We start from the raw sequence: 112,474 nt of genomic DNA, 5'->3' as shown, positions 1-112,474 counted from the left end.
CTCAAGCGCTGGTCACCTGGGCGTTGAAGGTCAGTAACAGCGCAAAGGCAATCAACCCCTCGCGTAGAAGCACCCCTGCGCGCCGTTCGGTGGCAACAGGCTGCAATGCGGTGGCAAAATTTGGAGCGTTGCGAATCGGTTTGCTGATCAGGATCGGCAAAAAGCTGGCGGAGACAAAGGTGTATTGCATGGGGGCAGTGTCGGCAGAATCAGTCGGCATCAAGCATATCTGCCAAACGGAGCGTCCAAATGTATCTAAAAGCGCGCGCCCTGACCGGCAAGCAGTTAAGCTTGCAGATTCAGAACATTTCACGCCCGTTTTGCCTGCTTCATCGGTCTACCCACTTCGCCCTGCGCGCCACGTTGTCGTGGTTGGGGCGGGCATTATTGGTGCTGCCATTGCCTATTTTTTAACGCAAGCAGGTGCCAGAGTTTCCCTACTGGAAGCCAAAACACCGGCATCTGGCGCCTCCGGCGCCTCTGATGGTGCGGTGTCGGTGGCCAGCAAGCGACCCGGTCCGATGATGCGATTGGCACGTGAGTCCCGCGCCATGTATGGCCAGTTGGCTGCAGACGGCCTGCTGCAGGGTATTTACCACCCGCGCCCAACCTATCTATTTGCCCGCACCGATGAAGAGGTCGCGCTGATTGCTCGCCAAGGCGCTGAGATGCTGGATCAGCAGGAGCGCATTTTGTCGCTGACGCATGCCGAACTGATGCAGCGTGTGCCAGGCCTGGGCACCCATGTGCTGGCCGGTATCAAAGTACCTGACGACGGTCACGCGCTGGGGTACCGGGTGGTAGACCGACTGCTGCAGGCCGCCAATGTGGTGCCACAGCGGCACACGCCGGTGCGCCAATTGGTGCTCTCAAACGATCGGGTGGTGGGAGTGCTGACCGATCAAGGGGTGATCACCGCCGACTGCGTGGTGGTGGCAGCCGGGCTGGGTGCCGCACCGTTGGTGGGTTTGCGGGATTTCCTGATTCCGCGCAAGGGCCAGTTGATCGTCACCGACCGCGCTTCCCAGTCGGGTGCCGCGCTGCCGGGGCCGCTGATGTCAGCGGGTTACCTGGCTGCCAAACGCAGAATCGTGTTGGGGCAAAGCAGCGTTAGCCTGGTCATTGATCCGTTGACGACAGGCCAATTTTTGATTGGCAGCAGCCGCGAAACCGGCTTCAGTGACCGGCAAACCGATGTGCAAACGGTCTCCACCCTGCTGCGCGAGGCGCTGGCGGTGTATCCGTTGCTGGCGCGCCTGCGGGTTATTCGCACGTTTGCCGGCATCCGCATCGGATCCCAAGATGGCTTGCCCATCGTCGGGCCACACCCCACCTTGTCGGGGTTATACATGGCGACCGGCATGGAGGGTGATGGCATTTGCCTGGCGCCGTTGCTGGGCAGCGCAGTGGCCGATATGGTGCTGGATGCGCCGGCGCGATTTGACCTTTCGGCGCTCAACCCGGCGCGACTGGGTGCGTTGCCCCTTCAATTGGGCTGATCCGCCCAGGTTATTGCCGGGTGGCGCAGAAGACCTTCCGTGCTGTGGTTAAATTAAATTTGCACAAATTCAAATCTGCTCACCATGCCCAACATCCTGTATTGGAATCAGACCGCCGTTGCGTTTCGCCCCGGTGAGACCCTTGCCGCCGCATTGCGACGCAGTGGGGTTAACGATCTGGGCGCGGCGTTTGGTGGCCAACAGGGGCGTTACTTTTGCGGCATTGGCACCTGCCAGTCTTGCCTGGTGTCGGTGGATGGTGCTTGCCCGGTCGAATCCTGCCTGACACCGGCCAGCCAGGGCATGCACTTAAGTGCAGCGCTGTCATCCAGCGATTTATCCGATGCAAACGGTTGATGCAAAGCGCTGATGTGCTGATCGTGGGTGGTGGGCCGGCCGGCATGGCCGCTGCCGCTGAACTGGCGCGACTCGGCCTGTCAGCGTTGCTGGTGGAGCAGCGCGACCAACTGGGGGGCGCCATTTACCGTCGCTTTGCCGGTGCGGGTGACACCCCGGTGAATTTGCCAAGTCATCACCGCAAGCACCGCGACGCGTTGGCGCAAGGTATTGCACAAGCCGCTGCACGGGTGTTGCCGATGCTGCAGTCCGTGCTGATTGGTGTTGACGGCGAGGGGCGTTTTTTGATTGACAGCCGACCGCTGGGCCGCGTCGTTGGGGTGCGGCCCAAGGCGGTGATGCTGGCCCTGGGTACGGTCGAACAGGTATTGCCGCGCGAAGGCTGGGAACTGCCGGGTGTGGTCACCGTTGGCGGCATGCAGGTGCAGCTCAAGGAAACCGGTGAGGTACCGCAAGGCCCGATTTTGCTGGCTGGCAACGGGCCTTTGCTGATGGCACTGGCGGCCCAGTTGGCCAGCGCCGGCAATCCACCGGTGGCCGTGCTTGAACGCGGGCAGCCAGTGGTGGCTGCCTTGCGCCATGCAGGTGTTGCCGCCAACGCGCTGCGCAGCTGGCCCAATGTTGCCGAAGCCCTGAGCTATGGCAATCGCTTGCTGCGTGCGCGCATTCCCTACCGCACTGGCTGGGCTGTGGAGTCGATTCGCGCCGTTGACAAGGGCTTGGTGGTCAGCAGCCGCCACGTCGGCGGCTTGTACCGGGAATACCTGGTGCGTCATGTGGCGCTGCACGATGGCCTGCAGCCCAACACCACTGGCTTGCCGACGGCGGATGGCCCTGGCATCGTGCGTATTGGCGATTGTCGTGAAGTGCTGGGCGCACAAGCCGCTGTGCTGGACGGGCGGCGCGGCGCGCAGGCGCTGGCACGCCATTTGGGCCGGTCAGTGCAGCCAGAGACGCAGTTGGACCTGGCTATCGCCAGGCTGCGGCGCACCCAGCAGGCGGTGGCCCAGCTCTTTGAGGCCCCACCCATCGTGCCCACACCCGATACCGTGATCTGCCGCTGTGAGGGGCTGCGTCGCGCTGATTTTGAGCAGTTACAGGTGGCCGGGTCCGCACATGAGCTGCGTCTGGTGGGTCGTTTTGGCATGGGTGCTTGTCAGGGCCGTTTTTGTGCCCAGGCCGTCAGTGAACTGGCGCACGCCAATGGCCTTGAATTTAACGCCGCCGAGCTCAACGGCGACGTCTTGCGTTGGCCGATGCGCCCGGTGTCGCTGGCCGCACTGGCCAATTACACCGACTTGGATGCCCTATTTTTACCAACGGCAAATTAATTGCCACCCAAAAGGAGAAAAGCCATGACAACCACCCACCGCCGTACCTTAATGATGGGCAGTGCCACCCTTCTGACCGCTGCACTGTTTTCCGCCCCAAGCTGGGCTCAGGACAGCACCCTGACCACCTGGGACCGGATCGCCAGCACCAAGACTCTGCGCATAGCCGCTGTAGCCGGTGGTGCGCCAAACTATCATAAAGACCTGGCCACCGGCGCCTGGAGTGGCATCATGATTGACCTGGCCAACAACCTTGCGACCCAGCTCGGCGCCAAGCTGGAAATCAAACAGACCACCTGGGGCAACGCAGTTTTGGACCTGCAGACCAACAAGATCGACATTTTTTTTGGCCTTAACCCGACCCCACAGCGGCAGAAGGTCATCACCTTCTCACTACCCCTGTACAACAACGCCTTCAGTCTGATTGCCAAGAAAGACTTCAACCCGACGACCTGGGACGAACTCGACAAGCCAGAAGTCACCATTGCGGTGGATGTTGGCTCGTCGTATGACAACCTGGTGACGACGATGTACACCAAGGCGAAGATTTTGCGGTTTGAGAAATCCGCCGATGCCACACTGGCGGTGCAAACCGGCCGTGCCGATGTGCAGCCACTGGTGGTCACGCTGGCGCCCGGCATTATTAAAAAGAACCCGAGCATTGGCCACATGGTGGTGCCAGAGCCGATCATGGCCACATCAACCAACGCCGGTATGCGCCAGGAAGCGGACCCGCGCTGGCAAAACTACGTGAATGCCTGGATTACTGAGCTGCGCAGCACCGACGCCATGAACACCATCGTTATGTCCAATCTGGACAAGCTCATGGACATCAAGCGCAGCGACATTCCGGCGATCGTCAGTTTCTAAGGCAAGACATTGCAGTAGCAGCAACCACCGTTTTTCGGAGCACGCGTGTACGAATGGAACTTTGGTTACCTGTGGCAATACCGCCAACTGTTTGTCAATGGCCTGATGGTCACGCTGGGCTACAGCCTGCTGTGTATCGTGTTCGGGCTGGCGGTAGGCTTGGTCTGCGGCATGGGCGGGCTGGCCAAAAACCGGCTTGTCTACCTGCCACTGAAATGGTATGTGGAGTTGTTTCGGGCGACGCCGGTGCTGGTGCTGATCATCTGGTTTTACTACGCGTTGCCAGTGCTCGTTGGCGTGGCCATGACGGCGCAGGTGGCCGCGGTGCTGGCGCTGTCGCTGTACGGCGGGGCGTTTTATTCCGAGATCATTCGCGGGGGCATCATCTCGATTGATGGGGGCCAGAGTGATGCGGCGCGCGCCTTGGGCATGACGCGCTTTCAGGTGATGCGCCGTGTGGTGATGCCGCAAGCCTTGCGCCGCATGACACCGCCGCTGATGAACCAGTCCATCATGCAGCTCAAAAATACCTCGCTGCTGTCGGTGCTGGCGCTGCCCGATTTGCTCTACCAGGGTCAGGCGGTGGCGCATGAAACCTATCGCCCGCTGGAGGCCTACACGCTGATTGCGTTGATGTACATCGCCATTTTGCTGCCCGCCAGCATGCTGGTACGCCGGTTGGAGGCCAAGCGTGTTGAATAAGCGCTATCACCGCACTGCTCCACGCCGCAAGGACTGCCATGATTGAAATCACCGGATTGCGCAAAAGTTTTGGCGACAACATCGTCCTCAAAGACATTTCCATGCGCATCAGCAAAGGCTCGGTGGTGGCGTTGCTTGGGCCCTCGGGGTCCGGCAAATCCACCCTGCTGCGCTGCGTCAACCTGTTGACCATTCCGGATCTGGGTTCTGTTCGGGTCGGTACCCATCAGATGACCTATTCGGGTGCTGCGACGCGCCTGCCCGGTGACCGTGCGCTGGCGCGTTTTCGGGCCAATACCGGCATGGTGTTTCAGCATTTCAACCTGTTTGCGCACATGACGGTGCTGCAAAACGTCATGGAAGGCCCGGTCACCGTGCTGCGCACGTCCAAGGCAGTGGCCCGTGAGCAGGCGCAAGCCTTGCTGGCCAAAGTGGGCCTGAGCGGCAAGGCCAACCAGCACCCCAGCCAACTCTCGGGCGGGCAAAAACAGCGCGTGGCGATTGCCCGGGCGCTGGCCATGCAACCGCAGGTGATGCTGTTTGACGAGGTTACTTCTGCCCTGGACCCCGAGCTGGTGGGAGAGGTGCTGGGGGTCATCCGCGATCTGGCCAAAGACGGCATGACGATGATCCTGGTCACCCACGAAATGGCCTTCGCGCGCGAGGTCGCTGATCAGGTGGTGTTCATGCGCGAAGGCATGGTGCTGGAAAGCGGTCCGGCCAAAGACATCATTGACAACCCGCAACACAGCGCCACGCAACAGTTTTTTGCCCGTTACCACGCCGCGCCAACGCGCTGACAGCGGTGGCAGCTACCGCTCAGGTTTTGGCCACAGACTGCTCTTCAGCGGCGTCTTTAGAGGCCTCGACGGGCGCGTTGGCAGACACCTCGTCAGGCGCGCCATTGGGTTTGAGCGTATCGCCAGACAGGCGCAGCGCCTTGACCGAAATCGGCGGCCCAATGGTTTCCAACACGGCCACAGCGGCCAATACCACAGAGCTCACTACAACGCCTTGTTCCGGGAACAAGAGCACCGTGGTGTTGACCAGCCCAATCGCCAGCCCAGCCATCGGGAGCAGCAGCAAGCCGGTGGTGGCCGACTGCCGCATTGGCAAGCCCTGTAGCCTGGAAGTCACCCCGACACCCGCCAACTTCGCCAGGCCCCGCACCAGCACAAACGCAGCGGCGGCCGGGGCGTACTCCAGCATTTCGGCCAGATGCAGGTTGGCACCGGCATAAACGAACAGGGCGATGAAGAACAGCTCAAATGCCGGGCCAAATTCCAGTTCAGCAATCAGATCCTCTTGCTCAAAGCTGCGCACTGCTACACCCAGTACCAACAGGGCAAATAGCGGTGACAGCTTCAGTGAGATGGTCGCGCCCAGTGTCAGTGTCACAGCACCCACAACCAGTGCCAGGTGGTATTGTTGGGCCGCTTTGGCAAAGCGCGTGGCACGGTGCAGGATGTAGCCGGCAACAATCCCGAGCACGGCCGAACCCAGAACGACGTAAAGCGGCCCGCCCAAAATGGTGCTTAGAGGAGCTTGCGCCCGGTTGTACAGCAACGGCAAAATTGCAGAAAAGATCAGGAAAGCCAGCACGTTGTTGAGCGCCACCAAGGTTTTTGCACTGTCAGACACCGGGCCCTTGGCGCCCACCTCATTGGTCACGTGGATCAGCACCGCGGGCGACGATGACACCGCCAATGCAGCAATCACTGCGGCCGGCAAATCGTCCAGGCCGAACAAGCGCATGGCAAACCAGACAGTAACAAAAGTCAGCGTGCTCTCCACCAATGAGACCACCACCAGCCGACGGTCGCGCAGTAGCAACTTGGCGTCGAGCGACAGGCCAAGCCGGTAAAGAATCAGCGCCAGAGACACATCAATGATGATGCGGGACTCGGCGAGCGCTTCGTAGCTGACGATATTGAGCACATTGGGCCCCACCAGCAAACCCACCAGCATGAAACCGGTGATGCTGGGCAGCCAGGGCCTGCGATGGGTGACGAAACCTCCGATGGCACCGCAAAACAGCAGGATGCCGAAAAAGAAGATCGTGTTGGACGCGAGAGGCCATTCCGGTAAAAAAGTCATCTGTGGGCGCAGTCTGGGCGGGAAGTCAATAGCGCGCCATTCTCGACGCAAACGGCTCACCGCAAACATCACGCCTGGGGTCGTTCGTTCATGGCCTGCAAAACGCTCTGGCTGGTGTGCATCGGTTTTATGTCTGAGCCGCTGGCGCAATGCCCCGTCACCCAGTCAACAGACCGCTGTGGCTGCACTTTTTTCCGGTGCATTGGGTTAAGCTGCGACTTGCACAGCATTTGCCAACCAAAGGAGCGCGTCATGAGTGATTCAAACAACACTGGGTTTTCCAATTTCATCCCCGGCTTTGATTTTTTGCAAAACCTGGCCAAAAGTACGGCGGGTTCCGTGCCGCACATGCCTAGCTGGATCGCCCCCACCCTGAGCGTGGAGGAGCTTGACAAACGCATCAACGAGCTGAAAACCGTGCAATTCTGGCTGGACCAAAACGCCAAGGCGCTAGCCGCCACCGTGCAGGCCCTCGAGGTGCAAAAAATGACTCTGGCCACGCTCAAAGGCATGAACCTGAATCTCTCCGAGATGGCCAACCATTTCATGCCCAAGGCAGCCGCCCCAACACCCGCCGCAACGTCTGCCGGCTACCAGTGGCCCGAAAAGGCAGCAACCCCGGCACAGCCGGTGGCCGAGGCGGCTGAGCAAGCGCCCGAAACCGCCAAGCCAGCCGCGCCTGCTGCTTCCCTGGCGGGTTTGGTAGACCCGATGCATATGTGGAGTGCGCTCACCCAGCAATTCCAGTCGATTGCCGCCAGCGCCATGGCCGAGGCAGGCAAGGTGGGTGCCATGGCTGAAGCAAGCCAGGCCAGCGCCGTGGACATGGGTGAGAACATGCTCAAAAGCGTCACACAAGGCGCGGCCAAAGTAGCGGCCAAGAAAGACACCGCAGTGGCCAAAAAAACCGCTGCGAAACCGGTTGCGGCCAAAACACCGGGTAAAAAAGCGGCTGCCAAAAGCGATGCAGACGCACCCAAAGCCATTCGCCGCAACCGCTAACACCACACGCCCGCGAGCCCCGCCGCAGTGCCGCCATGAAGCTGTTTCCTTACGCACACGCCACCCACCCGCAGTGGCCCATGGCCGCTGGCCTGGTGCTGGCGCAGTTGCGTGCGCAGATGGCATTGCTTGGCTATGCCAGTGCGCCCACGCTGGCGCTGCTCTACATCACCGACCGCTACGTGCCTCATGCGCAAGAGATTCTGGAGCACCTCAGCGGCGAGTTGCCCGAGATCACCGACTGGGCTGGCACCGTGGGCGTGGGCATTGCCGCCAACAATGTGGAATATGTCGACGAACCCGCGCTGGCCGTCATGCTGTGCGAGCTACCCACCAACCAATACCGCGTGTTCTCCGGCGTGGCACCGCTCGGGCTGGCCTTTGAGGCGCACTCTGCGCTGGTGCATGCGGATCCGCAGACACCAGACCTGCCTGAGCTGATTGCCGAGCTGGCCGAGCGCACCGACTCGGGTTACCTGTTTGGCGGGCTCTCTTCCAGCCGGGGCAAATCGGTGCAGTTTGCGGTGGCGGGCGACGGTAATGTCAAAGGCCAGGGCGCTGCCAGCGGGGTGTTCAGCGGCGGTTTGAGTGGTGTGGCCTTTGGTCCGGGTATTCGCATGGTGTCACGCGTCACGCAAGGTTGCCTGCCGGTGGCGCGCTCGCACCAAGTGACCGCTGCTGAGCACAACGTGGTGCTGGCGCTGGACGGCGAACCCGCGCTGGATGTGTTGCTGCGCGAGCTTGACGTGACCCTGGAGCAGCCGCGTGAAGCGCTGCTAGCGGTGCGCGCCACGCTGGCGGGGTTGACCGAGCGCCGCGGCCTCTCAGGTGCCACGGGCGACCTGCCTGCCATCACCCGCACCGGTAACTTTGGCAGTGACGTGTTGGTGCGCCACATCATCGGACTGGACCCGGCGCGCTACGGCATTGCCCTGGCGTCCCCGGTGAAAGAGGGCATGGAGCTGGCTTTTTGCCAGCGCAATGTGCAGGCGGCACGCGCCGACCTGATGCGCATCTGCGCCGAAATCCGTGAAGAACTGGAGCCGCAAGAACTGGCACTGGAGTTTGCTACCGCGCTGGCCGCCAGCGAGGCCGAGTCAGCGCCGCACCCGGCACGCGGCATTGCCGGGGCAATTTATGTGAGCTGCGCCGGGCGCGGTGGCGAGCATTTTGGTGGCCCCAGTGCCGAGATGCAGATCATCCGCCGCGCGTTGGGCGATGTGCCGCTGGTGGGCTTTTTTGCCGGTGGTGAAATCGCTCGCAACCACCTGTATGGCTACACCGGTGTGCTCACGGTTTTTACATAAGAAAACGGCCTCTGACCCTTATGGAATAAGCGCAAGCAGCTACTTATAACGTAGCAAGTGTATGTGCAAAGGGTCTTGTTTCTCTACAGGCCGCCAAAGTCGAGCGGGTTAAATTCGTCATACCGCAGTTCGTGCTGCTCGCGCAGCCAGCGCTTGAAGTAGCGGTCGTCAGGTACTTGGGCCAAGTCGTACTGCATGCTGGCAATGTCAGCTTCAAGTTCTTTCTTCTGCTCTGAAAGTTGCCGTTTGAGGCTGGCCGGGCTCAGGGGCGCGTACATCGGCAAGCCGAATTCGGTAACGGTTTGCCGCTCTACTTTGTACAGCTCACTGGTCAGCACCTTGACCCGCTCCTTGAGCAAGGCGGTCAACGCGGCCAGTTTCTCATGGGCCATGCTGCTGATCATGCGCTCATCCACCAGGTCGGCCTGCAGCTGCAACTGCAGCAGCGCCAGCAGGTCGCGCCGCTCGTAAGCGGCATTGGCTTCTTTCATCAGCGCTGTTTTGCGTAGTTGTTCGACCGGGTCGGTCTCGCGATCCGGGTGCAGGGCACTGGCCAACTGGCGATAAATGGTGCGCAGCGCGCCGTCAGCGTCAAGCGCTTGTTGGTCAGCCTTCTTTTGCGTGGCGGTTTTTTTGCGCTTGGCAGCCCCACCGCTTGCACGGGCCTGGTTGGCGGCCTCTGCTTGGGCCTGCATTTTGGCTATGCTGGCGCGCATCAGGTCGTCCAGATTCTCAAATTCCTGGTCATCTTCGCCCAGCTTTTCGCCCAGAATGCCTTCTATGAAAGACTGCATGTCGCTCGCCGCGGTCTTGCCCTGCTCTTCAAGAGACTCGGCTGCGTGGGCATCGTGCAGTGCCTGCATGGTTTCATCGCCCTCCATGGCCAGGCTGCCCGAAAGACTGCAAATCATTTCGGCTGCGATGGCTTTGAGTTTGGCGCTCAACCCCTTTTGCTTGAGCCGCTCATCCAGCCACCAGGCCATCTTGCGCACCAGCGTGTCGAACTCGGTTTTCAAGGGCGTCAGCGTGGTGGAAAACTTCACACGGTGGCTGTCAGCCAATGCCTGTGCGGCCTTAATTTTGGCCACCAAGGACTCGGTCTGGTCAATCAACTGGTTGAAGCGCCTTTGCGCCGGTGACGTCTTCGCCGCTTCAAACTTGAGGGCGGTCAGCTTACCCCGCTTGGCTGTGTTGGGTGCGCTGGATGCATCATCCGGAAACGGGAGGCTGTGTTGGGTCATGGTGTGCGTTCAAAAGGCTGGCGAACAGGCGAAATTGTATGTAAAGGCTGGGCGCACTAGTCCAGCTTCCAGCGGGCACGGGTGCGCTGCCAGGCGCGGCGCAGTCGCGTTTTCATCATCCGGCCAAAGCGCCACGGCCAGCTGACGCGGACCTGCGCTAGTAACGCCTCTTTCCAACTGATCCAGCGCGCATGCCAATGTGCAAACCAGGCCAGTTGCAGCAAGGCCGGGCGTGTCAGGGTGAACAGCCGCGCCACAATCGCCGTGCCCACCACCTTGGCACCCAAAATGATCAACGTGCCCAGCACCACCTGACCCTGGCCAATCGCCCACAGCGCCAGCAGTTTCACCGGCAGCAGCAGCAAGGTAGGCGCCAGAAACAGCACCAGCGCCGCGTAGGGTGGTAGCGTCTGAATGCGGCCCTCCAGCCAGCGCAGCCCCGGCAAGCGCCCCACCCAGGCCAGCGCCCGCTGCAGCGGGACCCAACCCCATTCCTCAAACAGGATGATGAGTGCCAGCAGGACGCCAAACAAGCCGCGCACCAAGCGCATCGGCCAGCGCAACAGGCGCTGCCAGAGGGTGGTGGGGTGTTCTTGGGGGTTGTCCACGGAGATCAAAACGTATATAAGAAATCGGCCTCTAGCCCTTGTTTAGATTGCGCCTTTAGCTATAAAAATAGGATTTTTCAAACGTTTCTGCGCGAACTGCGGATGTGGCAAGACGAGGCAAAAACAGGGGCAGGCGCTACGGCCACAGCGCATGGTTCAGACCCCGCGCGCCCGATCTGCCTTGAACTGTGCCCGGAAGGCGCCAAAGCTGCTGGTGTCGAGTGACGTCCGAATTTCGGTCATCAGGTTCAAGTAATAGTGCAGGTTGTGGATGCTGGAGAGCATCGGGCTGAGCATCTCGGCGCAGCGGTCCAGGTGGTGCAAATAGGCGCGGCTGAAGCCGCCGCTGACCGTGCCGTCAGGCCGGGTTTGGCCCTTGCAGGCGTAGCAGGTGCAGCTGGTGTCCAGCGGGCCGTGGTCGGTTTTGTGGCGCGCGTTGCGGATTTTCAGATCACCAAAACGGGTGAACAGCGTGCCGTTGCGGGCGTTGCGGGTGGGCATGACGCAGTCGAACATGTCCACCCCTTGCACCACGCCTTCCACCAAATCCTCGGGGGTGCCGACACCCATCAGGTAGCGCGGTTTGTGCGCGGGCAGGCGGTGTGGGCTGTGCGCCATGACGCGCAACATTTCGTCCTTGGGTTCGCCCACGCTGACACCGCCCACCGCGTAGCCGGGGAAGTTCATGGCGACCAGCGCGTCCAGCGACTCCTGGCGCAGGTGCTCGAACATGCCGCCTTGCACGATGCCAAACAGCGCGTTGGGGTTTTCCAGCCGGGCGAACTCGTCCTGGCTGCGTTTGGCCCAGCGCAGGCTCATTTCCATGCTGGTACGGGCTTCGCGCTCGGTGGTGATCTGGCCCTTGGTTTTGGGCTCGACCGACAAATACGGCGTGCATTCGTCGAGCTGCATGGCGATGTCGCTGTTGAGCGTGGTCTGGATTTGCATGCTGACCTCGGGCGACATGAACAGTTTGTCGCCATTGACGGGAGAAGAAAAATGCACGCCCTGCTCGGTGATCTTGCGCATGGCGCCCAGGCTCCAGACCTGGAAGCCGCCCGAGTCGGTCAGGATGGGTTTGTCCCAGCGCTCAAAACCGTGCAGGCCGCCAAAACTGCGCATCACGTCTTGGCCGGGGCGCATCCATAGGTGAAAAGTGTTGCCCAGAATGATTTTTGCGCCCATGTCTTCCAGGCTGGCCGGCATCACGCCTTTGACGGTGCCATAGGTGCCGACCGGCATGAAGATGGGCGTTTGCACCACGCCGTGGCTCAGGGTGAGCGCGGCGCGGCGGGCGTGGCTGCCAGCGTAGTCGCCTTGCGCGGGGTCGGTTTGGAGAAGGTCGAAATTCAGCATGGCGCTATTGTCAGGCAGGCTTGGCGGCGTGATGCCAGCCACTCAGCCAAGACGGCGCAAGTCAATCCAGATGAAGGCGCTCAGGCGACGTGTGCTCAAGCGCCGGGCTGTCGTCTTTCAGCCCCACGCCGGTGACACCGCCCTGCAAGGCCGCGCGGCACAGCCAGGCCAGTTTGTGCGCCGCCTGGTCATACGGTAGGCCTTCCGGGCGCACGTTGGAGATGCAGTTGCGCTCGCTGTCCATGCGGCCAATCTGCGGCGCATAAGTGATGTAAATACCGAGACTCGCAGGTGAGCTAAGCCCTGGCCGCTCTCCAATCAATAGCACCACCAGGCGCGCGCCGAGCAAGCTGCCAACCTCGTCACCAATGGCCACCCGGCCTTGGGCGGCCAGAATCACCGGGTTTGACTGCAGATCTGTTGCCCAGCAGGCGCGAAACTGCGCCAGCAGTGGCTGGGCGTGCCGGCGCACCGCCTCGGACGACAAGCCGTCTGCCACCACAATGACCAGCTCGGTGGCTCTGGGCTGGGCTGATAGCAGCGCGGCGTCGTCCACATGCAGCCGCCGGCCCAGGTCCGGGCGCAGCAAATAGCTTTGTCGATGGGCCGCCTGGCTGCGCACTTGCAGGCTTGGCCAGCCGTCTGCCTGCAACTGCGCGGCCAGCGCCGCCAAGTCCAGCGGCGTGTGCACTGCGTCGCGCGCTTGCGCATGCGCCAGGCCCAGGCGCAGCACCTCGGCAGTGGGCAAGCTGGCACCCACTCGGCCCAAGGCAATGCGGGCCGAGGTGTGCTGGCGCAAGCTTTCCCAGGGGTCAGGGCGCACCACGTGCCGCTGCATCTGATCTGGCGGCGCTGCTATCAAGGCGGTGGCCGAGGGCTGCTGATCAATCACACGGTGCCCATGTGTGGCAACTGCTGCATCAGCCGATGGTTAGCGGGTGCTTCCAAAAGCTGCCCCTGCGCATTGGTCAGACCCATGCGCAGCAGCCAGGCATCAAACTCGGGCGCGCGCTTCAGGCCCAGCAGGCTGCGCAGGTACAGCGCGTCATGGAACGAGGTGCTTTGGTAATTGAGCATGATGTCGTCGCCGCCCGGCACGCCCATGATGAAGCTCAGGCCCGCATTGGCCAGCAGCGTCATCAGCGTGTCCATGTCGTCGGCGTCGGCTTCGGCGTGGTTGGTGTAGCACACGTCGCAGCCCATGGGCACGCCCAGCAGCTTGCCGCAAAAATGGTCTTCGAGCCCGGCGCGGATGATCTGTTTACCGTCATACAAATACTCGGGGCCGATGAAGCCGACCACCGTGTTGGTCAGCAGTGGCTTGAACTCGCGCGCCACTGCGTAGGCGCGCGCCTCGCAGGTTTGCTGGTCCACACCGTGATGGCCGTTGCTTGAGAGGGCGCTGCCTTGGCCGGTTTCGAAATACATCAGGTTGTCGCCGACCGTGCCACGGCGCAGCGAGAGCGCCGCCTCACGCGCCTCTCGCAGCAGCGCCAAATTCACGCCAAAACTGGTGTTGGTGGCCTCGGTTCCGGCAATCGACTGGAACACCAAATCCACCGGCGCTCCTCGTTCTATAGCTTTAATCTGAGTGGTGACGTGGGTTAGCACACAACTTTGCATGGGAATGTCAAAACGGCAGCGCACGTCGTCAAGCATTTGCCACAGGCCGGTCATAACCTGGAGAGAGTCACTCGCCGGGTTGATGCCCACCACTGCATCGCCCGCGCCGTACATCAGCCCGTCCAGCAAGCTGGCAGCAATGCCGCGCAGGTCGTCGGTGGGGTGGTTGGGCTGCAAGCGCACGCTCAAGTGGCCTGGCAGGCCGACGGTGTTGCGAAAGCGGGTGACCACATGGCACTTGCGTGCCACCGCAATCAAATCTTGGTTGCGCATCAGCTTGCTCACTGCTGCCGCCATCTCGGGGGTGATGCCGGGTGCCAGCTCGGCCAGCGTGGTGCTGTTAGTGCTGTCAAGCAGCAGCCAGTTGCGGAAATCACCCACGGTCAGGTGGCTGATGGGGGCGAAGGCGGTGGCGTCGTGCCGGTCGATGATCAGGCGGGTGACTTCGTCCGTTTCATACGGGATCAGAGCCTCTTTCAAAAAGGTTTTGAGCGGCAAGTCGGCCAGCACCAGGCGTGCGGCCATGCGCTCCTGCGCGCTGCTTGCGGCCAGCCCCGCAAGTGCGTCGCCTGAGCGCGCCGGGCTGGCGCGTGCCATGACCGCGCGCAGATCAGCGAACACATGGGTTTGGGTGCCAAGGGCGCAACGGTAGGCCATGTGCGCATTTTGCCTGCTGTGTCGCCGTATGGCACATGCCAGTGCCGCGTGCATGTATGCCACCGGCGGCGGCGGTTGGCGACGGATGATCGTTTAACAGGGCTGGGCGTCGGGCCATACAACGACGCACTGAACAACCTATTTACTGAGCGCGACGCTTTACGTCATGATATTCTTTACTTTTGCAATTGGTAAGGAGATTGTCGATGTCTGCTATTTTGAAAACCTCTGAAGCCACCGAATTGCTGCGGGTTGAAGCCGTGGTCTCAACCAAAGGCCAGGTCACGCTGCCTGCTGCCATGCGCGCCAGGTTGGGCATTGGCCCTGGTTCACACATCCATTTTGAGTTGCGCGGGCAAGAACTGGTGATCAAGCCAGAAGTGCCGATGGGCGCGTACTATGGCATGCTCAAGGGCTACGACCTGGGTGACATTGAGCCGGAAAAAGAACCGGATCGGGAGTTTGAATGAACCTTGTGGATTCTTCCGGCTGGATCGAGTTTTTCAAAGCCGGTGCCAATGGGCCGATCTTCAAGCCGGTGATCGAAGACCGGCACCGCCTGTTGGTGCCCACCATTGCGCTGTTCGAGGTGCACAAAGTGTTTAGCCGCGCTCTACCGCAAGACCTGGTGAAGCGTTGTCTGGATGTCATGCGGTTGGGTAAGGTGCTGGATTTCACCGACCGCCGTGCCATTGCCGCGTCCCAGGTGGCGGCGCAGCACAAGTTGGCCATGGCCGATGCAGCCATGTACAGCATGGCGCAAGAGTTTGGTGCCACGTTTTGGACGCAGGATGTCGACTACCAAGGGCTACCCGGCGTGCAGTACCACGTCAAAGCAGTGCGGCAAATCGATTGACGTGAATCGCGTCAGGCCCGGCGCGCCAGCAGCATGGCGTCGCCATAACTAAAGAAGCGGTATTTTTCCCGGATGGCATGGGCATACAGCGCGCGGATGTGCTCGAACCCCGCAAAGGCGCTCACCAGCATCATCAGGCTTGATTTGGGCAGGTGAAAGTTGGTGATCAAAGCGTCCACCACCTTGAAGTCAAAGCCGGGGGTGATGAAGATGCGGGTGTCTCTGGAAAATGGGGTCAGAGCGCGCGGCTGCTGCGCCATTGGTGATCCGATTCCGTTTTCCAGCGCCCATGACTCCAGCGTGCGCACCGTGGTCGTGCCCACCGCCACCACTCGCCCGCCGCGTGCATGGCAGTCGGCAAGAGCTTGTTGGGTAGCCACTGGCACCTCAAACCACTCGCTGTGCATTTGGTGCTCGGCCAGGTTTTCGGTTTTGACCGGCTGGAACGTGCCCGCGCCCACATGCAGTGTGACGTGGGCGCGCTGCACGCCCATGGCGTCAATCTGCGCCAGCAGCGCTTCGTCAAAGTGCAGTGCAGCGGTGGGGGCAGCCACCGCGCCGGGGTTTTTAGCAAAAACCGTCTGGTAGCGCTTGGCATCTTCTGGCGAGTCGGTGTGGGTGATGTAGGGCGGCAGCGGTACATGGCCGTGGCGCGCCATCAGGGTGTAGGGGTCGTCGCCCGCGTCGTTGCTCAGCACAAACCTGAACAGCGTACCCTGCTCGTCTGGCCAGCGGCCCAGCAGTGTGGCGCTCAGGTGCTCGCGGGTGCCAGGTGCTCCGATGAGCGCCAAGCTGGTGCCGACCTCGGGCTTTTTGCTGACCCGCATGTGCGCCGCCACCTGGTTGGCGCCCAGTACACGCTCCACCAGCAATTCGACCTTGCCGCCCGTGGGTTTTTCGCCAAACAGGCGCGCGTTCATGACCTGGGTATCGTTGAACACCATCAGGTCACCGGGCTGCAACAGCGCGGGCAGACCACGGAAAATCCGGTCAACCGGCGTGCTGGCGCTGCCGTCCAGCAGGCGCGAGCCGCTGCGCTCGGGCGCTGGGTGCTGCGCAATTAGCTCGGGTGGCAGCTCAAAATCGAAGTCGCTGAGCGTGTAGGGGCGTGGATGGAGTGGGGTGTTGATGTTCATGCTGCTTGAGGGGTTGACAGGCCCCGTGCCAAGTCAAAAGGGGGGGCTTATTGTCGCAGTCAACAGCAGGAAGTCGGCGTTTATGCCAACTAGTCGTGGTTGGCAGACGGTATGTTCGGTGGCGCACGCTGTGCCGAGCATGCGAATGGTATAAATTTAATCTTTTTTTAATTTTCAAGGAATCACCATGAACCTCTCGACAACTTCTGCCCGCTTGACCACCACGGGGCTGACCGCCATCGCCTTGTTGATTGGCGGCTGCGCCAATATGTCGGATGCGCAGCGCAGCTCAGCTATCGGCGCTGGCGTGGGTGCGTTGGCGGGTGTGGCTATTGGCGACAGCACCAAGTCGACGGCGATTGGCGCTGGCCTGGGCGCGCTGGGTGGCTACATCTGGTCGAATCAGATGGCGCAGAAAAAAGCCGCCATGGAGCAGGCTACCGCGGGTACCGGCGTCGCAGTGACGCAAACCGCCGACAACCAACTCAAGCTCAACATTCCGAGCGACATCTCGTTTGACACTGGGCGCTCCAACATCAAGCCCAATCTGCGACCGATTCTGGATCAGTTTGCGCAAGGTCTTTCCAGCCAGCCCAACACCGAGATACGCATCATTGGCCACACCGACAGCACCGGCTCGGACGCCATCAACAACCCGCTGTCCATCAACCGCGCAGCCAGCGCGCGTGACTACTTGGCCGCGCGTGGAGTGGATTCACGGCGCATTCAGATCGACGGTCGTGGCTCGCGCGAACCCATTGCCAACAACAATACTGAATCGGGTCGGGCGCAGAACCGCCGTATCGAAATGTTCTTGGCAGAGCGTGCGCGCTAACTAAGGTTGTTGTCCGCGCGGGCCGTTGCGGCCTGCCCGGGTTTTTCAAGCCGCCAGCGGCAACGGCATAGGCATGGTGCGTTCGTACTGGTTCTTGGCCGCGGCATAACACTCACAGGCGCCGCGTTCCAGGCGATGACGATCCAGCACCGTGACCCGACCGCGGCTATATCGGATCACGCCGCCTAGCTGCAATTTGTGCGCCGCTGCGGTGATGCTTTCGCGCCGCACGCCCAGCAGGTTTGAGAACTGTTCGTGTGTCACTGACAGCTCGCTATGGGTCGAGCGGTCTAGGCCGATCAGCAGACGACGACAGAACTTTTGTTCGACTGAATGAAAGTGGTTGCATACGGCCATTTGGGAAATTTGCGCGACCTGCGAGTGCGCGTAGCGCAGCAGCATGGGTAAGGCGGGGCCGCCCTGTGACAGCTCCTTGCGCACCGTCTGCGCGCTCAATCGGTAGCCAATACCAGCACTTTGCACTACCGCCTCGGTGGCTGTGGTGCTCGAACCCATCACCGAATCCATGCCGATGACACCGTCGTTGCCCACCGCACAAATCTCCGTGGATACGCCTTCTCGTGTGAAGTACAGCAGGGAAACGATGGCGGTGGTCGGGAAGTACACATAAGCAGGGCTTGCAGTGGATGTATACAGCTGTTTGTCGACCGGGAGGTCGACGATCTCGAGCTGACCGCGCCAACGCGTCCACACCGACTCGGGCAGCGCTGCTAAAAAGTGATTTTGGCGTGGATCGCCGGTAGGGCCTGAGTGAATGTGCATGGTGCGCTCCTTATGGTTGGTTTGCGTACAGATGATGCCGATTGACATTGGTCAGGCCTATCGGCGGCCACCCTCAAGCGTCGTGGGTTTTGTCCTACACAGCGTTTTACCCAGGTTTTTGCATCAACTTGGCAAATCGTGCAAAGGGCGGCATTGACCTACGGCGTTCAGGCTGCGGAACGTGTCAATGACTTCTCGGTAGCCTTGGTGTTCTCAACCAGCGCGTTGGAAACCGAAAGGCCTTTTGTTGTGAACTTGCGTGTTTCTCTCGTTGAAGACAATCTGACGATCCGAATCAGCTTGATGGACATGCTGACCGACTTGGTGGACGCGCGTATGGTTGGCATTGCGGAGCAACAAGCCGATGCGGTTCAGTGGTTAAACGAGCATTCAGACGAATGGGACGTGGCCATCGTGGACATTTTCCTCAAGCGTGGATCCGGGTTGCCGGTGCTGACTGCCTGCGCTAGGCGCTCGCCCAAGCAGCGGGTGCTGGTCTTGTCCAATTACGCCACGCCCGAAATACGCACACGCGCGTAACACTCGGGTGCTGAGCGCGTTTTTGACAAGTCGCAAGACGTGGATGCGCTGATTGATCACTGTACCGAAGTGCGTCTGGATGTGAGTCAGCCCTGAAACAGGCGCTCATCCTGCGGCCCCTCACACTGCAACGACGATGGCGACGATGGCGACGTTGACGGCGGATGTGGCGGATGTGGCGGGTGGCCGTCTGTCAGGGCGCCACCGCTCAAGTCCGTGACGCCCTGCGGTCAAGCGCAAATTGCATCAGGGCTGGCAGCGAGAAGAATGATGCGCATGTTCAGTAAATGGCTCCGTTTGAGCGACAGCGTCGGCGGACATGTTTGGGTGAGGGCTGCCCGCAAATGGCTTTTCAAGCAGTCGGTGATTTTGGGCTTGGCCGTGGTGGTGACGGCGCTGTTGATTTTGGCGAATGAACTCAATTTTCATGCCGCCAGCGAAGCCTCGCGCCACAGTACCGTTGCTGCCCAGCGCCAAGCCAGCATTTATGATTTGCAGCGGCTGCTGCTCGATGCTGAGACCGGGCAGCGGGGTTATATACCCAAGCCGTGGCAAAGGTTGAGGGCTCGCTCAACAACTTGCGCTCGCTGGTAGTGACCGATGTTCGGTTGATGGCTGAATTCGCTGCGTTGTCGCGCGCGATTTCGCGAAAATTGGCAGAGTTGGAGCTGTCGATCCAGCTGCGTCAATCCGGCGCGGAAACTGCAGTTTGGCAGGAAGTGTTAAGCACCGGTCTGGGGCGCAAATATATGGACGCGGTGCGAGCGGCATCGAATGTGTTGCTCGCATCGGCCGCCAGAGATATGGCACTGCAAACCAGTAAGGTCCAGCAAAGTTTGTTGGCATCGCGCCTGAGTGTTATGGTCTGGGCGCTTTTTGCCTTGCTGACGTTTGGCCTGTATTTGCGCGGCTCGAGCAAGCTGCATGATGCCTCGCAAAAGCGTGCCCAAGACCTGCAGCTGGAAAAGGTCAAACTCGAAGGTTTGGTGACATTGCGCACTGCTGACCTGGAGCGACTGGCCAACCATTTGATCAATGTACAAGAGCGCGAGCGCGAGCATTTGGCGCGGGAGTTACACGACGAGTTGGGCTCCTTGCTCACTGCAGCCAAGTTCGATGTGGCACGTGTCAAATCAAAGTTGCCAGCCGACCCACCCGAACTGCACGAACGCCTGAGTCACCTAGCGACAACACTCAATGCCGGAATCGCCCTCAAGCGAAGAATCATCGAGGATTTGCGCCCCTCGTCACTCTCCAACCTGGGCTTGCCCGCCGCGCTGGATATTTTGACGCAGGAGTTCAGAGCGCAAACGCAGCTACAGGTGGAACTGAGCGTGGATGAGTTGGTGCTCAATGACGCACAACAGCTGGCGGTGCATCGTTTGGTGCAAGAGGCTCTCACCAATATCGCCAAACACGCGCGCGCCACACGGGCTCAAGTGTTGGTCACAGAGTACGGGAACTATATTGAGGTGGTGGTGAGTGACGATGGTGCGGGTCTTGACGCTGGACAAATTAAAAACGCAAGTTACGGTTTGTCGGGCATGCGCCAGCGCATGCTTACACTGAAAGGTCGGCTGGAACTTAAATCGGTGGTCGGACATGGCACCAGCATCAAGGCCATTTTGCCGCTGCGCCTGGAAACTGCCACTGAGGTGTCGCAAGAGCTTGCGGCATGATGCCCTCATCTGGTGGCTAAATTCTCCAGCACGCACGCATGGCGGGCAAATGCGTCAGGGTTTGATGTAAGCGTAGCCTGCCAGTTGCAGCTTGGTCAACCGCACCACGCCTGAGGGTGTGAAATCGACCTCCTGGATGAACTGCTCCTTTTTCAGGTTGCGGTTTATCAGGGTAATTTCGCACACCTCAAACTTGACACCACGGTTCTTCAGAGCGGCCACCAGTGGCTCAAACGCCGACTCGCCCCGGTCTTTCATACCCTCCATCAAAAAATCAATCCCAAAGGCATGCGCCACCAGCGTGATTTGGGCGCTGGGGTCAGTGTCGAGGTGGTTGCGGATATTGCGCAGCGCAGCCAGTGCCTGGCTGGCCGTGTCGTTCACGTGATAAACCACCTTGTCTTGCGCTTGCGCCAGCGTCATGCCAGCCATGAGAATGGCCGCGGCCATCATTGATCGAAAAGGCATAAATGTCTCCTATGTGTTTTTAGTGGAGCAAAAAGTATCTCACGCGTGGGCCAATCGTGTGGCCAGGCCTAGCACCGCTGAGGTGGCACGCCACCCGTCACCCGGCACCGTTGCGCGGTAGGTTTTTCCAGACGTTTCAGGCGCACTTTTCAGCTGAGCCGACCGTCTTTTCTCGGTTTGTGGCTTGCGGATTGGGTAAAGTACGCTCTTTTTCGAGAGTGCTGTTCGGTTTGGTCGTGTGTTTGGAGCCGTCCCCGGTTTGATCCGTGCATAGGCCTGATCGTCAGCCGAAAATCGCACTGTTTAATTCACATGTCGTCATTTCACATGCCTGCCAGTCCTGCGCCGCGGCAGTGTCTGCCGTTGGTGGATGCGTTCAAAGCGGTGGCGTCCCAGCTGATCGTCTTGCATCACCTTGCCTTTTACGGGCCACTGTCTGATGGCACCTATCTGCTTGCACCCGATCTGGTGGCCTGGTTTAGCCAGGACGCGCGTATGGCGGTGCAGGTTTTTTTGGTGGTCGCTGGTTTTCTGGCGGCCCGCAGCCTGGCGCCCCAGGCGATCTTGATGACCGCGAATCCGATGGCACAGTTGTGGCAGCGTTATGTGCGGGTGGCCCTGCCCTATGTTGCAGCGCTGCTGGTGGCCATGGTCTGTACCAAGCTGGCCGACCACTGGATGCAGCATGACTCCTTGCCCGATTCCCCTACCGTCTGGCAGTTTGTCAGCCACGTCTTGTTGTTGCAGAGTCTGCTGGACGTGGATTCGCTGTCGGCTGGGGTCTGGTATGTGGCGATCGATTTCCAGCTGTTCGCCTTAATGCTGTTGCTGCTTTGGTTAGCCAGGCGCTGGCCAGAGGCATCATCACTTGGCAGGCGCCGGTTGACGCATGCCTTGGTGTGGGCGGTGGGGCTGGCATCTTTGTTCTATTTCAACCGCGATGCCGATTGGGATGACTGGGCGGTGTATTTTTTTGGCGCCTATGGCCTGGGTGCCCTGGCCTACTGGTTCAGCCAGGTGCCTTCGCTGCACGCGCGACGCTGGCGCATGTGGGGACTGGTGTTGCTGACACTGCTGGCGCTGGCATTTGACTTTCGCACGCGCATTGCGCTGGCGCTTACGGTGGCGTTGGTTCTGGCATGGTCGCTGCGCAAAGGTTGGCTCTACACCTGGCCGCGAAGCCCGGTGCTGGCGTACCTGGGCAAAATTTCCTATTCGGTGTTCTTACTGAATTTCCCGGTGGCCTTGGTGGTCAACGCCTGGTTCACGCGTTATGCCGCAGCGGATGTGTGGGTGCAAACGGCTGGGGTACTGGTGGCTTGGCTGGCGTGTAACTTGGCCGGCGCGGCTTTTTACCATCTGGTCGAGTGCAAACTCAGTCGACTGGGGCGGCCCAGAGCGTCGCAAACTGTGCCAGCCTGAAGCGTGTTGGTTGCCTGACCTCGCTCTGGCGTGGCCGTTTTGCCAAGCGGAGATCCCACGACGGTTTTGCTGGACGCCGAGTCACCGCTAGCCTTGCCGCACGTGCAAAATCGCCACATGCTCACGCTGCCCGTCAAACCCGCTGTTGCGTCACCGCCCAAACCCCTGAGCGGGCCGCAAAAAGCCCTGCGTAAGTTGGGCCTGAACCGCGCCATTGATCTGGCGCTGCACCTGCCGCTGCGCTACGAGGACGAAACCCGGCTGGTCAAGCTGCGCGACGTGCGTGAGGGTGAGGTGGCACAAATTGAAGGCACCGTGCGCCACAGTGAGGTCAAGCTCGGCGGCACCCGGCAGCTGCTGGTGACGCTGGACGATGGCACCGGCACCTGCCTGCTGCGCTTTTTCACCTTTTACCCGTCGCAGCAAAAGGCGCTGGCCGTGGGCAACCCATTGCGGGTGCGTGGTGAAATTCGTGGTGGTTTTGCCGGGCTGACAATGATGCACCCGGCCTTCAAAGCCGCAGGCGGTGCGCTGGCGACCGCGTTGACACCGGTCTACCCCACTATGGCGGGTTTGCCGCAAGCCTACCTGCGCCGGGCGGTGGATGCCGGCTTGGCGCGGGCTGACCTCAGTGACACCATTCCGCCCGATTATTTAAGTCAAATCGGCCTGCAGCCCTTATGGAATATGCGTGAGGCGCTCTTGTTTTTGCACTACCCAACGCCCGATGCGACCTTGTCCGCGATGGAAGACCACAGCCACCCGGCATGGCAGCGACTCAAAGCCGAGGAACTGCTCGCGCAGCAACTCTCGCAACTGCAGGCCAAACGCGAGCGCGCAGCGCTACGGGCACCGGTGTTGGGTCGGGTAACGTTGGGCGATGCGGTGGCGATAAGCGCCCAGCCCTGGGAACTCAGCGGCCCCGCTGATCATGCAGCGTCAAGTGGTTTCGCCGTGTCGGCAGACGCCGCAACGCCAACCCTGCATGAGCGCCTGCTGGCTACGCTGCCTTTCCAGTTGACCGCCGCCCAGCGCCGCGTCTGCGAAGAAATCACCCATGACCTGCTTCAAAACGTGCCCATGCACCGCCTGCTGCAAGGCGATGTAGGCTCTGGCAAAACCGTGGTGGCGGCGCTGGCTGCGACGGTGTGCATCGACGCGGGCTGGCAGTGCGCGCTGATGGCCCCCACCGAAATTCTGGCCACCCAGCACTTTGCCAAGCTGGTGAGCTGGCTGGCGCCACTGGGCATCACCGTGGCTTGGCTCACCGGCAGCCAGAAGGCTAAAGAGCGCCGCGAGATGCTGGCGCTGATCGCCAGCGGCCAAGCGCAGTTGGTCATCGGCACCCACGCCATCATCCAGGACAAGGTGCAGTTCAGCCGCCTGGCGTTGGCCATCATCGACGAGCAACACCGCTTTGGCGTGGCGCAGCGCCTGGCCCTGCGCGGCAAACTGGTGGACGCGCTGGAGCCACATCTTTTGATGATGACAGCCACGCCGATTCCACGCACGCTGGCCATGAGTTATTACGCTGATCTGGACGTGTCCACCATCGACGAGCTGCCGCCCGGGCGCACGCCGATCATCACCAAGGTGGTCAACGACGCACGCCGTGGCGAGGTGGTAGAGCGCATTCGCGTCCAGATTGAAGACGGGCGGCAAATCTATTGGGTGTGCCCGCTGATCGAGGAAAGTGAGGCGCTGGACCTGACCAACGCCACCGAGACTCACGCCCAGCTTAGCGCTGCACTGCCCGGTGTGAGGGTGGGCCTGCTGCATTCGCGCATGCCTGTGGCTGAAAAGCGCGCAGTGATGAGCTTGTTTACCGGCGGGCAGATGGCGGTGCTGGTTAGCACTACCGTCATTGAAGTGGGGGTAGACGTGCCCAACGCCAGCCTGATGGTGATTGAGCATGCCGAGCGTTTTGGCCTGTCGCAGTTGCACCAGTTGCGCGGCCGGGTCGGGCGGGGTGCGGCGGCCTCGGCCTGCGTGTTGCTCTACAGCACAGGTGACGCGCCGCGCCTAAGCGAGACCGCGCGTGAGCGCTTGCGTGCCATGGCCGAGAGCAACGACGGCTTCGAGATCGCCCGGCGCGACCTGGAGATTCGCGGCCCCGGCGAGTTCATGGGCGCGCGCCAGTCGGGGGCCGCGTTATTGCGTTTTGCCGATGTGGTGCTCGACGCAAATCTGTTGGCCTGGGCGCGCGAGTTGGCGCCGGTGATGCTGGACAGGTACCCGTCTCTGGCTGAGAAGCACGTGCTGCGCTGGCTGGGCGCCAAGGCCGAGTATTTGAAAGCATGAGCAGCCGCTGGTCCAGTGCCCGGTGGTCTGGCGGAGTGCGATTCAAAGTGATGTTGACCTCAGATGCGTCTACTGGGTCGAAGGCTGATATCACGGTGGTTGTTGAATCAGCCGGGCGATGCGCTTGGCTACGTGTCCCCCGCCCGCTGCGCGGTCTCCTCCTTAACCTACGCAAAGCGCACACCCGACTGATTTTGCGAGCGTTTTGGTACGCTGGCAGGGGGCGAGTCAAAAGTTGCCTACGCTGGATATGGCCCGAATGGATGTGAATTGTTGACAGCAGAAATTCTGACCCAGACAGAGCTAGGCACGGTGATTGGGTTAGGCGACCGGGCTTCGGGGTGAAAGGCGCGCGCCGACAGTTGTGGGCGTTCTTACCCTGCAGTTTCGCGTGTGTTTTCACCTCGGAACCGCATGCGCATAACCCAATCGCCGTGCCGGGTTTGATGCGCTGCGCCGGGGTTGACGTGAAATCTTGATGTCTTCAGGATGTCGCATCAGGTTGAATCGCACCCGGTCTGGCGGTGCGACTTGATATTTCACCCGGCAAATCAGCTGTTCTGATAAGACAATAGGCCCATGACCCTGACTGAACTCAAATACATCGTGGCGGTGGCGCGCGAGCGGCACTTTGGCAAGGCGGCTGAAGCCTGCTACGTGTCGCAGCCGACGTTATCGGTGGCGGTGAAAAAGCTCGAAGAAGAGCTTGATGTGAAGCTCTTTGAGCGCAGCGCCAATGAGGTGGCTGTCACCGCGCTGGGCCAGGAAATCGTCCGCCAGGCGCAAAGCGTGCTGGAGCAGGCTGCTGCCATCAAAGAGATGGCCAAGCGCGGCAAAAACCCGTTGGCAGGCGCGTTGACGCTGGGCGTGATTTACACCATCAGCCCCTACCTGCTGCCGTCGCTGGTGCGTCAGATGATTGAACACACGCCCGAGATGCCGCTGATGTTGCAGGAAAACTTCACCGTCAAGCTCCTTGACATGCTGCGCACCGGAGAGATCGACTGCACGATTTTGGCCGAGCCTTTTCCTGATGCCGGGCTGGCGGTAGCCCCGCTGTACGACGAGCCTTTTTATGCAGCCGTGCCGATGAAGCACCCGTTTGCCAGCCAAACCAGTGTGACCAGCGAGCAGCTGAAGAACGAGACCATGCTGCTGCTGGGCAGTGGGCATTGCTTTCGGGACCATGTGCTGGAGGTTTGCCCGGAGTTCGCGCGCTTTTCAAGCAACGCTGAAGGGATTCGCAAAAGTTTCGAGGGCTCGTCGCTGGAAACCATCAAGCACATGGTCGCCGCTGGCATGGGCGTCACGCTGGTGCCACGGCTAAGCGTGCCCAAAGAGGCGCTGCAGTTGAAACCCAAGCGTCAGCGGCAAGACGAGGCCTACATCAAATACCTGCCGTTTGAAGGTGACCCACCCACACGCCGAGTGGTGCTGGCCTGGCGGCGCAGTTTCACCCGTTACGAGGCGATTGCCGCGCTGCGTAACGCGATTTACGCCTGCGAATTGCCCGGTGTGACGCGGCTTTCCTGAACCAGCCAAAGAGGGTGTGCGAGTGAGTTTTCTGCAGAAGAAGCTGGGCCTGTACCTGGATTTGATCCGCTGGAGCCGCCCTGCTGGTTGGCTGCTGCTGTTGTGGCCCACGCTGGGTGCGTTGTGGGTGGCCGCAGGCGGGTTTCCGGGCTGGCATTTGCTGAGCGTTTTTGTTCTGGGCACGATCCTGATGCGCAGCGCGGGCTGCTGTATCAACGACGTGGCCGACCGCGAGTTTGATAAACACGTCAAGCGCACCGCGCAGCGCCCGGTCACCAGCGGCGCGGTATCGGTAAAAGAGGCCCTGGGTGTGGGTGCAGTGCTGGCGCTGCTGTCATTTGCGCTGGTGCTCACCACCAACAGACTCACCGTGGCGTTGTCATTTGCGGCGCTGGCGGTGACCTTGATTTACCCCTATGCCAAACGCTGGGTGTCGATGCCGCAGGCGGTGCTGGGACTGGCGTTTGGCATGGGCATCCCGATGGCTTTTGCCGCAGTGCAGGGGGCGGTGCCGCCACTGGCCTGGCTGCTGTTCCTGGGCAACCTCTGCTGGGTGCTGGCCTACGACACCGAATACGCCATGGTGGACCGTGACGATGATCTGAAGATTGGCATGAAAACCTCGGCCATCACCCTGGGCCGATGGGACGTATCAGCCGTCCTGTTGTTTTATCTGATATATATAGGGTTTTGGGCTCTAGCCCTTATGCCATATGCGCTAGGAGCTATTTATTTTGTAGCTATCGGTGTAGCTTTGGTGCAAGTGGCCTGGCACTACACGCTGATTCGTCAGCGCACCCGAGAGGGCTGTTTCAAAGCTTTCCGACTCAACCACTGGTTGGGGTTCACTGTGTTTGTAGGCATTGCGGCCAGCTACAGCTTGCCATGATGCCATGATGCCATGATGCCATGATGCCAAGACAGCCAAGTCGTCCCGGCTGTGCCACCGCTTGCTAGTTTTTGAGGGCGCTGCGCACGTTCCAGTCAAGCAGGCCATATCGCGCACGCTCCTGGAGGTCGTCTTGTGCGCTGAAGTGGCAATCACCAGCCGATGGGTGGGCTGAACTGCAGGAAAAAGAATCTTTGTTGCCCAACTGCCAGACGCCTTGGGCGTTACGTGCCTCACCTGGAAAAAAGAGTGCGCGTGGCGCGTTGATTGGGTCGGGTGTGTCGGGCAGGGTGTGTAGCAGGTTGCGCCCGGTGTTGACATAGGGGCCGGTGACCCCAACCAATGGCAGTAAGGTACTGAACATGTCCCGATGGCTGGCGGGCAAACTCTGCTGATTGCCACAGGACAGGTTTTTGCCCCAAATGACAAATGGCACCTGGTGCATCAGGTAACGACGTCGGCTGTCGGCGTAGACCCCAAAGCTTCGGACGTTGTGGTCACCGGTGGCCGCCACGATGGTGTGGTCGTACTGCGGCCCCTTCTGGATGTCCTGCACAAAGCCGCCAAGCAGATCGGTGGCGTAATGGTAGGTGTCAAGATTCAGCAGGAGTGTGTCTGAGCTGGTCTCGCCGCCCCACAGGGCCATGTCCCGCGGCACTCGCTGGTAATCTGGTGGCAAGTCATAGGGCGGGTGGTTGGTGGACGACAGCACAAACACAAACAGCGGTTTGTTGGCTGGCTGGGCAGCCAGGCGCTGCTTCAGATATTTGAACAAATACCCGTCCCAAACGCCCCAAATGCCCAGTTGAGCCTCCGGATAAGTCTCTTTGAGGGTGTTGGCATCAACGATCTCGTCAAACCCTTGGACCTTGAAAACGCGGTTGATGTCCCGCCAGCCAGCGCGGCCCGATGTGACAAACAAAGTTTGGTAACCCGCTTGACGAATCACCAACGGCACAGACCAGGGGATCGGTTTGCGTCCCACGTTGCCCAACGTGAGCGGGGTAATCGGCGTCGAAAACAGGATGGCTTCCAGAGCCGGGTGTGTGCCGCCCTGGGCAGAGTCAAAGTTGCTGAAATGACAGGCTTTGTCCATGGTGCTGGCCATGCGCCCCATCACATCAAAGCGGGGACTTTGGTACAGCAGTGGTTCGGCACTCCAGGACTCCATCAAGAAAAAAATCAGGTTTTTCTTGGTGCTGCTAGTTAATAGCTCATGGGCCGTCAAGGCGGCTTTGACGGCAGCTTCGCTGTCATGCGGCAAACCTAAGGCAGCTGCCGCAACCCGTGGCGAGTCGAAACCCATAGACTTCAGTCCTGCAAGTGGATTTTGCAGGTCTTGCGACAAACCCCGGCTGTCCCAGGCGTATTTCAGCGCAATCACACCGTTAGGCACCATGTCATTGAGGAACTGGGAGGTGGTAACGGTCAGATGCTGGCGCTGCAAAGCCATGGCACGCAGCGTCCCTTTTCCCGCGAGCAGGAGCGCAAACAAGGCCACCACAATCACGGTGAGTTTCAGTGCCAATGGTTTGGTGCGCAGCACCGTGTCAGGCTTCATCCGGCGTATCAGCCATCGGTGCCCAGCCACCGTACCTACCGTGAGAACGATCCCCAGAACCAGGGTCAGAACAACCGGGAAGTCGTGCCAAATGGTTGTCAATACCGCCGCAGTGTCGTCCTCCACCAAACCAAACACCATGGGATCAATTGGTGTCTTGTAAAACCCGAAGTAGTGCAGGTTGATCAAAGACGTCATGATGTAGCCGAACGCGACCGCCGCAGCGATGTATCTGGCGATCCGACCGGATACCCAAGGCAAGATCAGGAGCAACAAAAACCCTGCAATGGCACTCACTTTCAAGTCGAACCGCAACCCCTGCAGCGCCACCATGGCGACATCGGTGTAAGGCGCCTGATAGCCGGATGGCCAAAAATAGACCAGCTGCCCCAGTCGTACGAGGGACAAAGCAATCACCAGCGACACGATCAATACCCAGGCTCGCCCCAGACCGCGCAACAAGGCGTTTGAGAAAGTAGAAACCAAACTACGTGATCCAATGCGGACGTCAGTCACTGATGTTGCTAGCCAACACACTGTTGGCTAGCGCAAACTCAGGCAGCGCCGAATTCAGCACCCAGTTTTTTGGCGCGCTCGCGGGCGGCGTACATGGCATCAATCAGCAAAGCTCGCACATCGTTGTCTTCCATGCTGGCAATGGCCGCTGCGGTGGTGCCGCCTTTGGAGGTGACGCGCTGGCGCAACTGTTGGGGTGACTCGGCAGAGGTTTGGGCCAAGTCGCTGGCGCCGGCAAAAGTTGCCACGGCCAATTTGTGCGCCTGCTCGCGTTCCAGGCCCATCTCGGTACCGGCCGTGGTCATGGCTTCCATGAAATAAAACACATAGGCTGGGCCAGAACCTGACAAGGCGGTGACCACATCGAGCTTGTCTTCGGTATCGAGCCACAGGAACTCACCCGTAGTGCAGATCACTTGTTCCACGCGTTTTTGATCCTCGGCAGAAACGCCCGCTCGGGCAAACAGCCCGCTGATGCCTTTGCCTACCAGTGCCGGTGTGTTGGGCATGGCGCGCACCAAACGCTCGCTGCCAAGCCAGGCGGCAATGCTGTCAGTATTGATGCCCGCGGCCACGCTCAGGTGCAAGGCGTTGGCGGTAAAAGGCGCTGCCGCCAACGCGGCTTCCTTGAAGGCTTGCGGTTTGACTGCCCATACCACCAAGCCCGCACCGGCCAGTGCTGCACTGGCCTGGGCCTGCGCTGTGATGCCAAAACTGCTATGGAGCTGGTTGCGCGCTTCTTCTGAAGGCTCGACCACGTCGATGTTCTGCGGCAAAACGCCTTGTTTGATCAGTCCGCCGATGATGGCGCTGGCCATGTTGCCGCCGCCGATAAATGCAATGCGTTCGCTCATAAGGGTATGCGGTTCCAGACCGCTGTTGTATTGTGGGAATCGCCTAGTCTAATCAATAACGCTGACAACCTGTCAACGTTGCCTTACACCACGGTCTGGCGCACCGCATGTTCCCGGTGTGTGATGCGGGGCGCAAAGCGCCGCTTTGCATCCCGATGGGCGGCGAGCGCGTCGGTGTTTGAGAATGACGGTGACTAAGCCCGTCAGAGAGGCCGCCCCAGCGCGGTGGTTTTGGTGAGAACCGGGCGAATGACGTGAATGACGTGAATGCCAAGCAAGTCGGCGCGAAATTGCGTGAGCAGATCCCTCCCGCAGGCGCCACCATCCTTTGCGGCGCACTGTATGTACGTCTCGACGCTTGAAGCCGTCTTGACCCGACGACCGCGACTGCTGCTCCTGAATAAGCACGTGGTCGATGATCTGGCATCCCGCGTCAGTGAAATCCTGTAGCAAGGGACCGGGACCAATGTCAATGTGGCCGGCTTTCAAGCGTTGTTACAGCAATATTTGTTGTAACTGAATAAAAACGTTTGATCGAGCGTGTTTTTCAGTGCATAATCCAGGGCTTCGCTTGAAAAAGCATGAAGTGTCTGCCCAAAGCTTGCGGTGTGAGTGGTTCATACCGAGTGCAACGGGCCCAAGACTGACTGGAAAAGCATTTGCGTTGTGCAAGTGAACATCTGGTGCAAGTTGGGAATAAATAAATGATCCAAACTGAATCTCGACTCGAAGTCGCCGACAACACTGGCGCGAAGTCCGTTCTGTGCATTAAGGTGCTGGGCGGATCCAAGCGGCGCTACGCCAGTGTTGGCGACATCATTAAAGTTAGCATTAAAGAAGCTGCACCGCGTGGCCGAGTCAAAAAAGGCGATGTTTACAGTGCTGTGGTTGTTCGCACTGCCAAGGGCATTCGTCGTAGCGATGGCTCGCTGGTTAAATTTGATGGCAATGCCGCGGTGTTGCTGAATGCCAAGCTGGAGCCGATTGGCACCCGTATCTTTGGACCAGTGACGCGTGAATTGCGCACTGAAAAGTTCATGAAGATTGTGTCGCTGGCACCTGAAGTTTTGTAAGGACTTCCCATGAAAAAAATTCGCAAAGGCGACGATGTCATTGTGCTCACTGGGCGCGATAAAGGTAAGCGCGGCAAAGTGTCGCTGCGCAGTGATGACTCTCATATCGTGGTTGAGGGCGTCAACACGGTGAAGAAGCATGCCAAGCCAAACCCGATGAAGGGTGAGGCCGGTGGCATCGTTGAAAAAACCATGCCCATCCACCAGTCCAATGTTGCTATCTTCAATGCAGCAACAGGCAAGGCTGATCGTGTGGGCATTAAGTTGCAGGCTGACGGCAAGCGCGTTCGCGTTTACAAGTCAAGCGGCGAAGAAATCAAGGTGGCATGAACATGGCTCGTTTGCAACAAATCTACCGCGAAAAATTGGCGCCTGAACTAATCGAAAAGTTTGGTTACAAGTCACCCATGGAAGTGCCTCGCCTCACCAAGATCACCTTGAATATGGGTGTCAGTGAAGCGGTTGCTGACAAGAAGGTGATGGATCATGCTGTGGCTGACCTGACCAAAATCGCGGGGCAAAAACCTGTGGTGACGATGTCGAAGAAGGCGATCGCTGGCTTTAAGATTCGTGAAAATCAGGCTATTGGCTGCATGGTGACTTTGCGCGGTGCGCTAATGTATGAGTTCCTGGATCGCTTTGTCACTGTGGCTTTGCCTCGTGTTCGCGACTTCCGTGGTATCTCTGGTCGCTCTTTCGATGGTCGTGGTAACTACAACATCGGCGTTAAAGAGCAAATCATTTTCCCTGAGATTGAGTATGACAAGGTTGATGCCTTGCGCGGCCTCAACATCAGCATCACAACAACGGCCAAAACCGATGACGAGTGCAAAGCACTGCTCGCAGGTTTCCGTTTCCCCTTCAAGAACTGAGGTGACCTGTGGCTAAGATGGCTTTAATCGAGCGTGAAAAAAAGCGCGACAAACTGGTTGCCAAGTATGCAAAGAAGCATGCTGAGTTGAAAGCTATATCGACCGATGCCAAGCGCACGGACGAAGAGCGTGCAGCAGCTCGCCTCGGCTTGCAAATGTTGCCCCGTAATGCAAACCCAACGCGTCAGCGCAACCGTTGTGCTATCACAGGTCGTCCTCGCGGCACCTTTGCACAGTTCGGTTTGGCTCGGGCAAAAATTCGTGAAATGGCTTTTGCTGGTGAAATCCCCGGCATGGTCAAGGCAAGCTGGTAAGCGGCAGGAGACATAGATATGAGTATGAGTGATCCTATTGCTGACCTGTTGACGCGCATTCGCAATGCGCAGATGGTGGCCAAAACATCCGTTCGGGTGCCTTCTTCCAAAGTCAAGGTTGCTATTGCCCAAGTCCTGAAGGACGAGGGTTACATCGATGATTTCAAAGTAACTTCGGTGGATGGCAAGTCTGAGCTGGAAATCGCATTGAAGTACTACGCTGGCCGCCCAGTCATTGAACGTATCGAGCGCGTAAGTCGCCCGGGTTTGCGTGTCTATCGCGGCAGTGGCGCCATTCCCCAAGTGCAAAACGGCCTAGGTGTGGCGATTGTCACAACGCCTAAGGGCGTCATGACCGATCGCAAGGCGCGCGCTACCGGTGTCGGTGGTGAAGTTCTTTGCTACGTCGCCTGATGCGTGACATTTAGGAGTAACAGAACATGTCTCGTATTGGAAAAATGCCCGTTGCCATTCCTGCTGGGGTGGAAGTGGTTTTGTCTGAGCAACAAGTCAGCGTCAAGGGCGCTGGCGGTTTGTTGTCTTTGACGCAAAACAGCCTGGTCAAGGTCACCAGCGAAGGTGGCAAAGTCAGTTTCGAAGCCGCCAATGATTCTAGGGAGGCCGATGCTATGTCTGGCACCTTCCGTCAGTTGATTAACAACATGGTGGTCGGCGTCAGCAAGGGTTTTGAAAAGAAGCTCACCTTGATTGGCGTGGGTTACAAGGCTCAGGCCCAAGGCGCTAAGCTCAACTTGGTGGTGGGGTACTCTCATCCGGTGAACAAGGATATGCCTGACGGTATCACCGTGGCAACGCCAACACCGACCGAGATCGTCATCAAAGGCGCTGACCGTCAGCGTGTTGGTCAGGTCGCTGCTGAGATTCGTGCTATTCGTCCTCCGGAGCCTTACAAAGGCAAGGGCATCCGATATGCGGATGAAAAAGTCGCGATCAAAGAAACCAAGAAGAAATAAGGAGCAGCACTATGTTGACCAAAAAAGAACAGCGTCTTCGCAGAGCTCGGCAGACTCGAATACGGATTGCCAACCAGGGCGTTGCTCGCTTGACCGTGAATCGCACCAATCTGCACATTTACGCAAGCGTGATATCGGGCGACGGCGCCACGGTTCTCGCCACCGCATCCACCGCAGAAGCCGAAGTCCGGCAGTCGTTGGGTGGGTCCGGTAAGGGTGGCAATTTGGCAGCTGCTCAGATGATTGGCAAGCGTTTGGCTGAAAAAGCCAAGGCTGTCGGTGTCGAGAAAGTTGCCTTTGATCGGGCAGGGTTTGCGTACCATGGCCGCGTAAAAGCGTTGGCTGATGCGGCACGCGAAGCTGGCTTGCAGTTTTAAGCAGATCGGAAATTAAGATGGCTAAAGTACAAGCGAAGATGCAGGGTAAGGCTGAGGGTCCCGAGGACGGTTTGCGCGAAAAGATGATCGCGATCAATCGTGTGACCAAGGTCGTCAAGGGGGGTCGGATCCTTGGCTTTGCGGCACTCACCGTTGTTGGTGATGGTGATGGCACAGTGGGCATGGGCAAGGGTAAATCTAAAGAAGTGCCTGCAGCGGTGCAAAAGGCCATGGAAGAAGCACGCCGCAACATGGCGAAGGTTGCGCTGAAAAACGGCACCATTCATCATAAAGTCATGGGCCAACACGGTGCGGCTTCTGTCATGATGGCGCCTGCCCCTAAGGGGACCGGCATCATTGCCGGCGGGCCGATGCGCGCTGTGTTCGAGGTCGTGGGTATAACTGACATCGTTGCCAAGAGTCACGGCTCCAGCAATCCCTACAACATGGTTCGTGCCACGCTTGATGCGTTGTCACATATCACGACGCCCTCAGTGGTTGCTGCCAAACGCGGCAAGACCATTGAAGAACTGTTCGTCTGATCGGAGCTCCTAAATGACAACCGAGAAAAAAGTAACCGTTCAACTGGTTCGCAGCCCTATCGGGTGCGCAGCTTCGCACCGTGCTACGGTTCGTGGCTTGGGATTGCGCAAGATGCGCAGTACCAGTGTTCTGGTCGATACGCCTGAAGTGCGTGGCATGATTAACAAGATCAGTTACCTGGTCAAGGTGCTCTAAGAGGTTCATGATGGAATTGAATGGTATTAAGCCCGCTGATGGCGCTAAACATTACAAGCGTCGTGTTGGTCGTGGTATTGGTTCGGGTATCGGTAAAACTGCTGGTCGTGGGCACAAGGGTCAAAAATCTCGTGCTGGCGGCTACCACAAAGTCGGCTTCGAAGGCGGTCAAATGCCCATGCAGCGTCGTTTGCCCAAGCGAGGTTTCAAGTCGGCCTTGTTGAAGTTTAACGCTGAGGTCACTTTGACTTCGCTGAACTTGCTCGATGTCGCTGAGGTCAATTTGGTTGTGCTCAAGCAGGCCGGGTTGGTTGGCGAATTAGCCAAGATCGTGAAGATTATCAAGACCGGTGAGATTACCAAGGCGGTGAAACTGTCGGGTATTGGCGCGACTGCCGCTGCAAAGCTGGCGATTGAAGCCGCCGGCGGCTCGTTCGTTTAATTCAGCACACGAGAAGACTGCAAGTGGCAACCAGTTCAGCATCTTTAGCGAAGGCGGGCAAGTACGGTGACCTGCGTCGCCGCCTTACTTTTCTGCTGTTGGCGCTGGTGGTTTACCGTGTCGGTGCGCACATCCCCGTGCCAGGTATTGACGCCACCCAGTTGCAACAGTTCTTCAAGGGCCAGCAGGGCGGTATTTTGGGCATGTTCAACATGTTCTCCGGCGGCGCTTTGTCGCGTTTTACCGTGTTCGCTCTTGGTATCATGCCGTATATCTCTGCATCAATTATCATGCAGTTAATGGGGTATGTGCTGCCAGCCGTTGAGCAGTTGAAGAAAGAGGGCGAAGCTGGTCGCCGAAAGATTACCCAATATACCCGTTACGGTACACTCGGTCTCGCAACCTTCCAGTCCCTTGGTATCGCTATCGCACTGGAAAGCTCGGCTGGCCTAGTAATTTCACCAGGCTTTGGTTTCAGGGTTACCGCAGTTGTTTCCCTAACGGCGGGCACTCTTTTTCTCATGTGGCTTGGTGAGCAAATTACCGAGCGGGGTCTAGGTAACGGTATCTCGATCATTATTTTTGCTGGCATCGCTGCCGGCCTACCCAGTGCGGTCGGCGGACTGTTGGAGCTGGTGAGAACTGGCGCAATGAGCATCATTGTTTCTTTGCTTATTGTTCTTCTGGTAGGCTTGGTTACTTATTTTGTGGTGTTCGTGGAGCGTGGTCAGCGAAAGATATTGGTCAATTACGCTCGCAGACAGGTGGGAAACAAGGTATATGGCGGACAGTCCTCACATCTGCCTTTGAAGTTGAATATGGCTGGCGTTATTCCTCCTATCTTCGCTTCGTCCATCATCTTGCTGCCTGCCACGGTCGTGGGTTGGTTCAGTGCAGGTGAGTCGATGCGTTGGCTCAAGGATATCGCTGGTTCTCTGTCGCCAGGGCAGCCTCTGTATGTGATGTTTTACGCTGCAGCAATCATTTTCTTCTGCTTCTTTTATACGGCTCTGGTGTTTAACAGCAAGGACACCGCGGACAACTTGAAGAAGAGTGGTGCTTTCGTGCCGGGTATACGGCCAGGTGAGAACACGGCCAAGTACATTGACAAAATATTGCTTCGGTTAACTTTTATCGGTGCTATTTACATCACGTTGGTTTGTTTGTTGCCAGAATTCTTGATCTTGAAATATAACGTCCCGTTCTATTTTGGCGGCACTTCCTTGTTGATTATTGTGGTTGTGACCATGGACTTTATGTCTCAAGTCCAGAACTATTTGATGTCTCAACAATATGAATCTTTATTAAAGAAAGCTAATTTCAAGGCTTCTTGAGATTTCGATTTATGGCAAAAGATGATGTTATTCAGATGCAAGGGGAGATTGTCGAAAATCTTCCCAATGCAACATTTCGAGTCAGGCTCGAGAATGGGCATGTCGTTCTTGGGCACATCTCTGGGAAGATGCGGATGCACTATATTCGTATCTTGCCGGGTGACAAAGTTACGGTGGAGCTGACACCTTACGACTTGACAAGAGCTCGAATCGTCTTTCGAGCGAAATAATTAAGTTTTTTATGAACTGTTTAGGAGATTGAAATGAAGGTTTCGGCGTCGGTTAAGAAAATTTGCCGTAACTGCAAGATTATTCGTCGCAAGGGTGTGGTTCGCGTGATTTGTACGGATCCGCGTCACAAACAGCGCCAGGGTTAATTGCAAGAGTTATAGAGGAAAAATATGGCACGTATCGCTGGTATCAATATTCCGCCACAAAAGCACTCTGAGATTGGCCTGACCGCCATTTTCGGTGTGGGTCGCAGCCGCGCCCGCAAGATCTGTGAAGCCTGTGGGATCGATTACTCAAAAAAGATCAAAGATCTGACTGACGCTGAACTGGAAAAGTTACGCGATGAGGTAGGCAAGTTCACCATTGAGGGTGACCTGCGCCGCGAAACGACAATGAACATCAAGCGTTTGATGGACATTGGTTGCTATCGTGGTTTCCGCCATCGTCGTGGCTTGCCGCTTCGTGGCCAGCGCACACGTACCAATGCGCGTACCCGCAAGGGACCGCGTAAGGCTGCAGCTTCGCTGAAGAAATAAACTGTTTGAAGGACAACCATGGCAAAAGCTCCCGCCAATAACGCTGCGCAGCGTGTACGCAAGAAAATTCGCAAAAATGTTGCGGATGGTGTCGCGCACGTTCATGCCTCGTTTAATAACACCATCATCACGATCACTGACCGTCAGGGTAATTCGTTGTCTTGGGCATCTTCTGGTGGCCAGGGCTTCAAGGGCTCGCGCAAGTCGACTCCTTTTGCGGCGCAGGTGGCATCAGAGGTGGCAGGCCGTGCTGCCATCGAACAGGGTATCAAAAACCTGGACGTTGAGATCAAAGGACCGGGACCAGGGCGCGAGTCTTCGGTTCGGGCGTTGGCTGCTTTGGGAATCCGGATCAACATGATTGCGGATGTCACGCCTGTTCCCCATAACGGTTGTCGCCCTCAAAAGCGTCGTCGTATCTAAATTTCTACCAAGCCCACCGCCGCGGTACCACCGCGGCTCCCGCTTTTGCGGCAGCTGATTAAAAGGATATTCAAGTGGCACGTTACTTAGGCCCCAAGGCCAAACTCTCCCGCCGTGAAGGCACTGATTTGTTTTTGAAGAGCGCTCGTCGCTCTATTGGAGATAAAGCAAAGTTCGATTCCAAGCCTGGTCAACATGGTCGCACTTCTGGTGCGCGCACTTCTGACTTCGGTTTACAGTTGCGCGAAAAACAAAAAGTGAAGCGCATGTACGGCGTGCTCGAGAAGCAGTTTCGTCTTTATTTTGAAGAAGCTGAGCGGCGCAAGGGTAATACAGGTTCTAACTTACTGTTTTTACTGGAGGCCCGTCTCGACAACGTTGTATACCGTATGGGGTTCGGCTCCACACGTGCTGAGGCCCGCCAGTTGGTGTCGCACAAGGCTATTTTGGTGAACGGCAAGTCGGTCAACATTGCTTCCTACATGGTCAAGGTTGGTGATGTGCTGGCAGTTCGCGAGAAGTCAGCGAAGCAAAACCGGATTCTCGAGGCTTTGCAGTTGGCACAACAGGTTGGTATGCCCGCCTGGGTGGATGTGAACCCTGAGAAGGTTCAAGGCGTTCTCAAAGCTATTCCGGATCGCGACCAGTTTGCGGCGGACATCAACGAGTCGTTGATCGTTGAGCTGTACTCACGTTAATCTGACACTGCTCTGCCGACAATGAGGCCCCCCCTTGGGGCCTCGGTTTATCTAGTCAGCCTTACCGATGTAACGAATCGGGGGTATTGAGAGGAAATTTCATGCAAAGTAATCTGTTAAAGCCCAAAGCAGTTCAGGTAGAGCAACTCTCTGCCCATCGCGCGAAGGTCGTGCTTGAGCCATTCGAGCGTGGTTATGGTCACACTCTGGGCAATGCGTTACGGCGTGTGCTTTTGTCTTCCATGCCTGGTTACGCGCCGACAGAGGTAACGATCGCTGGTGTGCTCCACGAATACTCATCTATTGACGGCGTCCATGAGGACGTTGTCAATATCTTGCTTAACCTAAAGGGTGTTGTTTTTAAGTTGCACAACCGCGATGAGGTGACGCTGAGTTTGCGCAAAGATGCTGAGGGTGTCGTTTCTGCAGCCGACATTCAAACCCCTCACGACGTGGAAATCGTCAATCCGGATCACGTTATTGCTAACTTGGCTGCTGGCGGAAAGCTCGACATGCAGATCAAGGTCGAAAAGGGTCGCGGTTACGTTCCTGGAACAGTGCGACGCCATGGCGATGAGTCGTCTAAGTCTATCGGACGAATTGTGCTGGACGCCTCTTTTTCACCCGTTCGGCGAGTCAGCTACACCGTTGAGAGCGCTCGGGTCGAGCAGCGTACTGACCTGGATAAGTTGATTCTGGATATTGAGACTAACGGGGCGATTTCTGCAGAAGACGCAGTTCGTGCCTCGGCAAAGATTCTCGTTGAGCAACTGGCTGTGTTTGCGCAGCTTGAGGGTGGTGACATAGTCGCGATCGTCTCACCTTCATCTAGGGGTAGCGCCCAATTTGACCCGGTTCTTTTGCGTCCGGTAGATGAGCTGGAATTGACTGTTCGCTCTGCTAATTGCCTCAAAGCGGAAAACATTTATTACATTGGCGATTTGATTCAACGTACTGAAAACGAACTGTTGAAGACGCCGAATTTGGGTCGTAAATCATTGAACGAGATCAAGGAAGTGTTGGCCTCTCGCGGGCTTACGCTGGGTATGAAGTTGGAAAGCTGGCCCCCAGCTTCCCTCGAAAAGCGTTGATACGCGCTCCACGCAGTGCCTGATACGGCTGCCTGTTAAAAAAAGGAAATTACTATGCGTCACGGACTCGGACTACGAAAACTAAATCGCACATCATCACATCGCTTGGCCATGTTGCGCAACATGATGAACTCTTTGATTGAACATGAGGTGATCAAGACGACGGTCCCTAAAGCCAAGGAACTTCGCCGTGTGGTTGAGCCGATGATTACTTTGGCGAAAGAGGCGACCGTTGCCAATCGCCGTCTGGCGTTTGACCGTCTGCGCGATCGGGACAGTGTTGTCAAATTGTTTAACGAACTTGGCCCGCGTTTCAAATCTCGCCCAGGTGGCTACACCCGAATCCTGAAGATGGGTTATCGCGTCGGAGATAACGCGCCGATGGCTTTGGTCGAGTTGGTGGATCGCGCGCCTGCCGCCGTCGCCGCGGACTCTGCCGCTTAATAGGTTATAATCTGTATTTCCGCGCGATGGAGCAGTCTGGTAGCTCGTTGGGCTCATAACCCAAAGGTCGGAGGTTCAAATCCTTCTCGCGCAACCAATAAAATCAAGCACTTAGCTTGATTCAATAGGCCCGCTCTAAGCGGGCTTTTTGTTTTGTGACGAGGTTTGTGACGAGGTCTGTGTCGTCACAGAATTCGTCGGCTTCAAGTTTGACCATTGGGTTTGTGGCGGGCATTGGGTGCCGCTCAAATGTTGTGCCCTTGGTCCCTTTCAGCTTAGTACGATTTTCCATTGCATCAATGCAGGCATTCATTGGTGTCAACTTGGTGACCCAAGGTCGACCTTCGTAATTTCAAAATGTCTTCCCAATGCCCGCTATCTGCAGAGGCATCTGGTGCGATCACTGGCTGGTCAAGGTGCGACCCCAACCTTTCAATTGGCTCTTCGCGCGCGCACACAGGCCCCAATGGCCACCCAAGTTCCACCGGATAAGGTCATTCAAAACTCGCCAACCTGAATTGATCGGGAACTAGGAGTAAAGGCTGCGTCGTCGGCAACCCCTGATTACGGCTTGTGCCGAGCTAACCACCCAAGTTCGACACTTCCTGCACGCAAGTGATTGATTTCATTAGAAACGGACTTCAAAGCGTAGACTACAAAACAGGCTTAGCCAAGTCAGACGGGGTTGGCGGTGTCAAATCCAGTGCGGTAAACAGCGACTTCTGAGCCGGTGTGATCTCAGTTAAACCCGCCAGCGTTTTGCCATCGCCGCTCTGCACGGTCTGCTGATGAATGCGCTTGAGGCTCTCCAGCAGCGTGCTGGGCGACTCGGATCGCTTCGCAGCTTTCAGGCGCATGCGCATCACCCGGTACAGCACTAGCGCCATGAAGCAAATCAGTGCATGCGCGCGAATGCGCTGAGGCAGCCGGTGGTACACCGGGCCAATCTCGATGTCAGATTTGAGCACCCGAAATCCCCGTTCAATATCGGCCAGACTCTTGTAACGCTGCACCACCTCAGCCGCTGGTGCATTGGTGTTGGTCACCAGCAGCAACTTGCCATCGAGTAGTTCCAGGTAGCGCTTCTTATCCTCATCAATTGAATAGCTGAACAGGTCGGCCTTCAAATCCACCTTGATCAAATGCGCCATATGCGCGTCTTTGACTGCATGGTAGAAGCGTGCTTTGGTCCCCGAATCCGACATCGGGCGGCCTTTGCTTTTGTTCTTTTGACCCGCGCGTTGACTCTCGTCTTGCGCATCGAGTTTGACACTGCACTGCTGGCCCAATTTGAGCAACTCTGCCATCGTGTTGTCACGCGCCGTGGTGCGCCGGTTGGCAGCCACCGGGTCGTGTGCGACCACCAGACGGCTATCGCTCCATTTTGTTTCACCGCACCATTCTTGGGTGGCATCCTGGCCCTTATGCAGTTTTTGCAGATCATCTGCAAAGTCACCATAACGCGCCGCCGGCACCGCCAGGATGTACTCAACGGCGACATCACGGCCATCCTTTTTCAACTGGGCCTGCAACTTGTCCAACTCTTCAATGTTGGCCGTGCTGAGCAGCCCCCGATCGGCAATCAGCACCACACGCTTGAGCGGGTAACGCACCAACAACCCCCGAATCATGGGCAGCAGGGTTTTGGCCTCTGCCGTGTTACCGGGATGTACTTCATGCGCGATGGGCAGGCCCTCGCAGGTTTGCACCAAGGACAACATGAACTGGCGCTCAATCAGGCCCGACTTGGCCAAGCCGTAAGCGCGCACATCGTCTTGCAAATCCGTCTGTCCGGTGACCGCAACCGTGGTGAGGTCATAAAACACCACCGAGAGGTCTTGGTCAATCAGCGGACGCATGAGCGTGGCCAGTCGGAGCTTGAGTTTGTCGCTGTGCTCATCGAGCACGTCCATGGCGCGCAGCAGGTGCTGATGCTCAGTGACGATGCCAGAGCCTGCGGGCAAAGCCACGGTTTGCAGCCAGCGCAGCACACCGAGTTTGCTGCCAGGGTCACACAGGCGGTTGAAGACCATCAGGCGCAAACAGGTCAGAACATCAATCTCTGTTTTGGAGCGCCGCCAAGAAGTCGCCAAATCATCAAAGCCCAAGGTTCGCCAGAGTTCAGACAAGGCCCAGATGTCACCAGCATGGCGACTGTCAGTAAAGCGCAGGTCATCAAGTGCAGACGCAGCAGGGGCAATACCTCGGGCGCGTTGCAAGGAGGCAATCAGGGTGTCAACGTCGCCGCCGGACTCCAGACGACCCAGGGTGCAGACGGTGCGCTGGCGGGGTTTGCCTTCATCATTGCGAAAGGACTCCACCAACTGGGCGTAGCGGCGACCGCCAGACTGGGTGACTTTGATGAACATGGCGCTGAGTGTAGCGCAAGTCAGAAAAAACGAAAACTACCCACCAAATGAAACGTGCCACTACATGCACTTTTTGCTTTCAACCAGAAAATCAACGTAAGTGGTTGAATTCATTGGTAAGCCAGGGCGGGAAAACCAGGAATTCGGAAAAACAGTGTCGAACTTGAGTAACCACCCGTTTTGGTTTGCCAATTCGCCCACGGTGCATGGCGCGGAGAGCACTGCTTTGGACCTATGCCTTGGTGAACTCCCAAAAATCCGCAGAGAAAGCTGGCAAAAGTATCTCTGAAAAGCCAAACACGTCATCAAGATAGATCAAAATGACTCCACGATGTCATCTCCAGATTTATGGACCATGCGACAACTCACAAGTCCATTGCGGAGAGGACATATTCGCGCCAACGCGGACACGCGTTGACCAGAGGGGGGCGAGAGGCCGGATTGGCTAACGCTGGAAAAGAAAAAACGAAGGCTATTTATGAATTCACCAGTCCCGGCTATTCCGGAATCGGCGGCTCCGCCTGCGAGCGCGTGGGTCCGATTCCTGCGCTCTTATGGTCCGACGCCAAGCAATCTGAACCTGTATGACGAGCATGTCGCGGGCGCGCTTGGCCGGGCGAAGGTTAAACCCATCACGCTCTCGAGCCCCTTGCTCGAGAAGATCAAAGAGCGAGTCGCTTCGGGCAAGCCTGGTTCCATCCTGATCGCCGGCACGGCCGGAGACGGCAAGACTTACCATTGCCGCAGCCTATGGAGCTTTCTTGGCGGTGCGGACAAGGAGTGGTCCAATGACTCCACCGTGAAGATGCTCACCCTTGCCGATGGGCGCCGGGCAGTCTTCGTCAAGGATTTGAGCGAGCTCAGCGACGACCAGGGCGATCAGGCTTTGGCGTTGATGGAGCAAACCGTATTTTGGGGGGTGGACAACTCGATCGTCGTCGCGGCAGCCAACCATGGGCAGATTCTCAAACGCCTGGGCAATCTCGGCATTCGCGAAAAACGCGAGCACCCTTTGCGCAAGCACATCCAGGACGCGTTCTTGCTCAGCGGCACGCCCATGGACCGCTTGGCCATCTTCGACCTAAGTCGCACCACGCACCGCAGTTCGCTTGAGGAAGTGCTCAAAGCCGTTGCCGGGCACGAAGAATGGGGCCACTGTGCTCGCTGCACGAGGCAGGGGGATGGCCGGGTTGGTTCTGTCGCATTAAGCCGTGCCTGACAATGACAGCATGACCAAGACAACTCCAACGGCGATGATAAGTGAGCTACGCAAGGTTCTCAAACGGCTGCACTATCCACTGGAAGTCATGCTGGTTTGCGCGCGTTGGTACGCGGCCTACCCGCTGAGCTTTCGACATCTGGAAGAAATGATGCAGGAGCGCGGCGTCTTTGTCGACCACTCGACCGTGCACCGCTGGTCATTGAAAATACTGCCGGTCTTGGCGCTCATATTTCGCCGACGCAAGCGCCTGGTTGGCACGAGCTGGAGGATGGATGAGACCTATATCAAAGTCGCCGGACAGTGGAAATACCTGTACCGTGCAGTCGACAAAGCCGGTGACACTGTGGACTTCCTCCTCACTGCCAAGCGAGACAAGGCCGCAGCACGGCGTTATCTGGAGCGCGCCATCAACCTGCACGGCTTGCCAGAAAAGATCACTATCGACAAAAGCGGTGCGAATACGGCGGCCATCCACAGCGTCAATGCAGACGCCTGCTTGGATATTGAACTGCGCCAATCGAAGTATCTGAACAATATCGTGGAGCAAGACCACCGGGCGGTGAAGAGAGTCACATATCCGATGCTTGGATTCAAGTCATTTTGGAGCGCCCAGAAACTGATCGCCGGAATTGAGACCATGCACATGGTGAAGAAGGGGCAGTTGCGCTGCCCCGGTGGCCAACCCATGTCTGCAGCGGATCAGTTCTACAGCTTGGCGTTTTGAACTTCGATGAACACGGCACCTTTTCTCGACCAACCAACGCTATTGCGACAGAACCCTTGCGCTCGTGGGCTGGCATGTTGGTGGCAACGCACTGTGGGTTATTCATTTGGCACTCGCTTCACGGGAAAAGGAGCAGTGTCCCCGATGGGTTGGTGGCCGCAGCTAACGGCTTTATTGGTTGGCGGTTTGGATTTCACTGAAAAAGTGTTACCCGCTTTTGAACCACGCCCAGGTTCTTGAAATCAAGCGCACCGAATGGGTTAGCAAATTCGACGACGCAAAGAGGCTGATGGCACGCTCTTAACAGGTTCCCTTGTCCCAAAATCATGAAGTTGGCTTGTTCGGAAACAGACGTTTGGCATCGTCGGGCATATCTGCTGATGCAAAAATTTCCCTAACGCTGCAATCAATTCACACAATTTTGACACTCTTCTTTCCATCTACATCCCCCAGCGATGTCCGCCACAGGGCCTGTAAGGTCGGCAGGCACGGTTTGCAGCAAACTTGAAGCGGGCGGAATCGGTAGCGATCACTTCAACTGAGAACTGATCAGGCGCAACCTGCTCAGTGTCCCAAGCCAGACCGGAATTGAGTTGGACGTTCCGATGCAGGCCGGAGATAGAGGCCAGCCTGTGCGCTGTTGAACTTGGCTGGTGACGCGGTGATATTGGCGTTCATGTTTTGCCAACCCGCACCAGGCTCAGCCGCACTTCGGGGTGCGCTTGCCCAAGCGTTGCTCACAACGAGGAGACCTCTGCAAAGAGAGGAATTCCGGTTGAAATTACAACGAAAAACCTTCTAATATCATCATTGTGATGATGTATAATTGCATCATCACAATGATTATGTTCTGATGTCAATTCAGGGAGACCCATGGTCAATAAAACATCAACAAGAGTCCTTCTTTTTGCCGGCACACCCAGCGTTGCGCAGTCCGACCAATGGCGCAAAGGGGCCGGACTTGCCGGCGCGCGCGCCTGGGTCAGGGATGAATCAAGGGATTGTGATTTCACCTTAAGGCGAGGCCGCAATCCAGTTCACATTCGACAGGTCGAGCGCATCGTCCCGATTCTGCCGACCGTGTCTGGCGGGTGCGCTCGCGGCGCAGGTTTTGAAAGACCTGCGCAGGCGAGACTGAACGCGGGTTCTGCAAGTTCGCTTGTGGTCGTCCTTCCAGGGGAGCAAGGACCCAACCGTCAACTACCGATCAACAGCAAAAACACAATCTGAAGGGAGAGCCGCATGAGATACGACATTATTGGCGACATTCACGGCCATGCCGATGCGCTCAAGGCGCTGCTTCTGAGCATGGGTTACACAGAGGGTAAGGGTCGCGCCTGGCGCCATCCGCAGCGCCAGGCCGTGTTCGTGGGCGACTTCATCGACAGGGGCCCCAGGCAGATCGAAACCGTGGACATCGTGCGGCGCATGGTGCAAGAGGGCAGTGCGCAGGCCGTCATGGGCAACCACGAATTCAACGCAATCGCCTGGTTCCTGCCCGACCCCGACCAAAGCGGTGAATACTTGAGGCCGCACCACTCCAAGGAGTACGGCGCCAAGAACTACGCCCAGCACAAGGCGTTCCTCGAGGAGGTCAACGGCACGCCCGCGCACAAGGAAATCATCGACTGGTTCCTGACGCTGCCGCTCTGGCTTGAACTCGACGGCATTCGCGTGGTCCATGCCTGCTGGCATGCCGGCTTCATGGCTTACCTCGAAACCCAGGGACTTCAGGACAGACGTCTCACTGCCGAGCTCATGATCGAAGCGAGCCGCGAACCCGCCGATGAGGCAGAGAAAGACACGCCCACGCCATCGATCTTCAAGGCGGTCGAAGCCCTCACGAAGGGCGTCGAAGTCCCGCTGCCCGGCTCCCATTTCTTCGTGGACAAGGACGGGCATACACGCAAGCGTGTGCGCACGCGCTGGTGGGACCCGCACGCAGTGACTTATCGCAAGGCCGCCATGATCAATGACGAGGCGCGCACTGAGTTGCCCCATGACCCCATTCCCGAGCACAACCGCATCGGCCACGATGGGGGAACACCGGTCATCGTGGGGCATTACTGGGGCAGTGGCACGCCGGCGCTGCTTTCGGACAAGGTCGCCTGCGTGGACTACAGCATTGGCAAGGGCGGCAAGCTCGTCGCCTACCGCTGGGATGGAGAGCCGCTGCTCGAGCAGCGCAAGTTTCACTGGATTGGAGCCTGAACGCGATGAAGTCTCTTGAGCCTGAAAATAAGCAAGCCGACATGCAGCCCCCGACCGCCAGCGGTCATCGGGTGAGCCCACGCGTCAGAACCAGTGCCAGTGACCCGCTGCGCATCAACGAGGTGCCTGCGGGCCAGGCCGGGGGCCTCATCGGAATCACGTTCTGCCCGGGAAAGTGCGGCGAGAGTCTGGGCGGGGCGCGCTGGCAGCGCGATCTTGGCGCCGATCTTGATGTCATCGCGCAGTGGCGCCCCGCCGCCGTGGTCACGCTCATCGAAGACCATGAATTCGAGATGCTCCGGGTGACTGAACTCGGGAGTCAGGTCCAGGCACGCGCCATCGCGTGGTATCACATGCCGATCGTCGATGTGCGCCCGCCCGACGCGAGGTTTGAGGCGGCCTGGCTCACGAGCGGGCCGCAATTGCTCGAAATTCTTCGCGCGGGCGCCCGGGTGCTCGTGCACTGTCGCGGCGGGCTCGGGCGCGCGGGCACCGTGGCGGCGCGCCTGCTCGTCGAACTCGGCGTACCGCCAACCCAGGCCATTGAGCGCGTGCGCCGGGCGCGCCCCGGGGCGATCGAGACCGCACAGCAGCGGGCCTATGTCCTGAACCTGCCGCGCGGCGAAGTCTGAAAAAAAGCAGGAGGAAAGAGATGAATTGGTTTGAACGCCTCACAGGATTTCGCGAAACCGGCTACGACGACACCCGCAGCAAGCTTAAGGTCGAGGGCCGCGAGCTCCATTCGCTGGTCAACGCCAGCAGCTACGGCATTGGAGAACTCGAACTCGTCTCGCTTGACAGCCTGCGCGAGCGCGTGAAATCCGCAGAGAACTCGCCGGGGCGGCTCAGGGTCAGTGTGGTCAGCGGTGACGTGCGCGCGATGCACAGCCTGCCCGAAAACGCCGGTGCGCTGTTTCAGGTCGCTTCACAGTTCAACCTGCTCGAGATGGTCGGACCCTCCGTGACGCCGGAGCACGGCGTCACGCGTTATGAGCACGATGCCACTCAGGGTCCGGCCTGCGCGATTGCCGCAGGAGCCGCGACGATCTACCGCAACTACTTTGCGCCCGTGGGCAATGCCTTGGGCCAGACCCAGGACCGTCAGCTCGATGGACTCGCGGATATCGGCCACGCGCTCGGTGAGGCCCTGGGGCAGCCGCTTGAAAATCTGTGGCGCATGGAGAACGGCTACGCGATGTGCACCCGCGCCGGGCTCGACGCGATCACAGCGCATCTGGGCTCGCTCAGGCAGGAGAAGCGTGATGCGCTCTGTGGCCTGTTGCGCATCGGTGTGCACAGCGATGTGGAGGTCACCGATGCCCCTGGAGCGCCCGGACAACTGGTTTCGCAGGTCTTCTGCTCGGCGCTGCCCGTTGCCTATGGGCGCACTGTCGCTGCTGCAGAGCACTGGAAATCGTTTGCCACGCTGATTCTGCTGGCGGCGTATGAAGCCACGCTCTGGGCGGCAGTGCTCAACTCCGAGCGAGGCGCCTCCAACGTCGTGCTGCTCACGCGCCTGGGCGGGGGCGCCTTTGGCAACAATGATGACTGGATTCATGCGGCAATGCGCCGAGCACTCGAAATGGCTCGGGGGTATGACCTCGATGTGAAACTCGTGAGCTACGGCACTCCATCGCGCGAGATTGTGCAAATGGCGAAGGACTTTGGATGAATCACGACTTGATCTTTGAAGGTGCCTGGTAGCCAGGCGCCAGGACCGAATTCTCCACGCCATAGAGCACCAGGGAATCCTTGAGCCTCAAGCGATACCGCGTCGGCTCCAGGCTGTGGTCCGGGCTGCAGTCCACACTCCACTGTTGCAGCACATAGCCTGCAATGGCTGCACGCACGTTGAGCACGAGACGCCCACCTTTCATGCCGAAGTCGCGCGCCACGATCTCCGGGCGCGGCTGCGCCGGATGAGGGACGAGTTCGAGCTCGACGATGCGTGTCCACTGGATATCCTGATCAAGTTGCTCGTGCGCTGCGATGTCGCCGTCGTCTAGCATGACGGGCCTCTCCATGCGCGTGATCACCATGTCACGGAATTCCTGCGACTTGCGGTCAAAGACGCGCACATGCCAGCGCAGGCCGCTGTCGACGAGCGCAAACGGCACCACTTCGCGCTTGGAGACTCCTGTGTTGAGGGAGTGGTAGACCAGGCGCACCGCACGGCGCTGGTGGATGGCCCGCGTAATCGTGGCCAGCGCCGCCAGGGGCGGCTGATTAAGGCGCAGCGGGAACTCGCAAGGCAAGAACCCCGAGGAGGACTTGCCAAGGCCTTCGCCAAAGCCGCGCGACAGGGCTGACAACACGCGGTCCGTTTCGTGCTCAAAAATGGCCTTGAAGCCAGCCGCTGGCACATAGACCTTGCGGCTGCCGTCAAAGTCTATGTTCTGGGGGGCGACCTCTCGATAGGCTGCCAGATCGCGCGTGGCCACGGCCGGCGCAATGCCGAAGCGGTCCATGAGGTCGGGGCGACCCACGTCCCCGAGAAACCACAGCCGGAATTCGATAAACGCCAGCCGCTCGCGCTGGGCCTGGTTCATGTCTTCAATTGAGCGTATTTCCATGGGGCATTCCTTTGCTTTTCAAAATTATACGAAGTAATCCATTATGCGCTATTGACATCATCAAATAGATCAAGTACATTAACATCATCTAAATGATCATATAGAGGGACTCTTCGGCCCCAGAGTTGCAGCGGCGCCTGGTTCCAGCGCACTTATAAAAGTAGCTCTCACCTTGAGCCGCCGCCGATATCAAGGGCCTGAACGATACAAAAGGAGGTGTGATGACAAAGAAACTTTCGATCGACAAACCCAACGCTGCAAACCGTCTCTCTGTGGCCTGGCCGCCCTTTGCCGACAAGCTCACGGGCGTACTGGCCAGACTTGAGGAGGACCAGTACCTCATCGTGTCGGTCAAGGGCTCCAACCGGTTCGTGCAGTTCGCCGCTCAAGGCTCATTTGGAATGCGCGTTGAGACGACGAGCAACAGCTACCTGCCCAAGCCCGAGCAGCTCAACAAGCGCCAGGTGGCAACGCTCATTGATGCGGGCTGGCAGGACCCGACGGGCGACCCCGAAGAGTCCACGCCCGAGAACGACCCCGATGGATCGCCGAACTTCTTTGTGGAGTTCGCTAGCCCCGTGGCGTTCGGAGCAGTCGCGCAACTCACGGTGCGCACCTTCGCGCAGATCCTGCGGGTGCCGTACCCCAACTCCCTGCAGTACGAAGCGTTCGAGAGCGAAGGGCGCTCGCTTGCGCTGCCTGAACTCGGCCTGAAGCTCGCACAGCGCGCACCAAATCCGGACAGTCAGGAAGATCTTGCGCAGCATCTGCTTGCCACGCTCAAAGAATGCACCGGTGTGAGCGATCTAGACTACGACGAAGATCGTGACATCGGGATCCGTCACGGCAGCGCGCTGACGTGGGTGCGCCTGCTCGGCGATTCCCCGTTCGTGCGCTTTTACTCGCGCATCCTGCATGACGTCGAGGACAACGGCGCGATCGTGTCCCGGCTCAATGACATCAATGCCCGGCAGCCCATGGTTCATTTTGTCTTTCGAGGCGACGCCATCTTCGCCCTGGCCGACACCTGCGCCGCTCCGTTTGTGGCCGCCCATGTGGCCCACGCGCTGGTGCATTTTTGCTCCATCGTCGACGGCATGGACCGCCTGCTGCAAGCTGAATTCGGAGGAGAGACGACGTTTGTCATGCCCGCTGCAAGTTCATTGCGGCATTGACAGATCAAGACCCCGAGAAACACACGACCCCCATAACGCATCGAGAGGACACCACCCATGATTCCAGTCTTCTACCGCCCCGAGCAATCGTGCGATGACGCCGTCCGGGTCAGCCCGTCCGCGGGCAAGCCCGCGCTGGTGATGTCGGACTGGACCTCCAGCGCCGCGATCTCGCCTCATCTCGACCTCAGGTCTTTCGAGCCGGCCACGAACGAGATGCTCTATGCGGCCCATGGCCAAGCCTATGTCGACGGCGTCTTGTCGTGCGAGCGGGCCAATGGTTTCGGCACCAGGAGCCCGGGGATCGCGGCCTCGCTTCGCTACACCACGGGCTCGATGATGGCCGCTGCCCTGCATGTGCTCTCGAACAAGGCGGCCGGCTTCAATGTGGCCGTATCGCCCACGAGCGGGTTCCACCATGCGGGGCACGCCGATGCCCACGGCTTTTGCACCTTCAATGGATTGATGGCCACAAGCATCCATGTGCACACCCTGGGCCTGGCCAGGAGAATTCTGATCGTGGACATGGATCAGCACTATGGCGACGGCACTGACGACATCATCGAGAGGCTCGGCATCGACTATGTGGACCACATCACGGCCGGCAAACCCTATCGCACGGCGGCCCAGGCTCTGCAGTGTGCCGATCTCTCGAGTAACGCCGAGTTGCGGGACAAGCGTTACGACCTCGTGCTGTATCAGGCAGGAGCCGACATCCATGTCAACGACCCGCTCGGCGGCCTGCTGACGACGCAGCAGATGATCATGCGTGATGAACTGGTTTTTGCGGGCTGTGCAAAACACGGCGTGCCCCTGGTGTGGAACCTCGCAGGGGGATACCAGCGCGATGCCAAGGGCGGCATTGATCCGGTTTTGGCACTGCACCGCAACACGATGCTCGCGTGCATCAAGATTGCAGAGGGCGCCAGAACCTGCGTTGCCGATGGCGCAGTCTCATGAACTGCCGTTTCGCGTGTCCTGGTCAAGACGGTATCCTGCGTGAAAATAGAAGAGGATGTACGAGCGCTCACTGGGCTCGGGCAATTCTGTAAATAAAATATTTTGGGAGAGTCAATGAAAATCGCCAACTGGAATCTGAAGCGCATCGGGCCGTCAGAGCGTCGTGCTGAACCCATTCGCCAGCAGCTCAAAGCCGTCAACGCCGACATTTGGGTCCTGACCGAAACCCATGAGCTCATCAGCCCCGGCTCCGATTTCAGCTCCGTCATGAGCGGCAAAACTGAACGCAAAGCCGGCAAACCCCTGGGAGTTGATTTCAAGCTGGCAGCCCTGCGCTGGCCGGAGCGTACTTTGCTGTTTGACGATGGTCACTCCATGGTGACTCATGGCCCATCGCCAGCGAAGGTTTCAGTTGAATAAACTCTTGTTGGAAGAATTCATGCGACGCTGAAAATCGATGAGACAACTATCGGGAAAATGTAAAGTCACGAGCCACCTTTCAAAGCATGGCCTTTGGGAGGTTCAGCTCAACGAGCAGTGGTCGATGGTCGCTGGCATTGCTCAATTCTTCATAGCTGCCAACTTGGACTTCCTTAATTTCGTCAGCCCAGGATTCCGGGACAAAGCAGTAGTCAATATGGTGCGATTTGTCCTTGTTCCGATGCAGATAGAACGTCCTCTCAACTTCCCGGCCATGCTCGACTTGTCTCACGTGATGATAGGCACTGACGAGTGAGCGACTGGCCAGGCGCTCGACCATCGAAGTGTGATTCAAATCTGCCGGGTGAAGATGATCCCAGAGAGCGTTGGAATTGAAGTCCCCCATGAAAACAACCGACTCAGCGCAATCCAAAACCGCTGAGTATGTGTCGATAGCCTTGGAAAGCGCCCTCACGTACGGAAAATCCTTATCGTTGGTCGTCCAAACCGCGAACAAGAGAAAGCTGACGGGGCCAGTCACAGCAACGGGGATCACGTAATTGGGAACGTTCTCGATTTTGGCAAATGGCTTGACCTGGTAGGGCGGCCTTGCTTGAACCGCCATACCTATCTTTGGATTCTCACCAAACCAGAGCACATTGGGGGCCTCTGCCACTGGTTTTGCAATCTCCTGAAACACCGCAATGTCTGCTTGAAGGTGATCGAGCAAAGGGGCCTTCGTTTCAAACGACCCGCGGCAGCAATTCCAGGTCACAAGTCTCATAATTTCATTTTCAAAGTTAGGTTGATGCCCGGCGCCAGAGCTGATGCCACATCATAAATCACCCTCTATCAATACGCGCCCCAGGCCGGCTTGCTCCAGATGCCAGTAGGTGAAGTGCTTGGAGAGCCAGCTCGCGGCCTTCTCCGCGGCCAGGGAGCGATGCCGGGAGGTATAGATCACTGGAATGCCGAACCTGGCCTCCAGCGCGTCGAGGGTGCCGGAAACCGCATTGGGGTGCGCCTTGGTATTGAGTTCCTCCCCATAGACTGACTTAATGTCCTCGTAACTCGCCTCCACCAACAGGGCTCGCCAGCGGTATTGGGTCATTTTCTCGCACGCCTGAAAAAACCGCGGCCGGTACTGCATCAGCGTCGTGATCAAGTCGGTCAAGGACTTGCGCTCGAGTATGAGGATCTCTTCCATGCCCTCAACGCTGTAGTCCCCGACCTTCAAGGCCTGGCATCTTTCGCCGCCGATCCAGTTGGAAAAACGCGTGAAATCGAATGGCATCTGTTCGCGTGAATCAACCAGAACGATGGGCTTTGGAATCTGGCGCGTGATGCTGTGCCCGCCCCGCCTGACAAGCAGGCGTCCGTTGGGTGGACTCACGGGGCTCGGCGGCATCTCTGACCCGTCTGTGACGTCTGTGACCGTGTCTGGATCCACGTGGGAGCCTCCTGGAGTTGGGTTCATATTTTACGAATGCCCAGGCTCACCCCATGACCCTGGAAAACTCCGAAAGACCGCAAATTCGCTGGGTTTCTGAACAGTTCCAGGGGGCCACGCCATGGACCTCGCTGAGCCCAGACTACTGCCATCAAGGTAATTTGCGCTGGCCGCAAGTCACCGAATCTTCAACCCGCCACAAGGAAAAGCCATGACCGAGCCCACCATTCTGTTGTCCCCGCGCAAACCAGCCGTCTCCGCCCAGGGCGGCATCCTTGAAGTCCTCGTTCGCGTCCAGGCGCCCGATCAGCCCGCCGGCACCCAGGCTCAGGTGAGCTCAAAACGACTCGCGCTCGTGGTTGATCGCTCCGGCAGCATGGGCGGTCAACCCCTTGCCGAAGCGCTGCGCTGTGTGACGCACATTGCGAACTGCATGACGCCAGCCGATCAGATGTCGGTCGTGGTGTACGACGACAAGGTCAACGTTCTCGTGCCCCTGAGCCCGGTGAAGTCCGTCGATGCGGTTCGCCAGGCGCTCGCCCATATTGAGAGTGGCGGCTCAACGGATCTTTTTGCTGGATGGCAGGCCGGTGCCCGGCAGCTCGAAGGCGGCGTTGACACGACGATCTCGCGCGTGATTCTGCTCTCCGACGGCCAGGCCAATCATGGCTTGTGCGAGGTGACGGAGATCGAGCGGCATTGCCGTGAACTACTCGCGCGCGGCGTGAGCACCACCACCGTTGGCCTGGGTCGGGGTTTCAATGAAGACCTGATGATCGCCATGGCCCGAGCCGGTGGCGGCCAGCAGTATTACGGGCAGACCGCCGACGACCTCTTTGACAGCTTTGATGAGGAATTGCAGCTTCTGCAGGCGCTGTGCCTGCAGAAGCTTGAGATCAAGCTCATGCCGGCACCCGGGGTGATCATCGAGCCTGTCGGGATGGTGCAGCAAACCCCGAACGGCGCCTACCGCCTCAGTGACCTGGCTTGGGGCGCCGAATCTTGGCTGATGCTGCGGCTGCACATCAGCCCAAGCGCGCTCGGTGACACGCGAGACTTGTTGGCGGCGACCCTGCAGGCGACCGCCATGGACGGCCAATCCGTCACCGCGCATGCCGCCATGCTGCGCCTGCCCGCGGTGGCACAGGCCGACCATGCTGCATTGTCAGCGGACGATGCCGTGCAAAACCGGCTGCAGGAAGTCGAGTTTGCCCAGGCCAGCCAGGCGCTGCGTGAACTCGTGCAGCGCGGTGACATCGGGGCCGCGCGCGCCATGATGAGCGAGCTCGAAAAACGCTTTGCCCAACACCCCTGGTTGCGCGACAAACTCCAGCGCCTGCGCACCCTGGCCGAGCAGGACCCGCAAATGATGTCCAAGGAGGTGCGGTTTTCAGCCATGCGCATGTCGAGCCGTCTGTCGACAAAGAGCGAGACCCCGTATAGCCAGGACGAAACCGAATCTGCAATGCCCGCTTTCCTTCGCAAGAAGGTCGAGGAGGGCAGGGGGCGCAACCGCAGCGACAAGCCCATCACGTGAGCGCCAGTGCCTGGGCTTTAGGCCCGGCATTGGGCTCGGAAGGCAGCGTGCTGCGGCCCCTGTTTTTGCTGTCCTTGCGTCTGCGCAGTGGGCGATGCAAGAGGCCTGCGGTTGTGCAACGGGTAAATATCGATGCTCTCTCCGGCTGTCAGCCGTAAGGGCCCCCTTTGATCGCCTATGATATAACAAAATAAAACAGAAAGTACAGGGAAAGCATGAGTGAAGTCGTGCGGCTTTATCGCTACAAGAGTCTGCTGAGTGCGCGCCGCGCTGTCTCGGCCGAAGAACTCATGGCCTCGCTCGAAGTCTCGCGCGCCACGCTCAAGCGCGACATCGCCAAACTGCGCGACCAGCTCCATGTGCCCATCACGTTCAACCGTGATCTCGGGGGCTACCAGATGGAGGCCGGGCACACCGACAGCGAACTGCCCGGCCTGTGGTTCAGCCAGGAAGAGATTCTGGCGCTCGTGACGATCCAGCAGCTGCTCGAGCAACTCCAGCCCGGGCTTCTGGGCGCCAAGCTGCGCCCCTTGAAGGACCGCCTGACCCAGCTCATGGACAAGAACGGGCTGGCCAGCCAGGACATGGCGCGCAGGATCCGCATCGTGCACGCGGGCAAGCGCAAAGTGGCGGCGAGGTCGTTCGAGGCCGTTGCTGCGGCCACGATGGCTCGCAAGCGACTCAGGATCTGGCATTTCAACCGCCAGAACGGCATAACCACCGAGCGCGAGGTCTCGCCGCAGCGCCTCGTGCATTACCGGGACAATTTTTACCTCGACGCCTGGTGCCACCTGCGCGACGATGTGCGCAGCTTCAGCATTGATGCCATCAGCCGGCTCGAGGTCCTCGATACAGCAGCAAAAGAGGTGTCAGCCAAAAGCATTGACCAGGCCGTGGGCACGGGTTATGGCATTTTCAATGGCGCGCCGCAAGCTTGGGCCAAGCTCAAGTTCACGCCTGAGCGGGCGCGCTGGGTGGCCGGCGAGACCTGGCATCCGATGCAGGAGAGCTCGTTTGAGGCCGATGGCAGCTACCTGCTGTCCTTCCCGTATTCCGATGACCGTGAACTCGTCGGCGACATCATGCGCTTTGGCGCTGACGTTCAGGTCCTCGCGCCGCCTGCCTTGCGCACCAAGGTGCAGCGGGGCTTTCTGGCGGCGGCGGCGAAGTATGTGTAGCGCCTAAATAAGTACTCAATAGGGAGATGCGCACGTACTCGAAATCCAAGCCTCTGGCCTATAGGCTTGACTAACAGACCCTTCAAAAGTCAACAAAAAGAGCTTAAGAAATCGGTATGCGAACCCGGCAGGAAAATCAATTGATTCGGTTCACAGGTGTCAGGAAGCATCCAACTTAAAGCATCCAGTATATGACCTTAGACGTGGGAACCCCAATGGTTACAGTATTTTCTTCGTACGATGACCGTGCTCGACCTAAAGGATCACGTGATCCGCTGGGAGCTGAAGCAACCTGGAGCTATCTGGGGCGGCGAATCGTTGGAAACCTTACAACCGTAACCGCGAACCTGGATAACTTTATAGTGGCACTATTGTGCTGCCAATTCGCAAATCAAAATCAGTCTGAGCAGGAGCTGATACAGGAGCGCTACTTACGCGCAGAGCAGGTTGCTGCTTACTTAAAACTCGCTGCAGGCGCCAGGGAGCCTGGATTTCTGGGTATCACACGGGCGAGCAAGAATTTTGAGCGGGACCGAATCGTTCTAGGAACTGCTGCCGAGGCCCAACTCCTTGCCAGCCAGGCGGGCTATGGACTATGGGGTCTCTATTCGAGTGCGCTGGAAGGAGCAGGTCTGATTTCAGGCGCAAACAGACGGCTCACGAAAGCAGGGGAGGTCTTGGTTCAAGAAATTGTTGCCGAATTCGAACTTCCTAATTGGAACAAATTTTGCAATATTGCCAGCGCAGTCAATTTAGACAAAGACGCCACGAAAAATTTGGCGTCGGTGTTTATTTCCGTCATTGGAAGCTCCAGTCTGCGTCAGACAGTTGTCGAGGCACTCATTGCCACTCAGCGCGATTGCGAACTCCAGTCCGAGCTGTTTCGACTGGCAACGTCCTATCTGAAGAAAAAGTCTGACTGGACGATCTCGGATTTTTGCAATTGGATTCTGAGTCACTCAGAAGTGACCTCTGAACTCAAAACTACCATGTTGAGAATTAGCTCCATAGATCCATTGCTGAACCTTGCCGACGCGGTCATGTCATGGTTGTTGGGCAAGAACGGAGAGCAAATGGACGCGGTAGCGCAGACCTTGAAATCTCATGTTCAAGAGCTCCAATTTGGTGATGACTGGCAGAAGGAACTGGAATTGCCCCATCGTACCTTTCTCAAGGCATTTCAGGCAGCGGCGTCGGTTGGAGATGCCACAGCCATGATTCGGTTGTTGATGGTGCAGAACAAGACACTGATGAACGCGCGCGGTGGCGCTGCGTGGATCGATTGGGATGGGAAAAATCTGGCGGTGAGGGTTAAAAACGACAAACCTCAGGACATCAGCAAGTTAAGTGCGCAGACTTCGAATTGGCGCTATACCTATTTCATCCGTGCCTTTCTGGATATCGCGCAACAGGGGATGGCATGAAATCATTGACTATTAGCGAAAGTTTCAAAGAGGCAATTGGTGCGCGTACCGTCAAAAGCGCCTTTTTTTCCACCTACTGTTTTGAGCCGGACTTTTTTGAGCTCGATGTCGTTCCGCTTCTATTGGGGGGGCCAGCCCTTTCGACTGATGAAACGATTCGATATCACCAATTGCAGTCGCTCATGAGTTTTGGTCGAGGGCGCTTTGCTGTCGCATACGATGTTGACGTATTTAATCCAACTTTTGCCGCAAAGCTGGAAATTGACTATCTGCCGGTGCGAGTCCCTGCCGCCTGCCAGCATGCAAAGATTGCAGTTTTGGAAGTGCTAGACGAACAAGACAATGTTGCGATCATTCTGGCTGCCGGGTCTTTCAATTTGACAAAAGCAGGTTGGTGGACAAACATCGAAGTGGGTCACTGGATTGAACTCAGTAAAGAGAACGCTCCATTGAATGTTCTGATACCTCTGCGAGCAGCACTGGACTATTTTCAGACAACGCAACCAGTACCGGCAATTGAAGCCTTGCAAGCCCGACTATCGGAGTGGAAAACTGGCCCCCGTAGTGAAGTTTGCAGCTTCTACTTCTCTGGTGCAGGGAAAGTCCGGAATTCGTTTCCCGACTTCCTGAATGCGGTAGACCGTGGCCCTGTCGAAATTGTCAGTCCGTTCTTTGCAGAAGAGGGCGATAACACGGAGATGGTGAAATTCCTCATATCATTCAAAAAGGTTTCACTCTTTCTGCCGACTGACGACACCGGTGCCGCGACCATGACTCATCCGGTGTATCAGGATCTTTCCAAGCTTGTGCAGTGGTGTGACTGGAATGCCGACCTAGCCCAAAGATTTTCACTGCGAAAGAACGAAGAACTGGAGCGCAAGCTTCACGCCAAGATCTACTCAGGGAAGAATTGGCTCTTCATTGGCTCAGTAAATCTTAGCTACATGGCGATGTATCGCAATGTCGAGGCAGGATTCTTGTTGACAGGTAGGTCGGAACTCAAGTTGCTGACGCCCCTAAAGGAAGAAGCACAAAAGTTTTCCGCCAAGGATCCAGTGGAAGCTGCAAAGCACAACTCTGAAGTTGCTATGCCTCCCATTCAGTTGACGTACGACTGGCTCACCCACGAGTTGGAAATGCTGAGCCCTGAGACGGGACGACTGACGCTTTACGATGCGCAAGGTCAGAAAATTGGTCAATATCCGCTGACGGCTCAAGCGACCAGCAAGTTCACGGTCGCTAGCCTGTCAGCGCAACTCAAGCACTCGGCGTTGGTTGCTGCAACATGGAATTCGCCGGACGGCGCTTCCAGCGACAAGAGAAACCTTTTAGTTTCTCAACGACAAATCTATTGCCGTCCGAACTCACTACCAGAACTTGATGTTCAGGATTTGCTGCGAATTTTTCAAAACATGAATTCTGCAGTTCGGATGGCCATGATCACGTCGTTGGTTGAAAAGCAAGCTCGACGATCCAAGGAAGGTCTGACATCAAATGAGTTTCTGTCACCACTCCCCAGTACAGAAGACAGATCCAACTTTTTTTCGGAATTTTCTGAAGTCAATGGCGCATTCTGGAACCTGCGAAAGAAGCTCGGACAAGCCCAGTCCGCTGGCAGAACCAATGAACTTGCTTACTACCTTGATGGGCAGCAGCCTGATTCTTTGCGTGGACTTGCGAACTCCCTCGGTGCCACCGATGATGGCTCTCAAATTTCTCTGATTGTTCGATACCTCACTCTGTTGAGCATGGATGAGATACTGACCCTATACCCCCCGAAAAGCAATAACCTCAAGCGTGAAGTGCTGGAGCTCATTGGGCAAACCGAACAAAATGAGGAATTCGATGCCCTGCCCAACAAGTTCGAATTCCTTGCCTGGATCAAGGACAAGTTCACGATGCCAGTTATACAGGTTGCAACCAGTCCAACACAACAGGTGAGCAGCGATGAACAAGCTTGATTTGGCAACTGCCGATGCGCTCATCGACTTCTCGGGAAAAGGTGCAGTTTCGAATGACCTCTCGCAATTGCAGCTAGAGGGCGCGGTGGCGCTGCACAACATACTTTCAGACAAGGGGTTGGCATACCTTGCGGACGAAGTTGGCATGGGGAAAACCTACGTCGCGCTTGGAGTGGTTGCCTTGATGCGCCGTTTTAAGCCCGATTTGCGCGTTCTGTATCTGCTTCCAAAAAATAACGTTCGTGACAAGTGGCTTAAAGACTATCGTAGTTTTATTGACAAGAACTATCGGTCACAGGATGGAATTGTCAAAGGATTTGGTAACGCTCCGGCTGCACCGAATCGACTATGTAGCTCGCTGTCCGATCTCGTGCAGGCGGTGGCGACTGAAAGTGCCCGCGACTATTTCATTTGCACTTCGGCATTTAGTCTGCCTATGGGTGGTACTTCCGCAGAGCTAAGGGTAACGTTGGACCGGTTCCGTACAGCGTTGCCACAGAATGCCGCAAGAGTTGATACGCTCATTGAAGCCTTAAGGAACGTCAATTCAACGGACGTTGACATGGCGGCGTTCAAGCTGAGGGTCAAGCAATCCTGGGCAGCGGCTTTGAACGGAATTCTGCCGCAATTCGATTTGGTTGTAGTGGATGAAGCACACAACTATCGTAGAGGTTTGCAAAGCGCTGACCGCAATCAATTGCTTGCCACTGTTTTGGGGACAGACAAGGGTTCCAGTTCGACATCAATCAAGCGCGTCAATCGGGTACTTCTGCTTTCAGCGACACCTTTTGACCGGGAGATTGGTCAATTGAAGAGACAACTCGAACTGTTTGCAAAAGGTGAACTGCTGGAGGTTTCTCCCAAAGCATCATGGGACCACATTCATACGGCGTTAAAGCCATTTATGGTGCGCCGCCTTAACAGCATTCTGCTTGGCAAGAAGGCACACACGCGAAATATGTACCGCACGGAGCACCGGTGCGGAGATCGTGCTGAGGTCAAGCTTGGTCTTGAGCAGCAACTCTTTGCTGCGTTGCTGCAAAAGAAGGTCAGTGAATCCTTAAACGAAAACAACAGTGGAAAATTCGAGCTCGGGATGCTCGCTTCATTCGAAAGCTATCTGCCTTCAAACAAGGGCAAGCCCGTGCAGTTCGACGGGGTAGATGATCAAGTGAATGCTGTCGAGGGTCGCGAGCGCGATGCACCCGACAGGACAGTGGTGGAGTATTTGGTTAACGACTTCCAAAACCGATTTCGCGCGTTTCCACCGCACCCGAAAATGGACGAGGTTGCACGCAGGGCCAAGGTATCAGCCTTCGATGCCAACAAGAAGCAGCTCATTTTTGTGCGACGCGTTGGCAGCGTCGGTGAACTTAAAGCAAAGATTGAAGATACCTACAACCGCTGGATTTCACAATACGTTGCAAGCGATCCTGAGATAACGGAATGGTTCGGTGAGTATCAGAAGCGAATAGGTGAGCGGCAACTTGCACAGCTCGATGATGAGTTGGACGAAGACAAGACAAATCTGTCGAGTTTCTTCGCGTGGTTTTACCGGGGTAACAATGAGCTCCTGTCCAGGGCAAGCGAACAACTGCAAATAACACCATTCAATTACCGCAATCTCTTGGGCTCGGCGAGTATGATGTTCGCAACTAATTGGTCCACATTGCCAGGCATGCCCCGCACTGACCAGTTGGATTTTGGCTCGCTTACGGAACTGCCGTCACTGCCATCGAGCCCCAGCCGCGCGCAACAGTTCGAACGTGCGCAATATGCATACCTCCGTGCAGTCATGAACCGTCCGGATTCAAGCTGCGTACGTGTTGCACGGAGAATTTTTTCGATTGCATATTTCGACGTCAAGACGGAGCACGCTGTGGTCGACGCTTCCGGTCTTGTTCAAGCACTGAATCAGACAACATTCTGGGAGGCTATACAAGTGCAGCCAGATCTGGAAGCCCTCGGACTTAAATGGACAATTGAAACCTTTGATTTTCTGGCCGGAGCCAATGAAACAGATGCTGAGTCATCAATTCGCAAAATTCTCATTCATCATCGACTTGCAGCGGCCATTTGTCGTTTGGATCACCCTTTCATTGACCTTTATGCCTTGAGGGGAAGTCGTGGAAAAAGTGAAGATGGATCTGCAGACGAGAACTTGATCAGGGCCTTTTCAACTTTGCTAAGTGCCCAGAGCAAGTATCCGGATGTGTTCAGTTCCTTCACAGTCTTGCGCGACCTGTTTGCTAACCTTGATTTGCTTCTCAAGCAAAACTTCGAAGATGCTGCTGACAAAGCGATAGCGGAGTTGACAACTTATCTCACGCGTCAGCTACAACCGTTGTCGCCAGTCCTGGGCGCCACTGGTCTGAATTCGGCGAGCCGTTCGGCGATAGCCCGAAAGTTTCGCATGCCGGGGTATCCGCGTGTTTTGGTATCGACGAACGTCTTTCAAGAAGGTGAAGATCTGCATACGTTTTGCGATAGTGTTGTTCACTACGGGATTTCAGCAAGCCCCATTTCATTAGAGCAAAAAGTTGGTCGGGTCGACAGGATAGCCTCCATGTCTCACCGAGCCATGAAGTCAGTCACGACAGGGCATGAAGATCACTATATTCAGGTTGGCTTTCCACATATTCGTGAGAGTCTGGAGTTCCTTCAAGTTCGCATGGCGGCACGCAACCTGAATCAGTTTCTGCTGTCGATGAACAAGATTGGAGATACTGGACCACGACCTTCAACTGAAGTTGAGCTATCGGAACAACTGTTGGATTCCCGGCCAATCGAGCCACCATTGATGGATGAATTAAAAAGTCCATTTGAAATTTTGCCCCCCGCATTGGATGGCTGTAATAGAACCACCGAGTTGAAGGAGGCGCAAAGCATTTTGAACGCAAGGACAGCACATGTGCAGTGTACTGTCGAAAACTGCTTGGGAATGTTGACGGGTGCGCAAGTTTCACTTCGCCCAATGGGTGGAAGACTTCAGTGGGAAGGCGTCAATGGAATGTTGGTAACACTCAAGGGAGCGCACGGGCGTGATCAGCTCATTTTGTCGATAACTGCACCGTTCCTTGGGGCGTTTGACGAAAGTGTGGCGCAAGCTCCTGGCGCGGCCGAATATTTGAGCCAGTTGCAGGAGAACCCGCTAATCCGGTTGCAGCGGATATCGACAAGTGAAGACTCCCTTAGCCGCAACGTAAGACGTAATGCCGAAATATTTGCAGGAACCAAAGGCATCTTGTCGGACGGAGAAACAATGGATTTGTATCATCGCGTATCCGGTGAAGTCTGGCATGCGGATTCCTCAGAATCTCTACCAGACAGTTTGCCTGAGCTGGTGAGAAGCCTTTGTGGACAACACGGATCGTACCAAGTCAAGCAAGGTGGTTCAGGAGAGCTCATCTATATCTTTGACGTTGAAGACCGCAAGCAGCATGTGAAGTGGAGTGGTTTGGGTGGCTACGTAGTTCTGACCGCTCGGGTATTGAACGCGGATCAGACGGCGGTATTGGCATCTCACAAGGAGCTTCTGGTACAACACACTTTGTATCGCAATGCCGTATTTGATATGGTCGATTTCCATATTGACAGTGACCTCGCATTGGCCGTGCGCGCTATTCATCCTCTGACACATCTCGACAGGGAAGAGCTTGAGTTCGCGTCATCAATGGTTGCTGTTGAGGCCGATCGACTGAGGCAAATTCTGTTTTCGGTTGATGAGGATGATGACGCCCCTGGTGATGAAGCAACGGTGGTATCGAAGACTGTCAATAGCTTGAGGGTGTGGGCCGTCGATAACGATGTCATGTGCATTATTCGAGAAGTTCTTTCAAAGGGGCCTTTGACATCAGATGAACTGATTCGTCAAACTGCTTACGGTCTTGGGTATCAACGCGCGGTCCTTGGTATCAGTACAGCTTTGGAAGGTGCACTGCTCGCCGCGGCACGACGCGGGGTAACGATGAGAAATGGCAATCTGGTTCAACTGAAAGCGCACTCAATTGCAGACTATGAGCACGAACATCTAAAGAATCAGTTTCTCGCAGCGATCAGTCGTCAAACGTCAGGCTTTATTGAGCGAGAAGAGGCTGTCCGCGCGTTTGCACGATGGATGGGATTTGCGCGCACGGGGCCAGTCATTGCGGATGTTGGAGCAAGCCTGATCCGCAAATTGATCCGTGCAGGTCGTCTGCAGACAAGTGGCTCTCAAATCCGTCGTGATCGGAGCTGACAGCATCAAACTTGAGTCAACAAGCGGGTCAGCAACGCGCTGTTCGCGAACCGCTGGCTGGAGGTGGACTACAAAAACGCCGGTGGCAAACGCATCCAGACCGAGGTCATGCCTCTGGGACTGGCCCAGCAAGGAGGCCCGCGCCTGTACCTGGTGTGCCGCTTTCCCGGCTCGACAACGAGTCCACCGGCGTGTACTGGATACCGGTATTTGAAGTGCTGGAGCAGCGCGGACTCAAGGTCTGGCTGGTCGATGCGCGTCAGATGAAGTACGTACCTGGGCGTAAAAGTGACGTACAAGATTGCCAGTGGCTGCAAAAGCTCATGAGCCTGGGTTTCTTGCGCGCGGCATTTCGCCCCGATGGTGACGTCTGCCAATTGCGTGCCGTTGCGCGGCAGCGCGAGACCCTGCTCACAGAGCAGGCCAGTTGGGTGCAGCGCATGCAAAAGGCGCTGGTACAGATGAACATCCAACTCACGGAGGTACTGAGCGATGTCATGGGCTTGAGCGGCTCGTTGATGATTCGTGACATTGTGGCTGGAGAGCGGGATCCCAAGGCACTAGCCAAGCACCGCCACAGTCGTGTCAAGGCCAGTCCTGAAGAGATCATCAAAGCATTGACTGGCAACTGGCGTGAGGAGCACCTGTTCGTGCTGCGCCAATCGTTGGGCATGTATGACGATATTGCGCGCCACTTGGCCGAGTGCGACACCAAGCTACAAGCGGAGCTGGCGAATTTGGGCCAGAAAAAGGTTGATCTGGGCAAGCCCCCGCGCCTTGGTAGCAAACAGCGCGAGCATTTCGATGAACGCCAGATACTGGCCAACTGGGCTGGTGTAGACCTCACCCGCATCAACGGGCTGGGTTTGACTGCGGTGAAGAAAATCCTGACTGAGGTGGGGCCAGACTTGGGTCGCTTCCCCACGGTCAAGCACTTTTGCTCCTGGTTAGGCTTGAGTCCGGGTACCAAAATCAGTGGGGGCAAGGTGTTGTCGTCCAAAACGAAGCGCTCGCTCAACCGGATCCGCCAAGTCCTCAAGATGGCCGCGATGAGCTTGTCACGTAGCGACTCTGCCTTGGGGGCTTTCTATCGCCGCCTGTGCGCGCGCATGGACAAGCCTAGCGCCAACACGGCAGTGGCACATAAACTTGCACGCATGGTGTACTTCATGCTGACGCGGGGTGAGGAGTTCGTTGACCAGGGACAGCAACGCTACGAAGAGCAGCAGCTCGCACGCAGCGTTGCTGCCCTCAAACGCCGCGCCAGGACACTGGGTTTTGAAGTCACCCCTGTGCCAGCGGGAGTCTAAAATGCAGCCTCAAAAGTTTTGTTTCTTGTGAGCCTGGCGCGCAAGCGTCAACTCCCGCGATAACGTATTGCCGCAACCGACCTCTTTGGCCTGGAGCATCTGAGCCTCCAGCGCTCGGCATCTTGACACCGCGCCCTTTGCCCGGCGAGCCAGCACATTGGCCAGGCTCTCGCATTGCTGCTGGATGTGAAAAACATCACCATGGCAAGGCGTGCCGGGCAGCGCTACTTTTTGACCAGCGCGCAGTCCTTGGCCGGCGTCAGCAATGGTGTGATCCGGATTGAATCCCTGCTTGCAGGCATCAAGCAAATGGATAGCCCAAGTGTCACTGTCCCTTTGCTCAGCCGCAGCCAGCAAATAGCAGTAGGTCGAGGCCGCATCCACGCCGGCGAGTACCGCCACGGATCGCTGGAAGATTTCGTCGTGCAGGCCGACCCCAATTGCCGACAGGTCCTGGGCACGATTGATCGCAGACGCCTGTGCAGCAGCACACTGGAGGCGATTGTGGACTGTGCCCTCGCTCACCGACACGCCCAACATAACCTGCATCAACTCCTTGACGCCCCGGCAGGAACTCCGGCAAATCAAGGTCAGTGACAGTATGAGCTGATCGATCCATTCTGGCGTTACCGGCAGATAGAACATGACCTGCGTGTGGTTGGTGGCGAATGCCTGATCAATGGCCTGCTCTGCCATGTGCTTTTGCCGGTAGATGAATTGCCGACTGATGCCCTGCCGCTCGGACAGTCGCGTGACCTGGGCTTCTTTTGTAAGTGCCAATATGGCAAGACCCTTGCGCTCGTGGGCTGGCATGTTGGTGGCAACGCACTGTGGGTTATTCATCTGGCACTCGCTTCACGGGAAAAGGAGCAGTGTCCCCGATGGGTTGGTGGCCGCAGCCAACGGCTTTATTGGTTGGCGGTTTGGATTTCACTGAAAAAGTGTTACCCGCTTTTGAACCACGCCGCAGTTTCTGCAAAGAAAATCACGGCACCGACCAAAGCGCTCAAGCCTACGGTAAAGGTAGCGGCCAAGGCAGCCGTCAAGAAAGCGCCCGTCTCGAAGACCGCCCGCTCGTTGGCCAGGCTCGGCGCGAGCATCGCGAAGCTCACCGAGCGCAAGGACAAGATCAGTGCGGAGATCTAGGCCCTGCGCGAGCAGCGTGCTGCGCTCAAGGCGGCTCCGGCCGCTCCTGCACCGGCAGCGCCGAAAGCAAAGGCTGCGGTGAAAGCGACACCTGCCAAGAATGCGGCCACGAAGGTGACTGCGAAGGCCGTCAAGCCTGCCGCGAAGAAATAGCATTCTCTGGGCGCCAGATTTGATTCGCTGAAATGACCCTTCGGGGTCTTTACTTTTATGCGAATAAATCATGCCGCTCGGGTCAACGAAGGGGCACCAAGCCCCGCACATTCCGACCGACGAAGGTTTCAATGACGCGCCGCAGCAGGATTCTTGGCCCGATGTGTTTGAATTTCACATCCGTCACTTAGACGATCAAATCCCCGTCAAGCCATGTCCATTCAATTGTGCCCGTCCACTTGGTGGTTGATTCTTCTGTTTCTGTTGGGTGCGGTGCTCGCGCCAGCACGGGCGCTTTCTGGCACGACACATCTGGCGGCCGGGGTTGCAGATGCCAAGGGTTTCATTGTTGTGTCAGGCGGCTCTAACCTCATCGAGCAGATCGGGGTGACGCTCCAGTACCTTGAGCAATTTCACCAAAGCTAGCGGTGGTTTGGTCTTGCCGTTTTCGTACCGTGAGAAGGCATTGACTCCGCCACCGAAGATTTCGGCGGCTTCACGCTGGTCGAGAGAGAGTTTCTTGCGCACGCTGGTGATAAAGCCAGGATCGACGATTGCCGCATTGACCTGCTTGGAGAAATCGCGCATTTCGCGCATGACGCGATCAGATTGCGCTGCATCCAGGATCGATTCTGCACAGGCCGGGCAGAAGTCGCCCGTCACTGCCGCAATGAGAATGGTTTCGCCCTTGTAGGTATAGGGCAGGTCGCGGGTGTCATGGATCAGTTCGGCTGCGCCGCATACAGGACATTTCATGCTCATAGCTCCTTGAAAGACACGATCAGCAGGTCATTAATGACCGTCAGCTTCAAATACACGTCGCCCATTTGCGTGCTTGGGCGGTACACGTCTTGCCAGACCGTGTGATCGACATGCGTGGTCATGCTCTTGTAGAAATCAGCAGGCATGAGTGCTGTCACCACCCCCAGCATGCTGATGAAATCAAGACCCATCTCATTGGCGCCGACTCGCGCTGCGTGTGTGGTGCGCACTTGACCAGCATCAACCAAGGCCTTAACCGTCGTGAGCTTGCAATGAGGCGTGCCTTTTTCCATGCTTCATTTTAACCAAGTTGGTAAATTTTGCAATTCTGGGCATGACTGACGACTGATCGGCCCCAATGTTGTCCATGGCATCAACGCCGTGAACTTCAGTCGCGCCGTGTGCGCAGAGATGTTTCGTGAACAATGTATGGTTGCGTCTACAGGTAGCGGCTTCGTCCAACTTTTGGTACCACTGATGAATGCCAGCTCACTCAAGTGACATCTGTTCGAGTCAATTTTGTCAGGCAGGGTGACATGATGAACATATTTTCCACATGACCCAAGGTGATGTAAATATCATGAGTATTTTTTAGAAAATTAAATATCATGATTAAATATGATCTGTCATCATAATGATTTCGTGATTATTTTCATTATGATATGTATTTTTGTGGAGGGTTTGACATGATGATGTTGATCACGCCAGAGGATTTTGCTAAACTAAGTTTAACCTGCAGGCAGGAGTTGCTCGAATTTTTTACATCATATGAAGCATTATCACCATATGATGATATGAGTTTGACTGAAGAGGTCGGCTATTTTGACGGAGCCCATGATGAGTGCGCTGATGGATTGCTTGAATCTCGCGGTGCAATTCAGGGTGCTCCTCGGGCAGATGGGTCGCGCAAAACTGCTCGAAAATCCGAGAAAAAAATTGTAACAATTGATCTAGATCAAGCGTTCCAGCTCATCAAAAATATCAGCCCGAGGAGCAAAAGAGTGCTTGGACGTTTTGTGTCTGGGAAGTGGGTTTCGATTTCTGACCTCGTTGGGCCTGATTTGGAATATCGGGATTTGGTCGAACTCAAAAGAAGTCTAGTTGGGGGAGTTAACCGACGCCTGAGGACAGTGATCCAAGATCGGGCAGCTGTTTTGTTTTTGGCAAATCAAGATAAGTCGCAGATACGCATTTCGCCACCAAGTGCGGAATCGCTGCGGCAAGTCCTTCTTGGGCCAGAGTAGCCGCGCCAGGCACTAGCGCTGGCGCGGCGGGAGGTAAAATATTCACCCAAAGGTCGCTTTTTTCTCGGGAATTGCTTTTTTTGTATTCTCAAAAAATGTACATTTTTATGGTTAATATGTTGTTAATCGTTGAACTTTAGATTGCACGATTTACTAAAAAACACTTTATAAACAACGATTTACAACATTTTTAGCCTGTTGAAAACATGAGACAACATGGTGTAGTGGTATGCTCATAACCTCGGAGGTTCAAATCCTTCTCGCGCAACCAATAAAGTCAAACACTTGGCTTGAAAAACGCCCACTAACAGTGGGCGTTTTGCTTTTGTGCCCACTTTGCGCCCATTCCGTGCCCATCCTGTGCCCAGCATTTCTCGACAAAACGCCGAGGTGACCATAAAGTTCGTGCCCAAATGCTGTCCATTGGGTGCGGTGCACACCTTTTCAGGACTAGTTTTTGTACAGCCACGCGCAAAACGTCAGCCCATTCTGCTTTGTCTCTCTCCAGCGCGATTGGGCCTTTGAGGACAAGGGAGCCAGGTCTGCGGACACCGCAGAGCGACTCAGGCAGTGGCTCAACCCGATGAATGCCATCGCCCTGCACGCCGCCCATCGCTCGATTCAAGCGACCGGCAAGGATATTGCGCTGGCACGCAAAAGCATAAGCATCGAACTTGATGTCGAATTTCGCCGTCTCCACAACGAACTGTGCACTTCTTTGGTTTTGTGGCTATGTCCTCTTGTAACGTGACATCGAACAATTAGGCGATAAGCCCCGCCAACACTGGCGCTGGGGCATTCAAGATATCTTGTAACGCGCCCACACCGCTGGGTTCAGGTTTCTCGGTACGAACGGGTGTTTCTTCAATGGAATCAATCACTTGCGCGATAAATGAATCTTGTATCGCCGGCGCCGTGGCCGCCTTGGTGGGTTTGGCGCGGCTGTAGCCGGGATGTGCCGCTCGCCAGGTGGGTATTGCGGTCGAGCGGAACCGATGATTCCGGCATCGCGACCGGCCATTGCGGCGATCGTGACCGATCGTTGACTGCACGGCAGATCACAGCGCAAACCTCATCCACCCGGGCTAGTCTCGCGGGCTCTAACCAGGAACCCCGATGCCGACCCAACCCATGAAGATGCGCATGATCAAAGAAGCACTACGCTACAACCTCGAACTCGGCCACTCGCTTGAACGCTGTGCCCGAGCCCTCAACATCTCCAAAGGCGTTGTCGCCAAATACGTCGCTTTGGCCAAAGCAGCAGCCCTTGATTGGGCGCAGATTGCCGCCATGACAGAGGTCGATCTGCAAGCTCGACTTCAGCAGGTCAAACCCAAAGCGCGCCAAAGCGCAGTTCAACTTGCCACCGCGCAGGTCTGTAACGGCAGTAACGGCAGTAACGCCCGCGATGCCGCACGGTGTGAGGGGCCAATCCCCACCAGCGGCCCCTTTGTACAACCCGACTACGCCCAAATGCACCGCGAGCTCAGTCGCAAAGGCATGACCTTGATGCTTGCTATGGCAATAGCGCCAGGCCAATCACCTGCATGAGCGCACCCACCAGTATTCCCAATACTGCGAGAACTACCGGCGTTGGGCCAAAACCCTCAAACGCTCCATGCGCCAAATCCACAAAGCCGGCGAGAAACTGTTCGTCGACTTTGCCGGCCCCACCATTGGCTTGACCGATGGCAGTCGAGCCCACATCTTCGTCTCAAGCATGGGCGCATCAGGCTACACCTTCGCCTTGGCATGTGATGCCGAGAAGACCGCAGACTGGATTGAGGGCATGACAGGCGCACTGCACCATATGGGCTGTGTCTGCGCGTTGATCGTGCCCGATAACCCGCGTGCTGTCATTGCGGTACCCGATCGCTACGAACCACGAGTGAATGACAGCGTGCTCGACTTTGCCAGGCACTACGGCCTCTCTGTCCTGCCAGCGCGCCCGATTTGCCCACAAGACAAGGCCAAAGCTTAAGTCGGCAGTGCAAGTGGTGGAGCGCTGGATCATGGCCAGACTGCGCCGTATGGCGTTTGCCAGCGTGGCCGAAGTCAACCGGGCTATCGCAGGTGTCGGTGTAGCGTCTAGTGCTTTCGCGCTGCTGCCATGGTCGATTTGCGCAAGATGGTATCGACAACACCAACATCCACATCTGGTCGGCACTTGATCGCCGTTGTTTCAAATCTGCCGCAGCAGTCCCTGATGTTCGCCGCTGCCGAGGGCGCACTGACAACGGCATTGTGGCGTTTTGGCCAAATCGGGCAGGCACTTCGTGCGATGACGAACAGACGGCTACCGACTCTGCGAAGCCAACAATGCGCGCATTGACGCCTAGGCACTTCGTGCGATGACGAACAGACGGCTACCGACTCTTCGCCCAAGCTTCAGTTCGAGTTGGCTTGAAGCTTCGTTCCCGCCAACCGATTTTTGTTCAGCCCGGAGCGGCAAACGCCGTCAGGGCTTCATTTAGGCAGCGAAAAACATGACAAACAGTAGCTTCTTGGGTGGCAAACGGGCCGCGACATCCCCACTTGGTAACGATGTAGATGCCCTCGGGCCGAGCGACAGCAGCGACAGCGGCAGCGACGTCCAAGGTGAGCGCAACCTGCAAGGCGAAGGTGAGCATGCGGATCAGCTTGGCTCGCTCATCGTTGATACCAGCAGCGACAGCGACGCGTCAGGCACCGGTGAGCGAGCCAGCGCTACCGGTCGAGACGGACCCGATGGTGCCGATATTGCGCCGGACAAAGTGATTGGACCTGATGGCGAAATTGAAGTTAACTCGGACGATCTGCTATCTGCCGTCAATCTGCTCGCGCAAGATGAAGGCTTAGAACCAGAACCGCCAGCGCTGTGAACCACGTGCGGACAAACAGGTAATTTGTTTCGCCCGATCGCGGAAGTGCTCCTGATATAGAACCCGACGCTCGCTTCAAAAAGCCAATGCGGTCGGCGGAACGAAAACTGGCTCGAGGCTCGGCATCATTCAAGTGTTGAGCCTGCGTGATGCCATGCCTTTGACAGTCGCGCTGAACTGGGGCTGGCTGACGTTGCATGGGCCTCGGCGGGCGGCGCAGTGCAGACCTCACCGCAGACATATGGTCTTGCATGCGTCGATCCGCCGGGCTAGGAACCCCCGCCCTGCTGCCGTAGGACAAGGGCGCAAAAGCCTCTCGCAGTGAGAGGCGCAACCTCTAGGAGTGAGCGGTTTCTACACGCCAGCGCGCCAACGTTCCATTGCGGCGCCCCGCTTGCGCTGGCACGAAGCTGACGCTCCATCCGCAGCAAGGTGTGGCTGGTTGGGCGGGCAAAATCTGATCGTCAATTGGTTTGAACGTGCCATTATTCGACCCCTCGAAAGAGCACGCTGTCAAACCACACAGCAGATCGCGCTTCACACGAAGCAATTTTTTTGAGCGGTCAGAAAAGCCAGCGGTGGCGCATCGGTTATCCCGCCGAGCCTGCAACACACGTTCTTGCGCAGGTTGGCCCTGGCGCTCGCGGATATCCTTTAAATGTGGTGGCAAACCGACTCTATTTGCCGCTGAAGTCGAGTGATTTCTTACTCGGTCCAGCTGCCGCAGTGCGCAGTTGAGCGTTTGGATGCGTGTAATATTCGCAACCCCAGGGGACTCCCGGAGTTCCACGTAGGTACCGGCTCCCGCATCAAGCCGGTGAGTCTGGTCCGTTGGTTCAACACTTGACAAGAGTGAGAAAGAGGCTCATGGCATCACGTCGTTTGGAGAAATTGGCGAGCCGGCTCTCCGGCCCCTTTGCAATCGTATTGGCCTTGCTGGTATTGGTTGTCAGCGAGACAGGTCATCGGGAACTTAAGTCGCTCAGTCAGGAGCGTGATGCGAGCGTGGAGGCTCAGCTTACGGTCGGTCGCTTGCGGCGAAGCCTGTTGTTCATGGAAAGCGCCACTCGGGGTTATTTGTTGACCGGGCGGGCGAATTACCTGGAGCCCTACTTTCAGCAAGCACCGATTCTTGAGGCCACCTTGAAGACGGCACAAGCGCTGTCTCTGCAAGAGTTGCAGTCCAAGCCAGTCTTGGCCCAACTAGTCGATATGTCGAGGCGAAAACAGTCCGATATGCAAGAGATGATTCGTCTTTTTCAGTCCGGCGATCGACTCGGGGCATTGATGTTGCTGGAGACCGACGCACCGCAGGATGCGATGCTGGGGATCAGCGACTTGATAGACCAGGTCATCCGTCAGGAAGGCGCGAAGTTTTCTGTTGCGGGTGAGGTTCGCGAAAGCTCTGCATCTGTGAGCCGAAGGCTAATTTGGGTGCTGGTGGCGGCGTCCTTGGTGGGGGCAATGTTGTTGATGCGCCTGGGCAAAGCGCGTGAGCGGGATCGCCTTGTTCATATGTCGCAAATGCACGCAGAGCGCGATCTTCTGGACGAGGAGGTGACTCGCCGAACCGCTGAGACCGTCGCACTTGCTTTGCACATGGAGCGCGTGCGGGAGGACGAACGTGGTCATCTTGCACGGGAACTGCACGACGAGCTCGGCGGGCTCCTGAGCGCAGCAAAGATGGATGTGGCGCGTATTCGCAAGCGTATGCCAGAGACTGCATCGGGAAACGATCTTCTGCTGCACCTTAACCAATCACTCAATGCAGGCATTGCCCTGAAGCGACGCATCATTGAAGACCTGCGCCCATCTTCACTGGCGAATTTGGGTCTCCAGGCCACCTTGATGATCTATTGCAGAGAGTTCGCCCAACGCGCTGAAATCAAAGTGTCCACCGACATTGCCGACGTCTCATTACCTGAGGACCACGCGCTGGCTGTGTACAGAATCGTTCAGGAGGCACTCACCAATGTGGCCAAATATGCCGCCGCAACCGAGGTGCGTGTCAGCATGGTCCCAACCGACGACCACTTGGAGATCCGTGTGGTGGATGATGGCAGGGGCTTCGCCCCACAGAGTGGGGCGTCCATCGGCGGTCATGGACTCCAGGGGATGCGATTTCGTGTGAAGGCATGCGGCGGCGATCTTGACATCCAGTCGTCTCCCGGCAATGGAACTTCCGTAACGGCAACCCTTCCGCTCCCGCTCCACCCGCAGGATTGCGTCGAAAGCCCGACCAGTCAGCAGACCCCAGCCAGAAGACGGTCTGATGACGTAGCCACGTTAGCGCAAGCGGCCGTTGTGCGCGGGTGAGCTCGACGAGCCCATGACGTGAAGGTGGACGGCCCGAGTCCGCTCAGAGCAGTGGCGGCTCAGTCTCATCGACTGGCTGGCGGCGCTGCCGCCCACGTCATGGCGCCGTACGCTGCCAACCCCGCCATTGCGGTGATAAACGTGCCCCATGAAGCGTCTACCAGCGCCAGTTTCGCGGGCCAGGCTTTCAATGTCGCCATATTTGTCAGGTCGTACACCCCGTAAGCCACCAGACCCAGCAGGGCAGAACGTCCCAGTGCTTGCGCCCAGCCTTGGGCGGGAGGTGTCAGTGCCACAAACAACACGCCAAGCGGATACAGAAAATAAAAGAGCAAGGCTGGCACCATATTGAAATTCTCCGCTGCGACCGCGACCATCTGTGAGCGGTAAAACTCGCGAGCGATCACACCGAGCCAGAGCCCATCAAGCAAACCGACGGTGATAAGTGCGCCGCCATAGCCCCAGGCGTAGGTGGCGATGCTCATAATTTGGGCTCCAGCGCATGGGTCCCATGCTCGCCCAGACCCAGCGGCATGCGCGCCACCACCGAGGCCGCCGCGGCGATCATGCGCAGCACAGAGCTGTCGGGTCCATCCCAGATTTCAGCTTTGACCGGCTCCAGCCTCAGCACCGCAAGATCGGGATCCTCCACGCCCTGGGAAAACCACGGTCGCGCCATGATGCTCCAAAGATCTTCCTTTCGCTGGCGGTCGTCACTAAGCGTCGCGCGAGCAGTGACCGAGGTAAAGGTCGAACGCGAATCGTCGCTGAATGCTAGATTGACGGTGTCCATTGCTTTGCCCTCGGGTGCCATGCGAGCAGTGTGTCCACTTTTGCTGATCAGCATCCACAAGCAACCTTTTCCATCCATCTCAATGACGGTCATAGGCTGGCTCGACAGCTGTCCGTGTGCATCGCACACCGTCATCATTGCGGTACGCGACCCCTCAATGCGCTCTGCAAGCGATCTCAATTCAGGCGAATTTTGTTCTTCAACTTTCATGCTGGACCTTTCTGTTGCGTGAATTGGCGTCGGTCCACAGATCGACCCACCCAATCTAACGGACCTGCAACCAAATGGTGTCGGACAGCACGCCGATTCAGTGCGCATAAGAAAGGCTCTGGTCCTTGCTTGCGCTGACCCGAATGCATTAGCCAAAAGCCCAAAACCAGGCCGCAAGCCCCTTTGCAATCACTGTCGCATTGCTATGTTATATATAGCTACTAGCGCATATCTAATAGGGGCTAGAGGGTGTTTTTATGCATTATTGCCCTGGGGCCAGTGCTGGATGATGTGATCGGGTCTTTGCGCGGGGCGCGGCCTTTTCTTACACAGCGCTATGGATGCCTGCCGATAACATTCACCAATTCTTCATGTACACACACGCAGGCCAGTGTTGCAAAAATACCTGAAATTCTTTGCCATGATTGCCACCTCCACGGTGGTGATGTTCGGCCTCATGTACCTGAACACCTACGCCATGGGCCACATCTATTTCAGCGAAACGCGGGCCTATATGGCGCTCTACATGGGTGCAGCCATGGCCGTGGTGATGCTGGTGTTCATGTGGTCCATGTACCCCGAGCAGGCGGCCAACCTCACCGACTTGCGCGTGAGTGCGCTCGCCAAAGGCATCATCAAGGCCCAGCGAGAGGAGATCGACGAGATGAAAGCGCTGGTCGAGGAGTTGGAGCGCAAATGAGCGGGGCCCCTTAGGTGGCGAAGCAATCAACAGGTGGCAGCCGAACCCTGTGACTGGGTGCGCCGGCTGCGCGTATTTTCCCGACTTCATGTCGGTTTTTTTGCCCTCTCGACAAATGACGGCTTATGCCAGCGCCGATGCCAGGTAAGACCCGTCCTACAGCCATCGCGCCATCCGTCTGACGCGCTGCGAGCAAAGTCCTTTGTACATTAATGGACAGGGGCAAACAACTCATTTCAACCGACTCACCCTCACTATCTAAGGAGAGATTCATGGACACAACAACGACGTCGAGCGACACCATTTGCTCAGACAAAGTGGAAGGCACCGCCGTCTACAACGACACCGGTAACAAGCTGGGGACTATCGACAGTCTGATGATCGACAAGCGCTCTGGTCAAGTACGCCATGCGGTGCTCGAATTCGGTGGCTTCCTCGGTCTTGGCACCGACCGTTACCCGCTGCCCTGGTCAATGCTGAAGTACGACACCGACCGCGATGGCTATGTGGTGCCACTCGACAAGAGCCGCCTGAATGACGCACCGCGCTACCCGCTCACCGACCGGTCACCCTTTACGACTGATGCAGGCTACGGCGAGCGCGTCAACAACTTCTACGGCTATTGATTGCGGATCAATCGGCCTCGCCAAAGACTTTTAATCACCAAAAGGAAAACACGATGAAACTCAAGCACACCCTCATTGCGATCGCCAGTTCCACACTGCTCGTCACTGGCGTAGCGCACGCCGCTGACACCACCGCGGCCATGTCTGCCTCGGCTAAGGCGTCTGCTGCAGTCGCAAATGCCAAGGCTGCTGCGGATGCCACCGCCGCTCGGATGACAGACCGCCAAATGGCGAGGTCCGGCAACATGAAAGACGACCGCGAGCAACTTCAGCAGAAATTGCGCGCGGGTAAAAATCGCGCTGATTATGCAAAGATCCTCAAAGACAACGGCTACCGCATCTCTGCCATCAACGAAGACAAGAAGGACTATCTTGAATATGAGGTGGTGAAAGGGGGCGGCAGTTATGAAGTGCAAATCGACTTCGAAAATGGCGCCACCCAGGCCTCCAAGGTAGAAGTTGAAAACAACATGTGGCGTGCCGATGCGACCGAGCGCATGATGAAAGACGACAAATACCAACACGCGAATGCGTTGGTTGTCGACCCCAAGGGCCGCTACAGCGACCGCCGCTACATGAAGAGCTGGACCGACGAGAAAGACCGCCTGGAAAAAGCCCTGCCGATGAACCTGAAGGCGACAGACTACCGCTCTAAGCTGGAAGGCTTGGGCTACAAGGTGACCGCCGTTAACGACCGTGAGACCGACTACGTCGAGTACGAGATTGCCAAGGGCGAAAACAGCTACGAGGTGCAGATTGATCTGAATAGCGGCACCGGGAAGGCCAAAAAGATCGATGTCACCAGCAACCTGTGGGAAGCTGACCCCACCGACCGAGCTACCGATCGGGCCAAAGAGACGAAGAAGTAACCATTTTTTAAGAGGCTTTCCCATCCCGCGGGAAAGCCTTTCGCTTCAGGACAGGCCTCTATTTTTGAGGCCTGTCTTTTTTTGCCCGCAGTTGCCTGCTGCAGGGATCGGAGGATGGGTCGTGCGGTAACTGAGGTGGCGCGGAGCCTACCGACGGCCGGTAGCTTTCCTTGGGCCGCCGTCACCCTCACAGGGCAGCCAATAACATCGTGCCCGCTGCCGTAGCTCAGGCGGTCGCTGTTTCGGCCTTCGACGGTTGCCGAAGTGCCTTCTCACGGTCCACTTCCAGGCTTGACGGCTGACTTGGTTGCGATGGCTTTACCACCGAATCTAAAAGGAAAGCGATTTGGTCCACCCCCAAGGTGGCCAAGTCCTGGACGGTGGCCAGCGACTCTGCAGCACACCAAGTCACCAACACGATTTCTGTGTTTGGCCAGCGCCGACGCAGACGCCGACTCATGATGCGCGCCTAAGTCTGTGGCGTGGCACTTCGGGTGCAGAGGTGAATGCGCTGCAGCGGCTGTGCCAACCCCACAACGCGGCCCAAAACACCGCAGAAAGCAGCACCGCCAACGAGGAGACACCGGTGCGGTCGCCATACAACATCGGCTCCACAACGTTGTTGCTCACCAGTTTGGTGGGGTCGCCCCCCATCAAGCGCAGCAGTCGGTCGCGCAGCTCGCGCCAAGGTTGCAGCATCAGAAACAGCAAAATCACCATCAAGCCGGCGCTGGCCACCTGTACGCTACCGTGTTGAGAACTTGCAGTGGCAGCGAACTGACGGCATCGGTATCGACCGCCACCCGCGTCAGTTCTGGCTCACTCTGCGTGTCGAGGCGCAGCTGTTTTTGCGCTGCGGCGATTTCGCCCTCCACCATGCCAAACACCCGCGCCAGCTCAAGGGTGGTGCCCGAAGGCACAAGCGCAGGCCGCAGATCGCGCAGCTTTTGCCGAATGTTGTGGCGGTGGGTGGGCAGCTCTTTGGCCAGGGCGATGACTTGCTGCGCCATCAGCATGCCCGCGCCCAGCAGCAGCGACAACGCCACGACCATCACAGCGACCATCACCACGGTCATCGCCAGCGCGCATGGCACCGACCAGCGGCGCAGCCACGTCACCAAAGGGCCCAGCACGAAGCGCTGCACCCCAGGCATGACCTGAAACACCGTTCCCCGGGCGGGCGGCGCATCAACAGCGTGCGTTTCGCGTTGGCCCGGTGCGAGGCGCCCGGGTGTCATGGTGTTTTGGCCTTCTGTGCCTTGACAGGGGCACAGGGTTCGCTGTTGGGCTTTGCTCCGGTGTCGATGAACGCCAGCAGGGCGGCCGGTGGAGCCAGCGCGCCCAGCACCAGCGCCCCGGCGGCACGCGCGAGCAGACCGCTGGCCTCAGGCCTCACCTGCAGCTGTTTGAGGGTGCCGGTGACGTTGAGCGGTGTGCGCAGCGAAAAGGGCGAGAAGTCCTTGGGGTCGGCGACCACGCGCAACTGCAGCGTCTCGGTCTTGAGGCTGGCGCCGCCCTGGATGTACAGCGTGCTATCTTTGTTGTCGAGCACCGCGTGGCGCGTCTTGACCACGCCGTCTTGAATTACCGCCTCCGCCCGGGCGCAGTTCAAGCGCAGCGGCGCGTCGCCCGCAATCAGCATACCGAGCGCCTGTGCGGCATCCAGCCCAATGGCTTCGGTGACCAATTGCGAAATCTCGCCGTTGACCAGATCCAGCGTCAGCCGACCATTGCCACTGCCCAAAATGTCAGCCACGCTGTTGCCCTGACCAGTGAGTGACAGCTTGGCGTTCAGCGTGCCGCTCAGGTAGGCGGGGGAGTCGTCTGGCAACGACGCAGCGCCTTTGTTTAGCGCGCGTATCCAGCGCTGCAGATCGACCTCGGCAAGCCGCAGCGCCGCCTCCCATTGGGGCGGGCGCTGGTTGGCCTGCAGGCGGGTCGATCCCGTTAGGAGACCGCCGGCCACTCGCGCGCTGAGGCCAGATAGATCGAGTCGGCTGTTTACCAGCGTGAGGTGGACCTTGAGATCGGTCATTGGGGCAATGCTGGGCGTGCCGAAATCGAGCTGTGCCAAATCCACCCGCACATTGGCATTCATTTGCGCCAAGCTGGGCAGGTCGAAGGTTTTGTCGGGCAGCACACGGCTGGCATCGCGCGGCGGCTGGTCAGCGCCGATCGCCGGGGCCAAATCGGCGATGGCCAGGCGTCGCCCTCCCACACGGCCCGCCAGCGTCGGTGGGATGGTGGCCGTGTTGTATTGCATCGCCGCGGTGAGCGAACTGCTACCCACCGTGGCGTCATCTGTCACCAGCGACCACACCTTGCCTTCGCGGGCGATGCGCCCGCGCATGCGATACGCCGGGGTATCGGGCAGGGCGAGGCCCAACGGTTTGCCGCTGGTGCCCAGCGAAGCCCCGCGCAAGGTGAGTGTTCCGCGCATGACTTGACCGGCCCAGAGCGCGCCGGTGGCACCGTCAAAATCAAGCTGGGTGCTGCCAACGCCTCCGCTCAAGCGCAGCGGCGTCAACGCTGAGTTGTCTTCGGTCTGCATCAGCAGCGGCAGATTGGGGCCTGCCTGCGCCTCCAGTTTCACTGCCGCTCCCTGGTAGCGGCCACTGGCAGTGGCGCGCCAGGGCAGGGGCGTGTCGGGCTCGCTGCTTTGTGTAATGCGCACCTGGAGGTCAATGTTCAGCGGCTCGTCGCGATAGACGATGGTGCCGGCGTTGAGCACCAAGGTCTCGATTTGCGGCAGTACGGTGGCGCTGTCTTCTACATCTGACTCTGAGCGTGCACGCGCCCAACTGGCGTTGCCATTGGCGAGCCGCACCAAGTGAGCGTCAATCTGGTCGGCCTCCACACGCTTTAGCCGCACTGGGGCACCCTGGCGACTGCGCCACAGATCGCTCCAGCGCCATCGCACCACAAAGCCTTCAGCCTGCAACAGATGCGGCACCTTCACCGCCGATGCGCTGCCCATGGTGACGCTGTCCACCGCGATGCCGGGTTGAATCAGCAGTTGCGCGCGAAAATCACCCTGCAGTGACACGCTGGAGTCGGTGAGTTTCGAAAGCTGCTGCGCCAACGGAGCGCGCAAAAATGGCCAGCCTGCCAGCTCCCCTAGGGCAACCAAGCCCAGCAGCACTGCGGCGGTGATGCTGAAAATTCGCAGTGGCTTAGAACGCGGCAATGAACGAGAGATGAACGTCATGGTCTGATTGGGCAACTTGGCGGAGGTTGCCCGCGTTAAGTGGGTTAGCTTTCATGCTCGCCTCCCATCTCTATTGATGGCGTCAGCAGACCCCGTGGCTGCTTGTAGGACGGGAGCACATTCTCTGGAAGCCGACGGTGTGTGCCCGCGCCATGCCTGCCAGACGATGGTGGCGCTGATTTACTGGATCAACCCGTGGGTCATCGCGTAGTAGGTGAGGTCGCTGTTGCTGGTTAGCTTGAGCTTCTCCAGCACCCGGGTCCGGTAAGTGCTCACCGTTTTGACGCTCAGGAAGATGGCTTCTGCCATGTGGCCCACCGTCTCCCCCTTGGCCAGCCGCAGGAACACTTGCAATTCGCGCTCGGACAGCAACTCATGAGGTAGGCGCTCCAGGCCGCCGGCCATGCCCTCGGCCAGAAGCGTGGCCACCGCTTGGCTAATGTATTTGCGCCCCATCGACACGGTGCGGATGGCTCGGATGATTTCCTCCGGATCGCATTCCTTGTTGAGGTAGCCGCTGGCACCTTGGCGCAGCAGCGTGGCGGCGTAATGCGCTTCTGGAAAGCCGCTGAGGATTAGCACCGACAGCGCGGGGAAGCGGGCCTTGATCGCCTTGAGCGCATCCACACCGCTTTGATCGGGCATGGAGATGTCCATCAGCAAAACATCGACCTCTCCCTTGCGCGCCAGCGCCAGCGCGTCAGCGCCATTGCTGCCTTCCCCGGTGACGCGCACATCCACATGCTCGGACAAAAATTGCTTGAGTCCGGTGCGGACCATGGCGTGGTCGTCGACGATGCCAACTCGAATCATGTGACCCCCTCGTTGTCTGTGTGGTGTATGGGCCGGTGCTGTGCCGGTATCTGAAACCTTCGCGGCGACTGTAGCGCAGTCTGTCTGACAGTGGTGTAAGACGGCGCCTACAGTTGTCTGACGGTGCGCGACGCAGCCGCATGCTTAGATGCTGTTACCCGGGTAGGGCGCGGGTCATCAGATACGTCCTACCTGGAGTGGCGAAACGGTCCGACACATGCCGTGCGCCGCTCTGCGCATATTGAGTGAAGACCCACCAACCTGCTCGATGCAGCGTCCACCCCGAAGGGAGAACAATTTGGATCAATGGATTTCTGCTCTGCAGTGGCCGGCCATGCTGGTTACCGTGTCCGCCTCCTGGTTTGTCGCGTCGTCTTCGCGCACCCGGCGCCACGTCGGGTTCTGGCTCTTTCTGCTGAGCTGCCGCTCGCTCAGCGCAACTTGGGGCGTGCAGGTGGCGCGCTTGGCGTCAAGGCTTGGTTTTTTCCTGCTTGTGGGAGGGAAATTCTTGGCGGGCAAGCTCGGTGACAACGGGTGTGCGCCCGGTGTCCTGCTGGCCGTGCGCAATATCGCGCGCAGCTTGCTTGATCCGATCATCCGCGGTGCCCGGATGGCTGTCGCTGGATTCGTCGCGCTCGTGTGGCAGACGCGGCACGGGTTGGCCGTGCCGACTCGGCAGGGTCAGACCCTTATCTGCGTCGCCGCGTCGGCCTTCGGCGCCAGCCGCAGGAATCTTTGCCATTAGATGAGCCAAAAAATCAACAGCGCAAACGCCGGCACGCCCAGCAGCCATGCAATGAAATACTTGCCCATACTCTTTCTCCTTGAAGTGGTTGAACGACGCTTGATTCGAATGAAGCCAGCCGCGTTGTCAAGGACTTCAGTTTGCAGCGAGTACCCGAAGAAGGATGTAGGACGTGGCCCCGACGCTATGCAGTGCGTTTGTGTCACATAGTCCCAGCGCCGTTGGAACCTCGTTTCGAGGTGGCGTCCTACGCCTGCGTGGCAGTGTGCGGCCTAACCTTGCTCCCTGGCAATCCTGCCGACACAACCCATGAGCGACAACCATGCCCAAGCTTGATCCCACCTCCAAGAGCAAAGCCCCCGCCAAGGCAGGCGCCCGCAACACCGACAGCGGCCCATCGAACGCTGTTGGTGCGAACGACGACCCGGCGTCCATGAAGATGGCGCACACCCAAGCGCTCGCCGCCGCCATGCCGTTCAACGCCACCAAGGCGTCCGAGCACGGTTTTGACCAAGGTCTGAACCCGCCGCCCGGCAGCAGCGCCACGCCAGAATCGAATCTGCCCGGCGGCAGCACGCTGACTGAAAAAAACGCCTCGAACAAAACTGGCGAGCCACCGCCGCCAGGGGTCAACGCGGGTACCCGCAGCCTGGAGTGCGTGCGGTCTGATGCCACCGGCCAGATGCTCACCACCAACCAGGGCGTGCGCATCGCCGACAACCAGAACTCGTTGAAGTTGGGCGTGCGCGGGCCGGCACTGCTGGAAGATTTCATCTTGCGCGAGAAGATCACCCACTTTGACCACGAGCGCATCCCTGAGCGCATCGTCCACGCACGGGGCTCAGGAGCGCACGGCTATTTCGAGAGTTACGGGCCGCTTAGCCACCTCACCAAAGCTGCACCGTTCAAGGAGGGGGGGAAGATTACACCGGTGTTCGCGCGCTTCTCCACCGTGGCTGGCGAGCGTGGCTCCAAAGACACGGCACGCGATGTGCGCGGCTTCGCGGTGAAGTTCTACACCGACGAAGGCATCTGGGATCTTGTGGGCAACAACATGCCGGTGTTCTTCATCCAGGATGCCATGAAATTCCCCGACCTGGTGCATGCCGTCAAGCCCGAGCCGCACCACGCCATGCCGCAGGCCGCATCTGCTCACGATACCTTCTGGGACTTCGTGAGCCTCATGCCTGAGTCCACCCACACGCTGATGTGGCTGATGTCAGACCGCGCCATCCCGCGCAGTTTCGCCACTATGCAAGGCTTTGGCGTGCATACCTACAAGCTGGTCAATGACGCGGGCGAGGTGTCGTTCGTGAAGTTCCACTGGGAGCCGAAATTCGGCACCCATTCCCTGGTGTGGGATGAAGCGGTAAAAATCTCTGGCGCCGATCCCGACTACCACCGGCGCGACCTGTGGGAGCGCATTGAGGCCGGCGCCTTCCCCGAATGGGAGCTGGGCTTTCAGGTGTTCTCTGAAGAGGAGGGCGCGGCCTTCAGCTTCGACATCCTGGATGCCACCAAGATCGTCCCAGAAGAGCTGGTGCCGGTGCAGAAGGTCGGGCGCATGGTGCTCAACCGCAACCCCGACAACTTTTTTGCCGAGACTGAGCAAGTGGCCTTTTGCGTCGCCCATGTGGTGCCTGGCATCGACTTCTCCAACGATCCCTTGCTGGCGGGGCGCATCCACTCCTATGCAGATACGCAGATCTCGCGCCTAGGTGGCCCCAATTTCCACGAGATTCCCATCAACGCACCGCTCGCGCCGGTGCACAACAACCAGCGTGACGGCATGCACCGCCAGTCGATTGCGCGTGGGCGCGTGTCCTACGAGCCGAACTCGTTGGGCGGCGGCTGTCCGTTCCAGGCGGGTGCCGCCCACGGCTTTGTGACCGTCCCCGAGAAACTCCAGGCCAAAGAGGAGCAGGCCAAGGTACGGGCGAAACCCGAAAAGTTTGCTGACCACTACACCCAGGCCACGCTGTTTTTTGACAGCCAGACCCCGGTGGAGCAGGCGCACATTGCGGCAGCGTTTCGCTTTGAGCTGTCTAAGGTGCAGGTGCCTGCGATCCGCGAGCGCATGGTGTCTTCGTTGCGCAACGTCTGCGAACCACTGGCGAAGCGCGTGGCCGCCGGGCTGGGCATCAAAACGCTGCCTGATGCCATGCCCAAGGCTCTGGAGCAGCCGCCCACACCGGAGGTCACGAAGTCACCCACGCTGTCGCTCAAAGCCCGGCCGGGCGACGGCTCGATCACGGCCCGCAAGGTCGCTATCCTTGTCGCTCCCGGCATCGTCGGCCAGACCGCCCTCGACGTGCACGCCGCCCTGTTCGCAGAAGGCGCCGTCCCACGTTTTGTGGGCCCCCACATCGGAGCGATAGAAACTGCTGACGGCGTGGCATTGGAGGCCGACGCGTCGTTTGAAAACGAGCCGGGCTTTTTATTCGATGGTCTGGTGCTGCCCGATGGTGCTGACGGCGTCGACGAACTCGCGTCCTTGGGCCAAGCGATGGATTTCGTGACCGATCAATACCGACACGCCAAGCCCATCATGGTGATGGGCGCCTCGGCCATGCTGCTTGATCAGGCGGATATTTCCGTCGATCTGCCCAACGGACAAGCCGATCCGGGCATCGTGGTCGACGACGGCACGGGCACGGCGACGCAGACGTTCGTCAAAGCGCTGGCGGCCCACCGGCACCCCGAGCGCGAGACGGATCCACCCGTGTTGTGAGCGCCCGCAGCGACCTGAGGACGATGGCTTGGCGCACCGAATGTGTTTTAGCCCCATCCTCCCTGTTTTTGAGAACAGCGCTGTTTCCCTACAACCTCTTGAGATCGCGTCTGACAAAACCCAAAGGCTGCTGGAGCGACGATGTACTGGCCGATTGTCGGCGCAGCATTCACATTCTTTAAGGAGTAACCCATGACGACCATGCCCAGAACCGTGACCAAGAAAACTGCCGCCCGCAAGACCGCCTCCAAAGCCCAGGACGCTACGACCATGCTGCGTGCCGACCACAAACTGGTCAGCGGTTTGTTTGAAGATTTTGAGAAGGCGCGCTCACCCGAGAAAAAGAAGGCCATCGTGGCAAAGATCTGCACCGAGTTAAAGGTGCACACCCAACTTGAAGAAGAGATCTTCTACCCCGCGTTCAAAGAGGCGCTGAAAGACCACGAACTGGTGCCCGAAGCGCACGTGGAGCACGATTCTGTGAAAGCGCTGATTGCCCAAGTGGAAGGCGTCGAGCCCGACGGCGAGATGTTTGACGCCAAGTTGAAAGTGATGGGCGAGTTCGTCAAGCACCACGTCAAGGAAGAGCAAACGCAGATGTTTCCCAAGGCGAAGAAAAGTGCGCTGGACCTGCGCGAGCTGGGTCGCCAGATGCAGGCCCGCAAGCGGGTGCTGATGGCAGAGCGCGCTTGACCCGCCGTTGCTGGCGCCCTACTTCAGCCGTTTAATCAGGCTAGAGGTGTCCCAGCGATTGCCGCCCATCTGCTGCACATCGGCGTAAAACTGGTCCACCAGCGCGGTCACGGGAAGTTTGGCGCCATTGCGCCGGGCTTCGTCCAGCACCAGGCCGAGGTCCTTGCGCATCCAGTCCACCGCAAAGCCAAAGTCAAATTTTCCCGCCACCATGGTCTTGCCACGGTTGTCCATCTGCCAGCTTTGCGCAGCGCCCTTGCCGATCACGTCAAGCACCTGGGCCATGTCCAGCCCGGCGCGCTCGCCAAAAGCAATCGCTTCTGACAAGCCTTGCACCAGGCCAGCGATGCAGATCTGGTTGACCATTTTGGCCAGCTGCCCGGCGCCGCTGTCGCCCAGCAGCGTGAACGCCCTGGAGTAGGCCATGGCCACCGGCCGGGCGGCTTCAAACGCCGCCTTGTCGCCACCACACATGACTGTCAAAGCGCCGTTTTGCGCGCCCGCCTGACCGCCTGATACCGGCGCATCGACAAAATGCAGGCCGAGTGCTTGCGCGGCGGCGTAAAGCTCGCGGGCCACGTTGGCTGACGCGGTGGTGTGGTCTACCAGCACCGCGCCCGCTTGCATACCGGCAAACGCACCATCCGGGCCCAGCACCACACTGCGCAGGTCATCGTCATTGCCTACGCAGCAAAAGACCAGCGTGGCGCCTTGCATTGCCTGGCGTGGTGTCTCGGCGTAAGTTAAGGCATCAAATTGGCCTCTAGCCCCCGTGCATTCTGCGCACCATGCTATTGATTTAGAGGTTGTTCGGTTGTACACGGTGACTTGGTGCCCGGCGCGCGCCAGGTGGCCGGCCATCGGGTAACCCATCACACCCAGGCCCAAAAAGGCGACGTGTTGCGCGGGCGTGGGGTCGTAGCTGGTGCGGGTCATGCGTTGGCGTCCTGGGCAGTCATGTCAAAGGTGATCGCGTTAAATGATCGTGATGCTCTCGGTGCCGGCAGCTAGATTGCTGCTGCGCCCGCGCTTGCTGTTGAGCTTGATTTGCAGCCGCAAATCGTTGACCGAATCGGCGTTACGCAGCGCGTCTTCATAAGTGATGGTGCTTTCTTCATAAGCCGTGAACAGTGACTGGTCAAAGGTCTGCATACCGATGTTGGTGCTCTTTTTCATGACCTCCTTGATCTCGAGGACCTGGCCCTTGAAGATCAGGTCGGAAATCAGCGGCGAGTTGATCATGATCTCCACCACCGCTGTGCGGCCCTTGCCGTCGGGTTTGACGATCAAACGCTGCGAAACCATGGCTTTCAGGTTGAGCGACAAGTCCATTAGCACCTGCTGCCTGCGCTCTTCGGGGAAGAAGTTGATGACCCGGTCGATGGCCTGGTTGGTGCTGTTGGCGTGCAGCGTGGCCAGGCACAGGTGGCCGGTTTCGGCAAAGGCGATGGCCAGTTCCATGGTTTCACGGTCGCGAATTTCGCCCATCAAAATCACATCTGGGGCCTGGCGCAAGGTGTTTTTCAGCGCCGCTTCCCAGCTGTCGGTGTCGATGCCGACCTCGCGTTGGGTCACGACGCAGTTTTTGTGCGCGTGGACGAACTCGATTGGGTCTTCCACGGTGATGATGTGGCCGAAAGTGGTCTCGTTGCGCCAGTCGACCATCGCCGCCAGCGTGGTGGTTTTGCCTGAACCAGTGGAGCCCACCAGAATGCACAGACCGCGTTTGGTGTTAACGATGTCTTTCAGGATTTGCGGCATTTTCAGGCCGTCAATAGTGGGCAGCTTGCTGGGGATCGTCCGCAACACCATCCCTACCTTGCCCTGCTGCATGAAGGCGTTGACCCGAAAGCGCCCCAGCGTGGGCGGTGAGATGGCAAAGTTGCACTCTTTGGTGCGCTCAAACTCGGCTATCTGGCGGTCGTTCATGATGGCGCGTGCCAGCGCAATGGTGTGCGTGCCGTTCAGCGGCTGCGGCGACACCTTGGTAACCTTGCCGTCCACCTTGATGGCGGGCGGTAGTTCAGCGGTGAGAAACAAATCACTGCCGCCGCGGCCCACCATGAGCTTGAGCAGGTCGGTGATGAATGAGGTGGCCTGATCGCGTTCCATGAAAAACCTCTCTAAATGACAAGCGTGGGGGCCATTGCTCTAGCCGGGGAAGTTTTCGGGAATCTTGGCCTTGGTGCGGGCCTCCGCCGGGGTGATGATGCTGCGGCGCACCAGGTCGGTCAGGTTCTGGTCCAGCGTTTGCATGCCCACGCTGTTGCCGGTCTGGATGCTTGAATACATCTGCGCCACCTTGGCTTCGCGGATCAGGTTGCGAATCGCGCTGGTGCCAAGCATGATCTCGTGCGCGGCCACCCGGCCTTGGCCGTCCTTGGTTTTGCACAGGGTTTGCGAGATCACCGCCTGCAGCGACTCGCTCAACATGGCGCGCACCATTTCTTTTTCTTCCGCCGGAAACACGTCAATGATCCGGTCAATGGTCTTGGCAGCACTGCTGGTGTGCAGCGTGCCAAACACCAGGTGGCCGGTTTCAGCGGCGGTCATGGCCAGGCGAATGGTTTCCAGATCGCGCATTTCACCCACCAGAATCGCGTCAGGGTCTTCGCGCAGAGCCGAGCGCAGGGCGGCGGCAAAACTTTGCGTGTGTGGCCCGACCTCGCGCTGGTTGATCAGGCACTTTTTCGACTCATGCACGAATTCAATCGGGTCTTCTACCGTCAGGATGTGGCCAAACTCGTTTTCGTTGAGGTAGTTCACCATGGCTGCCAGGGTGGTCGATTTGCCTGAGCCGGTGGGGCCGGTCACCAGCACCAAGCCGCGCGGCTTCATGGCCAGGTCGGCAAAGATCTTCGGGCAATTGAGCTGCTCCAGGGTCAAAATCTTGCTCGGAATGGTCCGGAACACGGCACCGCAGCCGCGCTGCTGGTTAAAAGCGTTGACCCGAAAGCGTGCCAAGCCCTCAATCTCGAACGAGAAGTCGATCTCCAGAAAGGCTTCGTAGTGTTTGCGCTGCGCGTCGTTCATGATGTCGTACACCATGCCGTGCACCTGCTTGTGGTCCAGCGGCTCCACATTGAGGCGGCGCACGTCGCCATGCACACGGATCATGGGCGGTAGACCGGCCGACAGATGCAAGTCGGATGCCTTGTTTTTGACGCTGAAAGCCAGCAACTGGGTGATATCCACAAAACCCCCGAGATTGTTTGTTACGCTAAAGCAATTATGACCATGATTCCTAAGCAGTTGAAGGCCGTGCAGGCCCGCATTCACGCCGCCTGCCAAGCAGCAGGGCGGGCTGACGATTCCGTCACACTTTTGGCGGTCTCCAAAACCTTTGACGCCGACGCGGTGCTGGCCGCCTTTGAGGCCGGACAGACGGCGTTTGGTGAAAACTACATTCAGGAAGCGGTGCAGAAAATCACCGCGCTGCGTAATCTGCCGCTGGTGTGGCACTGCATCGGCCCGATTCAGAGCAACAAGACGCGCTTGGTGGCCGAGCATTTTGACTGGGTGCACACCGTGGACCGCCTGAAAATTGCCCAGCGCCTGAGCGAGCAGCGCCCAGCGCATTTGTCGGCGCTGCAGGTGTGTATTCAGGTGAATGTCGATGGCGGCCCCACCAAGTCTGGCGTGACCCCTGAAGACGCGCTGGCATTGGTTCAGGCGGTGAAAGCGTTGCCGCGCCTGCAGGTGCGCGGGCTGATGTGCATTCCTGAGCTTGCTACTGATTGTGTAGCTGCTTGCGCTTTATTTAAAAGGGCTAGAGACCTATTTGATGCATTAAACGCGGAAGGATTGACGCTGGATACCTTGTCGATGGGCATGAGTGCGGATCTGGAAGCGGCGATTGCCTCGGGCAGCACCATGGTGCGTGTTGGCTCGGCAATTTTTGGGGCGCGTCACTATCCGGCTTGATTCAGTTTGTTTTTGTAGTCAGCTTTTGCAGGCTGGTCAGGGTGGCTTTTTAGGTGTGCGCGGGCGAGCGCGCTGAGTCTTTGGCAGTTCCGGCGCATCGCAGCCCGTCAGCCTGATCCACACAACGGCCCAAACTTTCCATGAACGCACGCCGTCATTGCGAACGCAGTGAAGCAATCCATGACTTCCAACAGCTTGGAGTGCCGCGTTGCGCTGGCAGTGACGGCTGGGTTTTCATGTTCTGGGGTGGCATCAAGGTCTTGAAAGTTAAGCAAACCGGTATGGGTGTGGTGGTTAATTGGCGAGTGGCGGGGGGTAGGCTTGGCAAACCCGGTTGCGGCCGGTGTTTTTGGCTTGGTAGAGGGCGGTGTCGACGCGCTTGAGCAGGTCGTCGATGTGGGTGTCGTTGGGCTGGGTGCTGGTTACCCCCATTGAGACGGTGATCTGAATGTGCTGGCCCTCGGGCAAAGTGACGGTTGTGTTGGCCAACGCCAGCCGCAGGCGCTCGGCCACCTGCAGTGCATCGGTCAGCGCGGTGTCGGGCATGAAGATCGCAAACTCTTCTCCCCCGATGCGCGCCAGAATGTCGGTTGCCCGGTTGGCCGATTGCGCCACGTGGCTCATGGCTTTCAAGACCTCGTCACCGGACAAATGGCCGTAGGTGTCATTGACCCGCTTAAAAAAATCAATGTCAATCATCACCAAAGCGGCTTCACACCCTAACCGTTTGCGCCGGCTCAGCTCGTGCTGGGTTTTGTCGTAAAAATCCCGCCGGTTGCTCAAGCCGGTCAGGGTGTCGGTGCGTGCGAGCAGGTCGGTTTGCTTTTGCAGGGTCTCTAGGGCTTGGGTTCGCTCAGCGACTTTTTGCTCCAACTGGCGGTTGATCTCCCGGGTGGCCTGCAAATACTTCAGCTCGGCCGCTTCCTTGGCCTTTTTGTCACTGATGTCAGACACCAAGCATTCATGGTAAAGCACCTCGCCACGGATGCTGCGCACCGGCTCCACCGATACCTCGCACCAGCGAACTTCACCCAGCCGGCAGCGCAAGAGCAGCTCCATGCCCGGCCCAGCCACCGCACGCGCTGCGATGTGCTGGATGTGCGTCAGCAGGTCGTTGCTGCGCACAAACACCTCGGCCTCGCCCAGCAACGCTTTCTTCGACGCATACCCCAGTGTGCTGGCTAAAACCGAATTCACATTAAGCAAGCGGCCGTCTGGGCTAATTTGGAAATATCCCTGAATGTTGTCCTCGTAAAACCGAGAAAACAGCAGATTCACGATCAGGGCCAGCATCAGCAGGGTGAGCAGCAAAAAAACGATGATCATGCTGGTTAAGTAAAAAAACTGGTTTTTATAGGCCGATACGTCGTACATGTAGTCGATGTAAGCCACCCGCTGGCCCGTAACCTGCACGGGGGTGGAGTAAACCACCAAGGCGTAAACCCGGGGCGGATCGGTCAGGTAGATGTTTTCTTCTGACCAGCTTTGTTGCTCACGCGTGACCCGGGGCGCGGGGAACTTGGCATCGACCGATTCCGACGTAAAACTGCTGTCATTGAACAGGTGCAGCAGCGGCTTTCCTTGCGCGTCGTAGAGCCGAATAAACAAAAATTCTTCCAACTTCAGCACATCACCCAAGCCCGACATCGGGACAGCATCAGCATCAGCATCAGCATCAGCATCAGCATCAGCATCAGCAGTCTGCGCTAGGGCCAAAAACCTGGCCTGATTGAGCTGGTGGAAGATGCCAACGGATTTTTTTAGCTTGTCAACGGTGCTGTGATAGAGCGCGTTTTGATGGGTCACCAAGGTCACCCCAAACACGGTCACCAGCGTCAAAAACCCCAGCACGATATAGCTGTTGATGCGTACCCGTAGGTCACTGAGCTTCATGTGTCGGCTTGCCTGACTTTACCCAATGCCACCTGCAGTGCCCGCCAAACCAGGGTCAGCAACAGGGTGCCGATGGCAGCGACGCTCACCTCCAGAACGAAATGTTTTGTCGCCACGTTGATGGCCACATCGGCACTGAAATAACCCCGCCACACCGCTGCCGACAGCACCAAAACGGTGTTGGTCAGGGTACCGGCCACGGCGGCAGCCAACACCGCCACATGCTCACCCCAGCGCACGCTCCGGCTGAACACAGCGCCGGCCACCAGTCCGACCACGATCCGCGGTGGCAGCGACACCCAAACGTCAGCAAACACCGCCACATCAGACTGCGCTGCATACACCATGGCTGACAAGCCAAAAACACCCCCCACCACCGCACCCACCCACCAGCCTCCCAATATGCCAGCCAGAATGGTCGGCAAATGAATGATGGTGATCCAACTGCCCGACGTGGGCAGAATGATGTAGCCGTGGCCTGAAAACGTCAGGTAAACCGACACCAGCGACAAAGTGGCGGCAATAAAAAAATGCTGGGGCCTCGGGCTGGCAGAAAGTGATGTCGCAGACATGAGTAGAGTATTGCACGCGCCCGGTGGATGTTCTGTGACGAGCATGGAAGGGGCCAGGCTCGAATTGAATGCAGCTGTCATTGCGAACGCTGTGAAGCAAACCATGACTTCCAACAGTCTGGACTGCCGCGCTGCGTTGGCTGTGACGGGGACTTTGTTCATCAAAAACTGATCCTGGTTTGAAACCTCCCCCTTCAGGGGGATAGAATTCATTTGGGAGAGGGGTAACCTCTTCCAAATTCGCCCCGTAAGGGGCGTGGATTGAAACATGGTCCGTGTGCGGCATCGGGCTGGATTCAAGGGGTTCGCAATAGCGGTGAAGCTTGGCGCTACAGGGGCAGCTGCGTGGTGCTCTTCACCTCTTCCATCACCGCATAAGTGCGTGTCTCGCGCACACCGGGCAGTTGCCACAACACCGTGCCGGCAAACTCGCGGTAGGCATTCATGTCGGCCATGCGGGTTTTCAGCAGGTAGTCAAAGCCGCCTGCCACCATGTGACATTCCATGATCTCAGAACGCGCCTGAACGGCGGCCTTGAAGGCCTCGAACACGTTGGGGGTGGTTTTGTCCAGCAGCACTTGCACAAACACCATCAGCCCAACGCCGAGCTTCACCGGGTCCAGCCGCGCCTCAAAGCCCTGAATGACACCCTCCTTGGTGAGGCGCTGCACCCGTGCCAGCACCGCGGTGGGTGACAGGGCCACGGTTTCGGCCAGTTTCAGGTTGCTGATGCGCCCGTCTTGCTGCAGCGCTTGCAGAATTTTGCGGTCAATGCGGTCAATGCGGTCAAGTTCCATGCCACGTTAGCCAGTTAGTTGGTCAGTCAGTCAGTCGGCCGGGCCCAGTGCTGGCCAGCCGGGGCAGATTCGCCACCAGCGACACGCCTGCCGCCAGACGCAGCCACAAGGGCCGGGTGTTTCACCGGTTGGGTAGGGATAACAGTAGCTGCATGGATGGATTGTGAGCGGCAAGGGGGTGATCTGTCCAGACCGGCTAAACAGCATTTTTGACGTTTAAGTCACTATTGATGTGGCAAAAAAAAGTTAAATAATCAGTTCCAAAACCGACAACATAGCGTTTTTGTTTGCTACCGGAGACTGTCATGCTGCGCACCCAACGTTTACCCACCCCGTATCGCCCCGAGGTTGATATCGTGACCCAGCGGCTGCAGGCGCTAGAGCGCGCGCTGGACTGGGCCGAGGTGGCTCGCCTGGCCACCCCCTGGGTGCAGGCGGTGCGCAACAACCCGCCGCCTTTTTGGGCCATGGAAAGCCTGCTCAAGGAATACCCGATCAGCAGCGCCGAAGGCCTGGCCCTGATGCGCCTGGCCGAAGCGCTGTTGCGCGTGCCGGATGCCGAAACCGCCATCGCGCTCACCGCCGACCAGCTCGGCCGGGCGGACTTTGAAGGCAGCAGCGACAAGGTGCTGTCGCGCCTGTCAAGCACCGCCATTGCGCTGAGCAAACACTTCTTACCTACTGCCGCCAAAGCCGCACCGACGTCCGAGCCGGGCCTGCTGGCCAAGCTGGGCGCGCGCACCGTGGTGGCCGCCACGCTGCGCGCCGTGCAATTGCTGGGCCGCCAGTTTGTGCTGGGCCAGACCATGGCCGAGGGCATGGCAGAGGCTACGTCTGCCAAGAAAAAGATGCCCAACCTGCGCTACAGCTACGACATGCTGGGCGAAGGCGCACGCACCGACGTCGATGCGTTGGCGCACCTGGCAAGCTACCAGAATGCTATTAAGGCAATAGCTGTCGACGCAGACAGGACGAGGGCTTGCGAGCAAAATGATGGTATATCCATCAAACTCAGCGCACTGCACCCGCGCTACGAATTTGCCCAGGTGGCGCGCGTCATGGCGGAGCTGGTGCCACGCGTTTGGGGTCTGTGCGAGCAGGCAGCACTGGCCAATATCAACCTGACCATCGACGCCGAAGAGGTAGACCGCCTGGAGCTCTCGCTGGAGGTGTTTGAAGCGCTGTCTGCGCTGGTGGCGCAACACACGCCGCAGTGGCGCGGTTTTGGCTTGGCCATGCAGTCGTACCAGACGAATGCGCAGGAGCTGGTGGCGCATGTGATTGCGCTGGCGCGCCAATACAAGCTGCGCTTCATGTGCCGCCTGGTCAAGGGCGCGTATTGGGATGCTGAAATCAAACGCGCGCAGGAACTGGGCCTGCCGCACTACCCGGTGTTCACCCACAAGCACCACACCGACGTGAGCTACCTGGCTTGCGCCAAAGCGCTGCTGGACGCGCCCGATGCCATCTACCCGCAGTTCGCCACGCACAACGCCAGCACGGTCTCAGCCATTTTGCAGATGGCGGAGAAGGTCGGCCCCCACGCTCCACCATTGCACGGGTCGCTGCCCCCCGAGGGGGCGCAACCCGGCTTGGGGCGGCCCGACGCTGGATCAGCCAGCGCCCAGCACAGCGCGGGTGCCGCCCGCTTTGAGCTGCAACGCCTGCACGGTATGGGTGAGGGCGTTTACGGCCAAGTGCTGAAAAACCCGCAGATCGCCTGCCGCATTTACGCCCCGGTGGGCGCGCACAAAGATTTACTGGCCTACCTGGTGCGCCGCTTGCTGGAAAACGGCGCCAACTCGTCGTTTGTGCACCAGCTGGCCGACGAATCGGTGCCCATCAGCGAGCTGCTGGTGTCGCCCCTGCGCCAGGAGCCGCGTGGCGCACTGCCGCTGCCGCCAGATGTGTTTGGATTTCAACGCGCCAACAGCAGCGGGCTGGACCTGAGCGTGCCCGCCATGCGCGAGCCGCTGCTGGCCGCTTACGCGGGGGTGCAGCTGCCTGTGGTGCCAGAGTTTGATGCCAAATTGGTCTCTGGCCCAATAGCTATAAGCGCAAGCTGCTATAAAACATGGAGCGCCGCGCCAGTGGCCCAGCGCGCCGATGTGCTGCGCAAAGCGGCCGACGCACTGCAGGCGCAGCTGCCGCGCTTTTGCGCGCTGCTGGTCAAAGAGGCCTTCAAAACCTGGAACGACGCCATCAGCGAGGTGCGCGAAGCCATCGACTTCCTGCGCTACTACGCCGCGCAAGCCGAGCGCCTCATGCAGCCGCAGATGCTGCCGGGGCTGGAGGGGGACACCCTGCTGGGCATCACCGGTGAGACCAACGAGCTGACACTCACCGGGCGCGGCCCGTGGGTGTGCATCAGCCCGTGGAACTTTCCACTGGCCATCTTCACCGGTCAAGTCGCCGCTGCACTGGCCACTGGCAACACCGTGCTGGCCAAACCCGCCGAGCAAACGCCTGGCGTGGCGCTGGAAGCCGTGAAACTCTTGCACGCCGCTGGTGTGCCCGAAGGCGTGCTGCAACTGCTGCACGGCCCGGGTGAAACCGTGGGTGCCGCGCTGGTGGCCGCGCCTGGTGTGGCGGGTGTGGTGTTTACCGGCAGCACCCAGGTGGCCAAGATCATCAACCGTGCGCTGGCCGCCAAAGACGGCCCGATTGTTCCGCTGATTGCCGAGACCGGCGGCATCAACGCCATGCTGGTCGACAGCACCGCGCTGCCCGAGCAAGTGTGTGACGCGGTGATGCAGTCGGCGTTTCGCAGTGCCGGGCAGCGCTGCTCGGCCTTGCGTCTGCTGTGTGTGCACGAAGACATTGCCGACCATGTGATTGAGATGATCTGCGGCGCCGCGTGCGAACTGGTGGTAGGCGACCCGGCAGACTTGGCCACCGATGTCGGCCCGGTGATCGACCTGGAGGCCTATTCGGGCATTCAGCGTCATCTGACCCGCTTGCGCAGCGAGACCCGTGATGTTCTTGTCGATTATATGAAAAATCGGCCTCTAGCCCTTACAGAACAAGCGCCAGTAGCTATGAATTCAATGGCAAACCTGATTGGCCCGCAAGCCTTTGAGGTGAAACACATCAGCGACCTCAAGGAAGAAATCTTCGGCCCGGTGCTGCACATCGTGCGCTGGGGCGGCGACCCGCTCAAGGTGATTGAGCAGATCAACGCCCTTGGAAGTTCGGCATTGCCGGGTGGTGCCACGCCGGGTTATGGCCTGACCCTGGGCATCCAGACCCGCATCGACAGCCGCGCGCAGCAGCTGGCCCACGCCGCACACATTGGCAACGTTTACATCAATCGCAACCAGATCGGCGCGGTGGTGGGCGTGCAGCCGTTTGGTGGTGAAGGCCTGAGCGGCACCGGCCCCAAAGCCGGCGGCCCGCACTACCTGTTGCGCTTCTGCGCCGAGAAAACCGTCACCATCAACACCACGGCAGCCGGGGGCAATGTGCAGTTGATGGCTTAAGCAGGGCGCTCTGCGGTTTTTGCGCTGCCGCTGGTGCGCGGCAGCGGGCGCATCACGGAGTTGCTGCTGCGATGTAGGCCGGGCAGCACATCAGCCACGCCAGCCCGGCTGGCAAACCCGCATTCCCCGCCGTTCCCCGCCGTTCCCGCCTTACCTGGCACGCTTGCGCATCAGCGTGCTTTTGCCAAACAGTGATTCGATCAAATCCACCGCCACCTCAGCGGTGCGGTTGCGCACATCAAAAGCCGGGTTGAGTTCCATCACGTCCAGCGACGCCAGCCGCCCGGTGTCGGCAATCATCTCCATGCACAGCTGCGCCTCACGGTAGGTGGGCCCGCCGCGCACCGTGGTGCCCACGCCTGGGGCAATGTCGGGGTCAAGAAAATCCACGTCAAAACTCACATGCAGATGCGTGTTGGCATCCACCAGCGCTAGCGCCAGCTCCATGGCGGCGCGCATGCCCATCTCGTCAATGAAACGCATGTCAAACACGTCCAGACCGGCTTCATGCACCAGGCGCTTTTCGCCTTCATCGACGCTGCGAATGCCAATCTGGCGGACCCATTTCGGATTGATGGCGGGCACCTGGCCGCTAAGGCTGGTCAACACCTCAGGCCCATAGCCGCACAGGCAGGCCACCGGCATGCCGTGGATGTTGCCGCTGGGGGTGAGGTGGCTGGTGTTGAAGTCAGCATGGGCATCAAGCCACAAAATGCGCAGCTTTTTGCCTGTGTCGCGGCAATGCCGCGCCACTGCGCTGATCGAGCCCAGACCCAGGCAGTGGTCGCCACCCAGCAAAATCGGCAAGCGATCGAGCTGCAATTCAGCGTACACCGCGTCGTGCACCGACTGGTTCCAGGTGGCCACCTCGTCCAGATGCCGGTAACCGTCCACCGGCGCCAGCCATGGGTTGGGGGGGCCGCTGAGGTTGCCCCGGTCGATCACATCAAGGCCCTGGCTTTGCAGCACCGGGATGATATTGGCCACGCGCAGGGCCTCGGGGCCCATGCTGGCACCGCGGCTGCCTGCGCCAATGTCGGTGGGCGCACCGATGAGGGAAATGGGGTTTTGCATAAGGCCTCCTCCACCTGTGAACAGCCGAGCAGCCGCCCGGCAAAAGGCGCCACTCTACGCTGAAAACACGTTGACGGCTTCCACCAGGTGGGTGGCCTGGTCGCCCAGACCGATGGCGGCGGCGCTACTTTCTTCCACCATGGCAGCGTTTTGCTGTGTCATCTGGTCGAGTTGGGCCACCGCCTGCGCCACCTGCGAAATGCCCAGCGACTGCTCTTTGGAGGCCACGGTGATCTCGCGCATCAGGTCGTTGACACGGTTCACCTGGACGACCACGTCATTCATTGTCTGGCCTGCATCTGCCACCAGCCGGGAGCCGCTCTCCACCTTGGCCACAGAGTTGTCAATCAGCGTCTTGATCTCCTTGGCGGCTGTGGCAGAGCGACCCGCTAGGCTGCGCACTTCGGAGGCCACCACCGCAAAACCGCGCCCTTGCTCACCAGCGCGCGCGGCTTCCACCGCGGCATTGAGCGCCAGGATGTTGGTCTGGAAGGCAATGCCGTCAATCACGCTGATGATGTCGGCGATCTTTCGGCTTGAGGCGGTGATCTGCGCCATGGTGGCTTGCACATTGGCCATGTCCGAGCCGCCCTTGGCTGCCACCTCGGTGGCTTTTTGTGCCAGCTCGCTGGCCTGATGGGCGGTATCAGAGTTTTGCTTGACTGAGGCGGTTTGCTGCTCCATGGCGGCAGCGGTTTCCTCCAGGCTGGAGGCGGCTTGCTCGGTGCGGTTGGACAAGTCGTTAGCGGCCGCTGCAATCTCCTGGCTAGCCACCTGCACGCCGCAGGCTTGCTCCTGCACATCGGCCACCAACGCTTGCAGGTTCAGCCCCGACTGGTTGATGGCGCGGGCGATCAGGCCCACATCGTCGCAGCGGTTAAGGTTCAGGTCGGTGGCCGGCTCACCCGTGGCCACCTGCTGGGCAACTGCCTTGATGTGTTTCAGCGGCGTGGTGATTTGCGCCTCAATGAACGCATCGGCCAGCAGCAGACTGCCCGCCAAGGCAACGCACGCTATCAGCAGCGCGCTTAAGCTCAGGCCGCCGATCGCCAACGCTGCGCCGGTGACCAGCCCAACGCCCAGCAGCGGCAAACGCACGCGCCAGGCGCTGGGCAGCAGTTGCAGGGCACTGGCCCAGCCCATTAGCCCGGTGCGCACGATCAGCCCGCGATGAAAAGCCAGCCCGTTGGCCTTGCCTGCCTTGAAGCGCGCATAAAGTTGCGCGGCCGCCTCGATGTCGTCTGGCTTGGCGTGGGTGCGCACCGACACATAGCCGGTGTGCTGCCCACTGCGCAGCATCGGAGCGGCGTTCGCACATACCCAGTAATGGTCGCCATTCTGGCGACGGTTTTTTACTAAGGCGCGCCATGACTCGCCATCTTTGAGGGTACGCCACATGTCCTCAAAGGCCTCGCTCGGCATGTCGGGGTGGCGTATCAGGTTGTGCGGCTGGCCAATGAGCGCCTGCGCAACGTAACCGCTGGTGCGAACAAAGGCGGCATTGGCGTAGGTGATGTGGCTGTCAACATCGGTGGTGGAGAGCAGGGTCTCATAGGCGGGAAACTGGTATTCCTGCTGGGTTACCGGGAGGTTGATACGCATGGTTTGATGCTCTGTTTCTCTATTTTTCAGGCGGGCGCCTGTTCCAACGACGCACAAAAAATCACCCGTTCAGTGTAGCTAAATGTGTCGTGCCTTCCGGGTATTCAATAAAAGAGATTTGCACGAAACCGACAACATTTTCAGGCTTGTGGCCGATGGCTCAGAGGCGCTCAATCTTCCAGGCCAAGGCCACCGAGGTGGTGGTTTTGACCACGCCTTCCAGGTTGCGAATTTCGTCAAGCAAGCCATTGAGCCGCACCGCAGATTCGCAGCGCAGCAGCAGCACATAGTCAAACTCGCCGCTCACCGCGCACAACTGGCGCACCTCGGGCATGCGCTGCAAGCGCTCTTCGATGCTGCGCCCGGACTTGGGGCTAATGGTCAGGCCAACAAAGGCTTGCAGGCCCTGGTTGAGCATGTCCTGCGCCAGGCGCACGGTGTAGCCGGCAATGATGCCGTCGCGCTCCAGGCGGCTCAAGCGCGACAGGACGGTGGTGCGCGCGGTGCCCAGCTTGCGCGCCAGGTTGGCCGCCGATTCACGCGCGTTGATTTGCAACAGGGCCAGCAGTTCACGGTCCAGCGCGTCGCGCAAGGCCGGGGGTGTAGACATAGCGGGGGTGGTCATGGATGAGCTTGATTGACGTTATGACGAATAAAGCATCATAGTGACATTTCAAACCATGCTTTAGTCAAATCAGATCTCCATTTCTGACACGACTCGCCTCTAGACTAGTGTCAACTCAACCAGGAGAAAAAACATGCGTGTCGTATTAATGGGTGCCGGGCACATTGGTCAAACCATTGCCGCTCTGTTGTCGCAAAGCGGCGACTATGAAGTGAAGGTGGTCGATTGCAGCGTGGTCGCGCTGAAGGCACTGGCTCATCTGCCGGTCAAAACTTCGCTCGTCGACACCTCGCACGTGGGCGAATTGCGCGCCTGCATGGCGGGGTTCGACGCTGTGGTCAATGCCTTGCCTTACCACTTGGCGCTCACGGTTGCCACCCAGGCCAAAGCCGCAGGCTGTCACTACTTTGATTTGACCGAAGACATCGCTGCCACCCGCAGCATCATGGCGCTGGCCGAGGGCGCCGCCACCGTCTTCATGCCGCAGTGTGGGCTGGCGCCGGGTTTCATCAGCATCGTGGCGCATAACCTGAGCCAGAAATTTACCGATCTGCACGAGGTGAAGATGCGCGTCGGTGCGCTGCCCGCCTTTCCCACCAACTCGCTCAAATACAACCTGACCTGGAGCGTGGACGGGCTGATCAACGAGTATTGCCACCCCTGCGAAGCCATCCGCGACGGGCAGGTGACCGAGGTGCTGCCGCTGGAAGGCATGGAGCACTTTTCCCTGGACGGCACCGAGTACGAAGCCTTCAACACTTCCGGTGGGCTGGGCACCTTATGTGACACGCTCAAAGGCCGGGTGCAGACGCTGGACTACAAAACCGTGCGCTACCCCGGTCACGGCGCCATCATGAAAATGCTGCTGCAAGAGTTGGGCATGCAGCACGACCAAGAGAACCTGAAAACGATTTTGCGCAAGTCCATTCCCATGACGATGCAAGACGTGGTACTGGTGTTTGTCACCGTCAGTGGCGAATGCGAGGGCAAGTTCATGCAGGAGGTGTTTGCCCGCAAGATTTTTGCCGACCGCAGTGAGACCAACCCCTTGAGCGCCATCCAGATCACCACCGCTGCGGCCATCTGCGCGGCGGTGGATTTGTTCCGCGAAGGAACATTGCCGCAGAAAGGCTTCATCAAACAAGAGCAGGTGGCCCTGCCCGATTTGCTGGCCAACCGCTTTGGCAGCGCCTACCAGCAGTCGCGCCAGGTGGAGTCGATCGGATAGGGATGACACTCGCTCACTGCCTGCGGCGGTAAGTCGATATTTTTGGTTAAAACAGGCTCTAGCCCTTATCCTATAAGCGCAAGCAGCACCTTATTTGGGAGCATTTATGCACATACCTGTCACTAAATTGATGGCCTCGCTGGGTGTCGCGCCGCAAGCCTTGCGAGCCGGCGATCTGCTCAGCCTGTCTCCGATTGACGGGCAGGCGCTGGCGCAGGTTCACGCCGCTGCGCTGCCCGATGTGGCCAGCGCCGTCGAGCGCGCCCACGCCGCCTACTTGCGCTGGCGGCTGGTGCCTGCGCCGCAGCGCGGCGAACTGGTGCGCCTGCTGGGCGACGAGCTGCGCGCCAACAAGCAAGCCCTGGGTGAACTGGTGACGTTGGAAGTTGGCAAAGTGTCGTCCGAGGGTTTGGGCGAAGTGCAGGAAATGATCGACATCTGCGACTTTGCAGTAGGCCTGTCACGCCAGCTCTACGGCCTGACGATTGCCAGTGAGCGCCCCGGCCACCGCATGATGGAAACCTGGCACCCGCTGGGTGTCGTGGGCGTGATCACCGCCTTCAACTTCCCCGTGGCCGTGTGGGCCTGGAATGCAGCCCTGGCGCTGGTGTGTGGTGACGCGGTGATCTGGAAACCCTCTGAGAAAGCGCCGCTGTGTGCGCTGGCCGTGCAAGCCCTGTTTGAGCGCGCCTGCCAGCGCTTTGGCCAGCCTGAACTCACCCAAGACCTGTGCCAAGTGCTCAACGGCCATGCCGACGTTGGCCAGGCGCTGGTCGACAACCCCAAAGTGGCGCTGATTTCTGCCACCGGCAGCACCCGCATGGGCCGCGCCGTGGGCCAAAGTGTGGCGGCGCGCTTTGGCCGCAGCCTGCTGGAGCTGGGCGGCAACAACGCCATCATCGTCGCCCCCAGTGCTGATCTGGACATGGCGGTGCGCGCGGTCGCCTTTGCCGCTGCCGGCACCGCTGGCCAGCGCTGCACCAGCGCGCGGCGGCTGATCGTGCATGACAGTGTTTACGACGAGTTGGTCGGGCGGCTCAAAAAAGCCTACGCAAGCTTCACCATTGGCCCACCCACCGAGCCCGCGACCTTGCTCGGCCCGCTGATCGACCTGGCCGCGTTTGAGGCCATGCAGCTCGCGCTGACCCAGGCAGCAGGCGGAGGTGGCGTGGTCACCGGCGGTGCGCGCGTGCTGCAAGACCGCTACGCAGACGCGTTTTATGTCTCTGCTGCGTTGGTGGAGATGCCCGCGCAGACTGACGTGGTACGCCATGAAACCTTTGCACCCATCCTGTATGTGCTGAAGTACCAGACGCTGGAACAAGCCATTGCGCTGAACAATGAGGTGCCGCAGGGCTTGTCGTCTGCCATCTTCACCACCGATCTGCGCGAGGCCGAGGCGTTTATGTCCGCTGCCGGGTCTGACTGCGGCATCAGCAACGTCAACATCGGCACCTCGGGCGCCGAGATTGGCGGCGCTTTTGGTGGCGAGAAGGAAACCGGTGGCGGCCGTGAGTCAGGGTCGGACGCCTGGAGGGCCTACATGCGCCGCGCCACCAACACCATCAACTACTCCAGCGCGCTGCCGCTGGCGCAGGGGGTGAGGTTTGATATTTGAGTGCTGAGGTTCAGGTTCGCATCTAGCCTCAGTTAGTCAACGCTGGTTGGCTGGTTGGTCGGCTTTTGGGTGGGACACTGCCCACAGCTCCCGCCCGGCGGCACTGGCTTGGATGCCCCAGCCTTTGCACCGCCCGAGCCCCGAGTTCAAACCGAACCGCTGGCCGACCCGTGCTCCCAAGCCATGGGCCAAACCAACACCCAGCAACCAACCTTTATGCTTGACACCCGTTCAAAGTTAAACAGGACAAGCCAGGGGGCCCATGCAAACAGACTTTGACTTCATCATCGCAGGCGCAGGCACCGCTGGCTGCCTGCTGGCCAACCGCCTAAGTGCTGACCCCTCCAAACGCGTGCTGCTGATCGAGGCTGGCGGCAAAGACAACTACCCGTGGATCCACATCCCGGTCGGCTACCTGTATTGCATCGGCAATGAGCGTACCGACTGGCTCTACAAGACCGAGCCCGATGCTGGCCTGAACGGTCGCACCCTGCGCTACCCACGCGGCAAAACGCTGGGCGGCTGCAGCAGCATCAACGGCATGATCTACATGCGTGGCCAGGCGCGCGACTACGACGCCTGGGCGCAACTCGCCGGCGACGATGCCTGGTCTTGGGCGAACTGCCTGCCAGACTTCAAGCAGCATGAGAGTCACTACAAATTAGATAGTTACTCACGCAATCAGGAAAAGGGCCAGAGCTCTAAAAAGCTTGAGGATTTAGCGCGTTTCCATGGGGCAGATGGCGAGTGGCGGGTGGAGAAGCAACGCCTACGCTGGGACATTCTGGATGCCTTTGCGCAAGCCGCACAGCAGGCTGGCATTCCCGCCACCGACGACTTCAACCAGGGCAGCAACGAAGGTGTGGGCTACTTCGAGGTGAACCAGAAAAGTGGCTGGCGCTGGAGCACCGCCAAGGCGTTTTTGCGTCCGGTATGCATGACCCGGCCCAACTTCACGCTCTGGACGCAGGCGCAGGTAGCCAAACTGGTGATCGACAAACTGCCGGATGGCCACCTGCGCTGCAGTGGGGTTGAGGTCATCAAAGACGGCCAACGGGTAGTCGCTTGCGCTGGCGCTGAAGTGATTTTGTCGGCAGGCAGCATTGGCTCGCCGCAGATTCTGCAGATCTCAGGCATCGGCCCGGGCGACCTGCTACAGCGCCACGGCATCGTCGTGCAGCACGACGCGCCCGGCGTGGGCGCGAATTTGCAAGACCACTTGCAGATCCGCACCGTGTTCACGGTACAGGGCGTCAAAACCCTCAACACGCTGGCCAATTCACTTTGGGGCAAGTCGCTGATTGGCCTGGAGTACGCCCTCAAGCGCAGCGGCCCGATGAGCATGGCGCCCAGCCAGCTCGGTGCATTCACCCGCAGCGACCCCGGTCAGCCTTACCCGAACATCGAATACCACGTGCAGCCCCTGAGCCTGGACGCGTTCGGCGAGCCACTGCACGCGTTTGCCGCTTTCACCGCCAGCGTCTGTAACCTGAATCCGAGCAGCCGCGGCAGCGTGGCCATCACCTCACCAGACTTTAAACAAGCGCCAGCGATTGCCCCCAACTACCTCAGCACGGCTGTTGACCGCCAGGTGGCGGCCGACTCGCTGCGCCTGACCCGCGCCATCGTCAGCCAGCCGGCGCTTGCCAAATACCAGCCGCAAGAGTTCAAACCCGGCGTGCAATACCAGAGCGACGCCGAGCTGGCCCGGCTGGCGGGCGACATTGCCACCACCATTTTTCACCCGGTCGGCACCACCCGCATGGGGCCTGACGGTGACCCACTGGCGGTGCTCGATACGCGCTTGCGCGTGCGCGGCCCCGGCGGTCTGATCGTCGGGCTGCGCGTGGTGGACGCGGGTGCCATGCCACTCATCACCAGCGGCAACACCAATTCACCCACACTGATGCTGGCCGAAAAAGCGGCGCGCTGGATTTTGGCCGATGCCAGCGCCGCGTCCATGACGGGGTCGTGACACCAACCGGCCACCAAGGGTCAACCCGACAAGGGTATGTCCGGATGGTTCAGGCGGGCTTGGGCGCTTACAGTTGCACCCATCACCCGGGCGCTACGCCCATGCACGGTGAGAGGCCCCAGGAGACAGACCCAACCGGGTCAGACATAAAAAAAGACAAGGCACCGGCAACCCCGGTGCCTTTTTTAATTTATAAGCCAAATAAGCCTCTAGCCCTTATTGATAGTGCGCGAGCAGCTATTAATACTGAAGCATTTATAGCGTTGCTCAATGCGACAATGGTGCCTATGGACTATGTCATCGTCTCGCTTGCCAGCCTGTTTGCAGGGTTCGTTGACGCCATTGTGGGCGGTGGCGGGTTAATTTTGGTGCCTGCACTGTTCGCCACTTTCCCCACCGCCCACCCAGCCACGCTGTTTGGCACCAACAAAGGTGCCTCTATCTGGGGCACCGGCATCGCCACCTGGCAGTACAGCCGCCGGGTGGAAATGCGTTGGGCCGCGCTGTGGCCAGCAGCGCTGGCTGGGCTGGTCGCCTCGTTTGCGGGTGCCTGGCTGGTGAGCGTGATCTCGCCGGATTTTTTGCGCAAAGCGCTGCCGTTTGTGCTGTTGGCGGTAATGCTGTACACGCTGGCTAAAAAGGAGCTGGGGCGCACGCACAAGCCGCGTTTTGCAGGCCGGCATGAGCAGCTGGTGGCGGCGGGCATCGGTTTGTTGATCGGCTTTTACGACGGTTTTTTTGGCCCCGGCACCGGCAGTTTCCTGGTGTTTTTATTTGTGCGGCTGCTGGGCTATGACTTTTTGAGCGCCTCGGCGGCGGCCAAACTGGTCAACACCGCCACCAACCTCTCGGCGCTGGCGCTGTTTATCTCCAAGGGCCATATCTGGTGGCATTTTGTGTTGGTGATGGCGGTAGCCAATGTCGCGGGTAGCTTGCTGGGCACGCGCCTGGCGCTCAAACACGGCACCGGCTTTGTGCGGGTGGTGTTTCTTTTGGTCGTTAGCGCGCTCATTTTGAAGACAGGCTACGACGCTTTTCTGCGCTAGCTCGGTATGATCCCAGTTTTCGTTGCCTTTGCGTCCCAAAAAAATGATCTTGCGTTACCCACAGTCCAAAGAACAAACCGCGGAGCTGCTGCGGGTCGTTCTGGCACGCATGGGCCAGCACGACGCGGCGTTCAACCCACTGACCTACACCGTCTGGTTTGAGTACGCAGCTGGCATGAACGCGCAGCTGAACCAAGCGTTGGACCAGTTGGTGCAAGCCCACATCCGGTTAACCGATGCTGACCTGCGTGATCTTTACCAGGCGCACATTGCTGATGTTGACCCGCAGGCCATGCACCGCATTGGTACCGAGTTGCAGCAGGTCATGGCCACGTTGGCCGGCGCAGCAGGCAGCACCGGCAGCAACGCCGATCAGTTTGGCGTCCAGTTGGGCACGCTGGCAGTTGGCTTGCAGGTTCTCAACAACAAGCTGACCGCCCCGATGATTTTGCAGGCGCTTGAGAGCACGGCGCTGATGCGCGACTCAGCCCAGGCGCTGGAGTCCGAGATCAAATTCAGCCAGTCCGAGATCGGGCGGCTGCAAAGTGAGCTCACCCGGGTGCGCGACGAATCGCGGATCGACGCGCTGACCCAGGTGCTCAACCGCAAGGGCTTTGACGAAAAGCTGGCCAGCATGCTGGCGCGGCCTGCACCCGAGGGACGCTTGCACGGGCTGATCATGTTCGACATTGATTACTTCAAAAAGGTCAACGACACCCATGGCCATGTCATGGGCGACCGGGTATTACAGGCGTTGGGCGAAGTGCTGAAAAGCTGCATACCGCCCCATTCGTCTGCCAGTGTGGCGCGCTACGGGGGTGAAGAATTTGCCATGCTGGTGCCGGCCACCACCCCGGACGAATGCCACAAGCTGGCCGAACTGGTGCGCACCCGCACCAAGGCGCTGAAGGTTCGTGACCGGCGTACCCAGGCGGTGGTGCTTACGGTGACCATCTCTGGTGGGATGGCTTTGCATCAGGCCGGCGAAGATGCGCACAGCTTGACTGTCCGCGCTGATGCGGCGCTGTACCGCTCCAAGCAGGTCGGGCGCGACCACATCACCTGCGTTTGAGTTGGCTGGCATCCGCGGAAGCTGCGGGTATTGAGGGCGTTGCGAGCGCAGGGGGTGCTGCCAGCGCCCAGGGTTCATCAGGCACAGGTACATCAACCGCCACGCGCGGCGTGCCAATCGGCGCGGTGGCTTGACCCACACGCACCGCAGTCATGTCTTCCTCGCTGGGGTATTGGCCCATTAGCCAGTAGTCAAAGGCGCGCCGGGCAATGGGCGCGGCTGACGTCGAGCCAAAACCTGCGTTTTCAACAATCAGGGCCAGCGCAATTTTGGGGTCATCCGCAGGCGCGAAGGCGATGTACAGCGAATGGTCGCGCTTGCGCTCCGCCATGCGGGTGGCGCTATAGCGCTCGTTTTTACCCAGTGACACCGCCTGCGCAGTACCGGTTTTGCCACCACTCAGGTAGCTCGCGCCGGCAAACACGTAGCGTGAGGTTCCAGTCTGGGTCACACCCAACATGGCTTGGCGAATGACCTTGATGTGTTCGGGCTTGAAACCCAGGTCGACGCCAGGCTCGACATGGCGCGGCGTGATGGCGCGGCTGCGCGCATCCTGTGTGGCTAGTACCAACTTGGGCTGGTGCTTGACGCCGCCGTTGGCCAGAATGGCGGTGGCCTGCGCCAGCTGCAGCATGGTGAAGCTGTTGTAACCCTGGCCGATGCCGAGTGAAATGGTTTCCCCGGCATACCACTTTTTCTGGTCGGCGCGCTTGTAATACTGGCGCTTCCAGGCCTGACTCGGCAGCACGCCACGCACTTCGCCGTGGATGTCGATACCGGTGATCTGGCCAAAGCCCAGCGGTGCCATGAAGTCGTGCATGGCATCCACGCCGAGCTCGTTGGCCAGCGAATAAAAATACACGTTGCTGGATTCAACGATGGCGCGGCGCATGTCCATCTGCCCGCCGCGTTCGTTCTCCGGGCTACCAAAGCGGTGCCCGCCGAACATGTAAAAGCCTGGGTCATTGATGATGGTTTGCGGGGTGCGCTTGCCCAACTTCAGCGCCGCCAGCGCCATAAAGGGCTTGTAGGTGGAGCCGGGCGGGTAGGTGCCGCGCAGGGCCCGGTTGAGCAGGGGCCGGTCGGGTGACTCGTTGAGCAGTTGCCAGTTTTCATGATCGATACCCTCAACGAACAGGTTGGGATCGAAGGTGGGCTTGCTGACAAAGGCCAGCACCTCACCGGTTTTGGGGTCAATGGCCACCAGCGCGCCACGGCGCTCGCCATACATGTCTTCAACCAGCTTTTGCAGCTTGATGTCAATCGACAGCCGTACCGTGTCGCCCGGTGTCGCGCCCTGGCTGGTCAGGCGCCGAGTGGCGCGTCCGCCAGCAGAGGTTTCCATCGCATCCACACCGGTGATGCCGTGCAGTTGCGGCTCAAAACTCTGCTCCACGCCGAGCTTGCCGATGTAGTCCGTGCCACGGTAGTTGGACGGGTCGTCCGATTCTTCAATGGCCTCTTTCTCAGCCGGATTGATGCGCCCGATATAGCCCACCACATGGCTGGCCAGCTCGCCAAACGGGTACGTGCGAAACAGCCGTGCCTTGATGTCCACCCCCGGAAACCGGTAACGCTGTGCGCCAAAACGCGCCACTTCCTCGTCGGTTAGGCGGCTGCGCAGTGGCACCGACTCGAAGCTCTTGCTCTCATCGCGCAGTTTCTTGAAGCGTTTGCGGTCACGCGGGGTGATGTCGACCAACAGCGCCAGCGCGTCGATGGTCTGCTCCAGATCGGCCACCTTGGACGGCGTCACCTCCAGCGTGTAGGCCGAATAATTGGTGGCTAGCACCACCCCGTTGCGGTCCAGGATCAGGCCGCGGTTAGGGACGATCGGCACAATCGCGGTGCGGTTGTTTTCGGCCTGGGCCAGCAGATCGTCATGGCGGGTGACCTGCAGGTACATCAGCCGCGCAGCCACCAGGCCAAAACACACCACCACCACCAAGCTGGCCACCAGCACCCGCAGGCGAAAGCGCGACAGGTCAGCCTGAACGTTACGGATCACCGTCATAAGGTTTACAAGGGTCGATTCGCGTCGCGGTCAGGTGCCTGGCGCTGCGGCAGCAGCAGCAGCAGCGTAACCACTGGCCACAAAAGAGCCTCTATGGCTGGCGCCAGCAGCACCGTCCAGCCCGGGAAAATATCACCGCCCAGCAGGCGCAATGCCACGACCAGCAGATGTGCTGACACAAACAGGGGCAGCACCTGTGCGGCCTGGCTGGGTACAGAAAACCACAAGATGCGCCGGTGGATGCCAATGGCCAGAAAACTCAGGGCGCTGTAGGCCAGTGCATGCTGGCCGAGCAGGGCGCTCTGGTGCACGTCCATCGCCAGGCCGAGCAAAAAAGCCGTTCCCACCCCGACCCGCTGCGGTTGGTGAATGGCCCAGAACACCAGCACCACCGCCACCAGATCAGGCGCCCAGGCGGCGCGCCCCCACAGCCCCATGTTTTGCAGCATGTTCAGCGCCAGGGCGGTGATCAGGCTGCCCCAGATGAACCAGGGGTTGGCCGGCAGCAGCAGCTGCTGGCCACGCGGCATGATCATGGTTTGCTCCCGTTGGTTGCCTTGTCAGGCGCGGTCGGCGGCAGCGTCGGCACCAGTCCGGCCAGCGGCTGGAGCACCAGCACATGCAGGCCACTGTTCACCGCCGCCACCGGTTCGCAGCGCACCCGCGCAAAGGCGGAGTCGGCACCGTGCTCCACCGAGCTGATACGCGCCACCTGCAGGCCAGGCGGGTACACGCCGTCGACACCGCTGGTGGTGAGCAGATCCCCCGCTTGCAGGTCCACATTGGCGTCGAGAAAACGCAGCTCCAGCGCGCCGGAACGCGAGGCAGCGTCGCCAAAAGCCAATGCCCGCAGCCCGGTGCGTGCGTTGAGCACAGGCACCGCCTGGTTGCGGTCGGTGATCAGCGTCACCTCACTGACCAGCGGATACACCCGGGTGACTTGCCCCAGCACACCCAACTCGTCAAGTACGGGTGAGCCAGGCTGCACTGCGGCCAGAGCGCCCTTGTCAATAATGACTTTGCGGGTGAAGGGGTCGGCCGCGTCATACAGAATCTGCGCCGCCAGTGCGGGCGCATTGACCCGTTCGCGCAAGCCCAATAGCCCACGCAGCTGGGCGTTTTCCTGATTCAGTTGCTCCACTTGCTGGGCGCGCTGCGACTGCAAGCCCAGTCGGTATTGGGCAGCAGCTTCGCTGGTCTGCGAGCTGTTCAGGGATTCAAAATATTTGCTGCCATCGCGCGACCAGATCACTGGCTGCAGCATCGTCCATTGCAAAGGGTAGAGCACGGTCGCAATCGCCGCGCGCACCGGTTTGATCATGCCGAAACGGTTGTCGGCCACCATCAGCAGCACCGCCAGCACGCCAAAAAGAACCAGCTTGGACAAGGCCGAAGGCCCTTGCCGGAAAAACGGTGGCGGCGATCTGTCCAGCGTACCCAAAGGCATCGCCGACTCCTGGCGCTTACTCGGTGGTGAAGATGGAGCCCAGACGGTCCATCTGGTCCAGCGCAATGCCGCAACCGCGCACCACGCAGGTCAGCGGGTCTTCGGCCACCAGCACCGGCAGGCCGGTTTCCTCGGCCAGCAGGCGGTCCAGGTCGCGCAACAGCGCGCCGCCGCCAGTGAGCATCATGCCGCGGTCGGCAATGTCGGCACCGAGTTCAGGCGGGGTTTGCTCCAGCGCGTTTTTGACGGCTGACACGATGTTGTTGATCGGGTCGGTCAGCGCTTCAAGGATTTCGTTGGATGAAATGGTGAAACTGCGGGGCACGCCTTCGGACAGGTTGCGCCCGCGCACTTCCATCTCGCGCACTTCACTGCCCGGAAAGGCAGAACCAATGTTTTTCTTGATCGATTCAGCGGTGGGCTCGCCAATCAGCATGCCGTAGTTGCGGCGGATGTAGTTGATGATGGCGTCGTCAAACCGGTCGCCGCCAACCCGAACGCTGCCTTTGTAAACCATGCCACCCAGAGAGATGACACCCACTTCAGTGGTGCCACCGCCGATGTCCACCACCATCGAGCCCTGCGCTTCTGAGACCGGCAAACCAGCGCCAATGGCGGCGGCCATGGGCTCTTCGATCAGGAAGACATCGCGGGCACCAGCACCCAAGGCACTTTCGCGGATGGCGCGGCGCTCCACCTGGGTCGAGCCGCAAGGCACACAGGATGATGATGCGCGGGCTGGGCCTGAAGATCGAACGCGGATGCACCATCTTGATGAACTGCTTGAGCATCTGCTCGGTGACGGTGAAATCAGCAATCACGCCGTCTTTCATCGGGCGGATAGCCTCAATGTTTCCGGGCACTTTGCCGAGCATCGCTTTGGCTTCCTTGCCCACCGCCTGGATGGTTTTTTTGCCTTGCGGGCCGCCTTCGTGGCGGATGGCTACCACCGAGGGTTCATCAAGCACAATGCCCTTGTCGCGTACGTAAATCAGGGTGTTGGCGGTACCAAGATCAATTGCTAGGTCAGTGGAAAAGTACTGACGGAAAGAGCCAAACATGAAAAAATCCTCTCGGGCACAGGCGGCACTTCGGCTCGCGTATCACCCTGTATGTGTTCAAAATAGTGGGTTTTCGGCAATAAACCATGCCGTTTCGGGCTGCAGCCCAAAGGCGAGATAATACCTCAACACCTGTGCATAACCTGTGCCGTAGTGCGGGCCGATCTTTGAATTACACCTTGTTGCAAGCGGAAAATTTATGTCCCTGACCCCTGTTGACATCGACCGACTGGCGCATTTGGCGCGGCTTGGTCTGCACCCCGATGAGCGCAGCCGCCTGTGCTCGCAACTCAACGATTTCTTCGGTATTGTGGAAAAAATGCGAGTAGTGGACACCGCAGGCATCGTGCCACTGGCGCACCCGATGGACCTGATGGACACGATGGCGCTGCGCCTACGTGACGACGTGGCCAGCGAGCCCAACCAGCGCGAAGCCAACCAGCGCAGCGCACCGGCGGTCGAGTCTGGCCTGTTTCTGGTGCCCAAGGTCATTGAGTAAGCCCAAACTATTTTCAACATGTCACTTTCTACCGAACTGCATGACCTGACGGTCACCGAGCTAGCCGCTGCCTTGCGCCAGGGCCACGTTTCCAGCGTTGAAACCGCACAGCACTTTCTGCACCGCGCCAAAACCCACGCTGACCTGGGCGCTTTTCTTGATGTAAACGAAGAGGTCACGCTGCGCCAAGCTCGCGCCGCCGACGCCCGACTGGCCGCAGATACCGCCGGGCCGCTGGAGGGCGTGCCCATCGCCCACAAAGACATCTTCGTCACGAAAGACTTCACCACCACTGCAGGATCGAAGATGCTGGAGGGCTATCGCTCGCCATTTGATGCCACCGTGGTGTCACGTCTGGCAGCCGCTGGTGCGGTGACCTTGGGAAAACTCAATTGCGACGAGTTCGCCATGGGTTCAGCCAATGAAAACTCCGCTTTTGGTCCGGTGAAGAACCCGTGGGATACCACCCGCACGCCGGGCGGTTCCTCCGGCGGCAGTGCAGCAGCGGTGGCGGCTCGATTAACTCCGGCGGCCACCGGCACCGACACCGGAGGGTCCATCCGCCAGCCCGCGTCTTTTTGCGGCGTGACTGGCATCAAGCCAACCTACGGGCGGGCATCGCGCTATGGCATGGTGGCATTCGCCTCCAGTCTGGACCAGGCCGGACCCTTGGCGCGAAGCGCTGAAGATTGCGCCACGCTGCTGTCAAGCATGTGCGGACCCGACCCGGATCGCGATTCGACCTCGCTGGATGTGCCAGCAGAAGACTTCACGCGCCAGCTCAACGAGCCGATCGATGGCCTGCGCATTGGCGTTCCTGCCGAGTTTTTTGGCGAAGGCCTCAACGACGATGTGCGCGCAGCGGTTGATGCAGCGCTCAAGCAATATGAGGCGCTGGGCGCCCAACTGGTGCCCATCTCGCTGCCGCGCACAGAATTGTCCATCCCGGTTTACTACATCATTGCGCCCGCCGAGGCATCGAGCAACCTGAGCCGTTTTGATGGCGTGAAGTTTGGCCATCGCGCCAAAGACTTCAAGGACCTGACCGAGATGTACGAGCAAACCCGTGCCGAAGGTTTTGGTGACGAGGTCAAGCGCCGCATCATGATTGGCACCTATGTGCTGAGCCACGGCTACTACGACGCCTACTACCTGCAAGCGCAAAAAATCCGCCGCATGATTGCCGACGATTTTCAGCAGGCCTTCAAGGTGTGTGATGTGATTGCCGGGCCGGTGGCGCCCACCGTGGCCTGGGAACTCGGCGGCCATGGCAACGACCCGTTGGCTGACTACCTGGCCGACATTTTCACCCTGCCCGCCTCGCTGGCTGGCCTGCCAGGTATGAGCCTGCCGGTAGGTTTTGGCGCAGGCCACATGCCAGTGGGCATGCAACTCATTGGCAACCACCTGACCGAGGCGCGCATGCTCAATGTGGCGCACCGCTTCCAGCAAGCCACCGACTGGCACACGGCCCGCCCGCCCGTCTGAGCGCAAGGAACGACACGATGAACACGACGACCGACAAGCAACCAGCCGCCAGCACCTCTTTGCTGGTGCGGGGCTACGAGGTGGTGATTGGCTTTGAGACCCACGCCCAGCTTTCCACCCAGTCCAAAATCTTTAGCCGGGCACCTACCGCTTTTGGGGCCGAGCCCAACACACAAGCCTGCGCGGTGGATTTAGCCTTGCCAGGTACCTTGCCGGTGATGAACAAGGGCGCGGTTGAGCGGGCCATTGAGTTGGGCCTGGCGCTGGGCTCACACATTGCACCGCGCAGTATTTTTGCCCGCAAGAATTACTTCTACCCCGACCTGCCCAAGGGTTACCAGATCAGCCAGTTCGAGATTCCGGTGGTGCAAGGCGGCTCGGTCGAGTTTTACCTGGAAACGGGGAAAGGAGCCGAAGCGGTGCTGGAGAAAAAGTCGGTACGGCTGGTGCGCGCCCATCTGGAGGAGGACGCTGGCAAGTCGCTGCATGAAGATTTCATTGGCCAAACCGGCATTGACCTGAATCGCGCTGGCACGCCGCTGCTGGAAATCGTCACCGAGCCCGACATGCGCTCAACCGCTGAGGCGGTGGCTTACGCCAAGGAGTTGCACAAAATTGTCACCTGGATCGGCATCTGCGACGGCAACATGCAAGAAGGCAGCTTCCGATGTGACGCCAATGTGTCGGTGCGCAAGCCGGGTGCGGCGTTGGGCACGCGCCGTGAGATCAAGAACCTCAACAGCTTCAAGTTTATGCAGCAGGCGATTGACTTTGAGATCCGCTGGCAGATTGAGGAAATCGAAGACGGCCGCACCATCCAGCAGGCCACCGTGCTGTTCAACCCCGACACCGGCGAGACGCGCGCCATG

109 protein-coding genes, 1 tRNA gene and 3 pseudogenes (1 of these 113 cut by a window edge) are annotated in these 112,474 nt (G+C 58.7%); 74 read left to right on the top strand and 39 right to left on the bottom strand.

What is annotated here, in order from left to right; translation table 11 throughout:
- Position 1: 1 nt before the first annotated feature.
- Complete coding sequence (locus BLL52_RS04380) at positions 2-220, bottom strand: sulfite exporter TauE/SafE family protein (protein ID WP_075585480.1); 219 nt, start codon at positions 218-220, stop codon at positions 2-4.
- Between the two features lie 100 nt (positions 221-320).
- Here BLL52_RS04380 and BLL52_RS04375 point away from each other — a divergent pair, with 100 nt between their 5' ends.
- From BLL52_RS04375 to BLL52_RS04350, 6 genes are all read left to right on the top strand, one after another.
- Positions 321-1,499 carry an NAD(P)/FAD-dependent oxidoreductase gene (locus BLL52_RS04375; RefSeq protein WP_075585479.1) on the top strand — a complete coding sequence of 393 codons (1,179 nt, stop codon included), beginning with the start codon at positions 321-323 and terminating at the stop codon, positions 1,497-1,499.
- Between the two features lie 84 nt (positions 1,500-1,583).
- The gene (locus tag BLL52_RS04370) at positions 1,584-1,856 is read left to right on the top strand and encodes a 2Fe-2S iron-sulfur cluster-binding protein (protein ID WP_075585478.1); all 273 of its coding nucleotides are present in this window, start codon (positions 1,584-1,586) and stop codon (positions 1,854-1,856) included.
- The gene (locus tag BLL52_RS04365; RefSeq protein ID WP_075585477.1) at positions 1,856-3,187 is read left to right on the top strand and encodes an FAD-dependent oxidoreductase; all 1,332 of its coding nucleotides are present in this window, start codon (positions 1,856-1,858) and stop codon (positions 3,185-3,187) included. The genes BLL52_RS04370 and BLL52_RS04365 overlap by 1 nt, the downstream gene beginning before the upstream one ends.
- A 24-nt stretch (positions 3,188-3,211) precedes the next feature.
- A complete protein-coding gene (locus tag BLL52_RS04360) occupies positions 3,212-4,057 on the top strand; it encodes a transporter substrate-binding domain-containing protein (RefSeq protein WP_075585476.1) in 846 nt (281 codons plus the stop codon).
- Between the two features lie 45 nt (positions 4,058-4,102).
- A complete protein-coding gene (locus BLL52_RS04355) occupies positions 4,103-4,759 on the top strand; it encodes an amino acid ABC transporter permease (RefSeq protein ID WP_075585475.1) in 657 nt (218 codons plus the stop codon).
- A 38-nt stretch (positions 4,760-4,797) separates the two neighbouring features.
- On the top strand, positions 4,798-5,559 hold the full coding sequence (locus BLL52_RS04350) for an amino acid ABC transporter ATP-binding protein (RefSeq protein WP_075585474.1): 762 nt from the start codon (positions 4,798-4,800) through the stop codon (positions 5,557-5,559).
- A 19-nt stretch (positions 5,560-5,578) separates the two neighbouring features.
- Here BLL52_RS04350 and BLL52_RS04345 read toward each other — a convergent pair whose 3' ends face one another.
- Positions 5,579-6,856 carry a cation:proton antiporter gene (locus BLL52_RS04345; protein ID WP_158025674.1) on the bottom strand — a complete coding sequence of 426 codons (1,278 nt, stop codon included), beginning with the start codon at positions 6,854-6,856 and terminating at the stop codon, positions 5,579-5,581.
- A 252-nt stretch (positions 6,857-7,108) separates the two neighbouring features.
- Between BLL52_RS04345 and BLL52_RS04335 the strand changes: the two genes are divergently transcribed.
- Positions 7,109-7,858: a PhaM family polyhydroxyalkanoate granule multifunctional regulatory protein gene (locus BLL52_RS04335; protein ID WP_075585471.1), complete on the top strand. Its 750-nt coding sequence runs from the start codon at positions 7,109-7,111 to the stop codon at positions 7,856-7,858.
- 35 nt (positions 7,859-7,893) lie between these two features.
- Positions 7,894-9,165, top strand: a complete 1,272-nt coding sequence (locus BLL52_RS04330) for an FIST signal transduction protein (RefSeq protein ID WP_075585470.1) — start codon at positions 7,894-7,896, stop codon at positions 9,163-9,165.
- An 83-nt stretch (positions 9,166-9,248) separates the two neighbouring features.
- Here BLL52_RS04330 and BLL52_RS04325 read toward each other — a convergent pair whose 3' ends face one another.
- The 5 genes from BLL52_RS04325 to BLL52_RS04305 form a co-directional block, all read right to left on the bottom strand.
- Positions 9,249-10,406 (bottom strand): hypothetical protein, encoded by a 1,158-nt coding sequence (locus tag BLL52_RS04325; RefSeq protein ID WP_075585469.1) that lies wholly within the window; start codon positions 10,404-10,406, stop codon positions 9,249-9,251.
- A 56-nt stretch (positions 10,407-10,462) separates the two neighbouring features.
- Positions 10,463-11,014 (bottom strand): hypothetical protein, encoded by a 552-nt coding sequence (locus tag BLL52_RS04320; RefSeq protein ID WP_241838997.1) that lies wholly within the window; start codon positions 11,012-11,014, stop codon positions 10,463-10,465.
- A gap of 156 nt (positions 11,015-11,170) precedes the next feature.
- Positions 11,171-12,370, bottom strand: a complete 1,200-nt coding sequence (tgt, locus tag BLL52_RS04315) for a tRNA guanosine(34) transglycosylase Tgt (protein WP_075585600.1) — start codon at positions 12,368-12,370, stop codon at positions 11,171-11,173.
- 61 nt (positions 12,371-12,431) lie between these two features.
- On the bottom strand, positions 12,432-13,262 hold the full coding sequence (eutC, locus tag BLL52_RS04310; protein ID WP_420852613.1) for an ethanolamine ammonia-lyase subunit EutC: 831 nt from the start codon (positions 13,260-13,262) through the stop codon (positions 12,432-12,434).
- Positions 13,259-14,650: an ethanolamine ammonia-lyase subunit EutB gene (locus BLL52_RS04305; RefSeq protein WP_075585468.1), complete on the bottom strand. Its 1,392-nt coding sequence runs from the start codon at positions 14,648-14,650 to the stop codon at positions 13,259-13,261. The genes eutC and BLL52_RS04305 overlap by 4 nt, the downstream gene beginning before the upstream one ends.
- Before the next feature lie 206 nt (positions 14,651-14,856).
- Between BLL52_RS04305 and BLL52_RS04300 the strand changes: the two genes are divergently transcribed.
- Positions 14,857-15,120: an AbrB/MazE/SpoVT family DNA-binding domain-containing protein gene (locus tag BLL52_RS04300; protein WP_075585467.1), complete on the top strand. Its 264-nt coding sequence runs from the start codon at positions 14,857-14,859 to the stop codon at positions 15,118-15,120.
- The gene (locus BLL52_RS04295; protein WP_075585466.1) at positions 15,117-15,506 is read left to right on the top strand and encodes a type II toxin-antitoxin system VapC family toxin; all 390 of its coding nucleotides are present in this window, start codon (positions 15,117-15,119) and stop codon (positions 15,504-15,506) included. Before BLL52_RS04300 ends, BLL52_RS04295 begins: the two co-directional genes overlap by 4 nt.
- A gap of 11 nt (positions 15,507-15,517) precedes the next feature.
- On the opposite strand, the gene queA is transcribed toward BLL52_RS04295, so the two are convergent.
- Positions 15,518-16,642 carry a tRNA preQ1(34) S-adenosylmethionine ribosyltransferase-isomerase QueA gene (gene queA, locus BLL52_RS04290; protein ID WP_075585465.1) on the bottom strand — a complete coding sequence of 375 codons (1,125 nt, stop codon included), beginning with the start codon at positions 16,640-16,642 and terminating at the stop codon, positions 15,518-15,520.
- 187 nt (positions 16,643-16,829) lie between these two features.
- Between queA and BLL52_RS04285 the strand changes: the two genes are divergently transcribed.
- Positions 16,830-17,477 (top strand): YiaD family glycine zipper/OmpA-like lipoprotein, encoded by a 648-nt coding sequence (locus tag BLL52_RS04285; protein WP_075585464.1) that lies wholly within the window; start codon positions 16,830-16,832, stop codon positions 17,475-17,477.
- Between the two features lie 45 nt (positions 17,478-17,522).
- Here the strand turns inward: BLL52_RS04285 and BLL52_RS04280 are convergent, their stop codons facing one another.
- The gene (locus tag BLL52_RS04280) at positions 17,523-18,260 is read right to left on the bottom strand and encodes a Crp/Fnr family transcriptional regulator (protein WP_075585598.1); all 738 of its coding nucleotides are present in this window, start codon (positions 18,258-18,260) and stop codon (positions 17,523-17,525) included.
- 249 nt (positions 18,261-18,509) lie between these two features.
- Here BLL52_RS04280 and BLL52_RS04275 point away from each other — a divergent pair, with 249 nt between their 5' ends.
- The 3 genes from BLL52_RS04275 to BLL52_RS04270 all read left to right on the top strand — a co-directional run bounded on the left by BLL52_RS04275 (position 18,510) and on the right by BLL52_RS04270 (position 20,479).
- Positions 18,510-18,800 carry a response regulator transcription factor gene (locus BLL52_RS04275; RefSeq protein WP_338065723.1) on the top strand — a complete coding sequence of 97 codons (291 nt, stop codon included), beginning with the start codon at positions 18,510-18,512 and terminating at the stop codon, positions 18,798-18,800.
- 276 nt (positions 18,801-19,076) lie between these two features.
- Positions 19,077-19,394: a CHASE3 domain-containing protein gene (locus BLL52_RS19905; protein ID WP_139313296.1), complete on the top strand. Its 318-nt coding sequence runs from the start codon at positions 19,077-19,079 to the stop codon at positions 19,392-19,394.
- A complete protein-coding gene (locus BLL52_RS04270; RefSeq protein WP_083633779.1) occupies positions 19,349-20,479 on the top strand; it encodes a sensor histidine kinase in 1,131 nt (376 codons plus the stop codon). Before BLL52_RS19905 ends, BLL52_RS04270 begins: the two co-directional genes overlap by 46 nt.
- A gap of 54 nt (positions 20,480-20,533) precedes the next feature.
- Here the strand turns inward: BLL52_RS04270 and BLL52_RS04265 are convergent, their stop codons facing one another.
- Complete coding sequence (locus tag BLL52_RS04265; protein WP_075585463.1) at positions 20,534-20,947, bottom strand: DsrE family protein; 414 nt, start codon at positions 20,945-20,947, stop codon at positions 20,534-20,536.
- A gap of 312 nt (positions 20,948-21,259) precedes the next feature.
- On the opposite strand from BLL52_RS04265, the gene BLL52_RS04260 reads away from it, so the two are divergent.
- From BLL52_RS04260 to ubiA, 4 genes are all read left to right on the top strand, one after another.
- A complete protein-coding gene (locus tag BLL52_RS04260; protein ID WP_075585462.1) occupies positions 21,260-22,369 on the top strand; it encodes an acyltransferase family protein in 1,110 nt (369 codons plus the stop codon).
- Between the two features lie 117 nt (positions 22,370-22,486).
- Complete coding sequence (recG, locus tag BLL52_RS04255) at positions 22,487-24,670, top strand: ATP-dependent DNA helicase RecG (RefSeq protein ID WP_075585597.1); 2,184 nt, start codon at positions 22,487-22,489, stop codon at positions 24,668-24,670.
- Between the two features lie 579 nt (positions 24,671-25,249).
- On the top strand, positions 25,250-26,203 hold the full coding sequence (locus BLL52_RS04250; protein WP_075585461.1) for a LysR substrate-binding domain-containing protein: 954 nt from the start codon (positions 25,250-25,252) through the stop codon (positions 26,201-26,203).
- A gap of 22 nt (positions 26,204-26,225) precedes the next feature.
- A complete protein-coding gene (ubiA, locus tag BLL52_RS04245) occupies positions 26,226-27,092 on the top strand; it encodes a 4-hydroxybenzoate octaprenyltransferase (RefSeq protein WP_241838996.1) in 867 nt (288 codons plus the stop codon).
- Positions 27,093-27,156: 64 nt separating this feature from the next.
- Here the strand turns inward: ubiA and BLL52_RS04240 are convergent, their stop codons facing one another.
- Entirely contained in the window at positions 27,157-29,139 is a 1,983-nt protein-coding gene (locus BLL52_RS04240) for an LTA synthase family protein (RefSeq protein ID WP_156876293.1), read from the bottom strand.
- 68 nt (positions 29,140-29,207) lie between these two features.
- Positions 29,208-30,023: a pyrroline-5-carboxylate reductase gene (gene proC / locus BLL52_RS04235; RefSeq protein ID WP_075585458.1), complete on the bottom strand. Its 816-nt coding sequence runs from the start codon at positions 30,021-30,023 to the stop codon at positions 29,208-29,210.
- 704 nt (positions 30,024-30,727) lie between these two features.
- Between proC and rplN the strand changes: the two genes are divergently transcribed.
- From rplN to BLL52_RS04140, 19 genes are all read left to right on the top strand, one after another.
- Complete coding sequence (gene rplN / locus BLL52_RS04230) at positions 30,728-31,096, top strand: 50S ribosomal protein L14 (RefSeq protein WP_075585457.1); 369 nt, start codon at positions 30,728-30,730, stop codon at positions 31,094-31,096.
- 9 nt (positions 31,097-31,105) lie between these two features.
- Entirely contained in the window at positions 31,106-31,426 is a 321-nt protein-coding gene (rplX, locus tag BLL52_RS04225; protein WP_075585456.1) for a 50S ribosomal protein L24, read from the top strand.
- 2 nt (positions 31,427-31,428) lie between these two features.
- On the top strand, positions 31,429-31,968 hold the full coding sequence (gene rplE, locus BLL52_RS04220) for a 50S ribosomal protein L5 (RefSeq protein ID WP_075585596.1): 540 nt from the start codon (positions 31,429-31,431) through the stop codon (positions 31,966-31,968).
- A gap of 8 nt (positions 31,969-31,976) precedes the next feature.
- Positions 31,977-32,282, top strand: a complete 306-nt coding sequence (rpsN, locus tag BLL52_RS04215) for a 30S ribosomal protein S14 (protein WP_075585455.1) — start codon at positions 31,977-31,979, stop codon at positions 32,280-32,282.
- Between the two features lie 18 nt (positions 32,283-32,300).
- On the top strand, positions 32,301-32,696 hold the full coding sequence (gene rpsH / locus BLL52_RS04210; RefSeq protein WP_075585454.1) for a 30S ribosomal protein S8: 396 nt from the start codon (positions 32,301-32,303) through the stop codon (positions 32,694-32,696).
- Between the two features lie 26 nt (positions 32,697-32,722).
- A complete protein-coding gene (rplF, locus tag BLL52_RS04205; protein WP_075585453.1) occupies positions 32,723-33,256 on the top strand; it encodes a 50S ribosomal protein L6 in 534 nt (177 codons plus the stop codon).
- A gap of 11 nt (positions 33,257-33,267) precedes the next feature.
- Positions 33,268-33,633, top strand: a complete 366-nt coding sequence (rplR, locus tag BLL52_RS04200) for a 50S ribosomal protein L18 (RefSeq protein ID WP_075585452.1) — start codon at positions 33,268-33,270, stop codon at positions 33,631-33,633.
- A gap of 17 nt (positions 33,634-33,650) precedes the next feature.
- On the top strand, positions 33,651-34,175 hold the full coding sequence (gene rpsE / locus BLL52_RS04195) for a 30S ribosomal protein S5 (RefSeq protein WP_075585451.1): 525 nt from the start codon (positions 33,651-33,653) through the stop codon (positions 34,173-34,175).
- Positions 34,176-34,188: 13 nt separating this feature from the next.
- Positions 34,189-34,371 carry a 50S ribosomal protein L30 gene (gene rpmD / locus BLL52_RS04190; RefSeq protein WP_075585450.1) on the top strand — a complete coding sequence of 61 codons (183 nt, stop codon included), beginning with the start codon at positions 34,189-34,191 and terminating at the stop codon, positions 34,369-34,371.
- Positions 34,372-34,381: 10 nt separating this feature from the next.
- Positions 34,382-34,813, top strand: a complete 432-nt coding sequence (gene rplO / locus BLL52_RS04185; protein WP_075585595.1) for a 50S ribosomal protein L15 — start codon at positions 34,382-34,384, stop codon at positions 34,811-34,813.
- A gap of 23 nt (positions 34,814-34,836) precedes the next feature.
- Positions 34,837-36,147, top strand: coding sequence for a preprotein translocase subunit SecY (secY, locus tag BLL52_RS04180; RefSeq protein WP_075585449.1), 1,311 nt, complete (start codon positions 34,837-34,839; stop codon positions 36,145-36,147).
- An 11-nt stretch (positions 36,148-36,158) separates the two neighbouring features.
- On the top strand, positions 36,159-36,377 hold the full coding sequence (infA, locus tag BLL52_RS04175) for a translation initiation factor IF-1 (protein WP_075585448.1): 219 nt from the start codon (positions 36,159-36,161) through the stop codon (positions 36,375-36,377).
- Between the two features lie 33 nt (positions 36,378-36,410).
- A complete protein-coding gene (gene rpmJ, locus BLL52_RS04170; protein WP_012348927.1) occupies positions 36,411-36,524 on the top strand; it encodes a 50S ribosomal protein L36 in 114 nt (37 codons plus the stop codon).
- 24 nt (positions 36,525-36,548) lie between these two features.
- Entirely contained in the window at positions 36,549-36,914 is a 366-nt protein-coding gene (gene rpsM, locus BLL52_RS04165; RefSeq protein WP_075585447.1) for a 30S ribosomal protein S13, read from the top strand.
- Between the two features lie 18 nt (positions 36,915-36,932).
- Entirely contained in the window at positions 36,933-37,337 is a 405-nt protein-coding gene (gene rpsK / locus BLL52_RS04160; protein WP_075585446.1) for a 30S ribosomal protein S11, read from the top strand.
- Positions 37,338-37,411: 74 nt separating this feature from the next.
- Positions 37,412-38,035: a 30S ribosomal protein S4 gene (gene rpsD / locus BLL52_RS04155; RefSeq protein WP_075585445.1), complete on the top strand. Its 624-nt coding sequence runs from the start codon at positions 37,412-37,414 to the stop codon at positions 38,033-38,035.
- Positions 38,036-38,136: 101 nt separating this feature from the next.
- The gene (locus BLL52_RS04150) at positions 38,137-39,126 is read left to right on the top strand and encodes a DNA-directed RNA polymerase subunit alpha (protein WP_075585444.1); all 990 of its coding nucleotides are present in this window, start codon (positions 38,137-38,139) and stop codon (positions 39,124-39,126) included.
- Positions 39,127-39,180: 54 nt separating this feature from the next.
- Positions 39,181-39,570: a 50S ribosomal protein L17 gene (gene rplQ / locus BLL52_RS04145; protein WP_075585443.1), complete on the top strand. Its 390-nt coding sequence runs from the start codon at positions 39,181-39,183 to the stop codon at positions 39,568-39,570.
- Positions 39,571-39,590: 20 nt separating this feature from the next.
- Positions 39,591-39,667: transfer RNA gene (locus BLL52_RS04140), tRNA-Met, on the top strand.
- Between the two features lie 556 nt (positions 39,668-40,223).
- Here the strand turns inward: BLL52_RS04140 and BLL52_RS04130 are convergent.
- The gene (locus BLL52_RS04130; protein WP_075585441.1) at positions 40,224-41,939 is read right to left on the bottom strand and encodes an IS1634 family transposase; all 1,716 of its coding nucleotides are present in this window, start codon (positions 41,937-41,939) and stop codon (positions 40,224-40,226) included.
- Between the two features lie 478 nt (positions 41,940-42,417).
- Here BLL52_RS04130 and BLL52_RS04125 point away from each other — a divergent pair, with 478 nt between their 5' ends.
- The 5 genes from BLL52_RS04125 (at position 42,418) to BLL52_RS04105 (ending at position 47,768) form a co-directional block, all read left to right on the top strand.
- Positions 42,418-43,158 (top strand): hypothetical protein, encoded by a 741-nt coding sequence (locus tag BLL52_RS04125; RefSeq protein WP_075585440.1) that lies wholly within the window; start codon positions 42,418-42,420, stop codon positions 43,156-43,158.
- Positions 43,159-43,192: 34 nt separating this feature from the next.
- Complete coding sequence (locus BLL52_RS04120; RefSeq protein ID WP_420852615.1) at positions 43,193-43,885, top strand: IS6 family transposase; 693 nt, start codon at positions 43,193-43,195, stop codon at positions 43,883-43,885.
- Between the two features lie 1,242 nt (positions 43,886-45,127).
- On the top strand, positions 45,128-46,096 hold the full coding sequence (locus tag BLL52_RS04115) for a metallophosphoesterase (RefSeq protein ID WP_075585439.1): 969 nt from the start codon (positions 45,128-45,130) through the stop codon (positions 46,094-46,096).
- Positions 46,097-46,101: 5 nt separating this feature from the next.
- A complete protein-coding gene (locus tag BLL52_RS04110) occupies positions 46,102-46,728 on the top strand; it encodes a cyclin-dependent kinase inhibitor 3 family protein (RefSeq protein WP_241838994.1) in 627 nt (208 codons plus the stop codon).
- 20 nt (positions 46,729-46,748) lie between these two features.
- On the top strand, positions 46,749-47,768 hold the full coding sequence (locus tag BLL52_RS04105; RefSeq protein WP_075585438.1) for a hypothetical protein: 1,020 nt from the start codon (positions 46,749-46,751) through the stop codon (positions 47,766-47,768).
- 1 nt (position 47,769) lies between these two features.
- Here the strand turns inward: BLL52_RS04105 and BLL52_RS04100 are convergent, their stop codons facing one another.
- Entirely contained in the window at positions 47,770-48,669 is a 900-nt protein-coding gene (locus tag BLL52_RS04100) for a WYL domain-containing protein (RefSeq protein WP_075585437.1), read from the bottom strand.
- Positions 48,670-48,890: 221 nt separating this feature from the next.
- Here BLL52_RS04100 and BLL52_RS04095 point away from each other — a divergent pair, with 221 nt between their 5' ends.
- The 3 genes from BLL52_RS04095 (at position 48,891) to BLL52_RS04085 (ending at position 51,224) form a co-directional block, all read left to right on the top strand.
- Entirely contained in the window at positions 48,891-49,844 is a 954-nt protein-coding gene (locus BLL52_RS04095) for a T3SS (YopN, CesT) and YbjN peptide-binding chaperone 1 (RefSeq protein WP_075585436.1), read from the top strand.
- 57 nt (positions 49,845-49,901) lie between these two features.
- On the top strand, positions 49,902-50,804 hold the full coding sequence (locus BLL52_RS04090) for an arginase family protein (RefSeq protein WP_075585435.1): 903 nt from the start codon (positions 49,902-49,904) through the stop codon (positions 50,802-50,804).
- Positions 50,805-50,918: 114 nt separating this feature from the next.
- Positions 50,919-51,224, top strand: coding sequence for a hypothetical protein (locus BLL52_RS04085; RefSeq protein WP_075585434.1), 306 nt, complete (start codon positions 50,919-50,921; stop codon positions 51,222-51,224).
- 79 nt (positions 51,225-51,303) lie between these two features.
- Here the strand turns inward: BLL52_RS04085 and BLL52_RS04080 are convergent, their stop codons facing one another.
- Both BLL52_RS04080 and BLL52_RS04075 read right to left on the bottom strand, forming a co-directional pair.
- Positions 51,304-52,008, bottom strand: a complete 705-nt coding sequence (locus BLL52_RS04080; protein ID WP_075585433.1) for an endonuclease/exonuclease/phosphatase family protein — start codon at positions 52,006-52,008, stop codon at positions 51,304-51,306.
- A gap of 51 nt (positions 52,009-52,059) precedes the next feature.
- Complete coding sequence (locus BLL52_RS04075) at positions 52,060-52,617, bottom strand: ERCC4 domain-containing protein (protein ID WP_241838993.1); 558 nt, start codon at positions 52,615-52,617, stop codon at positions 52,060-52,062.
- Between the two features lie 110 nt (positions 52,618-52,727).
- Here BLL52_RS04075 and BLL52_RS20695 point away from each other — a divergent pair, with 110 nt between their 5' ends.
- The 8 genes and pseudogenes from BLL52_RS20695 to BLL52_RS04040 form a co-directional block, all read left to right on the top strand.
- Positions 52,728-52,889, top strand: a complete 162-nt coding sequence (locus tag BLL52_RS20695) for a hypothetical protein (RefSeq protein ID WP_156876291.1) — start codon at positions 52,728-52,730, stop codon at positions 52,887-52,889.
- Positions 52,886-54,211: a vWA domain-containing protein gene (locus BLL52_RS04070; protein WP_075585432.1), complete on the top strand. Its 1,326-nt coding sequence runs from the start codon at positions 52,886-52,888 to the stop codon at positions 54,209-54,211. Before BLL52_RS20695 ends, BLL52_RS04070 begins: the two co-directional genes overlap by 4 nt.
- A 215-nt stretch (positions 54,212-54,426) precedes the next feature.
- Positions 54,427-55,389, top strand: a complete 963-nt coding sequence (locus BLL52_RS04065) for a helix-turn-helix transcriptional regulator (protein WP_075585431.1) — start codon at positions 54,427-54,429, stop codon at positions 55,387-55,389.
- Positions 55,390-55,580: 191 nt separating this feature from the next.
- Positions 55,581-56,813 (top strand): hypothetical protein, encoded by a 1,233-nt coding sequence (locus tag BLL52_RS04060; RefSeq protein WP_139313293.1) that lies wholly within the window; start codon positions 55,581-55,583, stop codon positions 56,811-56,813.
- Positions 56,810-58,774 (top strand): phospholipase D-like domain-containing protein, encoded by a 1,965-nt coding sequence (locus BLL52_RS04055; RefSeq protein WP_075585430.1) that lies wholly within the window; start codon positions 56,810-56,812, stop codon positions 58,772-58,774. Before BLL52_RS04060 ends, BLL52_RS04055 begins: the two co-directional genes overlap by 4 nt.
- On the top strand, positions 58,761-63,011 hold the full coding sequence (locus BLL52_RS04050) for a DEAD/DEAH box helicase (RefSeq protein ID WP_075585429.1): 4,251 nt from the start codon (positions 58,761-58,763) through the stop codon (positions 63,009-63,011). The genes BLL52_RS04055 and BLL52_RS04050 overlap by 14 nt, the downstream gene beginning before the upstream one ends.
- Before the next feature lie 63 nt (positions 63,012-63,074).
- The gene (locus tag BLL52_RS22125; RefSeq protein WP_075585428.1) at positions 63,075-63,278 is read left to right on the top strand and encodes a hypothetical protein; all 204 of its coding nucleotides are present in this window, start codon (positions 63,075-63,077) and stop codon (positions 63,276-63,278) included.
- Positions 63,191-64,321 (top strand): annotated as a pseudogene (locus BLL52_RS04040) (IS110 family RNA-guided transposase); the annotation flags it as partial. The gene BLL52_RS22125 and the pseudogene BLL52_RS04040, both read left to right, overlap by 88 nt.
- A gap of 9 nt (positions 64,322-64,330) precedes the next feature.
- On the opposite strand, the gene BLL52_RS04035 reads toward BLL52_RS04040, so the two are convergent.
- Positions 64,331-65,017, bottom strand: a complete 687-nt coding sequence (locus BLL52_RS04035) for a hypothetical protein (protein ID WP_156876289.1) — start codon at positions 65,015-65,017, stop codon at positions 64,331-64,333.
- Between the two features lie 21 nt (positions 65,018-65,038).
- Between BLL52_RS04035 and BLL52_RS21260 the strand changes: the two genes are divergently transcribed.
- Positions 65,039-65,467, top strand: a complete 429-nt coding sequence (locus BLL52_RS21260) for a hypothetical protein (RefSeq protein ID WP_241838991.1) — start codon at positions 65,039-65,041, stop codon at positions 65,465-65,467.
- 507 nt (positions 65,468-65,974) lie between these two features.
- Here BLL52_RS21260 and BLL52_RS04025 read toward each other — a convergent pair.
- Entirely contained in the window at positions 65,975-66,376 is a 402-nt protein-coding gene (locus BLL52_RS04025) for a type II toxin-antitoxin system MqsA family antitoxin (protein ID WP_075585426.1), read from the bottom strand.
- Positions 66,377-66,378: 2 nt separating this feature from the next.
- Positions 66,379-66,675 carry a type II toxin-antitoxin system MqsR family toxin gene (locus tag BLL52_RS04020; protein WP_075585425.1) on the bottom strand — a complete coding sequence of 99 codons (297 nt, stop codon included), beginning with the start codon at positions 66,673-66,675 and terminating at the stop codon, positions 66,379-66,381.
- A gap of 393 nt (positions 66,676-67,068) precedes the next feature.
- Here BLL52_RS04020 and BLL52_RS04015 point away from each other — a divergent pair, with 393 nt between their 5' ends.
- The 5 genes and pseudogenes from BLL52_RS04015 (at position 67,069) to BLL52_RS03990 (ending at position 72,803) form a co-directional block, all read left to right on the top strand.
- Positions 67,069-67,626: a hypothetical protein gene (locus BLL52_RS04015; protein ID WP_075585424.1), complete on the top strand. Its 558-nt coding sequence runs from the start codon at positions 67,069-67,071 to the stop codon at positions 67,624-67,626.
- Between the two features lie 457 nt (positions 67,627-68,083).
- Positions 68,084-68,377 (top strand): hypothetical protein, encoded by a 294-nt coding sequence (locus tag BLL52_RS04010; RefSeq protein ID WP_075585423.1) that lies wholly within the window; start codon positions 68,084-68,086, stop codon positions 68,375-68,377.
- Between the two features lie 365 nt (positions 68,378-68,742).
- Positions 68,743-69,698, top strand: a pseudogene (gene istA, locus BLL52_RS21255) (IS21 family transposase); the annotation flags it as partial.
- A 414-nt stretch (positions 69,699-70,112) separates the two neighbouring features.
- The gene (locus BLL52_RS03995) at positions 70,113-70,487 is read left to right on the top strand and encodes a hypothetical protein (protein WP_075585421.1); all 375 of its coding nucleotides are present in this window, start codon (positions 70,113-70,115) and stop codon (positions 70,485-70,487) included.
- An 867-nt stretch (positions 70,488-71,354) separates the two neighbouring features.
- A complete protein-coding gene (locus BLL52_RS03990) occupies positions 71,355-72,803 on the top strand; it encodes an ATP-binding protein (RefSeq protein ID WP_075585420.1) in 1,449 nt (482 codons plus the stop codon).
- 65 nt (positions 72,804-72,868) lie between these two features.
- Here the strand turns inward: BLL52_RS03990 and BLL52_RS03985 are convergent, their stop codons facing one another.
- Positions 72,869-73,288: a DUF2177 family protein gene (locus BLL52_RS03985; protein ID WP_083633777.1), complete on the bottom strand. Its 420-nt coding sequence runs from the start codon at positions 73,286-73,288 to the stop codon at positions 72,869-72,871.
- Positions 73,285-73,806: a pyridoxamine 5'-phosphate oxidase family protein gene (locus BLL52_RS03980; protein WP_075585419.1), complete on the bottom strand. Its 522-nt coding sequence runs from the start codon at positions 73,804-73,806 to the stop codon at positions 73,285-73,287. The genes BLL52_RS03985 and BLL52_RS03980 overlap by 4 nt, the downstream gene beginning before the upstream one ends.
- A gap of 421 nt (positions 73,807-74,227) precedes the next feature.
- Between BLL52_RS03980 and BLL52_RS03975 the strand changes: the two genes are divergently transcribed.
- The 3 genes from BLL52_RS03975 (at position 74,228) to BLL52_RS03965 (ending at position 76,001) form a co-directional block, all read left to right on the top strand.
- Entirely contained in the window at positions 74,228-74,506 is a 279-nt protein-coding gene (locus BLL52_RS03975) for a hypothetical protein (RefSeq protein ID WP_075585588.1), read from the top strand.
- 272 nt (positions 74,507-74,778) lie between these two features.
- Positions 74,779-75,132 (top strand): PRC-barrel domain-containing protein, encoded by a 354-nt coding sequence (locus tag BLL52_RS03970; RefSeq protein WP_075585418.1) that lies wholly within the window; start codon positions 74,779-74,781, stop codon positions 75,130-75,132.
- Positions 75,133-75,185: 53 nt separating this feature from the next.
- Entirely contained in the window at positions 75,186-76,001 is an 816-nt protein-coding gene (locus BLL52_RS03965; protein ID WP_075585417.1) for a PepSY domain-containing protein, read from the top strand.
- A gap of 456 nt (positions 76,002-76,457) precedes the next feature.
- Here the strand turns inward: BLL52_RS03965 and BLL52_RS03955 are convergent, their stop codons facing one another.
- The 5 genes from BLL52_RS03955 to BLL52_RS03935 all read right to left on the bottom strand — a co-directional run bounded on the left by BLL52_RS03955 (position 76,458) and on the right by BLL52_RS03935 (position 80,764).
- Positions 76,458-76,721 (bottom strand): hypothetical protein, encoded by a 264-nt coding sequence (locus BLL52_RS03955; RefSeq protein WP_158025673.1) that lies wholly within the window; start codon positions 76,719-76,721, stop codon positions 76,458-76,460.
- Positions 76,721-77,239: an AI-2E family transporter gene (locus BLL52_RS03950; protein ID WP_075585414.1), complete on the bottom strand. Its 519-nt coding sequence runs from the start codon at positions 77,237-77,239 to the stop codon at positions 76,721-76,723. The genes BLL52_RS03955 and BLL52_RS03950 overlap by 1 nt, the downstream gene beginning before the upstream one ends.
- The gene (locus tag BLL52_RS03945) at positions 77,236-79,209 is read right to left on the bottom strand and encodes an AsmA family protein (RefSeq protein ID WP_083639682.1); all 1,974 of its coding nucleotides are present in this window, start codon (positions 79,207-79,209) and stop codon (positions 77,236-77,238) included. Before BLL52_RS03945 ends, BLL52_RS03950 begins: the two co-directional genes overlap by 4 nt.
- 180 nt (positions 79,210-79,389) lie before the next feature.
- Positions 79,390-80,022: a response regulator gene (locus BLL52_RS03940; protein WP_075585412.1), complete on the bottom strand. Its 633-nt coding sequence runs from the start codon at positions 80,020-80,022 to the stop codon at positions 79,390-79,392.
- A gap of 469 nt (positions 80,023-80,491) precedes the next feature.
- Positions 80,492-80,764 carry a hypothetical protein gene (locus BLL52_RS03935; RefSeq protein WP_075585411.1) on the bottom strand — a complete coding sequence of 91 codons (273 nt, stop codon included), beginning with the start codon at positions 80,762-80,764 and terminating at the stop codon, positions 80,492-80,494.
- Positions 80,765-81,089: 325 nt separating this feature from the next.
- Here BLL52_RS03935 and BLL52_RS03930 point away from each other — a divergent pair, with 325 nt between their 5' ends.
- Together BLL52_RS03930 and BLL52_RS03925 are read left to right on the top strand one after the other, a co-directional pair.
- Positions 81,090-83,498 carry a catalase gene (locus BLL52_RS03930; RefSeq protein ID WP_075585410.1) on the top strand — a complete coding sequence of 803 codons (2,409 nt, stop codon included), beginning with the start codon at positions 81,090-81,092 and terminating at the stop codon, positions 83,496-83,498.
- 192 nt (positions 83,499-83,690) lie between these two features.
- A complete protein-coding gene (locus BLL52_RS03925) occupies positions 83,691-84,191 on the top strand; it encodes a hemerythrin domain-containing protein (protein WP_320060569.1) in 501 nt (166 codons plus the stop codon).
- Positions 84,192-84,209: 18 nt separating this feature from the next.
- Here BLL52_RS03925 and BLL52_RS03920 read toward each other — a convergent pair whose 3' ends face one another.
- The 3 genes from BLL52_RS03920 to BLL52_RS03910 are packed head-to-tail and all read right to left on the bottom strand — an operon-like array spanning position 84,210 to position 87,386.
- Complete coding sequence (locus BLL52_RS03920; protein ID WP_075585409.1) at positions 84,210-85,127, bottom strand: NAD(P)-dependent oxidoreductase; 918 nt, start codon at positions 85,125-85,127, stop codon at positions 84,210-84,212.
- A 39-nt stretch (positions 85,128-85,166) separates the two neighbouring features.
- Positions 85,167-86,303 carry a PilT/PilU family type 4a pilus ATPase gene (locus BLL52_RS03915; protein ID WP_075585408.1) on the bottom strand — a complete coding sequence of 379 codons (1,137 nt, stop codon included), beginning with the start codon at positions 86,301-86,303 and terminating at the stop codon, positions 85,167-85,169.
- A gap of 39 nt (positions 86,304-86,342) precedes the next feature.
- Complete coding sequence (locus BLL52_RS03910; RefSeq protein WP_075585407.1) at positions 86,343-87,386, bottom strand: type IV pilus twitching motility protein PilT; 1,044 nt, start codon at positions 87,384-87,386, stop codon at positions 86,343-86,345.
- Between the two features lie 36 nt (positions 87,387-87,422).
- Here BLL52_RS03910 and BLL52_RS03905 point away from each other — a divergent pair, with 36 nt between their 5' ends.
- Positions 87,423-88,115, top strand: a complete 693-nt coding sequence (locus tag BLL52_RS03905) for a YggS family pyridoxal phosphate-dependent enzyme (RefSeq protein ID WP_075585406.1) — start codon at positions 87,423-87,425, stop codon at positions 88,113-88,115.
- Positions 88,116-88,409: 294 nt separating this feature from the next.
- Here the strand turns inward: BLL52_RS03905 and BLL52_RS03900 are convergent, their stop codons facing one another.
- The 3 genes from BLL52_RS03900 to BLL52_RS03890 form a co-directional block, all read right to left on the bottom strand.
- A complete protein-coding gene (locus BLL52_RS03900) occupies positions 88,410-90,008 on the bottom strand; it encodes a sensor domain-containing diguanylate cyclase (RefSeq protein WP_075585405.1) in 1,599 nt (532 codons plus the stop codon).
- Complete coding sequence (locus tag BLL52_RS03895) at positions 90,005-90,580, bottom strand: ECF transporter S component (RefSeq protein ID WP_075585404.1); 576 nt, start codon at positions 90,578-90,580, stop codon at positions 90,005-90,007. The genes BLL52_RS03900 and BLL52_RS03895 overlap by 4 nt, the downstream gene beginning before the upstream one ends.
- Before the next feature lie 329 nt (positions 90,581-90,909).
- The gene (locus BLL52_RS03890; RefSeq protein WP_075585403.1) at positions 90,910-91,377 is read right to left on the bottom strand and encodes an Lrp/AsnC ligand binding domain-containing protein; all 468 of its coding nucleotides are present in this window, start codon (positions 91,375-91,377) and stop codon (positions 90,910-90,912) included.
- Between the two features lie 305 nt (positions 91,378-91,682).
- Between BLL52_RS03890 and BLL52_RS03885 the strand changes: the two genes are divergently transcribed.
- Positions 91,683-94,856, top strand: a complete 3,174-nt coding sequence (locus tag BLL52_RS03885) for an L-glutamate gamma-semialdehyde dehydrogenase (RefSeq protein ID WP_075585402.1) — start codon at positions 91,683-91,685, stop codon at positions 94,854-94,856.
- A 150-nt stretch (positions 94,857-95,006) separates the two neighbouring features.
- Here the strand turns inward: BLL52_RS03885 and rocF are convergent, their stop codons facing one another.
- The 3 genes from rocF to BLL52_RS03870 all read right to left on the bottom strand — a co-directional run bounded on the left by rocF (position 95,007) and on the right by BLL52_RS03870 (position 98,142).
- Positions 95,007-95,930: an arginase gene (rocF, locus tag BLL52_RS03880; protein WP_075585401.1), complete on the bottom strand. Its 924-nt coding sequence runs from the start codon at positions 95,928-95,930 to the stop codon at positions 95,007-95,009.
- A gap of 54 nt (positions 95,931-95,984) precedes the next feature.
- Positions 95,985-97,532 carry a methyl-accepting chemotaxis protein gene (locus tag BLL52_RS03875; protein WP_075585400.1) on the bottom strand — a complete coding sequence of 516 codons (1,548 nt, stop codon included), beginning with the start codon at positions 97,530-97,532 and terminating at the stop codon, positions 95,985-95,987.
- Positions 97,533-97,692: 160 nt separating this feature from the next.
- Entirely contained in the window at positions 97,693-98,142 is a 450-nt protein-coding gene (locus tag BLL52_RS03870; protein WP_075585586.1) for an Lrp/AsnC family transcriptional regulator, read from the bottom strand.
- A gap of 148 nt (positions 98,143-98,290) precedes the next feature.
- On the opposite strand from BLL52_RS03870, the gene BLL52_RS03865 reads away from it, so the two are divergent.
- The 5 genes from BLL52_RS03865 (at position 98,291) to BLL52_RS03845 (ending at position 105,096) form a co-directional block, all read left to right on the top strand.
- Complete coding sequence (locus tag BLL52_RS03865) at positions 98,291-99,385, top strand: saccharopine dehydrogenase family protein (RefSeq protein WP_075585399.1); 1,095 nt, start codon at positions 98,291-98,293, stop codon at positions 99,383-99,385.
- A gap of 130 nt (positions 99,386-99,515) precedes the next feature.
- Positions 99,516-101,003: an L-piperidine-6-carboxylate dehydrogenase gene (gene amaB, locus BLL52_RS03860; protein ID WP_406681849.1), complete on the top strand. Its 1,488-nt coding sequence runs from the start codon at positions 99,516-99,518 to the stop codon at positions 101,001-101,003.
- A 262-nt stretch (positions 101,004-101,265) separates the two neighbouring features.
- Positions 101,266-102,978: a GMC family oxidoreductase gene (locus BLL52_RS03855; RefSeq protein ID WP_075585397.1), complete on the top strand. Its 1,713-nt coding sequence runs from the start codon at positions 101,266-101,268 to the stop codon at positions 102,976-102,978.
- A gap of 287 nt (positions 102,979-103,265) precedes the next feature.
- Positions 103,266-104,024, top strand: a complete 759-nt coding sequence (locus tag BLL52_RS03850) for a TSUP family transporter (RefSeq protein WP_075585396.1) — start codon at positions 103,266-103,268, stop codon at positions 104,022-104,024.
- 28 nt (positions 104,025-104,052) lie between these two features.
- A complete protein-coding gene (locus BLL52_RS03845) occupies positions 104,053-105,096 on the top strand; it encodes a GGDEF domain-containing protein (protein ID WP_158025672.1) in 1,044 nt (347 codons plus the stop codon).
- Here BLL52_RS03845 and mrdA read toward each other — a convergent pair.
- The 4 genes and pseudogenes from mrdA to BLL52_RS03825 all read right to left on the bottom strand — a co-directional run bounded on the left by mrdA (position 105,083) and on the right by BLL52_RS03825 (position 109,618).
- A complete protein-coding gene (gene mrdA / locus BLL52_RS03840; RefSeq protein WP_075585394.1) occupies positions 105,083-107,110 on the bottom strand; it encodes a penicillin-binding protein 2 in 2,028 nt (675 codons plus the stop codon). The genes BLL52_RS03845 and mrdA overlap by 14 nt on opposite strands.
- A 5-nt stretch (positions 107,111-107,115) precedes the next feature.
- The gene (gene mreD / locus BLL52_RS03835; RefSeq protein ID WP_075585393.1) at positions 107,116-107,646 is read right to left on the bottom strand and encodes a rod shape-determining protein MreD; all 531 of its coding nucleotides are present in this window, start codon (positions 107,644-107,646) and stop codon (positions 107,116-107,118) included.
- Positions 107,643-108,557, bottom strand: a complete 915-nt coding sequence (gene mreC / locus BLL52_RS03830; RefSeq protein WP_075585392.1) for a rod shape-determining protein MreC — start codon at positions 108,555-108,557, stop codon at positions 107,643-107,645. The genes mreD and mreC overlap by 4 nt, the downstream gene beginning before the upstream one ends.
- A gap of 16 nt (positions 108,558-108,573) precedes the next feature.
- Positions 108,574-109,618, bottom strand: a pseudogene (locus BLL52_RS03825) (rod shape-determining protein).
- A gap of 199 nt (positions 109,619-109,817) precedes the next feature.
- On the opposite strand from BLL52_RS03825, the gene gatC reads away from it, so the two are divergent.
- The 3 genes in view from gatC to gatB are tightly spaced (at most 18 nt apart) and all read left to right on the top strand, a layout consistent with a single transcriptional unit that may run on beyond the window.
- Positions 109,818-110,117, top strand: coding sequence for an Asp-tRNA(Asn)/Glu-tRNA(Gln) amidotransferase subunit GatC (gene gatC, locus BLL52_RS03820; protein ID WP_075585391.1), 300 nt, complete (start codon positions 109,818-109,820; stop codon positions 110,115-110,117).
- An 18-nt stretch (positions 110,118-110,135) separates the two neighbouring features.
- Entirely contained in the window at positions 110,136-111,605 is a 1,470-nt protein-coding gene (gene gatA, locus BLL52_RS03815; RefSeq protein ID WP_075585390.1) for an Asp-tRNA(Asn)/Glu-tRNA(Gln) amidotransferase subunit GatA, read from the top strand.
- Positions 111,606-111,622: 17 nt separating this feature from the next.
- Positions 111,623-112,474 carry the 5' portion of an Asp-tRNA(Asn)/Glu-tRNA(Gln) amidotransferase subunit GatB gene (gatB, locus tag BLL52_RS03810; RefSeq protein WP_075585389.1) on the top strand. Its footprint extends 654 nt past the window's final position, so the window shows 852 of its 1,506 coding nt (coding positions 1-852); it begins with the start codon at positions 111,623-111,625; its stop codon lies beyond the right edge, outside the window.

Origin of the sequence: Rhodoferax antarcticus ANT.BR, from assembly GCF_001938565.1 — a bacterium.
Lineage (GTDB): Bacteria > Pseudomonadota > Gammaproteobacteria > Burkholderiales > Burkholderiaceae_C > Rhodoferax > Rhodoferax antarcticus.
Note: the sequence above shows the minus strand (reverse complement) of the source record. Positions and strands in the feature narration are given on the sequence as shown.

Excerpts from the sequence above, each read along its gene's own strand:
- BLL52_RS04380 (WP_075585480.1), bottom strand. The coding sequence starts at position 220 with ATGCCGACTGATTCTGCCGACACTGCCCCCATGCAATACACCTTTGTC.
- BLL52_RS04370 (WP_075585478.1), top strand. The coding sequence starts at position 1,584 with ATGCCCAACATCCTGTATTGGAATCAGACCGCCGTTGCGTTTCGCCCC.
- BLL52_RS04365 (WP_075585477.1), top strand. The coding sequence starts at position 1,856 with ATGCAAAGCGCTGATGTGCTGATCGTGGGTGGTGGGCCGGCCGGCATG.
- BLL52_RS04360 (WP_075585476.1), top strand. The coding sequence starts at position 3,212 with ATGACAACCACCCACCGCCGTACCTTAATGATGGGCAGTGCCACCCTT.
- BLL52_RS04350 (WP_075585474.1), top strand. The coding sequence starts at position 4,798 with ATGATTGAAATCACCGGATTGCGCAAAAGTTTTGGCGACAACATCGTC.
- BLL52_RS04345 (WP_158025674.1), bottom strand. The coding sequence starts at position 6,856 with ATGACTTTTTTACCGGAATGGCCTCTCGCGTCCAACACGATCTTCTTT.
- BLL52_RS04335 (WP_075585471.1), top strand. The coding sequence starts at position 7,109 with ATGAGTGATTCAAACAACACTGGGTTTTCCAATTTCATCCCCGGCTTT.
- BLL52_RS04330 (WP_075585470.1), top strand. The coding sequence starts at position 7,894 with ATGAAGCTGTTTCCTTACGCACACGCCACCCACCCGCAGTGGCCCATG.
- BLL52_RS04325 (WP_075585469.1), bottom strand. The coding sequence starts at position 10,406 with ATGACCCAACACAGCCTCCCGTTTCCGGATGATGCATCCAGCGCACCC.
- tgt (WP_075585600.1), bottom strand. The coding sequence starts at position 12,370 with ATGCTGAATTTCGACCTTCTCCAAACCGACCCCGCGCAAGGCGACTAC.
- BLL52_RS04305 (WP_075585468.1), bottom strand. The coding sequence starts at position 14,650 with ATGGCCTACCGTTGCGCCCTTGGCACCCAAACCCATGTGTTCGCTGAT.
- BLL52_RS04300 (WP_075585467.1), top strand. The coding sequence starts at position 14,857 with ATGTCTGCTATTTTGAAAACCTCTGAAGCCACCGAATTGCTGCGGGTT.
- BLL52_RS04295 (WP_075585466.1), top strand. The coding sequence starts at position 15,117 with ATGAACCTTGTGGATTCTTCCGGCTGGATCGAGTTTTTCAAAGCCGGT.
- queA (WP_075585465.1), bottom strand. The coding sequence starts at position 16,642 with ATGAACATCAACACCCCACTCCATCCACGCCCCTACACGCTCAGCGAC.
- BLL52_RS04285 (WP_075585464.1), top strand. The coding sequence starts at position 16,830 with ATGAACCTCTCGACAACTTCTGCCCGCTTGACCACCACGGGGCTGACC.
- BLL52_RS04280 (WP_075585598.1), bottom strand. The coding sequence starts at position 18,260 with ATGCACATTCACTCAGGCCCTACCGGCGATCCACGCCAAAATCACTTT.
- BLL52_RS19905 (WP_139313296.1), top strand. The coding sequence starts at position 19,077 with ATGTTCAGTAAATGGCTCCGTTTGAGCGACAGCGTCGGCGGACATGTT.
- BLL52_RS04265 (WP_075585463.1), bottom strand. The coding sequence starts at position 20,947 with ATGCCTTTTCGATCAATGATGGCCGCGGCCATTCTCATGGCTGGCATG.
- BLL52_RS04260 (WP_075585462.1), top strand. The coding sequence starts at position 21,260 with ATGTCGTCATTTCACATGCCTGCCAGTCCTGCGCCGCGGCAGTGTCTG.
- recG (WP_075585597.1), top strand. The coding sequence starts at position 22,487 with ATGCTCACGCTGCCCGTCAAACCCGCTGTTGCGTCACCGCCCAAACCC.
- BLL52_RS04250 (WP_075585461.1), top strand. The coding sequence starts at position 25,250 with ATGACCCTGACTGAACTCAAATACATCGTGGCGGTGGCGCGCGAGCGG.
- proC (WP_075585458.1), bottom strand. The coding sequence starts at position 30,023 with ATGAGCGAACGCATTGCATTTATCGGCGGCGGCAACATGGCCAGCGCC.
- rplN (WP_075585457.1), top strand. The coding sequence starts at position 30,728 with ATGATCCAAACTGAATCTCGACTCGAAGTCGCCGACAACACTGGCGCG.
- rplX (WP_075585456.1), top strand. The coding sequence starts at position 31,106 with ATGAAAAAAATTCGCAAAGGCGACGATGTCATTGTGCTCACTGGGCGC.
- rplE (WP_075585596.1), top strand. The coding sequence starts at position 31,429 with ATGGCTCGTTTGCAACAAATCTACCGCGAAAAATTGGCGCCTGAACTA.
- rpsH (WP_075585454.1), top strand. The coding sequence starts at position 32,301 with ATGAGTATGAGTGATCCTATTGCTGACCTGTTGACGCGCATTCGCAAT.
- rplF (WP_075585453.1), top strand. The coding sequence starts at position 32,723 with ATGTCTCGTATTGGAAAAATGCCCGTTGCCATTCCTGCTGGGGTGGAA.
- rplR (WP_075585452.1), top strand. The coding sequence starts at position 33,268 with ATGTTGACCAAAAAAGAACAGCGTCTTCGCAGAGCTCGGCAGACTCGA.
- rpsE (WP_075585451.1), top strand. The coding sequence starts at position 33,651 with ATGGCTAAAGTACAAGCGAAGATGCAGGGTAAGGCTGAGGGTCCCGAG.
- rpmD (WP_075585450.1), top strand. The coding sequence starts at position 34,189 with ATGACAACCGAGAAAAAAGTAACCGTTCAACTGGTTCGCAGCCCTATC.
- rplO (WP_075585595.1), top strand. The coding sequence starts at position 34,382 with ATGGAATTGAATGGTATTAAGCCCGCTGATGGCGCTAAACATTACAAG.
- infA (WP_075585448.1), top strand. The coding sequence starts at position 36,159 with ATGGCAAAAGATGATGTTATTCAGATGCAAGGGGAGATTGTCGAAAAT.
- rpmJ (WP_012348927.1), top strand. The coding sequence starts at position 36,411 with ATGAAGGTTTCGGCGTCGGTTAAGAAAATTTGCCGTAACTGCAAGATT.
- rpsM (WP_075585447.1), top strand. The coding sequence starts at position 36,549 with ATGGCACGTATCGCTGGTATCAATATTCCGCCACAAAAGCACTCTGAG.
- rpsK (WP_075585446.1), top strand. The coding sequence starts at position 36,933 with ATGGCAAAAGCTCCCGCCAATAACGCTGCGCAGCGTGTACGCAAGAAA.
- BLL52_RS04150 (WP_075585444.1), top strand. The coding sequence starts at position 38,137 with ATGCAAAGTAATCTGTTAAAGCCCAAAGCAGTTCAGGTAGAGCAACTC.
- rplQ (WP_075585443.1), top strand. The coding sequence starts at position 39,181 with ATGCGTCACGGACTCGGACTACGAAAACTAAATCGCACATCATCACAT.
- BLL52_RS04130 (WP_075585441.1), bottom strand. The coding sequence starts at position 41,939 with ATGTTCATCAAAGTCACCCAGTCTGGCGGTCGCCGCTACGCCCAGTTG.
- BLL52_RS04125 (WP_075585440.1), top strand. The coding sequence starts at position 42,418 with ATGAATTCACCAGTCCCGGCTATTCCGGAATCGGCGGCTCCGCCTGCG.
- BLL52_RS04120 (WP_420852615.1), top strand. The coding sequence starts at position 43,193 with ATGATAAGTGAGCTACGCAAGGTTCTCAAACGGCTGCACTATCCACTG.
- BLL52_RS04115 (WP_075585439.1), top strand. The coding sequence starts at position 45,128 with ATGAGATACGACATTATTGGCGACATTCACGGCCATGCCGATGCGCTC.
- BLL52_RS04110 (WP_241838994.1), top strand. The coding sequence starts at position 46,102 with ATGAAGTCTCTTGAGCCTGAAAATAAGCAAGCCGACATGCAGCCCCCG.
- BLL52_RS04105 (WP_075585438.1), top strand. The coding sequence starts at position 46,749 with ATGAATTGGTTTGAACGCCTCACAGGATTTCGCGAAACCGGCTACGAC.
- BLL52_RS04100 (WP_075585437.1), bottom strand. The coding sequence starts at position 48,669 with ATGGAAATACGCTCAATTGAAGACATGAACCAGGCCCAGCGCGAGCGG.
- BLL52_RS04095 (WP_075585436.1), top strand. The coding sequence starts at position 48,891 with ATGACAAAGAAACTTTCGATCGACAAACCCAACGCTGCAAACCGTCTC.
- BLL52_RS04090 (WP_075585435.1), top strand. The coding sequence starts at position 49,902 with ATGATTCCAGTCTTCTACCGCCCCGAGCAATCGTGCGATGACGCCGTC.
- BLL52_RS04085 (WP_075585434.1), top strand. The coding sequence starts at position 50,919 with ATGAAAATCGCCAACTGGAATCTGAAGCGCATCGGGCCGTCAGAGCGT.
- BLL52_RS04080 (WP_075585433.1), bottom strand. The coding sequence starts at position 52,008 with ATGAGACTTGTGACCTGGAATTGCTGCCGCGGGTCGTTTGAAACGAAG.
- BLL52_RS20695 (WP_156876291.1), top strand. The coding sequence starts at position 52,728 with ATGACCCTGGAAAACTCCGAAAGACCGCAAATTCGCTGGGTTTCTGAA.
- BLL52_RS04070 (WP_075585432.1), top strand. The coding sequence starts at position 52,886 with ATGACCGAGCCCACCATTCTGTTGTCCCCGCGCAAACCAGCCGTCTCC.
- BLL52_RS04065 (WP_075585431.1), top strand. The coding sequence starts at position 54,427 with ATGAGTGAAGTCGTGCGGCTTTATCGCTACAAGAGTCTGCTGAGTGCG.
- BLL52_RS04060 (WP_139313293.1), top strand. The coding sequence starts at position 55,581 with ATGACCTTAGACGTGGGAACCCCAATGGTTACAGTATTTTCTTCGTAC.
- BLL52_RS04055 (WP_075585430.1), top strand. The coding sequence starts at position 56,810 with ATGAAATCATTGACTATTAGCGAAAGTTTCAAAGAGGCAATTGGTGCG.
- BLL52_RS04050 (WP_075585429.1), top strand. The coding sequence starts at position 58,761 with ATGAACAAGCTTGATTTGGCAACTGCCGATGCGCTCATCGACTTCTCG.
- BLL52_RS04035 (WP_156876289.1), bottom strand. The coding sequence starts at position 65,017 with ATGGCAGAGCAGGCCATTGATCAGGCATTCGCCACCAACCACACGCAG.
- BLL52_RS04025 (WP_075585426.1), bottom strand. The coding sequence starts at position 66,376 with ATGAAATGTCCTGTATGCGGCGCAGCCGAACTGATCCATGACACCCGC.
- BLL52_RS04020 (WP_075585425.1), bottom strand. The coding sequence starts at position 66,675 with ATGGAAAAAGGCACGCCTCATTGCAAGCTCACGACGGTTAAGGCCTTG.
- BLL52_RS04015 (WP_075585424.1), top strand. The coding sequence starts at position 67,069 with ATGATGATGTTGATCACGCCAGAGGATTTTGCTAAACTAAGTTTAACC.
- BLL52_RS03995 (WP_075585421.1), top strand. The coding sequence starts at position 70,113 with ATGACAAACAGTAGCTTCTTGGGTGGCAAACGGGCCGCGACATCCCCA.
- BLL52_RS03990 (WP_075585420.1), top strand. The coding sequence starts at position 71,355 with ATGGCATCACGTCGTTTGGAGAAATTGGCGAGCCGGCTCTCCGGCCCC.
- BLL52_RS03985 (WP_083633777.1), bottom strand. The coding sequence starts at position 73,288 with ATGAGCATCGCCACCTACGCCTGGGGCTATGGCGGCGCACTTATCACC.
- BLL52_RS03980 (WP_075585419.1), bottom strand. The coding sequence starts at position 73,806 with ATGAAAGTTGAAGAACAAAATTCGCCTGAATTGAGATCGCTTGCAGAG.
- BLL52_RS03975 (WP_075585588.1), top strand. The coding sequence starts at position 74,228 with ATGATTGCCACCTCCACGGTGGTGATGTTCGGCCTCATGTACCTGAAC.
- BLL52_RS03970 (WP_075585418.1), top strand. The coding sequence starts at position 74,779 with ATGGACACAACAACGACGTCGAGCGACACCATTTGCTCAGACAAAGTG.
- BLL52_RS03965 (WP_075585417.1), top strand. The coding sequence starts at position 75,186 with ATGAAACTCAAGCACACCCTCATTGCGATCGCCAGTTCCACACTGCTC.
- BLL52_RS03955 (WP_158025673.1), bottom strand. The coding sequence starts at position 76,721 with ATGGTGATTTTGCTGTTTCTGATGCTGCAACCTTGGCGCGAGCTGCGC.
- BLL52_RS03950 (WP_075585414.1), bottom strand. The coding sequence starts at position 77,239 with ATGACACCCGGGCGCCTCGCACCGGGCCAACGCGAAACGCACGCTGTT.
- BLL52_RS03945 (WP_083639682.1), bottom strand. The coding sequence starts at position 79,209 with ATGACGTTCATCTCTCGTTCATTGCCGCGTTCTAAGCCACTGCGAATT.
- BLL52_RS03940 (WP_075585412.1), bottom strand. The coding sequence starts at position 80,022 with ATGATTCGAGTTGGCATCGTCGACGACCACGCCATGGTCCGCACCGGA.
- BLL52_RS03935 (WP_075585411.1), bottom strand. The coding sequence starts at position 80,764 with ATGGCAAAGATTCCTGCGGCTGGCGCCGAAGGCCGACGCGGCGACGCA.
- BLL52_RS03930 (WP_075585410.1), top strand. The coding sequence starts at position 81,090 with ATGCCCAAGCTTGATCCCACCTCCAAGAGCAAAGCCCCCGCCAAGGCA.
- BLL52_RS03925 (WP_320060569.1), top strand. The coding sequence starts at position 83,691 with ATGACGACCATGCCCAGAACCGTGACCAAGAAAACTGCCGCCCGCAAG.
- BLL52_RS03920 (WP_075585409.1), bottom strand. The coding sequence starts at position 85,127 with ATGACCCGCACCAGCTACGACCCCACGCCCGCGCAACACGTCGCCTTT.
- BLL52_RS03915 (WP_075585408.1), bottom strand. The coding sequence starts at position 86,303 with ATGGAACGCGATCAGGCCACCTCATTCATCACCGACCTGCTCAAGCTC.
- BLL52_RS03905 (WP_075585406.1), top strand. The coding sequence starts at position 87,423 with ATGACCATGATTCCTAAGCAGTTGAAGGCCGTGCAGGCCCGCATTCAC.
- BLL52_RS03900 (WP_075585405.1), bottom strand. The coding sequence starts at position 90,008 with ATGAAGCTCAGTGACCTACGGGTACGCATCAACAGCTATATCGTGCTG.
- BLL52_RS03895 (WP_075585404.1), bottom strand. The coding sequence starts at position 90,580 with ATGTCTGCGACATCACTTTCTGCCAGCCCGAGGCCCCAGCATTTTTTT.
- BLL52_RS03890 (WP_075585403.1), bottom strand. The coding sequence starts at position 91,377 with ATGGAACTTGACCGCATTGACCGCATTGACCGCAAAATTCTGCAAGCG.
- BLL52_RS03885 (WP_075585402.1), top strand. The coding sequence starts at position 91,683 with ATGCTGCGCACCCAACGTTTACCCACCCCGTATCGCCCCGAGGTTGAT.
- rocF (WP_075585401.1), bottom strand. The coding sequence starts at position 95,930 with ATGCAAAACCCCATTTCCCTCATCGGTGCGCCCACCGACATTGGCGCA.
- BLL52_RS03875 (WP_075585400.1), bottom strand. The coding sequence starts at position 97,532 with ATGCGTATCAACCTCCCGGTAACCCAGCAGGAATACCAGTTTCCCGCC.
- BLL52_RS03870 (WP_075585586.1), bottom strand. The coding sequence starts at position 98,142 with ATGTCTACACCCCCGGCCTTGCGCGACGCGCTGGACCGTGAACTGCTG.
- BLL52_RS03865 (WP_075585399.1), top strand. The coding sequence starts at position 98,291 with ATGCGTGTCGTATTAATGGGTGCCGGGCACATTGGTCAAACCATTGCC.
- amaB (WP_406681849.1), top strand. The coding sequence starts at position 99,516 with ATGGCCTCGCTGGGTGTCGCGCCGCAAGCCTTGCGAGCCGGCGATCTG.
- BLL52_RS03855 (WP_075585397.1), top strand. The coding sequence starts at position 101,266 with ATGCAAACAGACTTTGACTTCATCATCGCAGGCGCAGGCACCGCTGGC.
- BLL52_RS03850 (WP_075585396.1), top strand. The coding sequence starts at position 103,266 with ATGGACTATGTCATCGTCTCGCTTGCCAGCCTGTTTGCAGGGTTCGTT.
- mrdA (WP_075585394.1), bottom strand. The coding sequence starts at position 107,110 with ATGACGGTGATCCGTAACGTTCAGGCTGACCTGTCGCGCTTTCGCCTG.
- mreD (WP_075585393.1), bottom strand. The coding sequence starts at position 107,646 with ATGATCATGCCGCGTGGCCAGCAGCTGCTGCTGCCGGCCAACCCCTGG.
- mreC (WP_075585392.1), bottom strand. The coding sequence starts at position 108,557 with ATGCCTTTGGGTACGCTGGACAGATCGCCGCCACCGTTTTTCCGGCAA.
- gatC (WP_075585391.1), top strand. The coding sequence starts at position 109,818 with ATGTCCCTGACCCCTGTTGACATCGACCGACTGGCGCATTTGGCGCGG.
- gatA (WP_075585390.1), top strand. The coding sequence starts at position 110,136 with ATGTCACTTTCTACCGAACTGCATGACCTGACGGTCACCGAGCTAGCC.